The following is a 115,343-nucleotide window of genomic DNA, read 5'->3' as shown; positions in this document are numbered from 1 at the left end:
ACAATATGGTGAAAACTCTCCTAGCTATCGCTCTGATTTTAGGAATGATGATTGTCATTACATTTCTCTTCTTTATATCCAATGTTCTTGCGCCTCTGGTAATTTATACGATAGTGGCTCTAGTTCTAGTAGGATTAGCTGTGTTGTCTTACATAGTCCACAAACACTACATGAAAAAGCTAAATGAAGAGTTAGCAGTATTTTATTAAAAGAGCATCAGGAAGTCGAAAGACTTTCTGATTTTTTCTTTTTGAGTCTATTATTTTGAGGGATATGTTATAATGAAAGGGTATGTTTTATGTTTTCTTGAATACAATTCCAAAAGGAGAAGAAATAATGGGACAAATTAAATCGAGCGCTATTTCAGCTGGCTCTGCTATCAGCGAGCTAGTTGGAGTTGATACTAGCAATGCACAAAATCAACAAGTCGAATTTTCCTATACAACAGGGATTGCTGGGATGGAAGCTGGCCGTCAGGCCTGCAATCAAATGCTGCAGGCTGTCAGTGACTTCAGCTCAGCTGTTCTGACTCAGGCCAATAAATTTCCAGAAATTGCTGCAAAAATTGAGAAACGCGATATAGAGGAAGCCAAGCGCTGGGAGAGTTGAGATGAAGGCAGATAAAAGCGAAAAAGAACGCCAGGCACTTTACGAAAAAATTCTCAAAGTTGACCAAAAAGAAGACGAATTTATGACGATGAAACGTCAATATGAGATTTCTCTGGCGAATTTTGCGACGGATTTCCACTATTTGACGACTCGAATGGAACATCTACTTTATGAGCACCCTCAAAGCTCTGCTGCCCTCAGTCGTGATTTAGCAGAAACTCAGTATCTTAACCGACAGGTTAAGAACTATGTGGATGTTCAGATGGATGAACTGGGAAAGATTAGTCATCAAGCAAGAAAGACTATGGAAAAAGAGCGAGAAGAACTGACCAAAGAAAGGAATAGTCTGCCATGGGAGTAAAATATAGTGCAGCAGATTCAGCCCAGCTTATCCAAGCGATGACCAGCAACCTTCAAGTAGCTAATCAAGTGACCGATCGTCTATCTAGTGGCTGCGACCATCTGATTGCCTCTTTGGAGTCGGGTGAGTTGCAGGGAGCGGCTTACACAGCGGGGAGAGGCTTATTTACCGAAGTAATCATCCCCGCCATCAAGAAGCTGCAAGAGGCTATTGATGATATTCAGGGGGAACTTTCCTCTTATAAAAGTGCCGATGCCGAGGTGGCCAAATACGGCGAGTTAGATTTGGAGTTATTGAAAGAACAGCTGAAAATAAAACAGGAGATGTTGGAGAAAACCCAAGCTCAGTTGGCGGAGTATCAGTCTCTATCTCGCCGGATTAGCGATGGATTTGCAGGGAAATTAGCTGATAATTTGTCCAAGACGATTGCTCTGACTGAGGTGGAAAACCAGCTAAATATCGGCATTCGGGAAATTCAGGAAAAAATTGACAAACTGGAATGGTTTGTGGCTCAGGTGTCCCAGTATTTCACAGATAGTCTGCAGGTTTTGAACTTAGCTATCCAAGGAGCGACACAGCTTAGTCAGGTGTTGGTAGATAGTGATGGGAATTATTCTACTGAAGGCATAGATATGAGTTGGTCTACTAAGATGAAGGCTCAAGAGATTCAGACTGTTTCAAAGAGTGATTATCAAACCCCGCAAGAACAGGCCATAGACAAGGCAGTCAAAGATATGAAATTATCTGGTGCTGCTGAAATCTATTACCGAGGTAAGCTCGCAGAGAAGCTGCGGGGTAAACCACGTTCTGAATGGAAGAAGATTATTGCTAACTTTAATAAAAATCTTAAGACAGATAAAGGGGAGAATCTACTGGATGTTTTCAATATGACCCGAGCTGAACTTGAGGAAAAGTATGGTGACAAGATTCAGGCCTATGAACATTTTTTAAACACGGGATATACTGATGTATCTATTGCAACTATGAGTCAGGATGCTCTTAAATTGATTATGGCGAGATATGACCAAGTAAAAAGTGATCATCTAGGCTTGAGTCCCACAGAATTAGCTAAGGTTAATCCAGCTTTCAAGAAAAAAATAGATGGTATGAGCCAAGAGGAGATAGAAAAAGAATTTCCTGAGCTCAAAAATGCCATTTCCCAGGCTCATGTGAAACCATTTGGCAGTTTAGGCATGTCAGAGACTGAATGGGCCAATCATCGCTATGTGACAGACCGTTATTTTTTAATGGACAGTCAGAAATTACTTAGCTGGCGTGATCCTAATTACACGGCGAAGTTCAATCATTACATCCTTGAAGAAGGGATTAATCCAATTACACTTGAGCCTGCGACAGCCGAAGAAATCCAAACAGCTGAATGGTATAATCACATCCATCCAATCACTGAAACACTTAGCTGGGGAACTGCCTTGTATTCTGCTTATGTGGGGTATAACCAGTATTACAATAAACCCTATACAACAATCCCCGAAGCCATCGGCAAAGGAAAAGATTGGATCAAAGGGAAAATTCCAAGTGTGGGGAGTCAGCCGGTAGTGCCGGAAGCCGAGATTCCTAACAATAATTCTTTGCTATCTGTAGGACAAACCAGTAACTCAAATAATATGAATTTTAACTTCAATAGTGAACAAAAACTAATGGAACATTTCCAGAAGCATGGGATGAATTCAATAATTTATACTCTAATCCTAAAGAATATTTGGAAGGTGCAAACGATGTCATCAGGAATGGAATAGAGATTGAGATTCAGTATAGAGGGGAATCAACTAAAGCTTTTGTCAGGTTTATGGGAAATGATTCAAGAGGAAATGCGAAGTTTGAATTTGTTGGGATAAGTTCTGAAGGGAATATTGCAACATATCATACAAAATCTGGGAAAGATTTTTGGAAAAAGGTGAATAATGGTGAATTTATCAAAAATATTAATCCAGTGATGGGAGGAGAACAATAGATGACTAAAATGAAAATTATTTCACTTGATGATACAGATAATATTATTATTCAAATTGTTAATCAAAAATTTGAAGCGATGCTATCTATGGCGCTGTATAATATTAAAGAAGGAGAAGAATATAATGGAGAGCTATCGTTCTATATGTTTGGAGGTTTTGAATTACAATTAGCGGATAATGAAAGTTATGATATCACTCATATTGAAAATTATTCTTATATTATAACAGGAAAAATGATTGACTCAGAAACAATTGATGTTGGATTTCCTATCACAAGTGAGTGGTTAGAGGACTATTCCTATCTAATTGGTCAATATGTTACATGTAAGATTGACAGGTTAGAAGTGAACTTTTTGTAAAATATATTTTTCCTACTGAAGAACGGGGAATTTGTTCTATAAATTTCTGCATGACAAATCAAAAAATTCTAACTAACTTACAATGCTATCATTCATAACTTAATAAAAAATTTTTTGACTGATAATCATCAAAATAACAGCTCTGCACATTCGCAGAGCTGTTAATTGTTTTTCTGTATTTTTTCTACATCCAGTGGCATGAAAGTCGCCATGACTCGGCCGATGAGCTTAGGCTCTTCCTCATGCGGGATAAACTTGTCACTATATTTTTTATTAAGGGAAATCAGACGAATACCGGATGGATCGTTGAAGACCCTTTTTATAATGGTTTGGCCGTCATAGTCAATAGCATAGATAGCACCGGCAAGCTCAAAATGAGTCTGCTTGATTAGCGCTACGGAATCCCTCGGATACTTGGGCTCTAACGAGTCTGTTCGTACCCAAAGAGCAATATCGTAGTCAATTTCTCTGTCCAGCCAGACCAAATCAGCTTGTTCAGGCTTATGCTGAGAGAGGTAGTAGTTTTCATAAACCAAGTAGGGGAAGTAGTCGTCCTTTAAGCCGGCATGTGCTTCTTGTTCAGTGAGGCTAGCTTCCAGCAGCTTTAATCCTTTCTCCTGTCTGTCTTGGTCAAGTTGTTGATAAATACGATTTAAATCGGGAAATTGCTGAGGGATGTCAGCGATTAGTCGGTAACGAGGGTCGATTTCTTCAACCTCCACTTCAAAAAATCTTGCAATCTTTTCTAGATTGGCTGCGATAGGCAGAGATGTCCCTTTGATATAGCCAGTCAGAGTACTAGCAGGGATGCCTGTTTCACGAGATAGTTCGACTTGTTTTTTACCTGTTTCCTTGAGAAGTTCTTTGAGTTTTTTAGAAATGAGAAGACTTGCTTCCTTATCTTGGGGGCTTGCGGCGCCTCTTCCTCTGGCCATAATATCAACTCCTTTACTTGTTTCAATTATAGCGAATTAAATCGAAAAAGTAAAGGATTAGGTCAATTATCTTAGCCTAATCCTTTACTTTTTTAGATATTGTATTAAATTTCGTAGCCCATTAAGATTCCGCCTTCCTCAGCATAGAAGCTGCAGAGTCCTGAAGTCGGCACCATTTCGATTTGAGCTTGGGGATACTTTTCTTGTACTAGTTGACTAAATTGCTGGCAGAACTTCTCGTTATTGCGGTGAGCGATGATGAGTCGGCCACCCTTGTAACCGGCTTTGAGTAATTCTTCGATGGCAGAAGTAAGAGCTTTTTTCGGACCGCGTGCCTTTTGCAGAAGTTCTAGCGTGCCAGTCTGGCTAGCTTCACCGACCATGCGGATATTGAGCAAGCCGACAACGGTTCCCAGAAGTTTGCTAAGCCGGCCGTTTTTGACCAAGTTATCTACCTTTGCCAGAACGAAGAGAAGCTTGGTTTTCTCTTGATAGCGACTAATGACTTCAACAACTTCATCAAAGCTGAGATCTTGCTGGATGAGTTCATTGAGTTTAGTCACAAGTAAGTCCACCTCGCCGCCAGCAGAAAGACTATCAATGACATGAATCTGGGCATCAGAATGTTCTTCCAAAAAGATTTTCTTAGCAACCTGTGCACTATTATTGCTGCCAGATAGAGTGCCGGTGATAGTCACCACAAAGATCTTGTCGGCTCCCTCAAAACTTTTGAGATAGTCATCTGGACTAGGGCAGGCAGACTTAGAAGCAGCAGAAGAAGCATACATTTTCTCCATCATAAGATCGATATCAAGCTGCTTATCATCTACAAAAATCTCATTTTCCACTTGAATGGTCAAGGGAACACTTTCAAATTGAGTGTCTTTAGCCACGTTTGCCATTTCACGAAAGTCACAGCCAGAGTCAGCTATAATTTTCCAAGTCATATTTTTCTCCTTTTTGTCAAGTATGTACTATAAAAAAATTGACAAAAAACCTGTCTTTTTTTAAAATTATAACATGAAGGATGCTTACTAGAAAGCGGAAACTGTCAGCTGAGACAAGAGGGAAGAAATTGTTATGTCGGAAAAGAAAATATCGGAAAAGTCACTCGCGAATTTAAAGAAATACAATCAGGAATCCAATCAAATCACGAGAGAGTCTCTGGAAATCTCTCTCATGCAGCTATTGGAGAAGAAAGAACTCAAAAAGATCACGATTTCAGAGCTGGTTGAGCGAGCTGGAGTTTCCCGCGCTGCATTTTACCGCAATTATAGCTCTAAGGAGCAGATTCTAGAAGAGATTTTTAAAAACACTGTTCAAGGTATTACGGATAAATTGGAAGAGTTTAACTTCAAAACGGAGATGTACCAAATCTGGCTTTTTCTTTTTAAGGAAGCCAAGAAAGAAGCTCGGGTTATCAGTCTAGCCATTGACTATAATTTTGAAAAGTTACTGACTCAGGCCGTATTTGACTTTTTGGAAAAGCGCAATCGTAATGCTAAGAAAATGACTAACTCTTATATGAATTCCTTCTGGAGTTCGGCAGTTGTTTCTGTTCTCTCCAAGTGGATTAAGGACGGTATGAAGGTTCCAGCTGAAAAAATAGCTTCTTTAGGCCTGCCTCTTTTCCCACAGAAAAAGAAAATCAAATAAAAACAAGTGGGTCATTAGGGCTCGCTTGTTTTTAGGTTCTGTAAGAAGTTGTTCAGTTCTTTTTGGTTCCTTAATTCGTAGAATTTCTGAGGAAAGGTTTGTCGGATTCTCTTATACCTTGCCAGTGCTGTCTGACGCCGTCCCTTCCAGAGAACCCAGCTGATAAATTCCCAGTCAAACTTCTCTGGACAGCCTGGAGCCATGCTTTCTCTAGTTTTATGACGGTATTTTAGATAGCGTTTGAAAGCTCGATAGAGGCAGTTCCAGCGAGAGAAGTTCAGAAAGATAATTTTGTCGGCTTCTTCCATCCGCCGGTCATAAAAACACCAAGAGTAGTTGCCATCAATGATCCAGTCGGTATTTTTTGACAAAAAATTATCCATCTGTTCACTCATCCAATCACGGTCACTATCCTTCCAGCTAGGTTGATACTCTTCGAAAATCAAATTCAAACCACGTTAGCGTCGCCTTGCCGTACGCCAGTACTGCCTACGGCTAGCTGCCTTGTTTGCTCTTTGATTTTCATTGAGTAAAAAATAGCAATCTATCTATGTGAAGTTTGGGAATGGAGTAGTGGTGGGACAGTTGTGCTGCTAAAGTGGATTTGCCAGAACCGGAATAACCAATAATTGCTATTTTCATCCCTATCTCCTTTATGTTAGAAACAAAAAAAGCTCCTGAGAGCTCCCTTTGTATGCATTATTTAGCAAGTTTAGCTGAAAGGCGTGCTTTATCGCGGCTTGCTTTGTTTTTGTGGATCAAACCTTTTGTTTCTGCTTTATCGATAGCTGAGCTAGCAGCACGGAAAAGTTCTTCAGATGGGTTTGCTTCAAATGCTTTGATTGCAGTACGCATAGCTGACTTTTGAGCTGAGTTTTTTTCGTTATGTTTCACGTTCAATTCAGCGCGTTTGATAGCTGATTTAATGTTTGCCAAGTTGTTTCACCTCCATTGAAAATACTAACTATCTAATTATATATGAAAAGTTAGGATTTGACAAGCTTTTTTATTTTTTTAAGTAAATTTCATCAATTTCATGATTTCCGGCTTTGTGCAGGATAATTTCTGCCCGATTCCGGGTTGGCTCAATGTAGTCTAGCAGGTTGACAAGGTTAATGCTTTTCCAGACATTATGGGCGAAAGCTACCACTTCCTCTTCTGCTTGAGTGGTGAAGCGGTGATAGTAGTTTTTGGGGTCGTTTTCAGCCAGCGTCAGCATTTTTTTAAAGCGATCTAGATACCAGTTTTCAATGTTTTCAACTTCAGCATCAACATAGATAGAAAAGTCAAAAAAGTCTGTCATATATAGGCGCTCGTTCTGAGGATTCTGGAAAACATTGATGCCTTCGACAATAACAAAGTCAGCAGCCTTTACCTCTTGCATTTCTTGAGGGACGATATCATAAGTTTCATGCGAGTATACTGGAATTTGGAAATCCTGACCGTTTTTTATGCTATCCAGAAAGGAAAGAAGCAGCTCCATATTATAGCTTTCTGGGAAACCTTTGCGGTTTAAGATTCCATGGTCTTCCAAGGTTTTATTCGGAAATAAGAAACCGTCTGTCGTGACTAACTCGACTGTCGCATTTGAAAAAGTCCGAGAAAGTAAAATCTGCAGCAACCGGCTGGTGGTGGATTTCCCAACGGCCACACTGCCAGAAACTCCGATGATAAAGGGCTGTTTCCGGCTTTCCTTTTGTAGAAAAATCCCCTTGGAAAAAGCCAAGTCTTCTTTAGAACGTTTATAAATCTGAATGAGGTTGGTCAAGGGCAGGTAAATGTCCGTCACGTCCTGCAGGCTAATCTTGTCATTGAAACTCTTGATAGAGTTAAGTTCAGCCTGAGTCAGGGGTGGAGTTGTTTTGCGATGCAGGTTTTGCCATGTATGGCGGCTGATTTTTTCAAAATGAAGAAATTCGTTAGTCATAAGTTACTCCTGTATGATGGACTTTAGTATAACATACTTTTTGGAGAAATGAAAACGATTTACAAATCTAGGAAAATTATGATAAAATGGTTGTATGACTAAAATGTATTTTGCAGAAAATCCTGATGCCAAACACGATATTCATGAATTAAATGTGGAACTGTTAGGACAGCGGCTGACTTTTTTGACAGATGCTGGTGTCTTCAGTAAAAAGATGATTGATTATGGCAGTCGGGTTCTTTTGTCTGTCTTGGACTTTGAAGCTGGAGAACGGGTCTTGGATGTTGGCTGCGGTTATGGCCCTTTAGGTTTGAGCTTAGTCAAAGCGTACGGAGTGGCTGCGACCATGGTAGATATCAACCAGCGGGCCTTGGACTTAGCTCAGCAGAATGCTGAGAGGAATCAGGTATCTGCTCATATCTTCCAGTCAAATGTTTATGAAAAGGTCAGCGGCATTTTCGACCATATTATCAGTAATCCGCCAATACGTGCTGGTAAGCAAGTCGTGCACGAAGTCATCAACGGAAGCTATGAGCATTTGACAGAAGGTGGAGATTTGACCCTTGTGATTCAGAAAAAGCAGGGAGCACCCAGCGCCAAGTCAAAGATGGAAGATGTTTTTGGAAACTGTGAGATTGTCAAGAAGGACAAAGGCTATTATATATTAAGGAGTGAAAAATAAGATGCGTGCAGTTGATATTATCCAAAAGAAGAGAGACGGTTTGGAGCTGACCAGTGTGGAAATTCAGTGGCTGATTGAGGGGTATGTGGACGGGACGGTGCCTGACTATCAGATGGCAGCCTTTGCGATGGCTGTCTTTTTTAAGGGCATGACAACTCGGGAAATTTCAGACTTAACCATGACAATGGTTGGAACTGGTGAGCAGTTTGACCTGTCAGAAATCGCAGGTATAAAAGTAGACAAACATTCCACCGGAGGAGTGGGAGATAAAGTAACTTTGGTCTTAGTACCTTTGGTGGCTAGCTTTGGTGTGCCCGTTGCAAAAATGAGCGGCCGCGGGCTGGGCCATACTGGAGGAACCATTGATAAATTGGAATCCATTAAAGGCTTTCAGGTAGAGCGCAGTCAGGAAGACTTTATCAAGCAGGTGCAGGAAATCGGCTTGTCAGTAATCGGGCAGTCAGATCAGTTGGTTTTGGCGGATAAGCTACTTTATGCCTTGCGAGATGTAACTGCAACTGTTGATACGATTCCGCTGATAGCGAGCTCTGTCATGAGTAAGAAGATTGCTGCTGGTGCCGATAGCATCCTTCTGGATGTCACGGTCGGTGAAGGCGCCTTTATGAAAAATATAGAGGATGCTCGTGTGTTAGCACGCACTATGGTGGATTTGGGCAAGGCTGTCGGCAGAAAAACAGTTGCTGTCTTGACAGATATGAGTCAGCCTTTGGGAACCAGCATCGGCAATCGTCTGGAAATTTTGGAAGCCTTGAATATCTTGCAGGGCAAGGGCCGTGAGGATATCACAACATTTATTTGTGAGTTGGCTCAGATTATGCTCGGACTGGCAGATGTTGAGAAAACGGTGGAAGAAGTGAGAGAACAGCTGACCAACGGTGCTGCCTTGAAGCAATTTGAAGCAATGGTTGCAGCCCAGGGTGGCGACTTGGAAGACCTCTATCGTCCATCAAGTGCAGCTCATGTTTTAGAAGTAAGGACTGAACAGGCAGGTTATATCACTGAACTACCTGCCATGGAATTCGGCCTCTTTGCTATGAGACTTGGAGCAGGACGGGCAGTTAAATCTGACGACTTGGATTATGAAACAGGAATTGTTTTTGAAAAGAAGGTCGGAGACAAGGTCGAAATTGGAGAAGTTTTCGCAAAAATTTATTCAAATGAAAAAATTTCTCAAGAACTAGTTACAGAATTTCAAAAAAATGTTAAAATAGGTAATGAAAGCGTTGCAGTAAACGAGATTATTGAGGTAATTTCTTAATTCTAGGAGAATCCAACATGAAGCTAAACAAATATATAGACCATACGCTTTTAAAACCGGAAGCGTCAAAAGAGCAGGTTCTGAAATTAATTGAAGAAGCAAAAGTTTATGATTTTGCCAGTATCTGTGTCAATCCAACCTGGATAGAGTTTGCTGCTGAGCAGCTGAAAGGTTCAGATGTCAAGGTTTGTGTGCCAATTGGTTTTCCTTTAGGCGCCAACACTTCCGATGTAAAGGCCTTTGAAACGAAGGACGCCATCCAAAAGGGTGCTGGCGAAGTGGATATGGTCATCAATGTCGGTGCTCTGAAATCAAAAGATTATGATTTGGTAGAGCGAGATATCCGTGCGGTTGTAGAAGCTGCTAAAGGTACCTTAGTCAAGGTGATTCTGGAAGCTTGCCTGCTGACAGATGAGGAAAAGGTTAAGGCTTGCCAACTGGCTCAGAAAGCTGGAGCTGATTTTGTTAAGACCTCTACAGGATTTTCAACTGGCGGTGCGACGGTCGAAGATGTCGCACTCATGAGAAAAACAGTTGGTCCAGACATGGGGGTCAAGGCTTCTGGCGGTGCTCGTTCTTACGAAGATGCTCAGGCCTTTATTGAAGCTGGTGCGACTCGGATCGGAACTTCGGCTGGTGTGGCTATTATGAAGGGAGAAGAAGCTAGTGGCGACTACTGAGTTGATTGACTTGGCTGTTCAAGCCAGCAAAAATGCTTATGTTCCCTATTCTCATTTCCCGATTGGAGCGGTTTTGGTCGCTAAAGACGGACGGGTATTTACCGGCGTTAACGTTGAAAATGCTAGTTTTGGCTTGACCAACTGCGGAGAGCGGACAGCTATATTTAAGGCAGTTTCAGAAGGAGCGTTAGACTTCGAGGAGTTGATTGTCTATGGTGAGACGGACAAACCCATTTCCCCCTGTGGTGCCTGCCGCCAAGTAATGGCAGAATTTTTTGATGAGGATCTAAAAGTGACCTTGGTCGCTAAAGATAAATCGACGGTCGTGATGACGGTCAAGGAATTACTTCCATATTCTTTTACAGATTTAACATAAGTCTGTTATCGGTCATCTGACCAAACTCAAACTTGCAACTGTGTTGCACATCTTAATTAGGAGGTTCAGAAATGAACAAAAAACAATGGCTAGGTCTTGGTCTAGTAACTGTTGCAGCAATCGGACTTGCTGCATGTGGAAACCGTGCTTCTCGCTCAGATTCTTCAGATGCGAAAACTGACTTGAAAGTTGCTATCGTAACAGATACTGGCGGTGTTGATGATAAATCATTTAACCAGTCAGCTTGGGAAGGTTTGCAAGCTTGGGGTAAAGAAAACGGTCTTTCAAAAGATAATGGTTACACTTACTACCAATCTACCGATGAGTCTCAATACGCAAACAACCTGAATCAAGCTGCTACAGATGGTTACAAGCTAGTATTTGGTATCGGATTTGCCCTTCGTGATGCGGTTGAATCTGCTGCCAAAGATAACACAGAAATCAATTATGTTATTGTCGATGATGTTATCGAAGGACAAAAGAATGTTGCTTCAGCTGTCTTTGCTGACAATGAAGCTGCATACCTTGCTGGTGTTGCTGCTGCAAAAACTACTAAGACAAAACAAGTTGGTTTCGTAGGTGGTATAGAAGGCACAGTTCTCACACGTTTTGAAAAAGGTTTCGAAGCAGGAGTAAAATCAGTTGACCCATCTATCAAGGTTCAAGTGGACTATGCTGGTTCATTCGGTGATGCAGCCAAAGGTAAGACAATTGCTGCTGCACAATACGCTGCAGGCGCAGATGTGGTTTACCAAGTTGCTGGCGGAACTGGTGCTGGAGTATTTAACGAAGCTAAATCAATCAACGAAACAAGAAATGAAGAAGATAAAGTTTGGGTAATTGGTGTTGACCGTGACCAAACTGACGAAGGTAAATTTAAGTCTAAGGATGGTAAAGAGTCTAACTTTGTTTTGGCATCAAGCTTGAAACAAGTTGGTAAGACTGTCCAAGACATCGCTAACCAAACTGCTAAAGGTAACTTCCCAGGTGGTAAAACTACAACCTTCGGTCTGAAAGACGGTGGAGTTGACTTGACAACTACAAACCTATCAGAAGATGCGAAAAAGGCTGTTGAAGAAGCGAAAGCAAAAATCCTTGACGGCAGCATCACTGTTCCTGACAAATAAAACAATTTAAGAGCGATCCGACCGTGGAGGGTCGCTCCTTTTTGAAATTTGAGACGCCTTTGTATCAATAGAATTTATTAGCACGGGCTGTGCCAGTAAGTTTTATTGAAATAAAATGAAATTCTGGAAAGGAAAGAGCCATGACACATGAAAATGTCATTGAAATGCGAGAAATTACCAAAATTTTTGGTGAATTTGTAGCCAATGATAAAATCAATTTGGAACTCAGAAAAGGTGAAATTCACGCTCTTTTGGGAGAAAATGGTGCCGGAAAGTCAACCTTGATGAATATGCTGGCTGGCCTGCTTGAACCGACCAGCGGTGAGATTGTAGTGAATGGAAAGTCAGTTAAACTGGACTCTCCATCAAAGGCGGCCTCGCTTGGTATCGGGATGGTGCACCAGCACTTTATGCTTGTTGAAGCATTTACTGTTGCTGAAAATATCATCCTTGGAAGTGAAATCACAAAAAATGGTGTGTTGGACTTGAAAGGTGCGACTAAAGAAATCAAGGAACTTTCTAAGAAATACGGTTTGGCAGTTGATCCATCTGCTAAGGTTGAAGATATTTCTGTCGGTGCTCAGCAGCGGGTTGAAATCCTCAAGACTCTTTATCGTGGGGCAGATATTCTCATTTTTGACGAGCCAACAGCCGTTCTGACGCCAGCTGAGATTGATGAATTGATGAAAATCATGAAGAACCTCGTCAAAGAAGGAAAATCTATCATTCTCATCACTCACAAGCTGGATGAGATTCGGGCAGTTTCTGATCGCGTAACGGTTATTCGTCGCGGAAAATCTATTGAAACAGTTGAAATCGCTGGTGCTACTAACCAAGATTTGGCTGAAATGATGGTGGGACGGGCTGTTTCCTTCAAGACTGAGAAAGAGCCTGCTAATCCTCAAGAAACTGTTCTGTCAATCAAGGATCTTGTTGTTGAAGAAAACCGTGGTGTTCCAGCTGTTAAGGGACTTTCTCTTGATGTCCGTGCTGGTGAGATTGTTGGTATTGCTGGGATTGACGGCAATGGTCAGACCGAGCTGATTCAGGCTATTACTGGACTTAGAAAAACAAGCTCTGGCGAGATTACAATTAAGAACCAGTCTGTTATTGGCAAGCAGCCACGGCAAATTACTGAAATGAAAGTCAGCCACGTTCCTGAAGACCGCCACCGTGACGGTTTGGTTTTGGCAATGTCTATTTCTGAAAACATTGCTCTGCAGACTTATTATAAAGAACCGCTCAGTAAAAACGGAATCTTGAACTATGGTAAAATTTATTCTTACGCTCGTAAGTTGATGGATGAGTTTGATGTTCGAGCGGCCAGCGAATATGTACCTGCTTCAGCACTTTCAGGGGGAAATCAGCAGAAAGCTATCATTGCACGGGAAGTAGACCGTGATCCAGACCTTCTGATTGTCAGTCAGCCAACTCGTGGACTTGATGTGGGAGCTATTGAATACATTCATAAACGCTTGATTGAAGCGCGGACTCAAGGAAAGGCTGTCCTCGTTGTTAGCTTCGAGCTAGACGAAATCCTCAATGTTTCTGATAGAATCGCAGTTATCCATGATGGTAAGATTCAGGGGATTGTAAATCCAGAGGAAACTAATAAGCAAGAACTTGGTATTCTCATGGCCGGTGGTAAGATTCAGAAGGGAGCTTCAAATGTCTAAAAAAACACAACAGATTGCGGTTCCTTTAATCTCAGTTCTTCTAGGGATTTTATTGGGAGCGGTTGTCATGGCCATCTTTGGTTATGATGCCCTCTGGGGATATGAATCTCTCTTTAAAACAGCTTTTGGTTCTTTGAGAAGTTTGGGTGAGATTTCTCGTGCGATGGGCCTCTGATTCTCATTGGTTTGGGCTTTGCTGTAGCTAGCCGTGCTGGATTCTTTAATGTTGGACTTCCTGGTCAAGCCTTAGCTGGCTGGATTTTGGCTGGTTGGTTTGCACTTTCCTTCCCTAATTTACCTCGTCCGCTAATGTTATTAGCTACTGTAGTCATTGCGGCAGCAGCTGGTGGTGTTATCGGCGCTATTCCAGGAATTCTGCGTGCTTATCTGGGAACAAGTGAAGTCATCGTAACCATTATGATGAACTATATTGTTCTCTTTGTTGGAAATGCTGTTATTCATAGTTTCCCTAAATCTGTGATGCAGAGTATTGACTCTAGTAAGCGTGTTTCTGCCAATGCGATTTATCAAACAGAGTGGTTGAGAAGTCTTACATCTAACTCTCGGATGAATATCGGTATCTTCTTTGCCTTGATTGCAGTAGTGGTTATTTGGTATTTGCTTAAGAAAACAACACTTGGTTTTGAAATTCGTGCTGTAGGGCTTAATCCAAATGCATCTGAGTATGCAGGGATGTCATCTAAGCGTACTATTATCGTATCTATGATTATTTCAGGTGCTCTTGCAGGCCTTGGAGGAGTAGTTGAAGGACTTGGAACTTATCAGAATGTCTTTGTTCAAGGAAGTTCCTTGAGTGTTGGTTTCAATGGTATGGCGGTAAGTCTCTTGGCTGCCAACTCTCCAATTGGAATTCTCTTTGCAGCCTTCCTCTTTGCGGTTCTGAGTGTTGGTGCTCCAGGTATGAACGTGGCTCAGATTCCAACAGAGCTTGTAAACATCGTAACAGCTTCTATCATCTTCTTTGTCAGCGCCCACTATCTGATTGAGCGTATGACAGGTATGACGATCTTTGATTTCCTTAAAAATCGTCGGCAGGAAGCTGAAAAAGTGAAGGAGGGAAACTAGGATGAATATTGTAACGGTATTAGGTTTATTAGTATCATCTATGCTGATTTATGCGGCTCCCTTGATTTTCACAAGTATTGGCGGAGCCTACTCTGAGCACGCTGGTGTTGTTAATGTTGGCTTGGAAGGCATCATGGTAATGGGAGCTTTTACAGGCGTTCTCTTTAACTTGACTTTCGAGAAGAGTTTGGGTAGCGCGACTCCATGGCTGTCATTGCTTGCTGCTGGTTTGGTCGGAGTTGTCTTCTCTCTTATCCATGCTGTTGCGACCATTACCTTCCGTGCGGACCATGTTGTGAGTGGTACAGTGCTGAACTTACTGGCACCAGCCTTGGCAATTTTCCTTGTTAAAGCTATTTATAACAAGGGACAAACGGATAATATTCAGCGTTCATTCGGGAAATTTAATTTCCCTGTCCTGTCTGATATTCCAGTCTTGGGAGACATTTTCTTCAAGCATACAAGCTTGGTTGGTTATCTTGCCATTGCTTTCTCTTTCCTTGCTTGGTTTGTCATGTTTAAGACTAAATTTGGACTGCGTCTTCGCTCAGTCGGAGAGCATCCGCAAGCTGCAGATACCTTGGGAATCAATGTTTACCTCATGCGTTATTGCGGTGTCATGATTTCTGGTTTACTCGGTGGTATTGGTGGAGCTATTTATGCTCAGTCAATCTCTGTTAACTTTGCTGTGACAACTATCGTAGGTCCAGGATTTATCGCCTTGGCAGCTATGATTTTTGGTAAATGGAGTCCTATTGGTGCCATGTTGGCGAGTCTCTTCTTTGGAGCTTCCCAAAGTTTGGCAGTTATCGGGAACCAGTTGCCATTGCTTTCAAGTGTTCCAACGGTTTATCTGCAGATTGCACCTTACGTATTGACGATTGTAGTCCTTGCGGCATTCTTCGGTAAAGCTGTTGCTCCGAAAGCGGATGGTATCAACTATATCAAGTCTAAATAAATCTTCGAGGCTGGGACAAAAGTCCAACCTCAAATATAAAAAGCGAACAAAACTAGTTTTCTGGTAATCAGAATTCTGCTTTGTTCGCTTTTCGCATTTAATTATAGGTTTGAAGGGCTTAATAATTAAGATTTTTAAAAATTGAAATCTTTTTGTCCCAGCCTCTTTTTGGTGATTGAAAGAAGTTATAATCATAGGGATTGAAAAAGCCTGCTTCGTCTGAAGCGGGCTTTTTAAGATTAGTTTGTTGCGATTTCATTTAGCAGGTCTTCTGCAGTAGTGGTTGGATTAACACGAACGCGATTGAGTGTGAGCAAGCCGTTGGATAGGGAAGCTAGACCGTTATTGGTTGTCAGTCCCATCTTGTAGCCAAGGCTTTCAGCAATCTGCAAGGTTGCATCACTGTATCGTCCAGATGGATAGGCAACGGTTGTTGTGGTTTGAGACAGATTTTTGTCTAAGTAAGACTTGGAGTCTTTTAACTCAATTTTTTGTTGGTCTTCTGTCGTTGCTGAGAGGTCGGGATGGTTGACGGTGTGGTCTTCAAAGGACATGCCTTTGTCCTTCATTTCCTTTATCTCATCTAGCGTCAGCATATCTTCGCGTCCTGCTTGAACAAATCCAGTAATGACATTATTGGTTGCTTTCATGTCATATTTCTGGAGAAGTGGGAAGGCATTAGTGTAGAAATCCTTTAAACTATCATCGAAGGTCAGCCAGACGACTTTTTTATTTTCTGGCAGGACATTCTCCGTCAGGACTTTGTATGCTTCAGCTGGTGTCAGAGGGTAGTATCCTGCGTCTTTCAAAGCTTTTAGATGACTTTCAAATGTAGCTGGATCTACAATCAAACCGGCATTAGCTGCTTCTGATGGATCCATGACGTGAATGGCATGATACATCAAGATAGGAACTTGGACTGGCTGGTCTTGCTTAACCCATTTGACCTTGTCTTTATTATCGCTATCCGAAGTTGTATTATTATCCCTGATTGGTTCTGACGATGCCTTTGAAGAGTTAGTAGCCTGATTAATGGATACATTATTCGCTTCTTCTTGATTGTGGATCTTGCCTAACTGAGCTAATGAATAAACTCCACCCACGATCAGGACGAGAAGAAGAACTAGACTCGTCACGGCCAGTAAAATAGCCCTTTTCTTTGCCTTGCGTTGCTGCATGCGATTTCCGCGGTGTTTTCCTGTCATAGTATCTCCTTTGAAAATAAATTGCTATTCCTTGCGGAATTTTACATCTATTATAACAAATAAAGAGGTAGTTTTGTAGGCATTTTTTTATAATTTTGTTATAATGTTTTCTATACTAGAAATTTTCAAGGAGTGCTTCATGTCTATTAAAATAGCTTTACTTGGTTTTGGAACAGTGGCCAGCGGTGTGCCTTTTTTGCTGAAGGAAAATGGAGAAAAAATCGTTCAAGCAGCTCATTCAGAGATTGAGGTTGCTAAAGTATTGGTAAAAGACGATGCTGAAAAAGAGCGTCTTTTAGCAGCTGGAAATGACTTTAACTTTGTTACAAATGTTGAAGAAATTCTGAAGGATTCTGAGATTACCATCGTTGTAGAATTGATGGGGCGGATTGAGCCAGCGAAAACGTTCATCACTCGTGCTCTTGAAGCTGGCAAACATGTGGTAACGGCCAATAAGGACTTGCTGGCTGTTCACGGAGTAGAGTTGCTGGAAATTGCTCAAAATCAAAATGTAGCTCTCTATTATGAAGCAGCTGTTGCCGGTGGGATTCCAATCCTCCGTACCTTGGTTAATTCGCTGGCTTCTGACAAAATCACCCGTATCCTAGGTGTGGTCAATGGAACCTCTAACTTTATGATGACCAAGATGGTAGAAGAGGGCTGGTCTTATGAAGATGCGCTTGCTGAAGCACAGCGTCTTGGCTTTGCTGAAAGCGATCCAACCAATGATGTAGATGGCATTGATGCGGCTTACAAGATGGTCATTCTTAGCCAGTTCGCTTTTGGTATGAATGTTAAATTTGAAGATGTGGGTCATCAGGGAATTCGTCATATCACACCAGAAGACGTGGCTGTTGCTCAAGATCTGGGCTATGTAGTTAAGCTGGTTGGTTCTATTGAAGAAACGCCATCAGGAATCGCAGCAGAAGTAGCTCCAACATTTCTGCCAAAAGCGCATCCGCTGGCTAGTGTCAATGGGGTGATGAATGCTGTCTTTGTCGAATCCATCGGTATCGGAGAATCCATGTACTACGGACCGGGAGCTGGCCAAAAACCAACTGCAACTAGTGTTGTGGCAGATATTGTCCGTATCAGCCGCCGTTTGAATGAAGGGACAGTCGGCAAAGCCTTTAATGAATTCAGCCGTGAGTTAGTGCTGGCTAAGCCAGAAGATGTGAAGAGCAGCTATTACTTCTCTATCTTGGCACCTGACTCTAAAGGTCAAGTTCTGCATTTAGCTGAGATTTTCAATGCTGAGGATGTTTCCTTTAAGCAGATTCTGCAGGAAGGTACAGATGGTGAGAAGGCTCGCGTAGTGATTATTACCCATGCTGTCAGCAAGACGCAGCTGGAAAATGTCACTGCTAAGCTAAAAGAAGTTGCTGAGTTCGACTTGCTCAATACCTTCAAAGTACTAGGAGATTAAGATGAAAATTATTGTACCGGCGACCAGTGCCAATATCGGTCCTGGCTTTGACTCCGTTGGGGTAGCTCTGTCAAAATATCTGGAAATTGAAGTCTTGGAAGAAAGTCAGGAGTGGATGATTGAGCATGACCTCAATCCGAGAATTCCTAAGGATCGGCGCAATCTATTGGTTAAGATTGCCCTGCAGTTGGCACCAGATATTCAGCCACGCCGTTTGAAAATGACCAGTGATATTCCATTGGCTCGCGGACTTGGGTCTTCTAGCTCGGTCATTGTGGCTGGTATTGAATTGGCCAACCAGCTGGCTCACCTTAATTTGTCGGATTATCAGAAGCTAAAAATCGCTACAAAGATTGAAGGCCATCCTGACAATGTTGCGCCAGCTATTTATGGTAATTTTGTGGTATCTAGTTCATCTAGAAATCAGGTATCCGCTGTGGTGTCGGATTTTCCAGAAGCCGACTTCATCGCTTATATCCCAGACTATGAGCTTCGGACGGTCGAGAGTCGTAGGGTCTTGCCGAATCGCCTTTCATATAAAGAAGCTGTGGCGGCCAGCTCCATTGCCAATGTTGCGATTGCTGCTCTTTTAAAAGGTGATATGAAAATCGCTGGTCGAGCTATTGAGTCAGATTTGTTCCATGAAAAATACCGGCAGCCTTTGATCAAGGAATTTTCAGATATTAAGTTCTTGGCCAGAAAAAATGGATCTTATGCAACCTATATCTCAGGAGCGGGTCCGACCGTTATGGTCTTATCACCTAAGAACAAGACAGAGAAGATTTACCATCTTTTGCAAAAACAGAATTTCAAGGGGCAAATCTTCCAGCTTCAGGTAGACACAGAGGGTGTCCGAGTAGAAAAATAAATCATCAAGAGGTTTTCTATGAGCCTCTTTTTTCTTTTCTAGGAACGTGCATAATAGAAGGAGTTGATATCCCTATCTTTTTATACCTAACTGTGCTATTATAGGGCTAGCTTAAAGTAGGATAATTCACTTTATGGAACATTTAGAATTACAGGCTCTGGCGAGTGGAGCTGGAGCTTTCGGTGCTATCAGGAATGCTCTTTCTACTCAAACAAAGCGATTTGCTACTAGACAATTATAAGCATTAAAAAGCTGACCTTTCTCAGCTTTTTCTTTTTAATCTATCGTAAATGCCATAGATTTTTGATATAATAGAGTGTATTTTGTTTACATAAAAGAGAGAAAAGCATGCAAAAACTAGAAAAATTAAAAACCGAATTAGAAGGAATCGACATTCGCTTCAATGAGCCTTTGAGTCAATACACCTACACAAAGGTCGGGGGCGCAGCCGATTTCTTAGTTTTCCCCCGCAATCGTTATGAGCTAGCTCGCATTGTTAATTTTGCCAATCAAGAAGACATTCCTTGGATGGTGCTGGGAAATGCCAGTAATATTATTGTGCGAGACGGTGGTATCCGAGGTTTCGTTATTCTGTTTGACAAACTCAACAATGTTGCGGTAGATGGCTATATGATTGAGGCAGAAGCTGGAGCTAATCTTATTCAGACTACCCATATTGCCCTGCAGAATAGTCTGACTGGCTTTGAGTTCGCTTGTGGTATTCCTGGCAGCGTTGGCGGAGCTGTCTTTATGAACGCTGGGGCTTATGGCGGCGAGATTGCTCATGTCTTGGTATCTTGCAAGGTTCTGACTCCTCAGGGGCAAGTCAAAACGCTGGACGTTCGGGACATGAAGTTTGGCTATCGTCACTCACTAGTCCAGGAAACAGGCGATATTGTTATTTCTGCTAAGTTTGCTCTTTCGCCTGGTATTCACAGAACTATTCGTCAGGAAATGGAGCGCTTAACCCATCTGCGGGAGCTCAAGCAGCCTTTGGAATATCCGTCCTGCGGCTCTGTTTTCAAGCGTCCTTTGGGTCACTTTGCTGGTCAGCTGATTGGTGAAGCAGGCCTCAAGGGGCATCGTATCGGTGGTGTAGAAGTATCTGAGAAACATGCCGGCTTTATGATTAACGTTGCTAAAGGAACGGCCCAAGATTACGAAAATCTTATTGCTCATGTGATTGAAAGGGTGCGGGAAAATTCAGGTATTACTCTGGAGCGCGAAGTCCGCATCATTGGTGAATCTCTGTAAGACAGATTGGTTTCCAGTAGAAGTATGCTGGATAAGGAACTGCAGCTGGCTGCAACTTAGTAAGGGGGTGAAAGCCTATCGACACGGAATTTATAAAGGCCTTTACAGCCCTCACGAGGTAGCAGCGGTCTGACAGAACCCTTAATCTGTTAATACGAGAAAGAAGGAATTTATGCCAATTGAAAAAAACCAATTATCGAGTTTAAAAACGTTTCAAAAGTTTTTGAAGATAATAATACTGTCGTTCTGAAAGATATTAATTTCGAGTTGGAAGAAGGAAAGTTCTATACTTTGCTGGGCTCTTCCGGCTCTGGAAAATCAACGATTCTGAACATTATTGCTGGTCTTTTGGACGCGACAGACGGGGATATTTTTCTTGATGGCGTCCGCATCAATGATATTCCCACTAATAAACGAGACGTCCACACGGTTTTTCAGTCCTATGCACTGTTTCCGCATATGAATGTTTTTGAAAATGTAGCCTTTCCACTGCGTCTGCGCAAGGTTGATAAAAAAGAAATTCAAGAGCGGGTTGCTGAAGTACTGAAAATGGTTCAGCTGGAAGGCTTTGAGCGCCGTTCTATTCGCAAACTGTCGGGCGGTCAGCGCCAGCGTGTAGCCATCGCGCGGGCGATCATTAATCAGCCGCGGGTTGTTTTGCTGGATGAGCCGCTGTCTGCTCTGGATTTGAAGCTGCGCACGGACATGCAGTATGAGCTGCGGGAATTGCAGCAGCGTCTGGGTATTACCTTTGTCTTTGTCACGCACGACCAAGAGGAAGCCCTAGCTATGAGCGACTGGATTTTCGTTATGAATGATGGCGAGATTGTTCAGTCGGGAACACCTGTCGATATTTATGACGAGCCTATTAATCACTTTGTTGCAACCTTCATTGGCGAGTCCAATATTCTGCCTGGTAAGATGATTGAGGACTATCTGGTTGAGTTCAACGGTAAGCGTTTTGAAGCAGTAGATGGTGGGATGCGCCCAAATGAAGCTGTTGAAGTGGTGATTCGGCCGGAGGATTTGCGGATTACTCTGCCAGAAGAAGGAAAGCTGCAGGTTAAAGTTGATACCCAGCTTTTCCGTGGCGTTCACTATGAGATTATTGCTTATGATGAACTGGGCAATGAATGGATGATTCACTCGACTCGCAAGGCGATTGTTGGTGAAGAAATTGGTCTGCATTTCGAGCCTGAAGATATCCATATCATGCGTCTCAATGAAACTGAAGAAGAATTCGATGCCCGTATCGAAGAATATGTTGAAGTAGAAGAGCAAGAAGCGGGTCTGATCAATGCCATTGAGGAGGAACGCGATGAAGAAAACAACCTCTAATCTTTTTCTCTTGCCCTACCTGCTCTGGATTTTCCTCTTTGTACTGGCACCTGTTGTTATGATTATCTGGACATCCTTCTTTAACATTGAAGGGCAGTTTACGCTGGAAAATTACCAGACCTACTTTACATCGCAGAACTGGACCTATCTCAAGATAAGTCTGAATTCGATCCTTTATGCCGGAATTATTACTGTTGTAACCCTGCTGATTTCCTATCCGACCGCCTTCTTTTTGACTCAGCTCAAGCACAAGCAGCTCTGGCTAATGCTAATTGTCCTGCCGACCTGGATCAATCTCCTGCTCAAAGCTTATGCTTTCATTGGTATCTTTGGTCAGAATGGCTCAATCAATCAATTCTTGACTTTTATCGGAGTAGGACCTCAACAGATTCTCTTTACGGACTTTTCATTTATCTTTGTAGCTAGCTACATCGAGCTGCCTTTTATGATTCTGCCCATTTTCAACGTTCTGGATGATTTGGATCCTAATCTTATCAATGCCAGTTATGACTTGGGAGCTAATCGCTGGGAGACTTTCCGTCGGGTTGTTTTCCCTTTGTCATTGAATGGTGTCAGAAGTGGAGTGCAGTCAGTCTTTATCCCTAGTCTCAGCCTCTTCATGCTGGTCCGCTTAATCGGGGGTAATCGAGTAATTACTCTGGGAACTGCCATTGAGCAGCACTTCCTGACTACTCAAAACTGGGGCATGGGCTCTACTATCGGAGTGGTGCTGATTGTTGCTATGCTCTTTACCATGTGGGCAACAAAGGAAAGGAGAGAGCAATGAAAAAAATTGCAAATCTCTATCTAGCCTTTGTCTTTTTGGTGCTCTACATCCCCATCTTTTACCTGATTGCTTATGCCTTTAATGCAGGGGAAGACATGAATCGCTTTACAGGATTCAGTCTTAGTCATTTTCAAAATCTCTTTGAGGATTCACGCCTGATTTTGATTTTGGTTCAGACCTTCTTTCTGGCTTTCCTATCTTCGTTGATTGCGACTCTGATTGGAACTTTTGGAGCCATCTATATTTATCAAGCCCGCAAGAAATATCAGGATGCCTTTCTGTCTATCAACAATATCCTCATGGTGGCACCGGATGTCATGATTGGGGCAAGTTTTCTGATTCTCTTTACCACTGCAAAATTCCAGCTGGGCTTCCTGTCTGTGCTGGCTAGCCATGTAGCCTTTTCTATTCCGATTGTGGTGCTGATGATTCTTCCGCGTCTCAAGGAAATGAATGATGATATGATTAAGGCTGCCTATGACCTAGGCGCCAGTCAATTGCAAATGCTAAAGGAAATCATGCTGCCTTATCTGACTCCAGCCATTATCGCTGGCTATTTTATGGCTTTTACCTATTCGCTAGATGACTTTGCTGTGACCTTCTTTGTTACAGGCAATGGCTTTTCTACTCTGTCTGTTGAGATTTACTCCCGTGCTCGTCAGGGAATTTCTCTGGAAATCAATGCCCTGTCAGCCTTGGTCTTTCTCTTCAGCATTGCTTTGGTAATTGGGTATTATTTTATCACTCGTGAGAAGGAGGAGACTGTATGAGAAAGCTCTATTCATTTTTAGCGGGAATTCTGCTGATTATCATAGTCTTGTGGGGTATCAGTTATCAGATCGAAAGTCGGACGCAGAGCAAGGAGAGCGATAAGTTGGTCATTTACAACTGGGGTGATTATATCGATCCTGAGCTGCTGACTGAGTTTACCAAGGAAACTGGTGTCCAAATCCAGTACGATACCTTTGACTCCAATGAAGCCATGTATACGAAAGTAAAGCAGGGCGGCACAACCTACGACATTGCGATTCCCAGTGAATATATGATTGCTAAGATGATGAAGGAAGGCTTGGTAGAAAAGCTAGATCATAGCCAGATTAAAGGTTTGGAAAATATCGGATCTGACTTTTTAGACCAGCCTTTCGATCCTGGAAATCAGTACTCGATTCCTTATTTTTGGGGAACGCTTGGCATTGTCTACAATGAAAAAATGGTTGATAAAGCTCCGGAGCATTGGAATGATCTCTGGCGACCTGAATACAAAAACTCCATCATGATGATTGATGGAGCTCGTGAAGTCATGGGAATTGGTCTGAACTCGAATGGTCATAGTCTCAACTCCAAAGATGCAGATCAGTTGCAGGAGGCTGTCGACAAGCTCTACACTCTGACGCCAAATATCAAGGCCATTGTGGCCGATGAGATGAAAGGATACATGATTCAGAACAATGCAGCTATCGGTGTGACCTTTTCTGGTGAGGCTCGGCAGATGCTGGAGGCCAATGAAGACCTGCGCTATGTCGTGCCAACAGAAGCCAGCAATCTTTGGTTTGACAATATTGTCATTCCAAAAACCGTCAAAAATAAAAAAGCAGCCTATCAATTTATTAACTTTATGCTGAGACCGGAAAATGCTTATAAGAACGCCCTTTATGTCGGCTATTCGACACCAAATCTTCCTGCCAAGGCCATGTTGCCTAAGGAAATCCAGGAAGATGAGGCTTTTTATCCGACTGAGGAAACGATGAAACATCTGGAAGTTTATGAGCAGTTGGGTCCTAAATGGCTGGGGATCTACAACGACCTCTATCTTCAAGTCAAGATGTATCGGAAGTGATAGTCAAGCACGGTTGCTTGATGAATACAAGAAAAACGCCTGGCTCAATGAGCTGGGCGTTTTCTGCTTGCTTAGTTTGAAGCTTCTGTCTGAGTATTGGTTGCAGTGTCTTGACTCTGGCTAGAAGCGGTAGTGTCGCCTGCTGCTGTATCCGCCGCAGAGCTAGACGCACTAGTCTCAACCGCTGCTGTATCGCTGCTGGAAGCAGCAGTATCAGTTGCAGCCGTTGAAGCAGGGCTGCTTGTTTCTTTTTCGATTTCCTTGATGATGGTAGTCGTTGTAGTGGAGCTGCTGGTATCCGATTTTGATTTGTCATCCTTATGACTGGTCAGATTCATGATCGTGATGCTGGCAATGATAATGGATAAGATACTGGCAACCGTTGCAATAGTCTTTTGGAAGGCTGAAAGACCAGTTTTAATATGCTGTTTAGTAGGTTTTTTAGATGATTTTGGCTTATTTTTATTACTGCGAGAATAGTTTTCCATGCTTGCAAGAATCTCCTTTTAAAATTTCAATGATTTCTTATCTCTCATTATACGTTTTTTATTTGAAAATGTCTTAAAAAAATCAAATTTTTATCTATGAAAACGCACACAGAAGATTGCTGTTAAGAAAAGAGTCTGGGACAAAAAGATTTCAATTTTTAAAAATCTTAATTATTAAGCCCTTCAAATCTATAATTAAATGCGAAAAGCGAACAAAGAAGAATTCTGATTACCAGAAAACTAGTTTTGTTCGCTTTTTATATTTGAGGTTGGACTTTTGTCCCAGCTTCTTGAGCTAGAATAGCAAAGTAATTACGCCTTTTCATCTTGGAGTGCCGCTTGAGCGACAGCTAGCCTTGCAGCTGGAACCCGATAAGGAGAGCAGGAGACATAGGTGACACCAATTTCTTGGAAGAAGGGGATGGAAGCAGGATCACCACCGACCTCACCGCAGATGCCGATTGAAAGGTCAGTTTTGACTTGACGGCCCTTGCTGATAGCTATCCGCATCAATTCACCAACACCGGCTTGGTCGACAGTTTGGAAAGGATCAAAAGGAAGGATTTCTTTCTCCTTATAATGGCCGATGAATTTTCCAATATCGTCCCGTGAGAAACCATAGGTCATCTGGGTCAGGTCGTTAGTACCAAAGCTGAAGAAGTCTGCTTCCTGAGCCAGCTGGTCTGCAACCAGACAGGCACGCGGAAGTTCAATCATGGTGCCAATTTCATAAGGGAAGGGTTCATGACCTTGATGCCTAAAGAGCTTGTTGATATGTTGGGTGAGAAAGGCTTTGACAGAGTCCAACTCAGCCTTGTCTGCAATCAGCGGAATCATGATTTCTGGCTTGACGGTCAATCCTTCCTGACTCAGCTTGATAGCACTCTTGAAGACCGCTTCAACCTGCATCTTGTAAATCTCTGGTTGCGTAATCCCCAGACGACAGCCGCGGTGCCCTAGCATAGGATTGCTTTCTTGCAGCTGTTCAATGCGGCGAGTAAGTTTTTCTGGCGATTTGTGTAGTTTATCAGCCAAAGCTTTGATTTCCTGTGAATCTTTAGGTAGAAATTCATGCATTGGCGGATCCAAAAGACGGATAATCATAGGTTTGTCCTGAACTGCTTGGAACATTTGATAGAAGTCTTCTTCTTGGAATTCCAGCAGTTTTTTGAGGGCGGATCTGGTTTCCAATTCGTTATCAGTCAGAATCAGGCGCCGCATTTCCAGAATCCTCTCTTGACCAAAGAACATGTGTTCGGTACGAGCCAGACCAATGCCCTTTGCCCCAAACTTAATAGCTGTTTTCAGATCTTGAACGGTCTCTGCGTTAGCACGGACTTTGATATGTGCGACTTCGTCTGCCCATGAAAGCAGTCGTTGAAGTTCATTGTCATTTTCGACTAGGACAGTCGGAATCTCACCGCTATAAATGCGCCCAGAGCTGCCATCAACTGAAATGACATCACCCTCAGTCAAAACAAGACTTCCGCAGGAAACGGTCTTGCTTTCCTCGCTGATGGTCAGCTCTCCACAACCAGCCACACAGCAAGTTCCCATTCCCCGGGCTACGACAGCTGCGTGAGAGGTCATACCGCCCTGACTGGTCACTATGGCTTGGCTAACGACCATGCCCTCAATGTCTTCAGGGGAAGTTTCTTGACGGACTAAAATGACCTTTTTACCCAAGGAGTGGTAGTCTTTGGCGCGCTCAGCTGTAAAGACAATCTCGCCAGTTGCAGCACCAGGGCTGGCTGGCAGTCCTTGAGCCAAGAAAGGAGCATCTTGCAGAGCTTTTTCTTCAAATACAGGATGGATGAGCTGGCTAATCGTAGCAGGAGAGACACGTTGGAGAGCTTCTTTTTTGCTGATAATGCCCTCGTCTACCAGATCTAAGGCGATTTTCAAAGATGCCTTGGCGGTTCGTTTACCGTTTCTAGTTTGGAGGATATAGAGTTTACCCTTTTCAATGGTAAATTCGATATCTTGCATGTCCTTGTAGTGGTTTTCAAGAATCTTAGCATAGTCTTGGAAAGCTGCATAGGCCTGAGGGAGTACTGTCTCAAGTGCAGCGATAGGTTCAGGGGTCCGAATGCCAGCTACGACATCCTCTCCTTGTGCATTGAGCAAAAATTCGCCGAATAGCTGATGCTCACCGCTGGCAGGGTTTCTCGTAAATACGACTCCTGTACCACTGGTTTGGTCGCTATTTCCGAAGACCATGGCTTGGACATTGACCGCTGTTCCCAAATCATGAGGAATGTCATTTAAGTTGCGGTAAACCTTAGCTCGAGGGTTATTCCAAGACTTGAAGACTGCCTTGATAGCAGCATAGAGCTGTTCTTTCGAGCTTTGGGGGAAGGTCTGATGATGCTCGCGGTAAAGCTGCTTATACTGCTCAACTAATGCCTGATGTTCTTCCAGTGTGAAATCCTTGGCCTGTTTCCCAGCATTCTTTTCAAAATAGCCCAAGAGGTCATCAAACTCATCCTTGGAAATACCATAAACTACATCAGCAAACATTTGCAACAGACGGCGGTAGCAGTTGTAGGCAAAGTCGGCATTGGTCTGCTCAGCCAGAGTCTGGGTTCTTAAATCATTCAGACCTAGATTGAGAATAGTGTCCATCATGCCCGGCATGGAAAACTTAGCTCCGCTTCGGACAGACACTAAGAGCAGTGCTGAGTCGTTGCCGCTGAAATATTTACCAGTTTTCTCTTCTAAAGTGGTAACCGCTTTCAAAACATCTTCTTTTAAAGAAGATTCAAAGAAATAAGGACTTTCTAAATATTCGATACAGCTTTCAGTGGTAATAGTAAAACCTGGAGGGACAGGCAGTCCCAAATTGGTCATTTCAGCTAGGTTGGCTCCTTTTCCGCCAAGCAGAGCCTTGTCATCTGCACATCCTTCCTCGAAGGAGTAAATCCATTTCGCCATATTTACCTCCAAAATTATGAAATATGTGTCATATTGTAGGACAACTACATTGTAATATACATCACATATGTTTGTCAACCAAAAAAAAGCATCCTGTTTTATTGACAATTTTTCTTTTTTTGTTATAATGTGTTACAAAATGATGATTATTTAAACGTCTGATAATGAAATATGAGCAATAATTCTTAAATTTTAAGCGAAATCAAGCTAATCATCTATTATAAAGAACGAAGGAGTCAGACCTATTTGAAATTAAGTGAACGTCAAAAGAAAATTGTAGAAATTGTAAAAGAACACCAACCACTCAGCGGTGAGAAAATCTCTGAATTACTGGATATTTCTCGGGCGACCTTGCGCTCGGATCTGTCTTTTCTGACCTTGGTTGGGATTTTGAAGGCTACGCCTAAAGTTGGTTACACATACTCGGGCTCGGATTTAGAGACGCTTTTCTTTTTCGATACCTTTCGAAAGGAAGTGGCAGAGATTATGACTTCGCCTGTTTTGGTATCTCATGATTCTTTTATTCAAGATGCCATTATTACCTTATTTATGTATGATGCGGATGTTCTCTATGTCATTGATGAGCATAAGCTGCTCTTGGGGATTTTGTCGCGTAAAGACTTGCTGCGGGCTTCGCTCAATACTAACATTGACAGCACTCCTGTAGCGGTCTGCATGACCCGAATGCCCCATATCAAAACTTGCTACAAGGATATGAACATTTTGGAAGCGGCAGCAGTTTTGCAGGATTTTGCGATTGATTCACTGCCGGTAGTGGATGAGGATAATGATCGTAAGATTTTAGGAACTGTGACCAAGTCAGCTCTGCTGGATTATATTATTCAAGAGGCCAGAAGTGCTGAGGTTAATAGATAAGAGGAATGAACATGAAGAAAGAAATTATTGTTTACAGCATTTCAGATTCTTTGGGGGGACTTCGCAGAAGTTGCTGTCTGCGGTGACAGCCCAGTACCCAGATATTATTTTAATAACAGCTATCGTTTTCCATTTATCAACAAGGAAGAAGAATTGCTGGATATTCTGCGTGATGCCATCAAGGACGATGCCCTTGTTATTAGTACTCTGGTTGATGGCAAGTTAGCAGCTGTAGCTAGAGAGTTCAGTCAGGCCAATGGCCTTGCTTATCTGGATTTGATGCATCCATTTTTTGAGATTATCAAGGAAAAGACAGGCACCAGTCCAATAGAGGTGCCGGGTACCTTGCACCGGCTGGACACTGAGTATTTTAATAAAATCTCTGCTATTGAGTTTGCGGTCAAATACGACGATGGCAAGGCACCGCAAGGTTTTTTGGATTCTGACTTGGTGCTCTTGGGCGTCTCCCGTACATCTAAAACGCCACTTAGTATTTATCTGGCTAATAAAGGCTACAAGGTTTCTAACCTGCCTTTGATTCCAGAAGTCCCTCTGCCTCAGGTCTTGGATAAGGTTGATCCGGAGCGGATTATCGGCCTTTTATGTGAGCCAGAAAAACTGTCTAAGATACGCAGTAATCGCTTGAATTCTCTGGGATTGACCCAGTCGACTAGCTACACAGATCTGGAAAAGATATACGAAGAACTAGACTACTCAAAAGAAGTCTTTAAAAAATATCGGGCACATGTCATCAATATCACCGATAAATCAATCGAGGAAACGGCTTTCTTGATTGAAGATCATTTGAAGAAATTGAGATAAGAGAGAAGATTGAGAGAGCGGTTATAGAGTGAGGGCATAAGATGGAGCAATATAAGCGTATTTTACTGAAAGAATTTGACAGTCGCCAGAAAGTCATTACAGAGCTGACCAACCTAGAGGCAATTTTGAACTTGCCCAAAGGGACGGAGCTGTATATCAGTGACATTCACGGGGAGTTTGCTGCTTTTGACTATATTTTGAGAAGTTGTGCAGGTATCCTCAATGAGAAGATCAAGGACTGTTTTGGGGACAGCTTGTCAGAATCTCATAAGGATCGGCTGTCAGCGCTGGTTTCCTATCCTGAGCTTGTGCTGGGGGAAGAAACGAAAGGCCAAGACTGGTATCAGGAAACCATTCCCCAGCTCTTGAACTTGCTGGCTTTTGCAGGTGCAAAATACAGTCGGTCCAAGGTCAGAAAGGCCTTGCCACCACAATATGCCTATATTATCGAGGAGTTGCTCTATAGTGACAGGGCTCTAGCTGATAAAAAATCCTATTTTGAGAATATCTTGACTTATGTGATTGAATTGCGGGAAGCTGTACCTTTTATCCTAGGCTTGTCCCGAAGTATTCGGCAGTTGTTGATCGACCATCTGCATGTGGTTGGAGATATTTTTGACCGAGGAGCTGGCAGTGCTCAGGTCATGGATGAACTGCAGCATTTTCACTCGCTTGATATTCAGTGGGGCAACCACGACATTATCTGGATGGGAGCCTTTTTTGGCTCTAAGGCCTGCTTGCTCAATGTACTGCGCATAGCAGCTCGCTATGGCTATCTCTGGGATATCGAGAAAGATTATGGTTTAAACCTGCGCTCCTTGACTCTTTTTGCGGACAAGACTTACCAGTCTAATCCTAAGTTTAGACCCATTCTAGGCAGCAGAGAGCAGGAGTTTTCAGATGAGGAAATTCTGCAGCTGGAAAAGGTTCACCAAGCCTTAGCGATTATCCAGTTTAAGCTGGAAAATCAACTCATCAAACGACGGCCTGAATTCCAGATGCAGGACCATGTTATGCTGGACAAGATTGATTATTGGGAAGAAAGTGTTACGATTGACGATACCAAGCATCCTCTGGTTAACACCTGTTTCCAAACTATCAATCCGGAAAATCCGTCAGCTTTGACACCAGAAGAAAATCAAGCTGTAGACAGTATGCTGGCCTCATTCCAAAGTTCTCTTAAGATGGCTGAGCATATGAGTCTTCTGATGAACAAGGGCTCTATGTATAAGATTTACAACCATCACTTGCTTTTTCACGGCTGCATTCCTCTGGAGCCGTCAGGAGAATTCCAGCCTTTCATTCTCAATCAAGCCCATTATGCAGGCAAGGAATTGCTGGATTTCTTTGAGTATCATATTCGGCAGTCGGCCAAGAACAAGGAAGTGGGGGATGATTTGTCGACTGACTTGATTTGGTATTGCTGGAAAGGTAAGCTGTCGCCTTTGTTTGGCAAAGAAAAGATGACCACCTTGGAGCGCTATTTCATTGAAGATAAGGACACCCACAAGGAAGTGGAAAATTCTTATTTTTCTTATCGTAATTCTGAGAAAGTCTGCCAGCTTATTTTGGAAGAATTTGGCCTCTTTTCTCAAGAGTCTAGGATGGTCAATGGGCATACTCCGGTTAAGACGGGTAAGGGAGAGTCGCCTATCCGTGGTGGCGGTTTGCTCTTTGTCATTGATGGTGGCCTCTGCAAGGCCTATCAGAAGAAAACTGGAACGGCCAGCTATTCATTGCTCAATAATTCCTATGGTTTCCAGTTGGTGACCCATCAGCCTTTCCAAAATGCTCAAAAAGTTGTGGAATCGCCTTTTGCTCAGACCTCACTGAAAAAGGTGATTGAAAATGTAGAGGAACGAACCCTCATCAAATCTACTACCATTGGTCAGAGCTTGTTAGCTCAACAACAGGAACTCTTTGACTTGCTGCATGAGTTTTATGACTGGTGATGTTTAGCCCTAAGTTCTACAGAATTTAGGGCTTTTTCTTTCTTGTTCCAGTTTCTCTTTCGTGTTACAATAGGAGTATTGAAATTTAGAGGAAAGAACATGATTTATTTAGATAATTCAGCGACAACCAAGCCTTATCCAGAGGCCTTAGCTGCTTACACAGAAGTAGCTTCAAAAATCTGGGGCAATCCATCCAGTCTGCACAGCTTAGGTAGTCAGGCAACCCGTCTCTTAGAAGCTTCTCGCCGGCAAATAGCAGAGCTTTTAGGCAAGTCTTCTTCGGAGATTTTTTTTACGTCCGGAGGGACAGAAGGGGACAATTGGGTACTTAAGGGAGTTGCTTTTGAAAAGGTTCCTTTTGGCAAACACATCATCGTATCTAATATTGAGCATCCCGCGGTTAAAGAATCAGCCCTCTGGCTTCAGAGTCAAGGGTTTGAAGTTGATTTTGCACCAGTTGATAAGGCTGGTATTGTTGAGGTAGGCAAGCTAGCGGAGCTGATTCGACCAGACACCACTCTAATCTCCATCATGGCTGTCAATAATGAAATCGGCAGTATTCAGCCCATTCAGAAAATATCCGAACTCCTAGCAGACAAACCCACTATTTCCTTTCATGTGGACGCTGTACAGGCTGTTACGAAGATTCCAACAGCTGCCTATCTGACGGATCGCGTGGATTTTGCGACATTTTCCAGTCATAAATTTCACGGTGTACGAGGCGTAGGATTTGTCTATATCAAGTCTGGTAAGAAAATCAGTCCCCTCTTGACCGGTGGCGGTCAGGAGTCTGACAAACGCTCAACGACGGAAAATTTAGCTGGCATTGCAGCGACGGCCAAGGCACTGCGCCTTTCCATGGAAAAGCAAGAAGTATTTGTCCAGCAGACGGCTCAGATGAAAAAAATTCTCCTTGAAGAGTTGCAGAAGTATCCAGATGTGGTGATTTTCTCAGACATGGAGGGTTTTGCGCCCCATATACTAACCTTTGGTATCAAGGGGGTGCGAGGCGAAGTCGTCGTCCATGCGTTTGAAAACTACGAGATCTATATCTCGACTACCAGCGCTTGCTCGTCTAAGGCTGGAAAGCCGGCAGGAACCCTAATCGCTATGGGAGTCGAAAAATCGCTCGCTCAGACTGCTGTCCGTATCAGTTTGGATGCTGGCAATGACATGAGCCAGATAGAGCAATTTTTGACAACCTTTAAAATTATTTACGAAAAAACCAGAAAAGTCAGGTAAACAATGCATTATTCAGAAATTATGGTACGCTACGGTGAGCTCTCAACCAAGGGCAAGAACCGCATGCGCTTTATTAACAAACTCAAACGCAATATCCAGGCTGTTTTGTCAGTCTATCCGCAGGTCCATGTCAAGGCTGACCGTGACCGCACTCATATCTATCTGCAAGGAACCGATTATCAGCCGGTCGCTGAATCACTCAAGCAGATTTTTGGGATTCAGAATTTCTCACCATCTTATAGGGTTAAAAAGTCTGTACCAGCCTTGATTGAAGCTGTTCAAACCATCATGAAGCAAGTCTATCAGGAAGGGATGACCTTTAAGATTACCAGCAAGCGCAGTGACCACAGCTTTGAATTGGATAGCCGCGAGCTTAACCAGACACTTGGTGATGCTGTTTTTGAGGCCATTCCCAATGTTCAGGTCAAAATGAAAGCACCGGATATTGAACTTCGGGTCGAAATTCGCGAAGAAGCGGCCTATATCTCTTATGAGACGATTCGTGGTGCTGGGGGATTGCCAGTCGGCACTTCTGGCAAGGGCATGCTCATGCTCTCAGGTGGGATTGACTCACCAGTGGCGGGCTATCTGGCTCTCAAGCGCGGTGTAGATATTGAGGCAGTTCACTTTGCCAGTCCGCCTTACACCAGTCCAGGTGCATTGAAAAAAGCTCAAGATTTGACGCGAAAATTGACCAAGTTCGGTGGCAATATCCAGTTTATCGAAGTACCTTTTACAGAGATTCAGGAGGAAATCAAAGCCAAGGCTCCAGAAGCCTACCTGATGACACTGACTCGTCGCTTTATGATGCGCATTACAGACCGGATTCGAGAGGAGCGGGGCGCTCAAGTCATTATCAACGGAGAAAGTCTTGGTCAGGTGGCAAGTCAAACCATTGAGAGTATGCAGGCTATCAATGCCGTGACCAATACACCGGTTATCCGTCCTGTCGTGACCATGGACAAGCTGGAAATTATCGAGATTGCAGAGAAAATTGATACTTTCCAAATCTCTATCCAGCCATTTGAAGATTGTTGTACTATTTTTGCGCCAGATCGACCTAAAACCAATCCGAAAATCAAGAATGCCGAGCAGTACGAAACTTACCTAGATGTTGAAGGCTTGGTTGAGCGCGCTGTCGCAGGTATCATAATTACAGAAATCAGACCGCAAGCAGAGGCTGATGAAGTTGATGAGCTGATTGAGGGGCTCTTGTAAAAGCGAGAGAAGGTGACGTTTATGCTGGCTGTTTTTCTCTTAATTCCTTTTTTGCTGATTCGTTTTCCTTTATTAAGTCATTTTGGCAAAAATGCTTTGTCACGCGCAGCTTATTTTGCACCAGTCCAAGGAAAGGAAAAGATAGCTTATATGATTTATCAATTGAGCAATTTAGCCTTGTTCATAACTCCTTTTTTGCTTGAAATTAAGTTTGATTTTTCTGTTTTCTTTTATGCTGGCATAGCTATTTACCTGCTTGGTTTGGCTTTGTGTGCTATCAGTATGAGGGATTTCGCTAGACCAGATGCAAACGGCATGAATACAAAGGGCCTTTATCGCTATTCCCGTAATCCCATGTATGTAGCTTACTTTGTTTGTTTTTTAGGAATAGCTTTTTTGACCAAATCAATGATTTTCTTTCTGATTTTAGTGACTTTTCAGACTGCGGCCCACTGGATTATTCTCTCTGAGGAGCGCTGGTGTCTTGAAAGGTTTGGGAAAGCTTATCAAGACTATCAAGATAGGGTACGGCGTTATATTTAGAATTTTTTTGAACTAATAATTATTTAATAAAGCAGTTAGCATATAACAGAGGTTGTCTTAGTTCATTAGTGGACAAAATTTAAAGATAATCCTCGAAAATCCGTTTTCATGAGATGAAAAAGCTTGCTAAAGAGCTGCAGAAGTGCTATACTTATAGAGTTGACTATGCACATTCCTGTGCAACCGCACGAACATCGTTGCTCGTCGTATAACAAATTTAAACTTCGTCATTATCGCTTTGCCTAACACAAGTTATGCCTTCGGCTCAATTCCTAGTTTATTCTTTGTTATACTTAGAGCTCTTCTCTTAAGTGGTTCGTCCCACGATGCTAGGCGAGTCTTCACAAAATCCGGGGAAACCCTAAAAATCATAGGAGGTGCATAATGAGCACATACGCAATCATTAAAACTGGCGGAAAACAAGTTAAAGTTGAAGTTGGTCAAGCAATCTACGTTGAAAAGTTAAACGCTGAAGCTGGTCAAGACGTTACTTTTGACGAAGTTGTTCTTGTTGGTGGTGAAAACACTGTTGTAGGAACTCCGCTTGTTGCTGGAGCTTCTGTTGTCGGAACTGTTGAAAAACAAGGCAAGCAAAAGAAGGTTGTTACTTACAAGTACAAACCTAAAAAAGGCAGCCATCGTAAACAAGGTCACCGTCAACCATATACAAAAGTTGTCATCAACGCTATCAACGCTTAATTTTAAGGAGATTAAATGATACACGCAGTCTTTGAAAGAGCCGAGGATGGCGAACTGAGGCGTGCAGAAATCACAGGTCACGCCGCGAGTGGTGAATACGGCTATGATGTCGTGTGTGCGTCCGTTTCGACGCTCGCCATTAATTTTGTCAATTCAGTTGAGAAATTCGCAGGCTACGAACCGACCTTAGAATTAAACGAAGATGAAGGTGGATTCTTACGGGTTGAAATCCCGACAGATATTGCACCGAGCCAGAGAGAGATGACTCAGCTTTTCTTTGAATCATTTTTCCTAGGAATGGCAAACTTATCGGAGGACTCGTCTGAGTTCGTCCAAACCAGAGTTATCACAGAAAACTAACACGGAGGAAAAACATTATGTTAAAAATGAATCTTGCTAACTTGCAACTATTCGCCCACAAAAAAGGTGGAGGTTCTACATCTAACGGACGTGATTCACAAGCGAAACGTCTGGGAGCTAAAGCAGCTGACGGTCAAACCGTAACAGGCGGCTCTATCCTTTACCGTCAACGTGGCACTCACATCCATGCAGGTGTCAACGTTGGACGCGGCGGAGATGATACTTTGTTCGCAAAAGTTGAAGGCGTAGTACGCTTTGAACGCAAAGGACGCGATAAGAAACAAGTTTCTGTTTACCCAATCGCTAAATAATTCAGAAATGAATAAAATCCCCTGCTATCAAGCGGGGGATTTTTTATATCGGAACTTTTTACTATGGTGTAACTTCTTCGTCTTTTATATTGACAACGCCATGCCAATTTGCATAATAGGTCTTTCCGTTGTAGTTGACAATAGTTTCCCTATAAAGATTACCATACTCACCAAAGTAATAGTAGTACTTGCCAATCTTATAAAGACCGTTTTTATAAGGTGATCCATCTCCTCCGATGTAGAAGGTGTATTCAGTAAAATCAATAAATCTGTTTTTAACAATTCGTCCGTAATGATCAAAGAAGTATTGCTTGCCGTCAACAGTGTAAAAGTTAATGACTCTTTGTCCTTTGTCATCAAAATAATAGACGTTACCAGTTGGACTAGTATAGAAGGATTTTTTTAGATTCGTCGGAATTTGTTCTGCTGAGTCATCTTGAACTTTGTATGTATAACCAGAGAGGTCCGCTCCGTAGTATTTACCCTCGTGAAGAACGATTCTATTTGTAATTCTTTCGCCAGACTCATCATAAAAAGCATTAGGGAACTCACTCTTAGGGGCTTCCTGAACTTTGATAGGTCCTGGATCATCAAAGATAGTAGGGTCGTCCTCAATGTCTGGTACACTAGGATCGTAAATACCAACTTCACGTCTAGAAGTCCAGTCTGGGATTGACTTGTTCTCCGCTTGGACTGTTCCGGTGGAAATCAAAGCAGCTGCCAAAGTCGCAGCAGAAACGAGTGAAAGGCCCAACCAGTAGCGTCGGTTGAACATTGCTTTGGTGTTCTTTTCTTGTCTCATAGCAAATCCTTTCTATGTAACTGTTAGTATAAGATTAAAGAATCTCATTTTTAACAGTCGGGTTATGTTGTTTCTATAAAATTATACCTCTGTAACATTTCTATAATATTGTAATACTATTTCGTTTTTATAGAGATTATATTACTAATTGGTGATAAAAGCAAACAAGAATTAGATAATATGTAAACGTTTACAAACATAATTTTTTGTGCTATTATAGGGATGAAAGGAGAATGCCTATGATGAAAAGGTATAAATTGCTATTGGTGCTTGCCTTGTCATTACTAGTTTTTTGGCCATTGGGTGCCATAGAAGCAGATACGGCTAATCAGCTGCCGGAACCTGCTAACCAGTCTGAACAAGCAAGTGCTGCAGTTGCAACGGACTCTTCTGATAGTAGTGCAGGGGCTAGGGGCACGCCAAGTCAGGATGGTCAGATTGCTGTAAAAGCTCTGCCGGTCTCAGATGCTCCGTCAGTCGCAACTACTGAAGCAGATGCTTCAAGTCAAGCTGGTAACATGGGGAATTTGTTAGAAGATTCTGCCAAACCAGCGACAGCTCAGTCTGCAGAAGTTTCCTCAGCTGCCAATCAGGCGCAGGGTCAGGCAGCGAGTGATGCACCTTCGGCTTCTAAGAGAGTAAAGGAGCTTGTGGCGGATATGACAATTCGTCAGAAGATTACCCAGATGCTGATGCCGGACTTCAGAAAATGGCAGCAAGAGGGCCAAGCCTCCCAGTCAGATATGACGGAGCTTAATAAAGAAGTGGCAGAAGCGGTTGATAAATACGACTTTGGCGGAGTTATTCTTTTTGCTGAGAATGTGAAGGGAACTGCTCAAACCTTAGCCTTGACGCAGGCCCTGCAGCAAGCAGCTATTAGTAACCAAGCTAAAAATGGCAAGTTGCCGCTCTTACTCGCGATTGACCAAGAAGGTGGTATCGTCTATCGCTTGGGAAGTGGGACTGCTCTTCCTGGCAACATGGCAGTCGGCGCGACGCGAGATCCAGAATTGGCTAATCAAGCAGGTCAAATCATCGGACGGGAGCTATCGGCTCTAGGTTTGAATGTCAACTTTGCCCCTGTTTTTGATACAAATAACAATCCGCAGAATCCAGTTATTGGTTTGCGTTCCTTCTCTTCTGACCCTAAGGTTGTTGCTCGTTTGGGGACGGCTATGATGGAGGGGATTCAGAAATACAATGTCGCAGTAGCAGCTAAGCATTTTCCTGGTCATGGTGATACGGCGGTAGATTCACACACTGGTCTGCCTCTGGTAGATAAATCCTATGCGGAGCTCGAAGCCTTGGAGTTGCTGCCTTTCAAGGATGCTATTGACAAGGGTGCTGATATGCTGATGACAGCTCATATTCAATATCCTCAGATCGAAAAAGACACGGTTATATCTAAGCAAACTGGGGAAACCATTTATATCCCTGCCACCTTGTCTGATGACATTATTACCGGCATTGTTCGCAAAAATTTTGGCTACAAGGGTGTAGTAGTATCTGATGCTATGGGCATGGATGCGATTGCCAAAAACTTCGGGGAATCTGAAGCAGCTATCATGGCAATCAAGTCAGGTGTGGATGTAGTGCTGATGCCAACCGTCTTACGCAGCAAGAGCGATTTGGCCAAGATTGACAAGATTATCAGTGATATTGAGCTGGCGGTTCAGAGAGGCGATATTCCAGTCAGCAGATTAGATGAGTCAGTGACCCGAATCTTGAATCTAAAAGAAAAACGGGGTGTTTTAGACTTTGACCCATCTGAGCGAACTCAAGCTAAGGCAGAAGAAGCCGTTGGCTCAGAGCTGAACAGAGATACTGAACGAAAAATCGCTGCTAGTGCAGTAACGGTAGTTAAAAACGATGATACTGTTCTGCCCTTTAAGGTCAAATCTGGCGATAGGATTTTGCTGTTAGCAGCCTATGACGATGAAGTGCCTGGACTAGAGCTGGGCGTCAAGCGTTTGATAGCCGACGGAGTGATTCCAGCAGGTGTCACATATGAAGCGCTGAACTACAGCAAGACAACCAAGTTAGAAGATTTGAAAGGAAAGATTGACCAAGCGACTCACCTTGTCTTAATCTCTGAAATTGGCCGTCAATCTCAACTGGCCAGCGATTTCTGGCTGACAAGGGTTCCGACAGAAGTCGTGGACTATGCAAATGCAACTGGAAAACAGGCAGCTGTCATGAGCATTTCCAAACCTTATGATGTAGCGAATTATCCTAATGCCAAGGCTATTGTAGCAGTTTATGGAAACAAGGGTATGGATCCAACTGAGTCTCTGAAGCCGGATAATGCCTTCGGTCCTAATATCCCGGCTGGAGTGGAAGTGATTTTCAACGGTCAAAAACATGTTGGAACGCTACCAGTAAATGTGCCGCGTATCAAGGATGGCATCATGTCTGAGACAGAGGTTGCCTATCCTATCGGGCATGGTCTCTTTTATATCGATCCAGTAAAGGATATCAAAGTCAATGTTCCTACATCTGCTCAGCTAGATCAGCCTTTTACAGCTACGGTTACCCTGAGTGGATTAAATGGTCTAGAGAAAAATGACTACCGCCTTGCTCTTAAGATGGATACTAAGCATTTTAGCATTCTCCCGAGTCCAGACTATACCATCTCTGGTGATACTGTTCTGATTTCTAAAAAAGCCAATGATTCTAATCCGGTTGAGATTGGCTTGAAAGGCTTAGTAGAAGGTCAGTTCAGTCCAGTGCTTTCCCTAACCTTGATTGACAGTCAAGACAGAGAATTCAGCATGGGAGAAGGTTATTACAAGGAGCTTATTCAGATTACTGCAGCTAGGCAGAGCATGGTTCCGGGTCAACAAAATCCTCCGCAGTTGAGTTTGCGTTCTGTTGAACCTGTAAGTCCTCGTCGGCAACTCAGTAAGCAGGCAACACAGTTTGGCCAGCTTCCTAAAACAGGAGACAGCAGCAGCTTGTTCTTAACCTTGCTGGGTGCCTTGTTCTTGTTTGGAGTTGTCTATCTGTATGGCTTATCATACCGAAGACTATAAGAAATAAAAGAAAGAGTAAGCATTGTTAAACTTCTAACAGTTTTACTCATTCTTGATAAAATAACAAAAAGGAAGAATCCAAAGCAACTATGCAGTAAAAGCAGATTCTTCCTTTTTTATTTGGAAATTTGCAGAAATGCGGTAAGGGAAAACTTTGTGAGCTTGCTAAAAGTACCCGTCCTTAGATATTTTGCTCAACTGTCATCGGTTTACTATTTACTTTTTATACGTTTTTTGGTATAATAGTTCATGTTATAAAATGTAACATCAAAGGAGGTTCTATCCATGAAAGCATCAAAGTGGCTGATTGCGACTGGAGTTGCACTGAGTGCCGGGCTATTGCTGACAGCTTGTAGCCGGTCTTCATCTAGCACAAATAATTATACTTACGTTTATAGTTCAGACCCTGACAGCTTGAACTATCTTACTACAAACCGTGCAACGACAGGTGATGTCATTTCCAACCTGGTCGATGGGCTTTTTGAAAATGACAAGTACGGGAACCTGATTCCCTCAATCGCCAAGTCATGGACAGTTTCTAAGGACGGTCTGACCTATACTTATAAGCTGCGTGATGATGCTAAATGGTACACATCCGATGGTGAAGAATATGCAGAAGTAAAGGCTCAGGACTTTGTGACTGGCTTGAAGTATGCAGCAGATGAAAATTCTGAAGCTATTTATCTCGTTCAGGACTCTGTGAAGGGCTTGGATGCTTATATCAAGGGTGAAGATAAGAATTTTGACAATGTTGGTGTCAAGGCTATTGATGACCATACCCTGCAATACACTCTGGCTCGCCCTGAGCCTTACTGGAACTCTAAAACGACCAGCACGATTCTTTTCCCAGTCAATGAGGAGTTTCTGAAAGCAGAAGGAAGCAATTTTGGCTCTGTCAAGCCGTCTAGCATCCTCTATAACGGTCCTTACTTGCTCAAGTCTCTGACTTCCAAGTCTGTGATGGAATTTGTCAAGAACCAAAACTATTATGACAAAGACAATGTGACTTTGGATAGCATCAAGCTGACCTACTATGATGGAAATGATCAGGAAGCGCTGATTCGTAACTTCAGCGATGGCGTTTACAGCACAGCTCGTCTCTATCCGAATAGCTCGGGCTTTGCTTCAGTCAAGAAGAAGTACGCGGACAATATCGTTTACAGCCCGCAGGATTCTACTTCTTATTACTATAATTTCAACTACAACCGTCAGTCTTACAATCATACTTCTAAAACAACAGACGCTCAAAAATCTGCCACTAACGAAGCAATCATGAACAAAGACTTCCGTCAGGCTATCAACTTTGCCTTTGACCGTACATCTTATGGTGCGCAAGGAAATGGTGAAGACGGAGCGACTAAGGTCTTGAGAAATACCTTGGTACCGCCTAGCTTTGTCCAAATTGGCGACAAGGATTTTGGAACCGTTGTTGGGGAAAAATTAGTTAATTATGGCAGCCAATGGCAAGGAATTGACCTTTCTGACGCTCAAGATCCTTACTACAATCCGGAAAAAGCTAAGGCGAAATTTGCAGAAGCGAAGCAAGCCTTGCAGGCTAAGGGAGTTGAATTCCCGATTCACTTAGATATGCCAGTGGATCAGTCTAGCACGATTGGTGTTCAATGGGCTAGCTCAACCAAGCAGTCAATCGAATCGGCTCTTGGAGCGGAAAATGTCGTCATTGACCTGCAAAAGATGAGCACAGACGATCTTAATAATATCACTTATTTTGCTAACTCTGCTGCTCAAAAAGACTATGATATGTCTACCGGTGGCTGGGTAGGTGACTACCAAGATCCTTCTACTTACCTTGATACTCTTAATATCAAGAACGGTGGAAGCTTGCAAAACTTTGGATTTGAACCAGGTCAAGATAATGATAAGATTAAAGAGCTAGGCTTGGATACTTATACCAAGATGCTGGAAGAAGCTAATGCTGAAACCAATGATGTGCAGCTGCGTTACGAAAAGTATGCAGAAGCGGAAGCCTGGTTGCTAGATAGTGGCTTGATTATCCCGACTGTTTCACAAGGAGCAACACCGTCTGTTACTAAATCAGTGCCATTTACAAAGGCCTACTCACCAGTTGGTGTCAAGGGTTCAGCCTACAACTTCAAGCTGACCCAGCTTCAGGAGGATGTTGTAACGACCAAAGAATACGAAGCGGCTAAGAAAAAATGGAAAGAAGAAGCTACTGCGGCAAATAAAAAAGCCCAGGAAGAACTTGCTGACCACGTTGAAAAATAAAAACGATTCACTTAGCGAGATTGAGAGTGGGACAGAAATCGGTAATTCGTTAGAATTCGATTTCGTCGTCCCACCTCCGCACAGTTGAGTAGGGCTGTAAAAGCTGATGAAATCAGCGTAGTAGAGCCCACTCAACCACTGCGTCTTGCTCGACAATCCAAAGACAATTGAGAGGCTAGGACTTTTGTCCCAGTCCCTTTTTGAATGACTTGACTAGGGTTTTTGTAGTAAAATAGAAAGAAATACTGGAAAGAAGTGAGACAGATGCAGATAAGTATTTATAGTGCATTACCTGAGAAAGAAAAGCAGGCATTGTTTGAATTAGTTCAAGAGTGTAATAAGGCAGACGGAGGCTATCGACTGCCCTATCTGGATAATAATTATAATGCAGTTCCTGAAATGCCAGCCTTCTTCTTGGCTGAGATGGATGGTCAAACCATCGGCTTTTTATCTGTCTACGCGGATGAACCCGGTCAAGCAGAGGTGTCTCTCTATGTTCTACCGTCGTATCGCCGTCAGGGTGTAGCTAATCAGCTCCTAGCTGCTTTTAGAAAAGTGGCAGATAAGTACGCTTTGACCGAGATTGAGTATGTAGCAGAGCGGGCCTTTTTGAACGATCAACCTGATTATGCTCGGAGATTTGATTACCAAGAGGATGAATCAGAAATCTGGCTGGCACAGCCTGCTCAAACTTTTCCTCTGGAAGAAAAAGAAGGGATAGAGGTCTTGCAGGGAAGTTTGGACTTAGCAGAGGAGATTGCAGACTTTCAGTCCCAAGTCTTTGAGACACTGCTAGATGTTGCTTTGAAATATGCCAGAGAAGCCGTCAGCAGCGCATCCAGCTTGCTCTATATCCTGAAAAAAGATGGTCGGGTTGTGGCTTCAGTATCAGTTGATACGGATTTTGGGACCAATTATTTCTTTGGATTGGCGGTTGATCAAGATTTTCAGGGTCAGGGGCTAGGAAGCTATCTCTTGCTTGCAAGTATGCAGGATTTGAATGAGCTAAATGGACAGGAGTTTCAGATTGTCGTAGAAAAGCAGAATGCCCGAGCTTTGAAACTCTATAAAAAGCTAGGCTTCAAAGAGATGACAGAGGTTGTTTATCTAAAAGAAAAATAGCAAATTTTTCTCAGATTGCTCATTAACTTAAAAGGAGAAACCAGCTTCTTACGGCTGGTTTCTTTTGTTCTGCCTTTGTTTATGGTATAATGAGACGATATGTAAAGAAGGAAAATGTTATGAATATTCAACAATTGCGTTATGTGGTTGCCATTGCTAACAGTGGGACCTTTCGAGAAGCTGCGGAAAAAATGTATGTCAGCCAGCCTAGTCTGTCTATCTCTGTCCGTGATTTGGAAAAGGAGCTGGGCTTCAAGATTTTTCGTCGGACCAGCAGTGGTACTTTTCTGACTCGCCGAGGAATGGAGTTTTATGAAAAAGCTCAAGACTTGGTCAAGGGTTTTGATGTTTTTCAAAATCAATATGCAAATCCTGAGGAGGAGCGGGATGAGTTTTCAATTGCCAGCCAGCACTATGATTTTCTGCCGCCTTTGATTACACAATTTTCTCAGACCTATCCTGAGTATAAGAACTTCCGGATTTTTGAGTCAACAACTGTGCAGATCCTAGACGAAGTCGCGCAAGGCCACAGTGAAATTGGCATTATCTACCTCAATAATCAGAATACCAAAGGCATTATGCAGCGGGTGGAAAAGCTAGGCTTGGAAGTAGTGGAGCTAATTCCTTTTCAGACTCACATTTACCTGCGGGAAGATCATCCTCTGACTCAAAAAAATGAGCTAGTCATGGAAGATTTGGCTGCTCTGCCGACTGTTCGCTTCACCCAGGAAAAGGACGAGTATCTCTATTATTCAGAGAACTTTGTCGATACCAGTGCCAGTTCCCAGATGTTTAATGTGACGGACCGAGCGACTTTGAATGGGATTTTGGAGCGGACTGATGCTTATGCGACTGGATCTGGCTTTTTGGACAGCAATAGTGTAAATGGTATTACCGTCATCAAGCTTCGTGACAACTTGGACAACCACATGGTCTATGTCAAGCGTGAAGATGTGGAGTTGACTCAGGTCGGAGAAGACTTCGTATCAGTTATGAAAGAGTATTTTGCGCAGAAAAAATAAAGTATGAAAAGAAAAATTATTATTCCTTTTGCAGTCTTGGTTCTTATTGCTTTGGACCAGCTGGTCAAGTTACATATTGTCAGCGATTTTAAGCTGGGGCAGGTCAAGAGTTTCATTCCGCATCTGGTGAGTCTGACCTATCTTCAGAATACCGGCGCAGCCTTTTCCATGCTGGAAAACCAGCAATGGCTCTTTACTTTGGTGACATTTTTGGTCATCGGCGGAGCTGTTTACTACCTCATCAAGCACCTCCATGCCTCAAAGTGGATGCTGTCTGGGCTGACCTTGGTGATTGCTGGCGGTTTAGGGAACTTTATTGATCGGATACGTCAAGGTTTTGTTGTGGACATGTTTCAGTTAGATTTTATTAATTTTGCTATTTTCAATGTAGCAGATATGTATCTGACCTTTGGTGTGGCTATTTTACTGCTGATGATTTTGAAGGAAGAAAAAGATGGAAGTAAGAATTGATGCCTCGGTAGCTGGTCAGCGATTGGACAAGGCGGTGGCAGAGCTGACAGACCTGTCAAGGAGCTTGGCTAATGAACAGATTAAGGACGGCCAGATTTTGGTCAATGGACAAGCCAAAAAAGCCAAATACGCTGTCAAAGAAGGCGATGTCATCACCTATGAACTGCCTGAACCAGAAGTAGTCGAATATGTGGCAGAGGATATTCCGCTAGAAATCATCTATCAAGATGAGGATGTGGCAGTCGTTAATAAACCTCAGGGCATGGTGGTCCATCCTTCTGCAGGCCATACCAGCGGTACGCTAGTCAACGCCCTTATGTACCACATCAAAGACCTGTCCGGAATCAATGGAGTTCTCCGGCCGGGGATTGTCCATCGGATTGACAAGGACACTTCAGGACTTCTGATGATAGCAAAAAATGACCAAGCCCATGTGGCTCTGGCTGATGAGCTCAAGGATAAGAAATCCCTTCGCAAATATTGGGCTATTGTTCATGGAAATCTGCCTAATGACCGTGGAGTGATTGAAGCACCGATTGGCCGCAGTGAAAAGGACCGCAAGAAGCAGACTGTGACGGCAAAAGGCAAGCCGGCTCTGACGCGTTTCCAAGTCTTGGAACGTTTTGGTGACTATACTCTGGTTGAGCTTCAACTGGAAACGGGACGGACTCATCAGATCCGCGTCCACATGGCCTATATTGGTCATCCAGTAGCTGGTGATGAAGTTTATGGACCGCGTAAGACCTTAAAAGGACATGGACAGTTTTTGCACGCGCGAACGCTGGGCTTTACCCATCCTCGAACTGGTGAAGTGCTGGAATTTACAGCTGAAGCGCCAGCCGTTTTCCAAGAAACCTTGGAGAAATTGCGACAAGAATAGGTAGGTTTGTTCATTGTTAAAATACAAATTTTTCTCTGACCGTCTCAATCGCGGTCGTTTTTATTTTCCGTAAATCGTGGTATAATAAGACAATCTAGCAGTGAAGGAAAAGGAAATGAAAGCAAAGCGAATCGTATTTAAGGTGGGGACTTCGTCATTGACAAACTCAGATGGCAGTCTGTCACGCGCCAAAGTAAAGGAAATTACTCGGCAGTTGGCTCTCTTGCATGAGGCGGGACATGAGTTGATCTTGGTCTCATCAGGAGCCATTGCAGCAGGTTTTTCTTCTCTGGGCTTTAAAAAGCGACCGACTAAGGTAGCGGATAAACAGGCATCAGCTGCTGTTGGACAGGGTTTGCTTTTGGAGGAATATACAACCAATCTTCTTTTGAAGCAAATCATTTCTGCTCAGATTCTTTTGACCCAGGATGATTTTGCAGATAAGCGGCGTTACAAGAACGCCCATCAGGCCTTGTCTGTCTTGCTGAATCGTGGAGCTATTCCTATCATCAATGAAAATGACACGGTGGCCATTGAGGAACTCAAGGTCGGGGATAATGATACACTGAGTGCGCAGGTAGCGGCTATGGTTCAGGCGGATCTCTTGGTACTTCTGACAGATGTAGACGGACTGTACACAGCCAATCCCTCTACCAATCCAGATGCACGCCGGCTTGAAAAGATTGAGAGGATTAGCTCTGAGCTGATTGATATGGCAGGCGGTGCGGGAACGAGCAATGGCACTGGCGGCATGCTGACAAAGATCAAGGCAGCGACGCTTGCGACCATGTCTGGTGTTCCGGTCTATATCTGCTCCTCACTCAAGACTGATGCTCTGCTGGAAGCTGTGGAGGAAACCAAGGATGGCAGCCTCTTTCTAGCCCAGGAAAAAGGTCTAAAAACGCAGAAGCAATGGCTGGCTTTCTATGCTAAAAGTCAAGGGGAAATCTATGTAGATCAAGGAGCAGCCGACGCTCTCAGAAATAAGGGGAAAAGTTTGTTGGTATCCGGTCTTGTATCTGTATCGGGGAGCTTTTCCTATCAGGATACGGTGACTGTTTATGAAGAAGGCAGTGGAGCTATTCTTGGTAAAGGGCGCGTGCGTTTTGGCAAGTCAGCTCTTAAAGATATGCTCAAGTCCAATAAACCTAAAGGTGTCGTCATTCATCGGGATGACTGGATTTCTCTGACACCGGAGTTGAATGATTTATTTGCAGAATTTTAGAAGATGAGGAAAGGAGAAGCGATGACCTCAACACAAGCAATTTTTGAAAAGATTCAGAAAGTCAAGAAGACAATCAATACGGCCACAACGGCTGAGAAAAACCATGCTTTGGAAGAAATGGCAAAGCAGCTCTGGCTTTCTCGTGCGGATATTTTAGCAGCCAATGAAGCGGATATGACCGCAGCTAAAGGTAAGATTTCAGATGTGATGCTGGATCGCCTCTATCTGGATGAGGAGCGGATTGCGGCTATGGCAGAGGGGATTCGTCAGCTGATTGACTTAGAGGATCCTGTAGGGCAAGTCTTGGAAAGGACCGAGCTTGAGAACGGCCTTGTCATCAGTAAACAGCGGGTGGCCATGGGCGTGATTGGGATTATCTACGAAAGCCGGCCTAATGTCACTTCTGACGCTGCGGCTCTGGCTCTAAAAAGTGGTAGTGCAGTCGTTCTCAGAAGTGGAAAGGATGCCTATCAGACAGCGCTGGCTATTGTCACAGCTTTAAAAAAAGGCTTAGCTCAGACGGAGATTTCGCCGGATTGTATCCAGTTGGTTTCTGATACCAGTCGGGCTTCAGCCCAGGCTATGATGAAGGCCAAGGGCTATCTGGATTTGCTCATTCCTCGTGGTGGCGCCGGACTGATTCAGGCGGTCGTGGAAAATGCGACTGTGCCGGTTATTGAGACAGGTACTGGAATCGTCCATGTCTATGTAGATAAGGATGCTGATCAAGACAAGGCCTTGGCCATTATTGAGAATGCCAAGACCAGTCGCCCTTCTGTCTGCAATGCTATGGAAGTATTGCTGGTCCATGAAGAAATTGCAGCTGAATTTTTACCACGTTTACAGAAGATGCTGGTGACAGATCGTGATGTTGCGCAAGAAAACCCTGTTGAATTACGTTTGGATGAGAATGCAGCTCAATATATCTCTGGAACACAAGCTAAATCGGAAGATTTTGACACCGAATTTTTGGACTATATCTTAGCGGTCAAGCTGGTTTCTTCGCTGGAAGAAGCGGTGGAGCATATTGAAGCTCACAGCACCCATCACTCGGATGCCATTGTGACGGAGAACGATGCAGCGGCAGCTTACTTCACAGAGCAGGTGGATAGCGCAGCAGTTTATGTCAATGCTTCAACCCGCTTTACAGATGGCGGTCAATTTGGCCTTGGCTGCGAAATGGGGATTTCTACTCAAAAATTGCATGCTAGAGGTCCTATGGGGCTGAAAGAGCTGACCAGCTATAAGTACGTCATCCAAGGGACTGGTCAAGTGAGGAAATAATGATGAAAATTGGATTTATCGGTCTGGGAAATATGGGCGGCAGTTTAGCCCGTCTAGTTGCCCAAGATGAAAGATTTAGAAGCGAATTACTACTAGCCAATCGCAGTCGTGAAAAGGCTGAAAAGATTGCTGCGGAAGTTGGTGGGCAGCCGGTCAGTAATAAAGAAGTTTTTGCTCAGGCAGAGGTGATTTTTCTGGGAATCAAACCAGCTCAATTTGCTGACTTGCTGACTGAATATCAGGAAGTTCTAGAAAAACGGGAATCTCTTTTGCTGGTTTCCATGGCTGCTGGTCTGACCTTGGAAATATTAGAAAAATTGACACCTAGCCACCATCGTTGGATTCGGATAATGCCTAATACACCGGTAGCTGTAGGTGAGGGGGTTGTTACCTATAGCTTATCCCAGCAGGCGAATCAAGCGGATGAAGACTTGTTGTGGGAACTTCTGTCTTCTGCTGGCCTTTTAGTCAAACTAGAGGAAAAGCAGTTGGATGCTGCCACGGCCCTTGCTGGCTGTGGACCAGCTTTCGTCTATCTCTTTATAGAGGCTTTAGCTGATGCGGGTGTCCGAACAGGACTCAGTCGCGATATATCCCTGCAGCTAGCCAATCAGACCCTCTTGGGTGCTGCCAAGCTAAGTCAGGTCAGTGGGAAACATCCGGCTCAACTCAAAGACCAGGTCTGCAGTCCGGCCGGTTCGACCATCGCTGGGGTAGCCAGTCTGGAAGAAAATGCCTTTCGAGGAACAGTCATGGATGCCGTTCAAGCTGCCTACAAGAGGACGCAGGAGTTGGGGAGGAAGTGATTTAGATCTTTGATTTTTTGAATTATAGGAAAGGGTGTGACTTGCGAGGATAATTTTTGTCTTTGCAGGCTCACTCTTTTTTCCTTTGTTTGAGAATCAAATAAGTCCTCTCTTTAAAACTGTGGTATAATAAGTACTATGCAAACCAAACCGACTTCTGCTTATGTGCATATTCCTTTTTGTACTCAGATTTGTTATTACTGCGATTTTTCCAAGGTTTTTATCAAAAACCAGCCGGTAGATTCTTATCTGGATCATTTGATTGAGGAGTATGATTCTTACGATATCAAAAAGCTCCGTACCCTCTATATCGGTGGAGGGACTCCGACAGCTCTATCTGCGCCTCAATTAGCCTTTTTGTTGGAAAAGCTAACGGACAAGCTGGACTTGTCTTATCTTGAAGAGCTGACCATTGAAGCCAATCCCGGGGATTTGGATCAGGAGAAGATTGCTGTACTCAAAGCCTCGCCTGTCAATCGGGTTTCGCTGGGCGTACAGACTTTCAATGACCGCATGCTTAAGCAAATTGGCCGCAGTCACTTGGAAAAGGACATCTACGAGAATATTGCCAATCTCAAAAAAGCAGGTTTTGATAATATCTCGATTGATCTGATTTATGCCCTGCCCAAGCAGACCATGGAAGATGTGAAAACCAATGTAGCCAAGGCTATTGCCCTGGACATTCCCCACATGAGTTTGTACAGCTTGATTTTGGAAAATCATACGGTCTTTATGAATCGGATGCGACGAGGAAAGCTGCCTCTGCCCAAGGAAGATTTAGAAGCAGAGATGTTTGACTACATTATAGCTGAGCTAGAAAAGGCCGGCTTCGAGCATTATGAGATTTCCAACTTTTCCAAGTCAGGCTTTGAGAGCCGCCACAATCTCATGTACTGGGACAATGCGGAGTATTATGGTATTGGAGCGGGAGCGTCTGGCTATGTCGATGGTGTTCGCTATAAAAACCACGGGCCGATTCGTCATTATCTGCAGGCGGTTGAAGCGGGCAATGCGCGAGTACAGGAAGAAGTGCTGACGCTGAACGAAAAGATGGAAGAAGAAATGTTTCTAGGACTGCGCAAGAAGTCAGGTGTTTCTAAAAAGCGCTTCGAGGAAAAATTCGGTCTTTCCTTTGAAGGCCAGTACGGAGCTGTTGTGTCTGAGCTGACTGAGCAGGGCTTGCTAGTGCCAGACAGAGATATCGTGCGCATGACCAAACAAGGCCTCTTTTTGGGCGATACGGTTGCTGAGAAATTTATATTGGAGTAAATCATGGGCTTAACTTATCAAATGAAAATGAAAATTCCTTTTGATATGGCAGATATGAATGGCCATATCAAGCTGCCGGATGTTATCCTGCTGTCCTTGCAGGTATCGGGGATGCAGTCGATCGAGCTTGGCGTCAGTGACAAGGATATGCTGGAGCAGCATAACCTTGTCTGGATTATCACGGACTATGATATTGATGTGACACGACTGCCGCGATTTGCAGAGGAAATTACCATTGAAACAGAAGCTTTGACCTACAATCGACTCTTTTGCTACCGTCGCTTCACAATTTTTGATGAAGCGGGTGAAGCCATTATTCAGATGATGGCAACCTTTGTTCTCATGGACCGGGATAGCCGCAAGGTTCGTGCCGTTGATCCGGAGATTGTAGCGCCATATCAATCTGAGTTTTCCAAGAAATTACTGCGCGGTCCTAAGTATCCAGACTTGGAAAATCCTGTCAGCAAGGACTACCATGTACGCTTTTACGACTTGGATATGAATGGCCATGTCAATAATAGCAAGTATCTGGACTGGATCTTTGAGGTTATGGGAGCAGATTTCCTCACCCGGCACATTCCCAAGAAAGTCCATCTCAAGTATGTCAAGGAAGTCCGTCCGGGCGGCATGATTGCTTCTAGCTATGACCTAGAAGGTCTCCAGAGCAATCACCAAATTTCCAGTGATGGTGAAGTCAATGCTCAGGCTTTAGTGACCTGGCAAGAGTTTAAACAAGAGAATGAGGAAGAGTAGAAATGACTTATAAAGGATATTTGATTGATTTAGACGGGACGATTTATAAGGGCAAGAGTCGGATTCCGGCTGGTGAAGCTTTTGTGCATGAGTTACAAAAGCGCAAGATTCCCTATCTTTTCGTGACCAATAACACTACTCGCACTCCAGAAGCAGTGCAGACCATGCTGGCTGAAAATTTTAATATTGAGACGCCACTTGAGACTATTTACACAGCTACTTTAGCTACCATTGATTATATGCAGGAGAAAAATCTGGGCAAGAAAGTCTACGTTATCGGAGATGTCGGACTTAAACATGCCATTGAAGAAGCTGGATATATAGAGGATATAGAAAATCCTGACTATGTTGTAGTGGGTCTGGACTGGGAAGTGGACTATGAGAAGCTGACAATAGCGACTCTGGCCGTTCAAAAAGGTGCTCACTTTATCGGGACCAATCCTGATCTCAATATTCCAACGGAGCGAGGTCTGCAGCCGGGAGCGGGTGCTATCAACGCCCTCTTGGAAGCAGCTACTCGGGTTGAGCCGACCTTTATCGGCAAGCCAAATGCCATCATCATGGAAAAAGCCATAGAGCATTTAGGACTGGCGCGTGAGGAAGTGGTCATGGTCGGTGATAACTACCTGACAGATATTCGAGCGGGAATCGACAATGGCATTCCGACCCTCTTGGTTACGACAGGCTTTACCTTGCCAGAAGAAGTGCCCAATCTGCCAATCCAGCCGACGCATGTCTTGTCCAGTCTAGCGGAGTGGGACTTCGATGCGTGATAAGGTAAGATTTTCAGCAAGCGTCTTGTGCTTGTTGGCAGCAGCAATATTGCTAACCATTTATCTGGCTTGGCTCTTATACCCAATGGAGATTTCTTATTTCAGGTTGTCCGATAAGGTGCATCTGAAGGCTGATACTATCCAGTATAATTTCAACATTTTGATGAATTACCTGACCAATCCTTTTAGTCAGAAACTGGCGATGCCGGATTTTCGCTCGTCAGCAGCAGGGCTGCATCATTTTCAGGCGGTCAAGTATCTTTTTCACTTGGCGCAAGCTATTTTTCTAATAACTTTGCCGGCCTTTATCTTCTTTATCAAAAAAGTAGTCAAAAAGGGATTTTTAGGTCTCTACAGACGGGCTTTTCTAGTGATCAGCCTTTTGCCGCTCGTTCTAGCTGGACTGGCCTTTCTGATTGGCTTTAATAATTTTTTTACACTCTTTCATCAAGTTCTCTTTGCTGGAGACAATACCTGGATGTTTGACCCGGCCAAGGATCCAGTTATTTGGATTCTGCCAGAAGAATTTTTTATGCATGCCTTTATTCTTTTCGCTCTTCTTTACGAGGGAATCTTTTTGACCTTGTATTTCTTGAGCAGAAAGGGTAAAAAGCAAATTTAATATAGGAGATTTTATGTATTATATACCCGAACCTTTAAACCCTAAAAAAGATCTAGGACGATTTTCAGCGACTTGCTTTACTTATTTATGGGTCATGGTTGCTGCTGTTTTCTTTTACGTGTTAGCAGCTTTTTTTATCGTCTTACCTGGACAAGGTATGGATATTCAGAAGACGCAAGACATTGTCACCAAATTCATGGAAAAGGACGGTGGAGCCTATATTCTAGCTTCCTGCCTTGGTGTTCTTACTTTTACAGTGTCTCGAGGAAAGCAGCTCTTCAAATATGACCTTCGTCGTAAAGGACGGAAGATGACTCCTAAAGTTTTCTTTTACATGATTAGCTTCCTTTTATTTGCCCAATTATTCACAGCTGTTGTCAATCAGCTCATGGAGGCTATCATGCAACTCTTCAATATAGACCTATCTAGTATGGAATCAGGGAGCGGCGGTTCTGAGACACTGACTATGCTGATTTATTCATCTTTGATGGCTCCAGTTACGGAGGAAATTATTTTCAGAGGTGCTGGTTTGCGAGCGTTAGAGAAGCATGGAAAGATTTTTGCCATTCTTCTGACTTCGATTTTATTTGGCCTTTTTCACGAAAATCTATATCAGCTTTATTTTGCTAGTTTTATCGGGTTGGGGCTTGCCTATATCGCTTTTGAGTATTCGATTATCTGGTCTATCGTGTTTCATGCTATCAATAACTTTGTCATAGCAGAAGGTTTAGCTTTTCTTTCAAAAAGAGCTCCGGAGACGATTGTTAACATCTTTTTTTACGGCCTATTAATTGCTGGCAGCACAGTATTTCTCTTGCTCTTAATCTTGAAATGGCCAAAATTTAAGGAATACATTGATGCCAATCGTTCGCTCCCAGGGACCTACCGACAGGCTTTTAAATCAGTCTGGTTCTGGGTTTTGGTTGTGTTTACTTTTCTTGGAACTTTTCTGCCTGTTATGGCAGCCTATATTGTATCCTTGATCAATAATAGCTAATTGCCTTTTATTTGGCAGCTATGCAATGATATGAAAGGGTTGGACATGGTCCAGCTCTTTTTTGTTCGGTAAAAAGATAGAATTTGAAAGTTTTTGACAGAAAACGCTTGACATTGAAAAATAAAGAGGTATAATAATAATCGTAAACGATTCCAAAGGAGGTGCTTTATGCTGAAGTCGGAAAGAAAGCAGGTTATTCTAGAGACAGTCATAAGAGAAAAATTTGTTTCTTTAGACTATCTAGTACATGCTTTAAACACTTCAGAATCAACTATCAGAAGAGATTTGGATGAACTGGAGAGCGAGCATAAACTGCGACGAGTTCATGGTGGGGCCGAAAGCTTTCATTTTCTGCAGGAAGAGGAGAGTAATCAGGAAAAATCTATCAAAAGCATTCAAGAAAAGACAGCTATTGCCAAGATGGCAGCAAGCTTGATTCAAGAGCATGATGTGATTTTTATTGATGCGGGGACAACCAATGAGCTCTTAGTCAATGAGCTGCATGATCCAAGAGTGACAGTCGTCACCAACTCCATTCACCATGCGACCAAGTTGGTGGAGCGCAATATCCCGACAGTCATTATCGGCGGAAAGGTCAAGCGTTCAACGGATGCCAGCATTGGCGGTGTTGCCCTAAATCAAATCGGTCAGTTGAATTTCGATAAGGCCTTTATTGGAATGAATGGCATTGACAATGGCTTCTTTACCACTCCAGATATGGAGGAAGGAGCTGTCAAAAGAGCGATTTTGGAGAATGCCAAGAAGACTTATGTCTTGGCTGATCTTTCTAAACTAGGACAGACATCCTTTGTAAAGGTCGCTCCTCTTGCCAAAGCAAGCATTATTACTAATCAAAATGAATCAGAAGTGATTCAAGCGCTCAAAGAAAAAACGGAGGTGATTGAAGTATGATTTATACTGTCACACTAAACCCTTCCATCGACTATATTGTCCGTCTGGACAAGGTCCTTATTGGAAGCGTCAATCGGATGGACAGTGACGACAAATTCGCTGGCGGGAAGGGTATCAACGTTAGCCGAGTTCTCAAACGTCTAGGTATTGAGAATACAGCGACTGGCTTTATCGGTGGTTTTACTGGCAAGTTCATCACAGATACTCTGAAAGAGGAAGGGATTTCCAGCCATTTCGTAGAGGTTGAGCAGGATACTCGTATCAATGTCAAGATTAAAGCAGATGCTGAGACAGAGATTAACGGATCAGGTCCAGAAATTTCCAGTCAGAAACTAGAAGAGCTGGAGTCATTTCTTTCTTCTCTGACTTCAGAAGATACAGTAGTCTTCGCTGGCAGCAGTCCTAAAAATTTAGGAAATGTTGTCTACAAGAGGTTGATCGGTCTGACCAGAAAGACAGGAGCACAAGTCGTCTGCGACTTTGAAGGTCAGACGCTGCTGGATTCTTTAGAGTTTGAGCCGCTCTTGGTCAAACCTAACAATCACGAGCTAGGTGATATTTTTGGAGTCAAGCTCGAAAGTTTGGATCAGATTGAGAGTTATGCCCGTCAAATCTTAGACAAGGGTGCCCAACATGTGATTATTTCCATGGCTGGCGACGGGGCCTTGCTGGTAACTAGAGAGGGTGTTTACTTCGCCAAACCTATCAAGGGCAACGTGAAAAATTCTGTTGGTGCTGGCGACTCTATGGTGGCTGGATTTACTGGAGAGTTTGTCCGCTCTGGTGATGTTATTCAAGCCTTCAAATGGGGAGTGGCCTGCGGAACGGCAACCACCTTCTCAGATGATTTGGCAACAGCTGAGTACATAAAAGAAATCTATGAAAAAGTAGAGGTAGAAAAAATATGAAAATTCAAGACTTACTAAGAAAAGATGTGATGTTGCTAAACTTGCAGGCAACAGAGAAAAAAGCTGTTATCGAAGAAATGATTCAAAGCCTAGTGGATCATGGCTATGTGACAGACTTTGAGACTTTCAAAGAAGGGATTTTGGCTCGTGAAGCCTTGACTTCTACAGGCTTGGGTGACGGAATTGCTATGCCTCATAGCAAAAATACTGCAGTGAAAGAAGCGACTGTACTTTTTGCCAAGTCAAATAAAGGCGTAGATTATGAAAGTTTGGATGGCCAGCCAACTGATCTTTTCTTCATGATTGCAGCTCCAGAAGGTGCTAACGATACTCACTTGGCTGCCTTAGCTGAATTGTCTCAATACCTGATGAAGGATGGTTTTGCGGATAAACTGCGCCAAGTGACTTCGCCTGAACAGGTGATTGAGCTCTTTGACCAAGCTTCAGAAAAAGCAGAAGAACCTGCTGTCGTCGAACCTGCCAATGAAGGCGGAGACTTCTTAGTGGCTGTAACAGCTTGTACGACAGGAATTGCTCATACCTACATGGCTCAAGAGGCCTTACAGAAGGTCGCAGCTGAAATGGGTGTCGGCATTAAGGTTGAAACCAACGGTGCCAGCGGTGTTGGAAACAAGCTGACAGCAGAAGATATCAAAAATGCTAAGGCTGTTATCATTGCTGCAGATAAGGCGGTAGAAATGAACCGCTTTGACGGCAAGCCGTTAATTAATCGTCCAGTTGCAGACGGTATTCGTAAGACTGAAGAATTGATTAATCTGGCTCTTTCAGGAAATGCAGAGGTTTACAAGGCAGCTAACGGTAGCGGTGCTGCAGAATCAGGTAATGAGAAACTTAGTCTGGGCGGCGCTTTCTACAAGCACTTGATGAGCGGCGTTTCCCAAATGTTGCCATTCGTTATTGGTGGCGGGATTATGATTGCCATTGCATTCTTGCTGGATCAGATCTTAGGTGTACCAAAAGATCAGCTTTCTAATCTAGGAAGCTACCATGAGATTGCAGCACAATTTAAAGCAATTGGTGCAGCAGCATTTGGTTTCATGTTGCCGGTATTAGCTGGTTATATCGCTTACTCAATCGCTGAAAAGCCAGGTCTGGTTTCTGGTTTCGTAGCTGGTGCCATTGCAAGCAGCGGTGCATCATTTGGCGGTGTTGCCTATGCTGAAGGCGGTCAGAAAACTCTTGAATTAACAGGTGTATCATCTGGTTTCCTAGGAGCTTTGGTAGGCGGCTTCTTAGCTGGTGGTATCATCCTTCTCCTTCGCAAGCTTCTTGCAGGTCTGCCTCGCTCACTTGAAGGCATCCGTTCAATCTTACTCTTGCCTCTTCTGGGCGTTCTTGTGACTGGATTTATCATGTTGGCGGTCAATATTCCAATGTCAGCAATCAATACAGCTTTGAACGATTTCTTGGCAAGTCTGAGCGGAAGCTCTGCTGTCCTCCTTGGTCTCTTAGTCGGTGGTATGATGGCTGTCGATATGGGTGGTCCGGTCAATAAGGCTGCTTACGTATTTGGTACTAGTACACTGGCAAGCACTGTTTCAACTGGTGGTTCTCCAGTCATGGCAGCGGTTATGGCAGCTGGGATGGTTCCGCCTTTGGCAGTCTTTGTAGCAACAATTCTTTTCAAAAATAAATTCACTGAAGAAGAACGCGATTCAGGTTTGACAAACATTGTCATGGGTCTGTCTTTCATCACAGAAGGAGCGATTCCGTTTGGAGCTGCTGACCCAGCCCGTGCTATTCCAAGCTTTATTGTAGGTTCTGCTCTTACAGGTGCTCTTGTAGGATTGTCTGGTATCAAGCTCATGGCTCCTCACGGAGGAATCTTCGTTATCGGCTTGACAAACAATCCAATCCTTTACTTGGTATATGTATTGATTGGTGCGGTAGTCAGCGGTCTTATCTTTGGTTACCTGCGCAAACCACTTGAAAAATAGTATTTAAAAGAGAGTGGGACAGAAATCGGTAATTCGTTAGAATTCGATTTCGTCGTCCCACCTCCGCACAGTTGAGTAGGGCTGTAAAAGCTGATGAAATCAGCGTAGTAGAGCCCACTCAACCACTGCGTCTTGCTCGACAATCCAAAGACAATTGAGGAGTTTGGGACAAAAAGATTTCAATTCCCAATTTGTAAAATTAAGCTAGACAGAAAAAGCCATCTATGTTAGGCTCAGATAAACACCACATTTGTCTGAAAGGAACTAACATAAATGACCTATACACATCTTACCACAAACGAGCTTGTAATGATAGAGGCTTACTACAAAGAAGGTATAAAAGTTACAGATATTCTAAAAGCTCTTGGAAGATCAAAGCAGACTATCTACAATGTCATCAACTATCTGAAAGAAGGGCACTCTGCTTATGATTACTATAAGCGATATAAAGTTAATAAGAATCGCTGTGGCAGGAATAAAACAAGGCTTACGCAAGCAGAAAAAGATTTTATCCAAACTCATTTAGAACAAAATTGGAGCCTTGATGTCATTAAAGTAACTTATCCAGATAGGGTTTCTTGTTCTATGAGAACTCTCTATCGACTAGCAGGCCGTGGTATTTTCAAGAAAGAGGATCTCCCTTGGAAAGGCAAAAGAAAACCGAATGGTCATAGCGAAAAACGAGGAAAACAAGCGTTTCGCAGAGATTTACGTGAGAGAGCAGCCATTTATCCTAATTTTAAGACAGAATTTGGTCATCTAGAAGGGGATACCATTGTTGGCGAGAAACACAAAAGTGCGGTTATTACCTTGGTAGAACGCCTCTCAAAAGCCATCATCACACTGAAAACTAATGGACGGAAAGCAAGTGATATTGAGGTTTCCATCAATCAATGGTTGTCGCAAGTCCCCAGCCATCTCTTTAAGTCGATAACTTTTGATTGTGGGAAAGAATTTTCTAATTGGAAGTCTATTTCGAATGCGCATGACATTGATATTTTCTTTGCGGATCCAGGCTGTCCTGGTCAAAGAGGCCTCAATGAACATTCTAATGGCTTATTAAGACGAAATGGATTACCGAAACAAATGGATTTTACTACTATTTCTCAAAATTATTTATCAGCTATCGCTGATAAAAGAAATAGAATTCCTAGGAAATCTTTAAATTATCAATCACCCTACCAAGTTTTTCTGAGTTACTTGAAAAGTCTAACTTAATTTGACAATTTAGGATTTTTAAAAATCTTAATTATTAAGCCCTTCAAATCTATAATTAAATGCGAAAAGCGAACAAAGCAGAATTCTGATTACCAGAAAACTCGTTTTGTTCGCTTTTTATATTTGAGGTTGGACTTTTGTCCCAGACTCCTTTTTTGTGTTTTCAGGCCTGCAAATTTTAGCATGGAAACTTCGCTCGATATATGGTATAATGGGCCTATCGCATATTTTTAGGAGAATAAAAATGAACATACAGCGCGAAAAAGAATTTGTTAGTCAGTACCATTTTGACGCCCGAAATTTTGAGTGGGAAAAAGAAAATGGAACACCTGAAACTAAGGTTGATGTGAATTTCCAATTGGTCAAAAGAGATGTTGAAGCTCACACAACTTCATTGATTGTGATTTTGACCTTTATGATTGTTTTTGAGAATTTTGTTATCAGCGGAACTATTTCGCAAGCCAACCACATTCACGGTCGCCTTATTGAAGAACCGAGTGAATTTGACCACGATGAAGTAGAAGAGCTAGCTCGGCCTTGCTTAACCATGCTCAACCGCTTGACTTATGAAGTGACAGAAATTGCTCTGGATTTGCCAGGCATTAATTTGGAGTTTTAATTATGAAGTTAGCGGTTATCACAGATTCATCGGCCTATCTGCCGGCTTCCCTGCTGGAGAATGAAAATCTTTTCGTCTTGGATATTCCGGTCGTGATTGCTGGTGAGACTTATGTCGAAGGCAGAAACTTAACAGCCAGTGAATTTTATGAAAAAATGGCTCAGTCAGATGAATTGCCCAAGACCAGTCAGCCTAGCATTGCTGAGTTAGAAGAGATTCTCACCATTCTAGACGGCAAAGACTATACCCATGTTCTGGGACTCTTTCTATCCAGCGGTATTTCTGGTTTTTACCAAAATATTCAGTATCTGAAAGATGAATTTCACGGTTTGCAAATTGCCTTTTCAGATTCTAAGATTACTAGCGCTCCGCTCGGTATCATGGTCCAATCTGCTCTAGAGTGTGCAGAACAAGGCCTGGAGTTTGAAACGATTTTAGCCAATGTCCAGAAGCAGATAGATGGCACCAGCGCTTTTATCATGGTGGATGACTTGAACCACTTGGTCAAAGGAGGACGCCTGTCTAACGGTGCAGCTATTCTGGGAAATCTGCTCAGTATCAAGCCTGTTCTGTATTTTAACGATCATGGTGTGATAGAGGTTTTTGAAAAGATTCGGACGGAGAAGAAAGCTATCAAGCGTATGCTGGAACTTGTCCAAGAAAGAACAGCAGGCGGTGCTTATCAGATTATGGTTATCCATGGCAATGCGCCAGAAAAAGCAGCTGAGCTTCAGCAAAATCTGCTAGACAGCGGTATTGCTAGTGAAGTTCCTATCGCAACCTTTGGCAGTGTCATCGGGACGCACTTGGGTGAGGGCAGCGTTGCACTGGGATATATTCCCGTGATCTGATTGCTTGAAAGACTGAGCTTGTCTCTGTAAGGAGGAAAACATGAGTATCAAAGTTATTATTGCTGGTTTTAAAGGAAAAATGGGCCAAGCAGCCTATAAAATGGTGACAGAAGATTCTCAACTAGAATTAGTTGGACTGCTGGATCCTTTTACGGATGAAAAAGAAGTGGCTGGTGTTCCTGTCTTCAATGCCAAGGAAGAATTGGCTGGACTGGAAGCCCATGTCTGGGTTGATTTTACAACCCCAAAAGTAGCTTATGACAATACTCGTTTTGCTCTGGAACAGGGGTTTTGCCCAGTGGTCGGAACGACAGGTTTTACTCCTGAGCAGTTGGAAGAGTTAATCGCATTGTCTAGGGAAAAGGAATTGGGCGGATTGATTGCTCCAAACTTTGCTTTGGGAGCTGTTTTGCTGATGCAGTTTGCAGCCCAGGCAGCTAAATATTTCCCAAATGTAGAAATCATTGAACTACATCATGACCAGAAAAAGGACGCACCGAGTGGAACAGCCATCAAAACAGCTGAGCTCATCAGTCAAGTAAGACCGAGCAAGCAGCAGGGAGCTGTTGATGAGGAAGAGTCTATAGCTGGCGCTCGTGGAGCTGATTTCAATGGCATGCGTATCCATTCAGTTCGCTTGCCTGGCCTGGTTGCTCATCAAGAAGTAATCTTTGGCAGCCAGGGAGAGGGATTGACCCTGCGGCATGATTCCTATGACCGCGCTTCCTTTATGACAGGAGTTAATCTTGCCATTAAAGAAGTTGTCAAACGCTCAGAATTAGTCTATGGATTGGAACATTTACTATGAGATTAGAAACTCTGCCTTCTGAATTTCAGGAGGCATTGCCAGTATTAGAGAAGATAAAAGCGGCTGGCTTTGAAGCTTATTTCGTTGGGGGCTCCGTTCGTGATGCCCTTTTGCAGCGACCTATTCACGATGTGGATATAGCTAGCTCTAGCTATCCTGAGGAAACCAAGCGTATCTTTGACCGGACGGTTGATGTAGGGATTGAACATGGGACCGTCTTGGTTCTGGAAAATAACCGTGAATACGAAGTGACGACTTTCCGGACCGAGGATGTCTATGTGGACTACCGCAGGCCCAGCAAGGTTTCTTTTGTGCGCTCTTTGGAAGAAGATCTCAAGCGACGTGATTTTACCATCAATGCTCTAGCTTTGGATGAAAACGGTCAGGTTATTGATCTTTTCCAAGGCTTGGATGATTTGAAAAAGCGGATTTTGCGGGCAGTTGGAACTGCTGCAGAGCGCTTTAATGAAGATGCTCTGCGAATCATGCGGGGCTTTCGTTTTCAAGCTGCCTTGGATTTTAATCTGGAGCAAGATACTTTTGCAGCTATGAAGGATTGTGCTCCCTTGCTGGAAAAGATTTCAGTTGAACGAATTTTTATCGAGTTCAACAAGCTCTTGCTGGCTCCGTTTTGGCGCAAGGGTTTAGAAGCACTCTTGACAAGCGGTGCCATAGAATTTTTGCCTGATTTGAAGGGAAGTAGAGTTAAGTTAGAACGGCTCTTTGACTTGGATTCGGATTTTCGCTTTTCAGCATCTGAGCAGGCTTGGGCAGCACTTTTACTGGCCTTGGATGTGCAAAATGTTAAAGGCTTTCTAAAAAAATGGAAGACCTCTCGTGAATTTGCTAATAAAGTAGAAGATTTGGTTGAGATTGCGGCCATTCGCTCAGAACGAGACTTGACCAAACGTGACTGCTATGACTATGATATTGACTTATTGCTACAAGCAGAAGAGCTTCGGCAGGCGCAAGATCTACCAGTGGATTTCTCTGCAATTCAGAATCTTGATGCCAGTCTGACTATTCATAGTAAGCAGGAAATGGTGGTCAATGGCGGCATGCTGATGCGGGAGTTCGGCTTTAAGCCAGGACCAAAACTTGGCCAAATTTTGAAAGAGTTGGAATATGCTATTGTAGATGGCCACTTACCTAATGAGCTAGAGACCATTTACGCCTATATCAAGGAGAAGAAATGAGCGATTTTATCGTTGACAAGCTAACTAAATCAGTAGGAGATAAGACTGTTTTTCGGGATATTTCCTTTATCATTCATGACCTAGACCGGATTGGTCTGATTGGTGTCAATGGAACTGGAAAGACAACGCTGCTGGATGTGTTGTCGGGCAAGTCGGGCTTTGACGGAGATGTCAGCCCTGTTTCTGCTAAGACAGGATATAAGATTGCTTATCTGACTCAGGAGCCTGATTTTGATGAGAAGCAGACGGTGCTTGACACTGTTTTGTCCAGTGATTTACGGGAAATGCAGTTGATTCGAGAGTATGAGCTGCTCCTGACAGCTTATGATGAAAGTCAACAGTCTAGACTAGAAGCGGTTATGGCCGAGATGGACTCGCTCCATGCTTGGGAAATCGAAAGTCAGGTCAAGACGGTCCTGTCCAAGCTTGGTCTGACTAATCTGTCACTTAAGGTTGGCCAGTTATCAGGAGGCCTTCGTCGCCGAGTTCAGCTGGCTCAGGTTCTCTTAGGCGATGCTGATTTACTCTTGCTGGATGAGCCGACCAACCACCTAGATATTGATACTATAGAATGGCTGACCCATTTCTTGAAAAATTCCAAGAAAACTGTGCTTTTCATCACCCACGACCGCTATTTCTTGGATAATATTTCGACACGGATTTTTGAGCTGGATGGCGGTCGCTTGATTGAATACCAGGGAAATTATCAAGACTATGTCCGTCTCAAGGCTGAGCAGGATGAGCGGGATGCGGCCTTGCTGCATAAGAAACAGCAGTTATACAAGCAGGAGTTGTCCTGGATGCGACGGCAGCCTCAGGCTCGGGCAACCAAGCAACAGGCTCGGATCAATCGTTTCCATGACCTCAAGAAAGATTTGGCCGGTCAGACGACTGACAGTAATCTGGAAATGAACTTTGAAACCAGTCGCATCGGTAAGAAAGTCATTGAGTTTCAAAATGTGGACTTTTCTTATGATCAGAAGCCAATTCTCTCTCAATTTAGCCTTTTAATCCAGAACAAGGACCGTATTGGGATTGTTGGAGATAACGGTGTCGGCAAGTCAACCTTGCTCAATCTGATTGCCAGTAAACTTCAGCCTCAGGCTGGTCAGCTCATTATCGGAGAGACAGTCCGAGTGGCCTATTTCTCTCAGCAGATTGAGGGCTTGGATGAGTCTAAGCGGGTCATCAATTACCTGCAAGAAGTGGCTGAGGAGGTCAAGATAGGCAGCGGAACGACTTCCATTGCAGAGCTCTTGGAGCAGTTTCTTTTTCCTCGTTCTACTCATGGAACATTGATTGAAAAGCTTTCTGGAGGAGAGAAAAAGCGCCTTTATCTACTTAAGCTTCTCTTGGAAAAGCCCAATGTCTTGCTTCTTGATGAGCCGACCAACGATTTGGATATTGCGACTCTGACGGTCTTGGAGAATTTTCTGCAAGGCTTTGCCGGGCCAGTTATTACAGTCAGCCACGACCGTTATTTCCTGGACAAGGTAGCTAGCAAGATTTTGGCTTTCGAAGATGGTGGCATTAGAGAATTTTTCGGTAATTACACAGATTACTTAGATGAAAAAGCTTTTCTGGCAGAAAGCTCTGCTATTTCCCAAAAGGCGGAAAAGGAAAAATCGGCCAAGGTGCGCGAGGAGAGAAAGCGAATGACCTACTTTGAAAAGCAGGAGTGGGAGTCTATTGAGGCTGATATCGAGGCGCTGGAGGCGCGGATTTCTGAGATTGAAGCTGCCATGCAGGAGAATGGCTCGGACTTTGCTCGCCTATCTCAACTCCAGCAAGAACTGGATGAGCAGAACGAGAAACTGCTGGAAAAATACGAGCGCTATGAATACCTGAGTGGGTTAGATGGATGAAGGAAGTAGTGTTTAGGCAGAAATCTAAACGGAGGCATCTATGAAACTAAGATTGGAAAGTAGAAAATCGAAAAAAACACAAGAACTGGGAAACTTAATCAGGGCCTACAATCAATCTAAGAGGGAGCCCTCCAAAAGTGAGCCTCTTAACATCTATGTAGAAGACGAACAAGGAAATCTGTTAGCTGGTATGGTGGCCGAAACTTTTGGTAATTGGCTAGAGATTGAGTATTTTTATGTGAGCGAAGATTTACGAGGGCAAGGCATAGGCTCAGAAATACTGTGCAGGGCTGAACAGGAAGCCAGAGAAAGGAAATGCAAATATTCATTTGTAGATACGTATCAGTTTCAAGCGCCGGATTTTTATAAAAAGCACGGCTATGCAGAAGTGTTTGCACTGAAAGATTATCCTTATACTGGTGAAAGATATTATATATACAAAAGAGTTGTGAGTTTATTTTGGGAATAAAGAAGGATTTGATTTTCACTTTTCTTCATGCAAACCTTTTCCTTACTGAAAAAATCTGATATAATGTTGATAAATAAAACACAGAGGAGAACATCATGTCGAAAAAAATAATCGGAATTGACCTTGGTGGAACATCTATTAAGTTTGCTATTTTGACTTCAGAGGGTGAAATCCAAGAAAAATGGTCCATTAAAACCAATATTTTAGACGAAGGTAGCCACATCGTAGATGATATGATTGAGTCAATCCTGCATCGTTTGGACTTACTTCAGCTTTCAGCAGAGGATTTTATCGGGATTGGTATGGGCTCGCCAGGAGTAGTTGACCGTGAGAAAGGGACTGTTATCGGTGCTTACAATCTCAATTGGAAGACGCTGCAGCCGGTCAAGGATAAGATTGAAAAAGCGACAGGGATTCCTTTCTATATTGACAACGACGCTAACGTTGCTGCTTTGGGTGAACGTTGGATGGGCGCTGGAGAAAACCAGCCTGATGTAGTCTTTATGACACTGGGTACAGGTGTTGGCGGAGGAATTGTTGCCGAAGGCAAGCTCTTGCACGGACTTGCTGGAGCAGCAGGAGAGTTGGGCCACATTACTGTTGACTTTGATAAGCCGATTCAATGTACCTGTGGCAAGAAGGGCTGTTTAGAGACGGTTGCATCTGCGACCGGTATTGTCAATCTGACTCGTCGCTATGCTGATGAGTATGCTGGTGATGCCGAGTTGAAAAAACTGATTGACAACGGTGAAGATGTTAATGCAAAGATTGTCTTTGACTTGGCTAAAGAAGGCGATGAGCTAGCTCTGATTGTCTATCGCAATTTCGCTCGCTACTTAGGAATTGCCTGCGCTAATATCGGCTCTATCCTCAATCCATCTACAATTGTTATCGGTGGTGGTGTGTCGGCTGCGGGTGACTTCTTACTTGATGGCGTTCGCAAGGTTTATGAAGAGAATAGCTTCCCGCAGGTTCGTACTTCAACCAAGTTGGCCTTGGCTACTCTTGGAAATGATGCCGGTGTTATCGGGGCAGCATCATTGGTTTTACAATAAATTCTACAAGTTTGCTTCATTTGTTCTCCTGCAGAAAGGTCTGTAGGAGAATTTTTATGGAAAATTTGCTATACTAGAAAAAGCTCACTGAACGAAGGAGAAATCATGACGCTAGCAGATACGATTTTCAAAGAGAATATTAAAAAAATTATAGAGCAGGGTGTTTTTTCTGAAAATGCCCGTCCACGATACAAAGATGGAAATGTAGCTAACTCTAAATATATCACTGGTTCTTTTGCGGAATATGATTTGAGCAAGGGCGAGTTCCCGATCACGACTCTGCGCCCTATTGCCATCAAGTCTGCCATTAAGGAAGTCCTTTGGATCTATCAAGACCAGTCCAATAGTCTGGAACTGCTCAACGACAAGTATAATGTTCACTATTGGAATGATTGGGAAGTTAGCAATACGGGGACTATCGGGCAGCGCTACGGAGCTGTTGTCAAGAAGCACAATATTATCCATAAAATTCTCCAACAGTTGGAAGCCAATCCTTGGAACCGTCGCAATATCATCTCTCTCTGGGATTATGAAGCTTTTGAAGAAACAGATGGCTTGCTTCCATGCGCTTTTCAAACCATGTTTGATGTTAGGCGTGTAGATGGAGACATTTATCTGGATGCGACTCTGACTCAGCGGTCAAATGATATGTTAGTTGCTCACCACATCAATGCTATGCAGTATGTGGCTCTGCAGATGATGATTGCCAAGCATTTTGGCTGGAAGGTCGGCAAGTTCTTTTACTTTATCAATAACTTGCACATCTATGACAATCAGTTCGAGCAGGCGGAGGAGCTATTGCGTCGGGAACCAAGTGACTGCCAACCGCAACTCGTTTTAAATGTGCCGGATGGGACTAATTTCTTCGATATCAAAGCAGAGGATTTTGAGTTATTAGACTATAATCCCGTTAAACCTCAGCTGAAGTTCGATTTGGCTATTTAACGATTTTGATAAGTGTATGCGAAAACGGCCAACCTCTGCAAAAGTTCTGCTTGAATCATACTTTAAACATGCCTTTTTACAGCAAATTTGATAGAATAGAGTTACTAATACAAAGGATAAAAGGATGACAAAGAAGATTATTGCCATTTGGGCTCAGGCAGAGGATGGTCTGATTGGAAAAGACAAGGTCATGCCTTGGCATCTCCCAGCAGAATTGCAGCATTTTAAGGCAACGACGACTGGACATGCTATTTTGATGGGGCGGGTGACCTTTGATGGTCTGCAGCGTCGCGTTTTGCCAAATCGAATCAGTTTGATTTTGAGCAAGGACAAGAACTATCAAGTTGACAATGAGAATGTCTTGCTGTTCAGCAATGTGGAAGATGTCTTGGATTGGTACCACAAGCAGGACAGAAACTTGTATATTATCGGCGGAGCGCAAATTATCAGAGCTTTTGAGCCGTATTTGGAAGAATTGATTCAGACTCAGATTACTGCTAAGCTGGAAGGAGATACTTATTTCCCTGAGACATTTGACTGGGCTCCTTATCAGGAAGTTAGCAGTGAATTTCATGCCAAAGATGAAAAGAATCCTTATGATTTTACTATAAAAAGATACCAAAGGAAGGACTCGTAAGAATGGAACGTAGTATTTTTGGTTTTTTTTACGGCCTTTTTATGTGTCATTTGTCTTATTTGTGCCGTTCAAACCTTTCGGAAAAAGCGGTTTGGACTGGCAGCTTTATTTTTGCTGAATGCTTTTACAAACTTGGTAAATTCCATTCATGCTTTTTATATGACACTTTTTTAACACGTATGAAAGAAAATAAATAGATTTAGAATTTTAGAATTGGAGTAAACAATGCCTACAAGTCGTAATGATGATATGATGGTTTTTTGTTCTTTCTGTGGGAAGAATCAAGATGAGGTGCAGAAGATTATCGCTGGTAACAATGCCTTTATCTGTAATGAATGTGTGGAGCTTGCACAGGAGATCATCCGTGAAGAGCTAGCTGAGGAAGTGCTGGCAGATCTGTCTGAGGTACCAAAACCTCAGGAGCTGCTTAATATCTTGAACCACTATGTTATCGGGCAAGACCGAGCTAAGCGTGCCTTAGCAGTAGCGGTCTATAATCACTACAAGCGTATTAACTACCACGACAGCCGAGAAGAAGAAGATGTGGAACTTCAAAAGTCAAATATTTTGATGATTGGCCCGACTGGGTCAGGTAAGACCTTTCTGGCGCAGACTCTGGCTCGCAGTCTCAATGTGCCTTTTGCCATTGCGGACGCAACTGCTCTGACTGAAGCTGGTTATGTCGGTGAAGATGTTGAAAATATTCTCCTCAAGCTTTTGCAGGCAGCTGACTTTAATATTGAACGTGCAGAACGTGGCATTATCTACGTCGATGAGATTGACAAGATTGCTAAGAAAGGTGAGAACGTCTCAATTACTCGTGATGTTTCAGGCGAAGGAGTTCAGCAAGCTCTGCTGAAGATTATCGAAGGAACAGTAGCTAGTGTACCGCCGCAGGGTGGACGCAAGCATCCGCAGCAGGAAATGATTCAGGTTGATACCAAGAATATTCTCTTCATAGTTGGCGGTGCTTTTGACGGTATTGAAGAAATCGTAAAACAGCGTCTGGGTGAGAAAATCATTGGTTTCGGTCAGAATAACCGAGCGATTGATGAAGATGGGTCCTATATGCAGGAAATTATCTCAGAAGACGTTCAAAAGTTTGGAATTATCCCTGAGTTGATTGGCCGTTTGCCTGTTTTTGCTGCTCTGGAGCAACTGACAGTGGATGATTTGGTTCGGATTTTGAAAGAGCCTAGAAACGCCCTTATTAAGCAGTATCAGGCTCTTCTATCTTATGATGATGTTAAGCTTGAATTTGACGAAGATGCTTTGCAGGAGATTGCCAACAAAGCGATTGAACGTAAAACAGGTGCACGCGGGCTTCGCTCTATCATTGAAGAAACTATGATGGATGTCATGTTTGAAGTTCCGAGCCAGGAAAATGTCAAACTTGTCCGCATTACCAAAGAAGCAGTAGATGGAACAGATAAGCCTATTCTAGAAACTGCCTAACGAGGTGCTTATGGAAATCAATACACACAACGCAGAGATTTTGCTGAGTGCAGCCAATAAATCGCACTACCCTCAAGATGATATTCCAGAGATTGCCTTAGCTGGCCGCTCCAATGTAGGAAAGTCTAGCTTCATCAATACGCTTCTCAATCGCAAAAATTTAGCGCGAACTTCAGGAAAACCTGGAAAAACTCAGCTGCTAAACTTTTTCAACATTGATGACAAGCTGCGTTTTGTAGATGTGCCAGGTTATGGCTATGCCCGTGTTTCCAAAAAAGAGCGTGAAAAATGGGGCCGGATGATTGAGGAGTATCTGACCAGTCGTGAAAATCTCAGAGCGGTTGTCAGCCTTGTCGATCTTCGGCATGATCCTAGTGCAGATGATGTGCAAATGTATGAATTTCTGAAATATTATGACATTCCGGTTGTTCTAGTAGCGACCAAAGCAGATAAAATCCCTCGCGGAAAATGGAATAAGCACGAGTCGGCTATTAAGAAAAAGCTTGACTTTGATAAAAATGATGATTTCATTCTTTTTTCTTCAGTCACCAAGGATGGCTTAGATGTTGCTTGGGACGCGATTTTGTCAAAAATTTAATAATACGAATTAAATCCAACTTGTTTTCGAGTTGGATTTTTTGAAATAAAACGAAAAATGTCATATACTTGTAAATTATCAATAGTGTTTTTTTAATCTTTAGTATGTTACAATAGTATCATTAACATCTTATTCAGGAGAAGTGCTGTGAAAAAGAGAATTTCAAAAAAGGTAAGAGAATCCTTTCAGCTTTATTCATCATGACAACAACGATTGCTGTTGGCTTCGTCTTGGCCAAGCATATTAATCCTGCTAGCGCCAATAATAGCGACCAGCAGCCTATGAATCAAACGGACTACTTCATCTCACAAATCGGTGAGCCAGCGCGTCAGTTGGGACAGGACAATGATCTTTATGCCTCTGTTATGATTGCTCAGGCTATTTTAGAAAGTGGATCAGGGCAGTCTGGTCTGTCTGGTGAACCTCATTATAACCTTTTTGGTATCAAAGGTCACTATGATGGTCAGTCTGCAAATATGGAGACTTGGGAAGATGATGGAGAGGGAAATGCTTATACCGTCAACGACAGTTTCCGTTCATATCCTAGCTATGTAGAGTCTCTGCAAGACTATGTTGCGGTTCTCAAACAGGGGCATTTTGCAGGCGCATGGAAGAGCAATGCGCCAACCTATCAGGATGCAACAGCTGCCCTGACTGGTGTCTATGCGACAGATACTAGTTACAATGCTAAATTGAATTATATTATTGAAAAATACGATTTGACTCGCTTTGATTCACCACTCTATGAGTCTGGTGCTGGCTATATCGTTTACAATCCCTATCGTCAGCAATACACTACTCAAGATGTCTTGGATGTCGATACTGCTTGGGCGAATAGATTTTAATGAAGACAACAAAAAGAGGGAGACCTCTTTTTTAGTATATATAGATTTTCTTTATGACCAAAATAAAAAATATATATGATTCCTTACTTTCCTTTATGATACAATAGGTAAATAGCAAAAAAATAAAGGAAGTATTATGGCTAAAAAAGATTCAAAACATGAACATTCTCAAAACCACAACTTTGAGAATGAAGGTGAATTTCATCGTAAGATGACGAGTAGGCATCTCTTTATGCTGTCGCTTGGCGGTGTTATTGGGACAGGTCTTTTTCTCAGTTCTGGTTATACGATTGCTCAGGCAGGACCTTTGGGGGCCGTCTTGTCTTATCTTGTTGGTGCAGTGGTTGTTTATCTGGTTATGCTTTCTTTAGGTGAGCTTGCTGTTGCCATGCCAGTGACTGGTTCCTTCCACACTTATGCAACAAAGTTTATTAGTCCAGGCACAGGTTTTGCAGTTGCTTGGCTCTATTGGCTTTGTTGGACGGTGGCTTTAGGAACAGAGTTCTTGGGTGCAGGTATGCTGATGCAACGATGGTTTCCTAGTGTTCCAGCTTGGTTTTTTGCGGCTTTTTTTGCAGCTGTAATTTTTGGGATGAATGCTCTTAGTGTTAGATTGTTTGCAGAAGCAGAATTCTACTTTTCAAGTATCAAGGTCATCACGATTATTGTCTTTATTATCTTGGGAATTGGTGCGATATTTGGCCTGATTCCTATGAGTCACCATCAAAACGCGCCTTTCTTCAGTAACTTGACAGCCCATGGAGCTTTTCCTAAAAGTTGGACGGCGCTTTTGTCTATTATGCTGGCAGTAAACTACGCCTTTTCAGGTACAGAACTAATTGGTATTGCAGCAGGAGAGACGGATAATCCGACAGAAGCTGTGCCTAAAGCTATTAAAACAACGATTGGTCGTTTAGTAATTTTCTTTGTTTTGACAATCATTGTTCTAGCTGCTTTGTTACCAGTCAAGGAAGCAGGAGTGACACAGGCTCCTTTCGTAACTGTTTTTGATAAGATTGGTTTACCTTATGCAGCGGATATCATGAATTTTGTTATCTTGACAGCTATTTTGTCAGCGGGAAATTCTGGTCTATATGCTTCTAGTCGTATGCTATGGTCTTTGGCAAATGAAGGAATGATCAGCCGAAAAGTTGTAAAAATTAATCGACATGGCGTACCGATGAGAGCTCTCTTATTATCTATGTTAGGGGCTGCTTTATCGCTTTTTGCAAGTTTTTATGCGGCAGACACCGTTTTCCTAGCTTTGGTTTCGATTGCTGGTTTTGCTGTGGTAGTTGTTTGGTTGTCTATTCCCATTGCTCAAATTCGTTTCCGCCAAGAATGGCTGAAAGAACATCAGGAAGAGGAACTAGCTTTCAAAACTCCCTTTAATCCTTTCTTGCCTTACATTACGATAGTTCTTTTGGTTCTTTCTGTCGTTGGAATTGCTTGGGATAAGTCGCAAAGAGCAGGACTTTATTTTGGTCTACCTTTTGTTGGTCTTTGCTATTTGTATTATTACCTTCGTCATCGTAGATTTTAGGAGTATTTCATGGGAAAATTTAAAGATTTGCTTGAAAAGCGAAAAATTATTATTTTAGATGGAGCCTTAGGTACAGAGTTGGAAAGCCGGGGATATGATGTATCTGGTAAGCTTTGGTCCGCTCAATACCTATTAGACCAGCCTCAGATTATTCAAAATGTGCATGAAAGCTATGTGAGAGCTGGCAGTGATATCATCACTACGTCCAGTTATCAGGCCAGCATTCCAGCATTTATAGAGGCAGGCCTAACTCCTGAAAAGGGTTATAATCTTTTAAAAGAGACAGTCTTCTTAGCACAAAAGGCAATCGAAAATATCTGGCAAACATTATCTACAGAAGAGCAGAAACAGAGACCCTATCCTCTGGTTGCAGGCTCGGTAGGGCCTTATGCTGCCTATTTAGCTGATGGTTCGGAGTATACGGGGGACTACCAGCTGGGTGAAGAAGAGTTCCAAGAGTTTCATCGACCGCGTATTCAAGCTTTGTTAGAAGCAGGCTGTGATTTATTGGCTTTTGAAACCATTCCAAATGGAGCAGAAGCGGCAGCAATCCTCCGACTTTTAGCAGAGGAATTTCCACAGGCTGAGGCTTATTTGTCCTTTGTCGCCCAGTCGGAGACAGCTATATCAGATGGCACTAAGATTGAGGAATTAGGAAACTTGGCTCAAGAAAGTCCACAAGTCTTGGCAGTTGGTTTTAACTGTACAGCTCCACATTTAATTGCTCCATTATTAGATGGGCTTGGACAAGTGTGCAACAAACCTTTTCTGACCTATCCAAACTCTGGCGAAACTTATAATGGCTTGACCAAGACATGGCACGACGATCCAGAACAGGAGCGGAGCTTGCTGGAAAATAGTAAACTTTGGCAAGAGCAAGGAGTGCAGCTTTTTGGTGGTTGCTGCCGAACAAGGCCAGAAGATATTGCTCAGTTAGCAAAAGGATTAAAGGATTGAAAATTTAAAAAGGTTCTCGAAAACGCTTTCAAAAGAAAGAACTTTGTGATATACTATACATAGTTTAAATTAATAGGAGAATTTTTTATGCCTGAATCGACATTTATCCCTAAAATTGAAGCAGCTTGCCGCAAAAAAGAAGCTTTGTTTGATACAAGCAAGGCCAAGTATGCCGTTCGTTCCATCTTTGCTGGAGCTTTCCTAACCTTTAGTACCGGAGCTGGAGCCATTGCGGCAGATTTGACGAATAAGATCGTTCCAGGAACTGGGCGTTTTCTCTTTCCTTTCATCTTTGCTTGGGGATTGGCTTACATTGTCTTTCTAAATGCAGAGTTGGTGACTTCCAATATGATGTTTCTGACTGCTGGTACCTTTTTGAAGAAGATTGACTGGAAAAAAGCCTTGATGATTTTGCTTTATTGTACCTTTTTCAATCTGATTGGCTCTTTGATTGCCGGCTGGCTCTTTGCTAACTCGGCTGCTTATGCAGGGCTTAGCAAAGATAGTTTCATTTCTGGTGTTGTGCAGATGAAGCTTGCTCGATCTAATGAGCTGATTCTGCTTGAGGGAGTGTTAGCCAATGCCTTTGTTAATATCGCTATTCTTTCCTTCGTCTTGGTCAAGGATAGTACAGCTAAGCTTTTCTTAGTTATATCAGCTATTTATATGTTTGTATTCCTGACTAACGAACACTTGGCAGCCAACTTTGCTTCCTTCGCTATCGTGAAATTCAGCTCAGCAGCAGCGGAAGTGCAAAATTTTGGTATTGGAAATATCCTACGCCACTGTGGTGTAACCTTTATCGGTGACCTCATCGGTGGTGGCCTACTCATAGGTTTGCCATACGCTTGGTTTAATAAGGAAGAAAGTAATTATGTGGACTGAAAAAAAAGGATTTTCGAATCCTTTTTTGATGTCTTCTTACAGAGCAGTTTGTTGGAAGCTAATCAAATAGCTAGAGGAATGAGATAAAATTCCTCTATTTTTTTATTTGACATTGGTGAAACTTTCTAAACACAAGCTATAAAATTATACCTCAATTAAAAATTCGTATTTATCTTCCAAATTGATTTACAAAACAATCAAAGTAATCTATAATAGAGTGCAGGTTAATATGTTATAAAATGAGATTTATGTAAAGGATATAAAGAATTAGGAGATAGATTCCATATCCGTTACTATATAGAAATAAATAGTTGTTTTGTATTAGATAATGATGTTTATACTAATTTTGTTTAAAAATTCCTTGTTATTAGAATAAAATTCTTTAGTTTTAAAGAGCTAATGTTAGTATGATTTACTGGACACATTTTGATTGAATAGTAACTAAACAAAGGAGATGTTCACATGTCACAAAAGTCAGCTAAGGATTCAAAGAACCCCTTGTTCGTTTACATGAGTAAGGTAAACCAGTCTCGGAATTAGTCAAAGAGTATGGCGTCGCTAACCAGACGATTTATAAATGGATAAACCCCTGTGAAAGACTTGCTGGTCAGGATTCTAACAGTCTTTCTCTGCACCAAGTTCAAGAAATGCTTAAGGAAATGGCCAAGATGAAGGAGGGGACTATGGAATAAAGTCACAAGGATAAACCATGGTTTTTCAAACAATAGGATGATGGCTAAGGAAAAGGAGAAGGTTATGAAGAGATTTTTAAAAATATTCATTATAATTTTAGGAGGTTTAGTAATGATGACAAATTTGTTAGGTTGTGATAAAATAGCCGTGCTCATGTAGAAAGTCAGTTTGTGGATTTAGAAAAGGTTTATTCTACTGCAAATGTTTCAGACTTGTTTAAATTTTATCCGAAAGGATTTGAAATTATTTATACAGTTTCAAATTTTGATGAAACTGGGAAAGATGTTCAATATTCTATAAATGTTTCAGGGAATCCTATTGATAAATCCGTTAAAGGTTTTATTGAGAAAAAAAATGGACAGGTTTTTGAAGATAATATAACTAGTGAGATTGCGTACAAACACAATATTCAATATTCTGCTCAAGGGTGGGAGAGTTTAGATTCAGATTATGTTATGGAAAAAGAAGCGAAAAATATCACTTTTCTCTTTCAATCCAATGTTTTTTCTGAAAAAATATTGGCCAGTTATAAATTAATTAATAGTCGATATAACCCTGAAATTCCTGCCTATCATTTGGCATATTATTTGGATGAGGAATTAGCAAAAAAAATCACTTGGATTCATCTTGGAGAAATCAAAATGAAAATTTTGTTCTTTCTTTTACCAGAAATATCAGTGACGATAGAAAATATATTCAAGTTAATATGTCTACTTCGCGTTCCCTAAAATCAGAAACTATAATAAATGAATATAGAGAGGTGAATGATAATGAGTAGTGAATTGACAGCATTTGTGTCGCGCTTAACTTATCCAGTGGAAAATGCTTAAGTTTGTTAAATTAATTTGGTATATTACGCAATCAAAAGCAAATGTTATGAATAAGATCACTGTTCAGTCGCCAGATGGAAACAAAGTTAAATACACAAGAGGGAAATGCGATATAAAAGGAGATAAAGAATTGAGTTTAAGAGGAAATGAGGGAAGTGGGAAAAAGATTTAAGTTTTCGCCGCTTAGAGCTAGAATTTTGTTGATGATTGGTCCAGTAATAAGTGCTATCTTCTTTGGTTTTTGTTCGTGTAGTCTTATTTATCATACATTAAAAGTAGTATTATCATTTCAGCTAGATATGATTCGTGAAAATTTTATGTTGATTCTTTCCTTTATTTGGATCAATATGAGTTTAGTCGGGTCTATCTATAGAATGATAAAAAAAATCTTTTGTTAAACAGTAATATCCAGGAATTGAGAGATTGTTATCCTGAGCTTGAGGAGGACTGGCAAAATCTTAATGATGCGGACTACTTTGACAAAGATTTGCAAGTTTTGGTTTATGGCAATCATCTCATTTGTTACAGGACATTTGATATTGCCTACCTGCCAGAATGTTCTAAGATAGATGCATTTATGAAGATGAATCGTTTAGGTAGTCGTCATAAGGTGAGACGAGTTCATTTTTCTGCATGGTATCTTGATGGCAGTGAATCTGAACTCCGTACAAATGAGTTTCGAAGTTTTGTTGGAATGAATCAGAAAGCTCATAAAGACGCCTTATTTGATTATTTAAGAGAGAACTTTGATTATATTGAACTCGAAACTTTCGACTAAGGGAAAGAAGTAGATATTAGTCAAGTAAGCGATTTGCAGAAAATAATGACTAAATTTAAAAAGATTGTATAAAAAGCTTGCAATCTTTTTTTTCTTTTGCTATAATTATCAATGGTTTGAAAAAACTGCCTAAGACAGTAGGGGAGCTTGACTCATAAAGATCCTACCGAGGACAAAACGTATCATGTAAAAAGAAGCGTATTGTACTTTCGTGTCTAGGTTTGGGCGCGTTTTTCTTTTGGAAAATTCCCAAGCAAAATAATTACGGAGGTGAAACACTAAATGAGTGAAGCTATTATTGCTAAAAAAGCGGAACTGGTTGACGCAGTTGCTGAGAAAATGAAAGCTGCTGCATCTATCGTCGTTGTTGACGCTCGTGGTTTGACTGTTGAGCAAGATACCGTTCTTCGTCGTGAGCTTCGTGGAAGCGAAGTTGAGTACAAAGTTATCAAAAACTCAATCTTGCGTCGTGCAGCTGAAAAAGCTGGACTTGAAGACTTGGCATCTGTTTTTGTTGGACCATCTGCAGTAGCATTTTCTAACGAAGATGTTGTTGCTCCAGCGAAAATCTTGAACGACTTTGCTAAGAACGCTGATGCACTTGAAATCAAAGGTGGTGCAATTGAAGGCGCTGTCGCATCAAAAGAAGAGATTCTTGCACTTGCAACTCTTCCAAACCGCGAAGGACTTCTTTCTATGCTCCTTTCTGTACTTCAAGCGCCAGTTCGCAACGTTGCACTTGCTGTCAAAGCAGTTGCAGACAACAAAGAAGACGCAGCTTAATTTTAAGCTACGCAGCGTAGCCTAGCTACGAAAAAAATATTATAAATTTAAAACTTATTTGGAGGAAATAACAATGGCATTGAACATTGAAAACATTATTGCTGAAATTAAAGAAGCTTCAATCCTTGAATTGAACGACCTTGTAAAAGCTATCGAAGAAGAATTTGGTGTAACTGCGGCTGCTCCTGTAGCTGTAGCTGCTGCTGGTGCTGGTGAAGCTGCCGCTGCTAAAGATTCATTTGACGTTGAATTGACTGCAGCTGGTGACAAGAAAGTCGGCGTTATCAAAGTTGTACGCGAAATCACTGGTCTTGGCCTTAAAGAAGCTAAAGAACTTGTTGATGGTGCACCAAACGTTATCAAAGAAGGCGTTGCTGCAGCAGAAGCTGAAGAACTTAAAGCTAAATTGGAAGAAGCTGGTGCTTCTGTTACTCTTAAATAATAGAGTTTCCAATCATAGAAATCAACCAAGTCGAAAGACTTGGTTTTTTGTATCCAAAAATCATTTTTATGTTAAAACGCTAACAAAAAATAGGATTGTATGATATAATTTAGACAGATTATTGCGATTTAGGAGATATTATGAATAAGATAAAAGTTATATGAGATTGTTGATTAGGGAATTTTTGTTAGGGGGATTCAGATGAATGGATGCATCGGCTCACTGTTGCACCTTCTCTGGTTTAAAGGATTTGTTATTCTTTTTAGAATAATTTGAAAGGGATTTTAATGAAAAAGTTTTTTGGGGAGAAGCAAACTCGGTTTGCTTTTAGGAAATTAGCTGTCGGGCTTGTTTCGGCTGCTATTTCTAGTTTGTTTTTTGGTTCTATCGTTGGGGTTGACTCTGTTCAAGCGCAGGAAAAGTTGAATGTACACTATAAATACGTGACAGATACTGAAATAACTCCGCAAGAAAAGGAGTTGATTGTAAGTGGATTTCCTAAAATGTCAGAAGGCAACGAGGAGACTTACTATCTTGTCTACAGGTTAAACTCAAATACTGGAGCAAAAACCTTACCGAATACAGGAGACAATAATAACTCTAATACTATGATGACGGCTGGTCTGTTAACGACGATAGGATTGGTTGTTTTTGTTGTGTCAAAAGGAAAGGTTAAAGGCAAGTTCCTATTGACTGTTTTGGTGGGTGCTGGTGTGGGAGGAGGCTTGATACTATCCGTCGATGCGCTGGGAAATGGGATCTTACTGCAGTATAATGCGGAATATCAAGTGTCAGCTGGGGAAAGTCTGCCTTCACCAGGTGAAATTTCGGGCTATACCTATGTTGGCTACATAAAAAACGAATCAATTAAAAAATTATTAGACAATAAGATTCTTGATAATCAGCAGAATGCTAATGAAGATAAAGAAGTTTTAAACCAAAATAAGAAGCTAAATTATTCTCTTTCTTTTGATAAGAATGGGCTGAAAAATCAAACGGTTGGCGTCAATACAATTGAGCCTCAAGATGAAGTCTTGTCTGGCCGAGTAGCTAAGTCAGAATTATTATACAAAGAAGAGACTGTTGAAACTGAGATAGCCTTTGGAGAACAAATACAAGAAAATGCGGATTTAGCCGAGGGGACTGTAAGAGTAAAACAAGAAGGAAAACCAGGCCGGAAAATCGAAGTCGTTCGAATTTTTACTGTAGATAATACGGAAGTTTCTAGAGAGGTTCTTTCGACTAAAATAGAGGAAGCGACTCCTAAAATAGTAGAAAAAGGGACTAAAAAGCTTGAAATGCCTAGCGAAAAACCAGTAGCTTCTAACTTGGTTCAACCTGAGCAAGTTGCTCCCTTACCAGAGTACACAGGTGTCCAATCTGGTGCAATCGTTGAGCCTGAGCAGGTGGCTTCATTGCCTGATTATTCAGGTACATTATCTGGAGCCATAGTTGAGCCTGAACAAATTGAACCGGAGGTTGGAGGTGTCCAATCCGGTGCGATAGTAGAACCTGAGCAAGTCGCTCCATTGCCTGAATACACAGGACCCCAAGCAGGAGCAATCGTTGAACCCGAACAAGCGACTCCCTCGCCAGAATACACAGGACCCCAAGCAGGCGCAGTAGTGACACCTGAACAAGTTGCTCCCTTACCAGAGTATACGGGAACTCAATCCGGTGCGGTGGTCGCTCCCGAGCAAGTTACACCATTACCGGAATACACAGGCGTTCAATCGGGAGCAATAGTCGAACCCGAGCAAGCCTCTTCATTACCTGAGTATACAGATGTTCAATCAGGTGCCATCGTTGAGCCTGAACAAGTTTCTTCCTTGCCAGAATATACAGACACACAAGCAGGAGCGGTAGTGGAACCTGAGCAGGTCGCTCCATTACCTGAGTATACAGAAGTCCAAGCTGGAGCCATAGTTGAGCCCGAACAGGTAGAGCCTCCGCAAGAATATACTGGAAACATCGAACCAGCAGCGCCAGAAGCAGAAAATCCTGCTGAAAAAGCTCAAGAGCCTAAAGAGCAGAAGCAAGAACCTGAAAAGCATATTGAATTGAGAAATGTATCTGAACTGGAATTGTATAGTCTATCTGACGGAAAATACAAACAACACGTTTCTCTGGATACAATTCCGAGCAATCAAGACAATTATTTCGTGAAGGTCAAATCTTCTAAGTTTAAAGATGTCTTCTTGCCGATTTCTTCAATAGTTGATAGCACAAAAGATGGTCAGCCAGTTTATAAAATTACTGCAAGTGCGGAAAAATTAAAACAGGACATTGACAATAAGTACGAGGACAATTTTACTTTTTATCTAGCTAAAAAGGCAGAGAGAGAAGTCACAAACTTTACTTCCTTTAGTAACTTAGTTCAAGCTATAAATAACAATCTCAATGGAACCTATTATTTAGGTGCTAGTCTGAATGCTAATGAGGTTGAACTAGAAAATAGTGCTAACAGTTATATAAAGGGCAGATTTACTGGTAAGCTATTTGGCAGCAAAGACGGGAAAAATTACGCTATTTATAATTTGAAGAAGCCTTTATTTGACACCTTGAGCGCTGCTACTGTAGAAAATCTGGCTCTTAAAGATGTAAATATCTCAGGGAAAACTGATATTGGATCCCTTGCAAATGAAGCCAATAATGCAACAAGGATTAATAATGTCCATGTAGATGGTGTTCTGGCTGGCGAACGTGGCATTGGTGGCTTGGTCTGGAAGGCTGATAATTCTAAGATTACAAATAGCAGTTTCAAGGGAAGAATTGTCAACTCCTATGAAACGAGATCACCATACAATATCGGAGGATTAGTAGGTCAACTTACTGGCATCAATGCAGTAGTAGATAAGTCAAAAGCTACAATTACCATCTCGTCAAATGCGGATAGCACAAACCAAACTGTCGGCGGCCTTGCAGGTCTTGTCGAGAAGGATGCGCTTATCAGCAATAGTTACGCCGAGGGCCATATTAATAATGTGAAGCGCTTTGGAAGTGTTGCTGGTGTTGCTGGCTACTTATGGGATAGAGATTCTAGCGAAGAGAGACACGCTGGAAGATTGCATAATGTTCTTAGCGATGTCAATGTTATGAATGGAAATGCGATTAGTGGGTATCACTATCGAGGAATGCGAATAACTGACTCATATAGCAACAAAGATAACAGAGTCTACAAAGTGACTCTTGAAAAGGATGAGGTTGTCACCAAGGAATCCCTCGAAGAGAGAGGAACATTGATTGATGCTGCTCAAATCGCAAGTAAGAAATCTGAAATTAACTCTCTTGCTGTACCGAAAGTCGAAAGCTTACTGACTAGCAGAAATATAGAAAGTGATTTTTCTAAGGTTAAAGACTATCAAGCCAGTCGAGCATTAGCATATAAGAATATAGAAAAATTACTGCCGTTTTATGATAAGGCAACCATTGTCAAATACGGTAATCTGGTAAAAGAAGATAGCGCTTTGTATGAAAAAGAAGTCCTATCTGCAGTCATGATGAAGGATAATGAAGTGATTACAGATATTGCTTCGCATAAAGAAGCGGCTAATAAGCTCTTGCTTCACTATAAGGATCATTCATCTGAAACACTAGATATTACCTATCAATCTGACTTTAGTAAGTTAGCAGAATACCGTGTTGGCGATACCGATCTCATCTATACGCCGAATCAATTCTTACATAGTCATAGTTCAATCATTAATGAAGTTTTGCCTGATTTGAGAGCGGTCGATTATCAGTCAGAGGCTATCAGAAACACCTTGGGTATTTCTTCAGGAGTTTCATTAACGGAATTATACTTAGAAGAGCAGTTTGCCAAAACGAAGGAAAATCTAGCAAATACACTGGAAAAACTTTTGTCTGCTGATGCAGTCATTGCCAGCGAAAATCAAACGATTAATGGTTACGTCGTTGATAAAATCAAACGCAATAAGGAAGCCTTGCTTTTAGGTTTGACCTATTTAGAGCGCTGGTACAACTTTAACTATGGTGACGTGAATATCAAAGACTTAGTCATGTACCACACGGATTTCTTTGGTAAGAGCAACGTATCGCCGTTAGATACGATCATTGAATTAGGTAAATCAGGCTTTAACAATCTTCTAGCCAAGAACAACGTAGATACGTATAGCATCAGCCTTGCAAACAATAATGGAACAAAAGATTTGTTCAGCACGCTTGCCAATTACCGGGAAGTATTTTTACCAAACAAAACAAATAATCAATGGTTCAAAGAGCAAACCAAGGCTTATATAGTTGAAGAAAAATCAGCTATTGATGAGGTGAGGGTCAAACAAGAGCAGGCTGGCAGCAAATACTCTATCGGGGTGTATGATCGAATTACCAGCGACACTTGGAAATACCGAAATATGGTTTTACCATTGCTGACTATGCCTGAAAGATCAGTCTTTGTCATATCGACCATATCCAGTCTTGGCTTTGGTGCATATGACAGATATAGAAATAATGAGCACAGAGCTGGGGCTGAACTCAATAAGTTTGTTGAGGATAATGCCCAAGAAACTGCAAAACGCCAACGCGACCATTATGATTATTGGTATAGAATATTAGACGAGCAGGGGCGTGAAAAGCTCTATCGAAATATCTTGGTCTATGATGCCTATAAGTTTGGAGATGATACTACTGTTGGCAAAGCTACAGCTGAAGCACAATTTGATAGTTCTAATCCAGCTATGAAGTATTTCTTCGGACCGGTTGGAAACAAGGTCGTGCACAATAAGCACGGAGCTTACGCTACTGGGGACGGTGTTTACTACATGGGATATCGTATGCTGGACAAGGACGGAGCCATTACCTATACTCATGAGATGACGCATGATTCTGATAACGAGATCTATTTAGGAGGATATGGAAGAAGAAGCGGTCTTGGTCCAGAATTCTTCGCCAAGGGCTTGTTGCAAGCACCGGATCATCCAGATGATGCGACAATTACAGTCAACTCAATTCTCAAATATGACAAGAATGATGCGACTGAAAAATCTCGTTTGCAAGTTCTTGATCCAACTAAACGTTTCCAAGATGCGGATGATTTGAAAAACTATGTTCACAACATGTTTGATGTCATTTATATGTTGGAGTACCTAGAAGGGATGTCAATCGTGAACCATCTGTCTGATGCGCAGAAAGTGAACGTTCTGAGAAAAGTCGAGAATAAATATGTCCGAGATGCTGATGGAAATGATGTTTACGCAACGAATGTGATCAAAAATATTACAATGGCAGATGCACAAAAATTAAACTCATTCGATAGTTTGATTGAAAATGATATTCTTTCAGCGCGTGAGTACAAAAATGGCGATGTAGAAAGAAACGGCTACCATACGATTAAACTCTTCTCTCCGATTTATTCTGCTTTAAGCAGTGAAAAAGGAACTCCTGGCGATCTTATGGGACGGCGTATGGCTTATGAACTTCTGGCAGCCAAAGGCTTTAAAGATGGTATGGTCCCTTATATCTCTAATCAATATGAAGATGATGCCAAGCAAAACGGGAAAACCATCAGTATCTATGGTAAGACCAGAGGTCTGGTAACAGATGACTTGGTTTTACGCAAGGTCTTCAATGGTCAGTTTAATAATTGGACTGAGTTTAAGAAGGCTATGTATGAAGAACGTAAAAACAAGTTCGACAGCTTGAATAAGGTCACATTTGATGATACGAGACAACCATGGACAAGTTATGCTACTAAGACTATCAGTACTGTAGCAGAGTTGCAAACCTTGATGGATGAAGCGGTTCTCAAAGATGCAAATGATAATTGGTATTCTTGGAGCGGCTATAAACCAGAATATAACAGTGCTGTGCATAAGCTGAAAAAAGCAGTCTTCAAAGCTTACCTCGATCAAACCAATGATTTCAGAAAATCAATCTTTGAAAACCAGAAGTTATTGGTTTGAGCCGGCCAACCAGTCTGCAGACTAGTTACTATGAAAGGTTGGAACGAGATATGAGATTGAATCACTCTTAAATTCAGACCTTCTTGCAGATAAGAAATTACAAACCTAGTGAAAACTAGGTTTGTTTTTCTACATAAGTCAAGCAATTAAAACTATAGCTGGTCTGCTTTCAGGCAGTTTGTTGCTGACAGTCATTTATGAGGCTGATGATAAGCAGAAAAAAGTCTGAAATGACCTTTACCCTCCTTCATATTTTTGTTATAATATTCATATTAAAGCGTGCATTTGCGCGCTCTTTTCTTTGTTTTAAAAGCACTTGGGTGTTTTAGAGTGAGTTATTTTTGAATAGATAGTGAAGGAGGCGTTATGTTATACATTTGGTCTTATTTGAAGAGATATCCTAAGTGGCTGGTCTTAGACTTTGTCGCGGCAATCTTTTTTGTAATCGTCAATCTAGGTCTGCCAACGGTGCTGGCTCGGATGATTGATGAGGGAATCAATACTAAGCAGACAGACCGTCTCTTTTTCTGGGCTTGGGTCATGTTTGGCGTTATTATCTTAGGAGTGCTGGGGCGAATCGTTCTGTCTTATGCGGCTGGGAAGCTAACGACGACCATGGTGCAGGACATGCGCAATGATCTCTATGCTAAGCTGCAAGAGTATTCTCATCATGAGTATGAGCAAATTGGTGTATCCTCTTTGGTCACGCGCTTGACTTCGGATGCTTTTGTTCTTATGCAGTTTGCAGAGCAAACTCTGAAAATGGGTGTCATTACTCCCATGATGATGCTGTCCAGTATTCTCATGATCTTTCTGACCAGTCCGTCTCTGGCTTGGATAGTCGCTGTTTCAGTGCCTTTCTTGGCTGTCGTGGTCATTTATGTAGCGGTTAAAACCAAGCCCTTGTCTGAAAAGCAGCAGAAGACTCTTGATAAGATTAATCAGTATGTAAGGGAAAATCTGACTGGTCTACGCGTTATTCGAGCTTTTGCAAGAGAAGAATTTCAAGAGAAGCGTTTTTCTGATGAAAATGAGGTCTATGCGCAAAACTCCAATAAGCTCTTTAAGCTGACCGGTCTGACAGAGCCACTCTTTGTGCAGATTATTATTGCGATGATTGTGGCCATTGTCTGGTTTGCCCTAGATCCTTTGCGGGATGGAAGTCTTGAAATCGGAAATCTTGTTGCCTTTATCGAATACAGCTTTCACGCGCTGCTATCCTTCCTCTTCTTGGCCAATCTCTTTACCATGTATCCACGGACTGCGGTATCGAGCCAGCGGCTCAAGGAAGTCATGGACATGCCCATCTCAATCAATCCTAATGAAGATGGTGTAACCGAGACAGAGACGAAGGGTTATCTGGAGTTTGACAATGTAACCTTCGCTTATCCCGGTGAGACCGAGAGTCCTGTACTGCATAATATTTCCTTCAAGGCCAAGCCGGGTGAGACTGTTGCTTTTATTGGTTCTACTGGTTCTGGGAAGTCAACACTAGTGCAGCTGATTCCTCGCTTTTACGATGTAACACTTGGTAAGATTTTAGTGGATGGTGTGGACGTCCGCGAGTACAATCTGAAAGCTCTGCGTCAGAAGATTGGCTTTATTCCGCAGAAGGCTCTGCTATTTACCGGAACCATCGCAGCAAACCTACGCTACGGAAAGGAAGAGGCCAGTCAAGAAGAACTTAGTCAGGCAGCTGATGTAGCTCAAGCCAAGGACTTTATCGAGAGCCGGGAAGAGCGTTTTGAGACTCATCTGGCTGAGGGAGGCAGCAATCTATCTGGTGGGCAGAAGCAGCGGCTCTCTATCGCCCGTGCGGTGGTCAAAAAGCCGGATATTTATATCTTCGATGACTCTTTTTCTGCTCTGGATTATAAGACGGATGCAGTGCTTCGTCGTCGTCTCAAGGAAGTGACAGGTCAAGCAACGGTGCTGATTGTAGCTCAACGGGTGGGAACTATCATGGACGCTGACCAAATTATTGTTCTGAATGAGGGTGAAATCGTCGGACGCGGGAAGCACGAAGAGTTGATGGAAACCAATGATATCTATCGTGAAATTGCGGATTCGCAGCTGAAAAATCAAGCTTTGACAGAGGAATAGAAAGGAGACTGATATGAAAAACACATCTAGTTTTGCTCGCCTGTGGAGCTACCTAAAAGTTTATAAGTTTGCAGTCGCCTTTGCAATCTTCCTCAAAATCCTCAGTGTCGTTATGAGTGTCGTCGAGCCCTTTGTCTTAGGTCTAGCCATTACTGAACTGACAAATAATTTGCTGGATATGGCTAAAGGTGTGTCTGGTGCTCAGATTAATGTGTCCTATGTGGGCTGGGTCATGGTCTTGTATTTTGTGCGGGCGATTTTTTATGAAATCGGTTCTTACTATTCTAATTACTTTATGACCAATGCAGTACAGGCTACCATTCGTGACTTGCGTGATGAACTTAGTCATAAGATTAATCGCATCCCCGTTTCTTACTTTGATAAGCACCAGTTTGGTGACTTGCTGGGGCGTTTTACCAGCGATGTCGAAGCTGTTTCAAATGCCTTGCAGCAGTCCTTTCTGCAGGTTATCAACGCAGTCTTTACTCTGATTTTGGTTATCGTCATGGTATTGGTACTCAATCTGCAGTTGGGTATAATTGTGGTAGTTTCGATTCCGATTACCTACCTCAGTGCTCGCTTTATCGTGAAGAAATCCCAGCCTTACTTTAAACAGCAGGCAGATGCACTAGGAGCTATGAATGGCTTTGTTCAGGAAAATCTGACTGGATTTAATATTTTGAAGCTCTATGTCAGAGAAGAAAGCTCCCAGGAGGATTTTCGTCAAATTACGCAAAACCTGCAGAAAGTAGGCTTTAAGGCCAGCTTTATCTCAGGTCTTATGAATCCAGTTTTGAACTTTATTTCTGACCTGACTTATCTGCTGCTAGCTGTACTGGGTGGACTTCAGGTTATCGCTGGGCGCTTGACAGTCGGAAATCTGCAAGCTTTTGTTCAGTATGTCTGGCAGATTAATCAGCCCATTCAAAACTTGACTCAGCTGGCTGGCCAGCTGCAGAGTGCTAAGTCTTCTTTAGACCGGATTTTCCAAGTACTGGACGAAGCAGATGAAGTCAATGACAAGACAGAAAAGCTGGAGCAAGATCTGACAGGTCAGGTTAGCTTCAAGGATGTGGAGTTCCAGTATGTAGTAGACAAGCCGCTCATTCGGAATTTTAATCTGGAAGTCAAACCAGGAGAAATGGTGGCTATTGTTGGTCCGACTGGTGCTGGTAAAACCACGCTGATTAACTTGCTCATGCGTTTCTACGATGTGACCAAAGGCGCGATTACAGTTGATGGGCATGATATACGCCACCTTTCTCGCCAGGACTACCGCAAACAGTTTGGTATGGTGCTGCAGGATGCTTGGCTTTATGAGGGGACTATCAAGGAAAATCTTCGCTTTGGCAATCTGCAAGCCACTGATGAAGAAATTGTGGAAGCGGCCAAGGCGGCTAATGTGGACCACTTTATCCGAACCTTGCCAGGCGGCTACAATATGGAAATGAACCAAGAATCCAGTAATATCTCGCTGGGTCAGAAACAGTTGCTTACGATTGCGAGGGCTCTTTTGGCCAATCCTAAGATTCTGATTTTGGATGAAGCGACCTCATCTGTCGATACACGGCTGGAGCTCTTGATTCAGAAGGCTATGAAAACACTCATGCAGGGCAGGACTAGTTTTGTCATTGCTCACCGACTGTCGACCATTCAGGAAGCGGATAAGATTTTGGTGCTCAAGGATGGTCAGATTATCGAGCAAGGAAATCATGAGAGTCTCTTGGCTGATAAAGGATTTTATTATGACCTCTATCAGAGCCAATTTTCTAAAAAAGCGGAAGAAGCTTGATAATGCTTGCTAAATTTTTTGACAACTGCTAGAATATTAAGCAAAGTGAGGTAGCAATGTCTTTAACTAGTCAAATTATTACAGCAGAATTTCCCGATTTGGATAAGGTTGAGGCCTTAAACCGCGAGGCTTTTCCTGTAGAGGAAAGGGTAGCTATCAGCGAATTTCTCCGTTATACAAATGATAAGCGTTCTCATTTCTTTGCCTTCTACAATGAGGAAGAATTTGTTGGTTTTGCTTTTGCAGTCTATAATGAAAAAATGTTCTATGTCAGCTTCTTTGCGATTATGCCGCACCTTCGCAGTCATGGCTATGGGGGTGAAATTATTCATAAACTGACAGAGTTTTATCAAAAAACCATGGTTCTAGAGGTGGAACGTGTCGATGAAGAATGTGACAATCTAGAACAACGTCAAGCACGTATGGACTTTTATAAGCGTAACGGCTTCCGAACGACCAATGCCTTTCTGGAATATGAAGGATTAAGCTTTGAAATCCTGTATTTGGGACATCATTTTGATGAGGAGGCTTATCGAGATATTTTCCATATGCTGCAAGAGAAGAACTTTTTTGAATTCGAAATTAAGTACCGAAGATTTAGCGATGTATAAAGAGTGCTAAATGATTTATAGCCATTTTTAAAAGGTTGAGATAAGATGTCTCAACCTTTTTACTATGAAAAATCTCTTTTATTTTGTTTTGGATCAGGATGTACAATATTGTATTTCTCACGCATTAAGTGTCGGTAGCGCATACCGGTCTGCTGCATCAAAAAAGTCGAAATGACTAAGGACAGACCTAGCAGAAAAAGGTTATGGCGCAGGATAAAGAAAAAGAAGCAAGAAATATAAAGGAGCCGCTCAAAAAAGATAGGTAAAGAAGAGATTGACAAGGAAAGAGATTACGATTTAAAACAAAAAGTGTTATTTCGTTTTAAAACATTCAAAATCTCCAAAAATCTGTGGATAAGTGAGGATTTTTCCCAAAATTTCGGATAAATAATTTGATTTAAATCATATACGCTCTTTTGATTTGAATCAATATTCTGAAAAAGTTAAAAGTCTTGCAGAGCGGGCTTCTTCCGTATATAATGATAAAGCATGAAAAAATTTAAAGGAGATTCCTGTGATTAAAAAAGGTGCCTTGACAGGCTTGCTCTTATTTGGAATATTTTTCGGTGCTGGGAACTTAATTTTCCCACCTTCGCTTGGAACATTATCAGGCCAGCATTTTTGGCCGGCTATTGCAGGATTTGTCCTGTCCGGGGTTGGGCTTGCTGTTCTGACTTTGATTATCGGAACGCTCAATCCTAAGGGCTATATCCACGAGATTTCTCAGAAGATTGCGCCTTGGTTTGCTATTATCTATCTTGTAGCCTTGTATCTGTCAATCGGGCCCTTTTTTGCTATTCCGCGGACAGCGACAGTAGCTTATGAAGTTGGTATCGCTCCTATGCTGTCTAAAAACATGACTGGTATAGGATCGATTGTTTTCACGACCCTTTACTTTGTGGCGGCTTATCTGATTTCTTTGAATCCATCTAAGATTTTGGATCGGATTGGACGTATTCTGACGCCTGTTTTTGCAGTTTTGATCATCATCTTAGTCATTCTAGGGGCTTTGAAATACGGTTCAACTGCTCCTCAGCAGGCTTCACAAGCTTATTCTGCGTCAGCTTTTGGGCAAGGGTTCTTGGAAGGTTATAATACTTTGGATGCCTTGGCTTCCGTGGCCTTCAGTGTAATCGCAGTAACAACTCTTAACCAGCTAGGTTTCAAGAATAAAAAGGAATATGTTTCAACTATCTGGGTTGTTGGTTTGATGGTAGCGTTTGGCTTTAGCGCCATGTATATCGGTTTGGCGTTTCTGGGCAATCATTTCCCAGTTCCAGCTGAGATTATTGCCAAAGGCAATCCAGGTGTTTATGTCCTATCGCAGGCGACACAGGCTATCTTTGGACCTACAGCTCAGATTTTCCTTGCAGCTATGGTTACTGTGACTTGCTTTACGACAACAGCAGGACTTATTGTATCGACTGGGGAATTCTTCCATAAAACTTTCCCTAAGCTATCTTATAAAGTTTACGCAACTGTCTTTACTTTGATTGGGTTTGCGATTGCTAATCTTGGCCTCAATGCCATTATTCAATATTCTGTTCCAGTCTTGCAAATTCTCTATCCAATTACCATTGTTATCGTGCTGATTGTCATTGTCAATAAATTCTTGCCACTGTCCAAAGTCGGTATGCAATTGACGGTAGCAGCAGTGACTCTGATTTCCTTTGCGGGTATTCTTGGGCAGCAGTTCCATATTACAAAGGTAAGTGATATGGTAAATGCCCTTCCGTTTGCTCAGGCTTCTTTGCCTTGGTTGGTGCCAGCTCTAGTTGGAATCCTACTTTCTCTCTTTTTGCCAAACAAACAGAAGAGTGAAGTTTTTGAAATTGAAGCATAAAAACTTAATTCATCACGATAGTGATGGATTCAGATTGAAGACAAAGTCCTAAGAACAGAAGTTTCTAAGGGCTTTTCTTTTTGTAAAGTCGTATAATAGAGGTAAGAACAGTTGTGAGGTGCTCCCTATGTTTCACAAAGAAAAATCTGATTATAATCGCTGCCAATATGGCTTCTATACGATAGACGAATTGGTCCCAGAAGATCACTTTCTTCGCCAATTGGAAGCGGAGGTTGATTTTGACTTTATCTATGACTTGGTTGAAGAAACCTATAGCCCAGATCAGGGTCGTCCCAGTCTAGATCCCGTCATGTTGGTCAAAATTCCTTTGATTCAATGTTTTTATGGCATTCGCTCCATGCGCCAAACCATTAAAGACATAGAAGTAAACGTAGCTTATCGTTGGTTTCTTGGACTAAGCTTGGATGACAAGGTGCCTCATTTTACCACATATGGAAAGAATTACAGCCGTCGTTTTCAAGATAAAGCACTGATTACTGAGATATTTTCACACGTACTCCATCAAGCTTTATGTGCTGGTTTGATTGATCCTTCTGAGATATTTGTGGATGGAACCCATATTAAAGCGGCAGCCAACAGCCACAAGTATCATAAGGAAATGGTTGCCCAACAAGCTACATTTATGAGTGAGCAATTGGAAGTTGAGATTGATTTAGATAGGAGAAAACACGAAAAAAAGCCCTTAAAGCCCGCAAAAGAAAGCGAGGCTAAGGAAAAGAAAATCTCAAGGACAGATCCTGAGAGTGGTTGGTTCCACAAGGGGGAACACAAGGAAGTCTTTGCCTATTCTGCCCAAGTAGCGTGTGATAAGCATGGTTGGGCCTTGGCTTATACGGTTGAAGCAGGAAATGTTCATGATAGTCAGGCTTTCCCTGCCCTTTTTGCCAAGATTGAGCCTTTTCATCCAACCTATCTCATCGCAGATGCAGGTTATAAAACCCCAAGTATTGCAAAATTTTTGTTAGACAGAGAGATTACCCCTGTCTTCCCTTATACCCGCCCCAAGGGTGTAAAAGGGAACTTAAGGCCCAATGATTTTGTTTATGATTCCTATTATGACTGTTACCTCTGTCCAGAGAACCAAGTGTTAACCTATCGCACGACGACCCGAGCAGGCTACCGTGAGTATAAGAGTGATTCAACAGTATGTGTCGCCTGTCCCCTATTATCTGTTTGTACCCAGAGCCAGAATCAGCAGAAAGTCATCACAAGACATGTATGGAAAGATGCGCTTGAATGTTGTGAAGAGATTCGACACCAAAGAGGGATGAAGGAGCTCTATAAGAAGCGCAAAGAAACCATTGAGCGGCTCTTTGGGACAGCTAAAGAATACCACAACCTCCGTTATACAAGAGAGAAAGGCAAGTCCAAGATGGAAGATAAGGTTGGGCTTACTTTGGCGTGTTTGAATCTCAAAAAACTAGTAAAAATGAGGGTGGGGAAGCCTTTTTATTTTGTTCAAATGACCATTATGCTATCAAAAGATGAAATCAAAAGATGAAATTTTAGCCTGACAAACAGAAAAAGACAAACACTATTTGGAATGTTTGTCTACGGTCTGAATTCATCACGATAGTGATGGATTTTTTTGTTGAGTGTCAACGGTAGAACATGATTTATAATTAAGTACAGAAACAAAGCAATTTGGTAGCTTCTGTTAACCTTTGTTAAGGTATATACCGTCTTTTAGTTCCAGATTATATTCTTGGAGAATAGCTAGTGAATATATAGCGTAGAAGCTCATTCTGCTATTTTTTGATGTGTGGTAAAAAAATATAAGTATTTTATAAGAAAGATTTAAGAAAAATTTTAACTTTTTCTTATTCCTTTTTAATTTTATGATTTTATACTAGAGTCATAAAAAATCTAAGGAGGATCCTATGAGATTCAATTCAAATCAAAAATATACTCGTTGGTCAATTCGTCGCTTAAGCGTTGGTGTAGCTTCTGTTGCAGTTGCCAGTGGTTTTTTTGTCCTAGTCGGTCAGCCAAGCTCTGTACATGCAGATGAAGTCAATTTAACACCAGCACAAGTTGTACCAAATCCTTCATCGGTAACAGAAAAAAGTGAGTTACCAGAAAATGTTCTTAAAGAAGCTGTGGATACGGCTCTTCCAGAAAATCAGACGATTCCAAGTTCAAAGGAAGCGGTCGATGAAACTAATTCCTCAGAGAAGACTAGTACTGATTCTAAAGATGACGTTGCAAAACCGAAAGAAGAACAGGATACACCAAAGGTCAATTATCCAGCAGAAGAACAAAGCAAACCAGAGGTAGCTCCTGCGACAGTTGGTAGCCAAGATCGTGAAGCTCCTACTCCTCAATCAGTAACAACTCCAGAGGAAGTTAAAAAAGGAGTTTCTGAGAATACGAAGGACACAGTAGATGTTCCAGCCAGCTATCTTGAAAAAGCGAATGTTCCAGGTCCATTCTTGGCCGGAGTTAACCAAGTCATTCCGTATGAAGCTTTCGGTGGTGATGGTATGTTGACGCGTCTCTTGCTCAAATCTTCTGACAAGGCGCCATGGTCCGACAATGGCACAGCGAATAACCCAGCCCTCTTACCACTTGAAGGCTTGGCCAAAGGTCAATACTTCTATGAAGTGGATTTGAATGGCAACACGACAGGCAAAGAAGGTCAAGCCCTTCTCGACCAACTTCGTGCTAATGGCACTCAAGCTTACCAAGCTACTGTCAAAGTCTATGGTGCCAAAGATGGCAAACCGGACTTGACAAATCTTATCACGACAAAAAATGTAACAGTGAAGTTGAACGGCTCTGTTTCAAAAGACGCAGTTAAAGACTCTGTTGCTAACAACATCAAAAATAGCATTGATGTTCCAGCCAGTTATCTTGAAAAAGCAAATGTTCCAGGTCCATTCTTGGCCGGAGTTAACCAAGTCATTCCGTATGAAGCTTTCGGTGGTGACGGTATGTTGACGCGTCTCTTGCTCAAATCTTCTGACAAGGCACCATGGTCCGATAATGGCACAGCGAATAACCCAGCCCTCTTACCACTTGAAGGCTTGGCCAAAGGTCAATACTTCTATGAAGTGGATTTGAATGGCAACACGACAGGCAAAGAAGGTCAAGCCCTTCTCGACCAACTTCGTGCTAATGGCACTCAAGCTTACCAAGCTACTGTCAAAGTCTATGGTGCCAAAGATGGCAAACCAGATTTGACAAATCTTATCGCAACTCGTCAAGTAACGATTCAGCTTCGTGGAAAAGAAGTGGCGACAACACCTTCTCAACAAGGTCAGATGAATACGAAGCCTTCTGTAACAGATTCTATTGGTAAAGTTAAGGATATGGCGATAGAAGAGCAACATATGTCAGATATGAAGGTTGATCATCCAACTTCTAGCTCAATGGCTGATACAGCGAAAAAGTTTGATAAATCTACGCTACCAAAAACTGGTGAAGCTCAAACAGCCACAGCTACCATTAGTTTCTTTGGACTAACCTTGGCAGGTCTTCTTGGATTTCTAGGTTTGAAATCTAAACATGAAGATTAAGATTCAAATCATTTAAAAATTAGTAAAAATAGTGTTATACTAAAGCCAGTATAACACTGTTTTTATCAGGAGAGTGTCAAATGGGAAAGACAATTTTACTTGTTGATGATGAGATGGATATCCTAGATATCCAAAAACGTTATCTATTGCAGGCTGGTTACCAAGTTTTAGTCGCTCATGATGGATTTGAAGGTTTAGAACTTTTCAGAAAAAAATCCGTTGATCTAATCATCACAGATATCATGATGCCAAATATGGATGGTTATGATTTTATCAGTGAGGTTCAGTATTTAGCTCCTGATCAACCTTTTCTTTTTACAACCGCTAAGACCAGCGAGCAGGACAGGATTTATGGTTTGAGCTTGGGAGCAGATGATTTTCTTGCAAAGCCCTTTAGCCCTCGAGAGTTAGTTTTAAGAGTCAATAACATCTTGCGTCGTCTTCAGCGTAGGGGAGAGACAGAACAAATTGAGCTCGGTGATTTAGTGATGAATCATGTGACTCATGAGGTTCGTATTGGAGATCAATTTCTAGAATTAACAGTGAAATCCTTTGAACTCCTCTGGATATTAGCCAGTAATCCTGAGAGAGTGTTCTCAAAGACAGAACTTTATGAGAAGGTGTGGCAGGAAGACTATGTAGATGATACCAACACACTCAATGTTCATATCCATGCACTCAGACAAGAATTGACCAAGCATGCTAGAGGGAACACTCCTGCCATCAAAACGGTCTGGGGGCTAGGGTATAAGATGGAAAGACCATGAGGTGGAAAATGAAGTTAAAAAGTTACATCCTAGTGGGGTATCTGATTTCTACCCTATTAACAATCTTAGTTGTATTTTGGGCAGTGCAGCGGATGTTAATCGCGCAAAGTGAGATTTATTTCTTGGTGGGAGTGACTTTGGTTGCTAGCTTTATTGGAGCAGCAGTTAGTCTCTTTCTATTATCGCCAGTCTTTTCTTCCCTGCGACATCTAAAAAAACAAGCCCAGGATATAGCCGGTAAGGATTTTGGGACAGAGATTGAAGCCAAGGGACCTATTGAATTTCAGGAGTTAGGTCAAGCTTTTAATGATATGTCTCATAATTTACAAGAAACCTTTGCATCCCTTGATGATAGTGAGCAGGAAAAGAGGATGATGATTGCCCAGCTTTCTCATGATATTAAAACACCCATTACTTCTATACAAGCGACTGTAGAGGGAATTATAGATGGAGTTATCAAGGAAGAGGAGCAGGTTCATTATTTAACGACCATTGGTCGTCAGACAGAACGTTTGAATAAACTAGTAGAGGAGTTGGATGTTCTGACTCTTAATGCTCAACCTCGAGCAGATTCAGATAACGAAGTCGAAATCATCTTTTTAGACCAGTTATTGATTGAGGCCATGAGTGAATTTCAACTATTGATAGAACGAGAAGAGCGAGACATTTACATTCAAGTATCTCCTGAATCTGCGAAAATAAAGAGCCATTGTGACAAGCTTTCCCGTATCTTAGTCAACTTACTGAACAATGCCTTTAAATACTCGGATCCTGGGACCAAAGTCGAGGTTGTGGCGCAATTAACAGAGCAGTACTTGACAATCAGTGTGAAGGATGAAGGACAGGGCATCGCTCCTGAGGAGCTGGATAAGATTTTTAAACGCCTTTACCGTGTGGAAACCTCTCGGAATATGAAGACGGGTGGCCATGGTTTAGGACTTGCCATTGCTCAAGAACTGACTCATCAGTTAGGTGGAGAAATTACAGTTGAAAGTCAATATGGACTAGGAAGCACATTTACATTTCGTTTAAACTTGAAATAAATCCATAGTAAATTGTATGAGCTTTTAAATCTTGATATGGGAAAGATAACATCAAATTCAAGTTTTTTCAAATCTTTCTCTCTATTTTTAAGGGGATTTTTATTTTATACTAGATTCAGAAATTGATAGAGAGGTTTTTGAAATGGCAACAAGTTTTTTGTTCTTTATTTCAGTTTTTCTGGCGGGAATTCTATCTTTTTTCTCGCCCTGTATTTTACCGCTTATGCCGGTCTATGTGGGGATTCTGCTGGATTCGGATCAGCCGAAAACGGTTCGGTTTATGGGAAGGGATTTTTCTTGGTACGGTCTAGTTAAGACGCTCAGCTTTATAGCTGGCTTATCAACTGTATTCTTGGTTTTAGGTTATGGAGCTGGTGCTTTGGGGCAAGTCCTCTATGCCCTTGGTTTCGCTATGTTCTGGGCGGTATTGTCATTCTACTGGGAATCCACCAGATGGGAATCATTAATATCCAGCAACTGCAAAAGCAAAAGAGCATCCAACTTAAAAAGAACAGTAAAAGAAGTGATTTTCTTAACGCTTTTCTCTTGGGTATCACCTTTAGCTTTGGTTGGACGCCCTGTGTGGGACCTGTTCTGAGTTCTGTTTTAGCAATTGCAGCTTCAGGAGGCAACGGCGCTCTTCAGGGAGGCTTGCTTATGTTGGTTTATACACTTGGATTAGCCCTTCCTTTTCTAGCCATGGCTTTGGCTTCTGGCTGGGTATTACAGCGCTTTGCGAAACTCAAACCTTATATGGGAACGCTTAAGAAAATCGGCGGTGCACTCATTATTCTCATGGGAATTTTGCTAATGCTTGGAAATCTAAACGTTTTAGCATCATTATTTGGATAAAAATTATATAATTAAAGGAGAAACATCATGAAAAAAATCACTACACTTACAATCGCTGCACTTAGTATCTTTGTCCTAGCTGCCTGCTCTAATCAAAAATCCGATTCTGATATGAAGAAAATGGATGACAGCAGCATGATGAAGAAGGATGATATGAAAAAAGACGACATGAAGAAAGAGGATATGAAAGACTCTAGCATGTCTGATGATAAAATGAAAAAGGATGATATGAAGGACTCTTCTATGATGTCCGACAGTAAGTCTGACATGAAAGATGATATGAAATCAAGCGATTCAAGCATGAAGGATGAAATGAAAGATTCATCCGAAATGTCATCTGACAAATAAGAATTCCACCATAGGAAAGAAAGTCGTCAGTTTTGTCGGCTTTCTCCTTATTTTGAAAGGAAAGAAAACGATGAAGAAGATATCGATATTGACTGTCAGTCTGCTTTGTGTCGGCTTTTTGGGAGCCTGTTCAAATCAGAAGATGAACTCGGAAGTTTCTAAAAGTGATAAAAGCAATATGCAAACAAAAGCTGATTCTGAGCAATCTACCAAGATGGCCAAGGACTTTAGTCTTCAAGGAGTAGACGGCAAGACCTACAAGCTGTCTGATTTCAAAGGCAAGAAAGTATATCTAAAGTTTTGGGCTTCTTGGTGCTCTATCTGTCTATCCACTCTTGGAGATACCAATGATTTGGCTAAGGAGCAGTCAGGAAAAGATTATGTTGTCCTGTCAGTGGTGTCTCCGACTTTTAATGGAGAAAAGTCTGCAGATGATTTCAAGGAATGGTACAAATCTTTGGATTATAAAGACTTCCCAGTTCTCATGGACACCAAGGGAGAATTGCTGAAAGAATACGGTATTCGCTCTTATCCATCTGCTCTTTTTATTGGCAGCGATGGTTCTCTTGCCAAGACACATATTGGCTACATGAGCAAGGAAGATATTGAGAAAACACTAAAGGAAATCAAGTAGAAAGGAGCAATAAACATGGAAGGAAAATGGAAAATTCTTCTGGTTATGCTTGGCTTGCTTGTCTGCTTTGGACTGGTCTATGTGATTGCGGGAAATGGTAAGCAATCATCTCCTGAACAGATTAAGAAAGCCTCTATGAGTAAGACAGAAGCTGTATCCCAACAAAAGCAAGAAGATGTCAAGGAAGAGGACAAGCGGGAGATTTATCTTGCCGGTGGCTGTTTCTGGGGGGTAGAAGAATACTTTTCTCGCGTGCCAGGTGTACTTGATGCAGTATCAGGCTATGCAAATGGTAAGGGCGACATGACCAAGTATGAATTGGTCTCCCAAACTGGTCACGCTGAGACGGTTCACATCACTTACAATGCCAAGAAAATTTCGCTAAAAGAAATTCTGCTTCACTATTTCCGCATCATTGATCCAACTTCTAAAAACAAGCAGGGAAATGATCAGGGTACCCAGTATCGGACAGGCGTTTATTATACGGACGAAGCTGATCTTGATACTATTAATCAGGTCTTTGATGAGGTTGCTAAGAAATATGATAAGCCTTTAGCTGTTGAAAAAGAACCTCTGAAAAACTTTATCAAGGCAGAAGATTATCATCAGGATTACCTAAAAAAGAATCCTAATGGATATTGCCATATTGATGTCAATCAAGCTGCTTACCCAGTTATCGAAGCTAGTCGCTATCCTAAGCCTAGCGATGAAGAGATTAAGGCTAAGCTCTCGCCAGAAGAATACGCTGTCACACAAAAGAATGACACAGAGCGAGCTTTTTCTAATCGATATTGGGATAAGTTCGATGCTGGTATCTATGTGGATGTGGTGACAGGAGAACCTCTCTTTTCATCAAAGGATAAGTTTGACTCAGGCTGCGGTTGGCCCAGTTTCACCCGTCCTATTAGTCCAGATGTTGCGACTTATAAAGAAGATAAGAGTTTCAATATGACTCGAACGGAAGTTCGCAGTCGGGTTGGAAATTCCCATCTGGGGCATGTTTTCACAGACGGACCTAAGGACAAGGGAGGTTTGCGCTATTGTATCAATAGTCTGTCAATTAAGTTCATTCCAAAAGCTGAGATGGAGGAGAAGGGCTACGGTTATCTTTTGGATTATGTTTAAGAGCATTTTGATTGAAAATTTGCTATAATAAATCCAGTATAAATAAGGAGTTGAATCTTGTGTATTCAATTATGATTGTAGAGGATGAGTATCTGGTAAGACAGGGGATTGCGTCCTTGGTAAACTATGAACAGTTTGGTATGCAAGTCATTGCCCAGGCTGAAAATGGAATAGAAGCTTGGCAGAAATTTCAGAAAAATCCTGCTGACATTTTGCTGACCGATATCAATATGCCACAGATGAACGGTCTCGAACTGGCCAAGCTAGTCAGAGACCAGGCTCCTAAGTGCCATATCGTTTTTCTGACGGGATATGATGATTTTGACTATGCTCGGACGGCCATTAAGCTAGGTGCAGATGACTATCTGCTAAAGCCCTTTTCCAAGGATGATGTTGAGGAAATGTTGGCCAAGCTGCGGACCAAGCTCGATAAAGAACGTAAAAAAGCCCAGATTCAAAACTTGGTTGATCAGGGGCAACGCTCTGAGTTGGAAGAGGCTATTCACGAGCGTCTAGCTGATTCAGAATTAAGTCTGAAAAGTTTGGCTTTCCAATTAGGGTTTAGTCCGTCCTATCTTAGCGTTCTTATCAAAAAAGAATTAGGCTTGCCCTTTCAGGATTATCTGATCCAAGAGCGGATGAAAAAAGCAAAACTCTTACTCTTAACTACAGATTTGAAGATTTATGAAATAGCAGAGCAGGTAGGTTTTGACGATATGAACTATTTTTCTCAGCGCTTCAAGCAGGTGGTTGGGCTGACACCCCGGCAGTTTAAAAAAGGAGAGGAGAAATGAAACGGTATCCGCTTCTTATCCAGTTGATTGTCTATATTTTTCTGCTGGTTCTTTTACTCTTGGGGGTGTTGGAGTCTTTACTATCAGACTAGCTCGGGGACTATTCGGCAGCTGACAGAGCGGACGACTCGCAATAGTATGGAGCAAAGCGGGCAGTTCATTGCTTCCTATTTGCAGAAATTAAAGCAAACCACCTCCGCACTAAGCAAGGAAGAAACGATTCGGAAGTTTGCTCAGAATCAAGAAAGCAGCGAAACGTCAGTTCAGTCTTTGATGAAAACCATCATTGAGACAGATCCGGATTTAGTGTCGGCAGTATTGGTTACCAAGGACGGGCGCGTGGTATCGACAGATACTCAAATCAGCATGCAGACATCTTCTGATATGATGAATGAAAAATGGTATCAGGAAGCTGTTCATACCAAAGCCATGCCTGTCTTGACTCCTGCTCGCAAAGAGTCCCTGTCATCTGAGAAGGAGAAGTGGGTTGTTTCCGTCACTCAGGAAGTAGTGGATGAAGCAGGGCAGAATCTCGGTGTTGTACGTTTGGATATCGGCTATAACAGTCTCAAAGCCTATCTGGATCGGCTTCAGCTAGGGAAGAAAGGATTTAGTTTTATTGTTAATAGCCAGCATGAATTTGTCTATCATCCTAAGAAAAGTGTTTATTCATCCAGTCAGGAAATGAAAGCTATGCAGCCCTATATCTCGGTCAAGGAGGGTTACGCAGACCAGAGACAGGCTTTTGTCTACCAGATTGATATCGCGGACAGCGACTGGACTTTAATTGGCGTCGCCTCATTAGAGCAATTGCAGATGCTTCAGTCACAGATGCTTTATTCTTTTGTGGGAATGGGCGTTTTAGCACTCATGCTGTGCTTGACTGGTATTTGGTTTGTTCTACGTTTGTGGATTAAACCTCTGCAGAATCTACAGGCTGTCATTCTAAAGATTGGGGCAGGTGATTCAAATCTGCGAGCGGAAGCAAAGGGTTCTCCAGAGTTGGTTGACTTGGCTCAGCAGTTCAATAAAATGCTGGATCAGATTGAACAGCTGATGGAAGCTGTCAAGACTGAAGAACAAAATGTCCGACGCTATGAGCTCCGAGCTCTCTCAGCTCAAATCAACCCCCATTTCCTTTATAACACCTTAGATACGATTGTCTGGATGGCTGAGTTTAATGACAGCAAGCGTGTTGTTGAGGTAACAAAATCACTCGCTCAGTATTTCCGTTTGGCGCTTAATCAAGGGCACGAACAGATTTCTCTTAGAGATGAGATTGATCACGTTCGTCAGTATCTCTTTATCCAGAAGCAGCGCTATGGTGACAAGCTCCAATATGAGATTGAAGAGGATGAATCTATAGCTGATTATAAACTGCCCAAGCTGGTACTTCAGCCTTTGGTTGAAAATGCTATCTATCATGGCATCAAGGAAATTGACAGACAGGGCATGATTCGTGTGACATCGGCAGCAGAAGAGGGAAGGCTGACATTATCTATCTATGATAACGGCCGAGGCTTTGATGTCAACGCCTCTATGGATGCGACCCTCCTTCGTTTAGGTGGTGTCGGTCTGAAAAATGTCGATCAACGTTTAAGATTGCAGTTCGGAGACGACTACCATATGGAAATCCAGTCCGAACCAGATAAATTTACCCAGATTAGTCTTTATTTGCCGCTAGTTACAGATGATTAGGTCTATTAAGTTTTAAAATATTCAAGCCGGTAGGATTTCCTCCGGCTTTTTACTGTTTGAAAAAATGCACTGGTTTTGCTGTTCATAAAGCAAAATTTTCTCTTTTCTAGTCTCATGAGTTTGCATGAAAATTACCGTAGCGGATTTGTGAAAAATCTATAAGATTCAATTATAATGATAAGTGAATGTATATTCTACGTAAGTAGTTAGAGGAGAGAAAATGGAATCACCTTTATTTTTTGTTTCAGTTTTTTTAGCGGGTATTTTGTCCTTCTTTTCCCCTTGTATTTTTCCCTTATTGCCGGTTTATATTGGTATTTTATTGGATGACAAGGAGGTCAAGACCCTGAAAATATTTGGCCGGGAGCTTGCTTGGCAAGGCATGGTTAGAACACTGTTTTTCATTGCGGGCATCTCAACGGTCTTCTTTTTGCTAGGCTTTGGAGCAGGCTTTCTAGGAACAATTATTTACAGTACTACCTTTCGTTATGTGATGGGCGGTCTCATCATTCTGCTAGGTCTGCACCAGATGGAGCTTATTAATATTCGCCAGTTACAGATTCAAAAGAGTTTGACTTTCAAAAAGAATGGTCAGAAACATCATTTTTGGTCTGCATTCTTATTAGGTATTACCTTTAGCTTTGGCTGGACTCCTTGCATTGGTCCGATTCTCAGCTCAGTCTTGGCCTTAGCAGCTTCGGGTGGGAATGGTGCATTCCAGGGAGCCATTCTGACCTTGATTTACACCTTAGGAATGGCCCTGCCTTTCCTAATCTTGGCTTTGGCATCTAGCTTTGTTATGCAGTATTTTAATAAAATCAAGCCTTATATGAGTCTGATGAAGAAAATTGGCGGAGCCCTGATTATTCTGATGGGAATTCTGCTGATGCTAGGACAGCTCAACGCCCTGTCTGGACTTTTTGGGTAAAAGGAGAAAGAAATATGAAAAAAATCGTTACATTATTAGCAACTGTGTCAGCTGTAGCCTTTTTGGCAGCCTGCTCGGAGCAGGAGGATAAGCCTATGACTATGCCCACAACCAGCAGCTCGTCTAGTGAAACCACTCAGACAAGTACAGTCGCCCAAGCAGCTGTCGGTCAAGAGGCGCCAGACTTTACTCTGCAGTCTATGGATGGAAAAACAGTCAAACTTTCTGACTATAAAGGCAAGAAAGTTTATCTAAAATTCTGGGCTTCTTGGTGTGGACCTTGTAAGAAGAGTATGCCAGAATTGGTCGAATTGGCTGGTAAAACAGATCGTGATTTTGAAATCTTGACAGTTGTAGCACCAGGTCTCCAAGGAGAGAAGTCAGTCGAGGAATTTCCAAAATGGTATCAAGAACAAGGTTATAAAGATGTACCAGTTCTATTTGATACTTCAGGAGAAATTTTCCAAGCCTATCAGATCCGCAGTATCCCGACTGAAATCCTTATTGACGGTCAAGGGAAAATCGGTAAAATCCAGTTTGGGGCTATCAGTAATGCTGATGCAGAAGCAGCTTTCAAAGAAATGAAATAAAGCAAAAAAGAGGCTGGGACAAAAGTCCTAGCCTCTCAATTGTCTTTGGATTGTCGAGCAAGACGCAGTGGTTGAGTGGGCTCTACTACGCTGATTTCATCAGCTTTTACAGCCCTACTCAACTGTGCGGAGGTGGGACGACGAAATCGAATTCTAACGAATTCCCGATTTCTGTCCCACTCTCTTTTTAGTTTGTAATGTGATTAAACGCTAGCACCTGATGTCGCGTCAGCTCCTTCGCCTCCAGCATCAGAAGCACCAGAAGTAGCATCTGCGTCTCCATGGCCTCCAGCAGCAGGAGCGAATGGTCCGCTGCCTCCAACCAAACGTTGACCAGTTTCTTTTAAGTACCAGTCGAGCCATGGTTGGAAATTAAAGACGATTTCATTGATACCTGCGTATGATCCGTCAGGATAGTACATAGCTTGGTAGTTGTGGGTATTGATAACGCCTGCAGGTGAACCTGGGACGATTGTACGTACGTATTCTTGGTTTCCGTTGCGAAGTGTTCCGATAACCCACTCTACATTTTTCATCCGAGCTGGTGGGAGAGAACCATGAACGGTTGACATGCGGCTACCTGATTGAGGTGGCACGCGTTTGGCAAACATGGTGTCTGGGTCTTGGTGGGCGTTGTTGTAGTAGAGGAATTGGTTGTTATCGTCAGCGTATGTCAATTCAAACGGCATAGCTTTCAAGAACATATCAATTTGATTAACGGTCAAGATACCATGGTCAAGTTTGACATAAGTATCGCCTGAAACAGCGCCAGTGATTTCAGCGACTTTTTCCACCCATTCTGGATCATCTGGATCAACTTCTGTAATTGTCGTAGCGATTGGCTTTCCGCAGTCTAAGTCTTCAGGTTCAATTGGTTTTGGTTTTTTCAATTTTGAAACGACCTCTACATATTTGATAAAGTTATCTAAGCATGTTTCAAGGAAATTCACAGTTCCTTCGTTGGTGATATTACCATCATTGTCAAAAGCTTCCTTGGCTTTGCCCAGCAAGAACTCATTGCCTGGAAGGGTATAAGCATTGACGCCAGGAGCATCTAGGATTTTACGCAGGTGAACTTGAGCACGAGATGTTCCTTGGTCGTAGTAAGAAGCACCGACAATCATGACAGGCTTGCTTTCGAAAGGATGAACCTCGTAGGAGAGCCATTCTAAGACACTCTTCAAAGGAGCGCTGATAGTATGATTGTGCTCAGGGGTTGCGATGATGACACCATCTGCACGTGTGATTTTGTTATACAAATAACGCAATTGGAAGCTTTCATCCCATTTTTCATCTTGGTTAAACATTGGGACTTCATCGATTTCTAAGACTTCCAATTCAAATTTAATTTTGAACTGACGGCGGATGAATTCCAATAATTTTCGGTTATATGATTGTTCGTAGTTTGATCCTACAATTCCAACAAATTTCATTCTTTCAGTCTCCTATCTTACAATTTTTCCCAGTTAAATTCTTCAGCATCTTTGCGAAGCAATTCTTGTGCGTTGCGCAATTTTTCGGTGATTTTGACAAAGATACGGAAGTCATCAAAGATAGCATCCAATTTTTTGACAACATCAAGATCTACCAAGTCTCCGCTTTGGTCAAAAGCTTGAAGAGAATGTGAAAGCAAGAACTCATCTGGAAGAACAGTTGCCTTGATTTCTGGAGCGTTCAAAATTTGACGGAGCTGCAATTGGGCACGAGAGGAGCCAAGTGTACCATAAGAAGCACCAGTGATCATGACAGGTTTGTTCAGCAGTGGATAAATTCCGTAAGAAAGCCAAGCCAGAGCATTCATGAGCACAGCTGGGATAGAATGGTCGTATTCAGGTGTGCCAATAAGTACGCCATCCGCAGCATCGATTTTTTCGGCAATTTCTGATACCAATTCAGGTACGTTTCTATCAGCAGGTTTATTAAACATAGGGATATCTTTAATCTCAACCAGCTCGATTTCAGCCTTGTCAGCGAAGTGCTTAGACATATATTGAAGAAGTTGCCGGTTTGTAGAACGGTTAGAATTTGTTCCAACAATTGCAATAAGTTTTAACATAGAATTTCCTTTCTGAAATTAAGATACAGTGCCCTCATGTGTGCATTTATTTTTCTTTAAGCAAGTAAAACCTAGAAGAAAGAGAGGGCGTTTTTTTAATGAGCATGTTTATAAAAGATAGGGCGATAGAGGTACCGCTTGGTGTGGCAACAAAGTTATCACTTTTGAAAATTAAGAAGCAGGAATTATCTGCTCTAAAAGGCCTGAGCTACAGAAGAGCTGACTATCCTGGGTGATAATCAATGCTTCAATCCCTGTTTGATGTTCAATCTGAGACAGAATTGATGTCGGACTTTCACCAAATAGGCGAGTCGTCCAGATTTCACCATCTACCGACTTGTCTGAAACAATGGTCAGACTAGCCAATTGATTTTCGATAGGATAACCTGTTTTGCGATTCAGAATGTGATGGTAGTTTTGCCCATCCACTGTAAGGGTTCGCTCGTAGATTCCTGATGTGACCACTGACTGATTGGTGACAGCTAAGATAGCTGAGTGCTTGCCGCGAGGCTGCTTGGGATTTTGGATGCCAATTCGCCAGGCGCGCTGGCTGACTGCATTTTTCCCAATCGTCAGAACATTGCCACCGAGATTGATAAGAGCAGAAGTCACTCCCTGACTCAGAAAATAGTCCTTAATTTTATCAGCGATATATCCTTTAGCCAAGGCGCCTAAATCCAGCTTCATGCCTTTCTTAGCCAAAAAGACACTATGGTCTTCTGGGTTCAGCTCAAGCAAATTTGGGTCGGTTAAGCTCAGAGCTTGCTGAATCTCCTCCGTACTTGGGAGATGAGCGTCTGAAAATCCTATCCGCCAGGTCTGGACTAGAGGGCCAATCGTGATATTTAAGTGGCTGCCTTCTGCTAGGCTGTGATATTTTCCCAGCTCAATCAGCTCAAAAAGCTCTGGATGAACTGAGACACTTTTAAATCCTGCCAAATGGTTGATAGTCATGAGTTCAGAGTCTTCATCATTGGCACTGAAGCGATTTTTATAGAGATGAAGCAGTTGGACCGCCTCATCTAAGAGTATTTCCGCCCGCTCATGATAGAGAGAGATACAAATTGTACTTCCCATCAAATGAAGCGAGCGAGAAGCGAAGTCCACATTATCACAACCTTTCTAAAATTAACCTCTCTGACCTTATTATATCAAAAAGATACCGGTTTCACAATCTTAAATTTGTTATATTTTCAGAAAATAAAACTTTGGAAAAAAGTAGTTTTTATGAAGCATTTAGACTGCAGTGGTACAGCTTTTTAGGGAGTCTAAGAATTTTTGAAAATTTCGAGCAAATTTCTTGTAAACGCTCACAGGAGATGATATACTTGTCTAGTAAATTATAAATTAAGGTAGGACTATTCTTATGAGTAAAATCGTTGTAGTTGGTGCAAACCACGCAGGTACAGCGTGTATTAATACAATGTTGGATAATTATGGTGCAGAAAATGAAGTAGTTATTTTTGACCAAAACTCAAACATTTCATTCTTGGCATGCGGAATGGCCCTTTGGATTGGACAGCAAATCAGCAAGCCAGATGGACTTTTTTATGCAGACAAAGAAACTTTTGAAGCAAAAGGCGCAAAAGTTTATATGAATTCACCAGTTGAGTCAATTGATTATGATGCGAAAAAAGTTACAGCTATCGTTGATGGCAAAGAGCATGTAGAGTCTTATGACAAATTGATTTTAGCTACAGGTTCTCAGCCAATTCTTCCGCCAATCAAAGGTGCTGAGTTTGATCCTAACAGCCGCGAATTTAAATCAACCTTAGAAAATCTGCAATTCGTAAAATTGTATCAAAATGCTGCAGATGTTATCGAGAAATTGCAAGACAAGAGCAAACATATCGAACGTGTGGCAGTAGTAGGTGCTGGTTATATTGGGGTTGAGTTGGCAGAAGCCTTCAAACGTCTTGGTAAAGAAGTGATTCTGATTGATGTTGTGGATACTTGCTTGGCTGGTTACTATGACCACGACTTGTCTGATATGATGCGCCAAAACCTTGAAGACAACGGTGTTCAATTAGCCTTCGGTCAAACTGTTCAAGCTATTGAGGGTGAAAGCAAGGTAGAACGCATTGTAACAGATAAGGCTAGCTATGATGTTGACATGGTAGTGCTTGCTGTTGGTTTCCGTCCAAACACTGGTCTTGGTGCTGGCAAGTTGGAAACATTCCGCAATGGTGCTTTCTTGGTGGATAAGAAGCAAGAAACTAGCATCAATGATGTTTATGCAATCGGTGACTGTGCGACTGTCTACGATAATTCTATCAATGATACAAACTACATTGCCTTGGCTTCTAACGCCCTGCGCTCTGGTATCGTAGCAGCTCATAATGCTTGTGGTCATGAATTGGAATCTAACGGTGTTCAAGGTTCTAATGGTATCGAAATCTTTGGTCTGAAGATGGTTTCAACTGGTCTGACAGAAGAAAAAGCTAAACGCTTTGGTTACAGCCCAGCAGTAGTTGAGTTTAAAGATACTCAAAAAACCAACCTTCCTTGAAAAGGTTGAGCATCATGATGTTACAATTAAGATTGTCTATGATAAAGATACACGTGTAGTTCTTGGAGCTCAGATGGTTTCTAGAGAAGATATGTCTATGGGGATTCACATGTTCTCATTGGCCATTCAGGAAAAGGTTACAATTGATAAATTGGCCTTGCTGGATCTCTTCTTCCTGCCACACTTCAACAAACCATACAACTACATTACTCAAGCAGCTTTGCGCGCTAAATAAGAAAATAATTAAGTCTGGGACAATTCCCGGACTTTTTTGTGTAGAGTCTTTAAAAAGAAAGCTGAAATAAGAAATTTATATTTCATCTGTTTATCAGGCCTGCTTTGTGCTAGAATATTGGTAAAGTAACTATTTAGAGGAGATTGGGAATGGCAAAAGAGGTTAGCTCACGTGAGGACGACATCAAGAGAGAATTTAATTTCGCAACTCATTCGATTATTTCCCAGGTTTTGCGAGGTGTTTTAGTTGGGATGTTTGCTGGACTAGTAGTAGGCATTTTTCGCTTTTTGATTGAAAAAATCTTTCATTTAGTGCAGGATGTCTACCATAGGAGTCAGCAATCTTTGCTTTGGTTACTGGCCTTGGTATTGCTTTATTGTTTCATTGTCTTGCTCAATGCCCGCTTGGTAAAGTCGGAGAAAAATATCAAGGGGTCGGGGATTCCGCAGGTCGAAGCAGAGCTGAAAGGCCTGATGTCGCTTTCTTGGTGGAGTGTTCTCTGGAAGAAGTTTGTATTGGGGATTTTAGCCATTTCCAGCGGTCTGATGTTGGGTCGAGAAGGGCCAAGTATTCAGCTGGGTGGTATGAGTGGCAAAGGCATCTCTAAATTTCTGAATTTAAGTGCTGCTGAGGAGAGGGCGCTCATTGCTAGCGGTGCGGCAGCAGGCTTAGCAGCAGCTTTTAATGCACCAATCGCAGGTCTGCTATTCGTAGTAGAAGAAGTTTACCGTCATTTTTCACGTTTTTTCTGGGTTTCTACGCTGGCGGCTAGTTTAGTCGCTAACTTTGTCTCGCTCTCCATGTTTGGACTGACGCCAGTGCTGGATATGCCGGATAATATCCCAGTCATGAGGCTGGAGCAGTATTGGATCTACCTAGTCATGGGCTTGCTGCTGGGCTTGTCAGGCTTTATTTATGAGAAAGTTATTTTGAATATTCAGCTGGTTTATCAGTTTTTGGGCCGAATATTTGGGATGTCAGAAGCCTACTATCCTATTCTGGCCTTTGCCTTGATTCTTCCGATTGGTTATTTCTTACCACACTTGTTGGGCGGGGGCAATCAGTTGATTTTATCTTTGACTGCTGGTCATTACACTGTAGGAACCTTGCTCTTGTTTTTTGCTCTGCGTTTTGTCTGGAGTATGTTAAGTTACGGGAGTGGATTGCCGGGGGGGATTTTCCTGCCTATTCTAGCTCTGGGGTCATTGCTTGGCGGAGCAATGGGTGCAGTCTGTCTGCAGCTGGGTTTGATTTCTCAGGAGCAATTTCCAATTTTCATTATCCTAGGCATGAGTGGTTATTTTGGCGCCATTTCCAAGGCTCCGCTAACAGCCATGATTCTGGTCACAGAGATGGTTGGAGACATTAGTAATCTCATGCCGCTGGGACTGGTCACTCTGACAGCTTACATCATCATGGATTTGCTAAAAGGAGCGCCCGTCTATGAGGCCATGCTGGAAAAAATGTTGCCAGACAGTATCGAAGACAAGGGAGATACGACTTTAATTGAAATCCCTGTTTCTGAAAAGATTGCAGGTCGGCAAGTGCATGAGCTAAACTTACCAGATGGAGTTTTGATTACTATGAATATCCACAAGGGCAAGACTCAGACAGTCAATGGCAGCACGCGCCTCTATCTGGGAGATACGATTTATTTGGTCCTGAAAAAGACGGAGATTGGGAAAGTCAAAGAAGCACTGCTTTAGTGGTCTTAATATATAGTTTTTGATTAAATTGTCAGACAATTTCTTGAAATATGAGAAAAAAACTGGTATAATTTACAGGAAATAATCTCATATCAGAGAGAAAACAAAGGAGTCACCATGAAAAAACTTGGCATCGTCCTATTTTCAACGGCAATTTTACTGACTGGCTGTGCAGCCAACAATTCTACAAATAAGACTGGCTCAAGCAGTCAAACATCTAGCAGCCAAACGCATGTCAATCAGAAAGAATTGGACAAGGCGACAGCGGATTACAAAACCTTTGTCCAAGGACAAATCGATCAGCTCCTGACAGATACGGAGAAGTTTCGTGATACCCTTAAAGAAGGAAAGCTTGATGAGGCTAAAAAGCAATATCCGCTTATCCGGATGGCCTACGAGCGCTCGGAGCCGATTGCTGAGAGCTTTGGTGAATCAGATGTTAAAATTGACTTCCGCTTAGTCGACTATGTAGACGAAAACAAGACCGAAGAAGGCTGGTCTGGTTTCCACCGCATTGAAAAATCATGTGGGAGCAAAATACAACCAAGGGCACTGAAAGCTATGCCGATCAGCTGGTTAACGATATCAAGGAGCTAAAGGCTAAAATCGCAACGGTTGAAGTGACGCCAGATATGATGCTGACAGGCGCTGTTGACTTGCTCAATGAAGTGGCGACCAGCAAGATTACAGGCGAGGAAGAAGTATTCTCCCATACAGATCTCTATGATTTCCGAGCCAATATTGAAGGGGCAGAAAAGATTTTTGAGCTCTTCAAGCCATTGATTCAAGACAAGGACGAGAAGCTTGTCAAGACCTTGGAACTTGAGTTTAAGAACGTCAATAGTCTCCTAGATAAGCACATGACCGACTCTGAAAACTACAAGCTCTATACAGAATTGACAAAAGAAGACACCAAGGAGCTGGCGGAAGCTGTAACAAAACTGGGTGAGCCTCTTTCACAAATGGGAGTCATTCTAGACGGGGAATAAAGATATGACAAACGACGAAAAATGGTTTAATAAAAAGATGGATCGTCGTGAATTTCTTAAAAAAGCAGGGATTGGAGGCGCTGGTCTTGCACTGGGTGTCTCTGGTGCATCTGCTTTTTTCGCTAATCAGGCGAAGGAAGATAAGAAATTCGCTGACGGTGAGGAAGAAATCAGCTTCTATGGAGAGCATCAGGCGGGTATTACAACTCCCATGCAGAAAAATATCTACTTTGTTATTCTGGATTTGCATACGACAGATAGGGAGACCATTATCCAGCTCTTCAAGGACTGGACAGCCTATAGCGAGAAGCTAGTCGATGGAGAATTAGTCAAAAAAGATAATTCAAATGCTCTTTTGCCGCCAACAGATACTGGAGAAACTGTCGGTCTCAACCCTTATCGACTGACCTTGACCTTTGGTGTCTCAGCCGATTTTCTGAAAAAAATGGGCTTGTCAGACAAACGACCTAAGGCTTTTCGGGATTTGCCGCCTTTTCCAAAGGAGCAACTCAAAGAAAAATATACGGGTGGCGATATTGTCATCCAAGCCTGCGCAGATGATGAGCAGGTAGCCTTTCATGCGGTCCGCAATCTGGTCCGCAAGGGCAGAAATGCCATCACCATGAAGTGGAGTCAGTCAGGCTTTGCAGCTATCGGAGACCGGATGTCAACGCCTCGTAATCTCTTTGGATTTAAGGACGGCACGGCCAATGTGACCAAGGAAAAAGACTTCGATAAGGTCATTTGGTGCGACAGCAAGGACTGGATGCAGGGTGGCTCTTACATGGCTGTCCGCCGAATCCAGATGTTCCTTGAGACCTGGGATCGGACCAATCTGCAGGAGCAAGAAAATACTTTTGGCCGCTACAAGGAAAGCGGAGCGCCTTTTGGCAAGAAAGACGAGTTTGACGAGGTTGACTTAGACTTGCTGCCAGAGGATTCACATGTCCGTCTGGCCAAGGAGGTTGATAAGCCTATATACCGCCGGTCTTACTCGTACTCGGATGGGATTGATGAAAGTACTGGTCAGTTTGACACTGGCTTGCTCTTTCTATCTTTCCAAAAAGATCCAGACAGCTTTGTCAAAGTTCAGACCAATCTAGGCGCTCAAGATAAGATGAATGAGTACGTCACACATGTCGGCAGTGGCTTGTTTGCTTGCTTTGGTGGAGTGAAAAAAGGAGAGTACCTTGGTCAAAAATTATTTGAATAAAAGCCTATTTGTCTTAGGTCTCTTGCTGATCTTTTTGGCTAAGCCAGTTTTAGCGGACGAGAACTACAGCAGTTTATTCGTCAAAATCACTGATGCCAGTACTGCAGTCAAGCAGAATGATCAGGAAAAAGCCAAGCAGCTAGTTGGAGAAATCAAGACTGACTTTGAAAAGGTGGCTAATCACGACTCTGCAGCGGGACAAGAGGTAAGCAAGGCACTAGACTTATCGGGTCAGGTGACGGAGGAGAAACTGACACAGATCTCTTCTGCCCTCTTGAAATTTGAGAAAGAGCAGAATCCAGTCGACTTAGAGGCCGAGAAAAAGAAGCTTCTCAGTAAGCTAGAGCCAAAATTTGAAAATCTACAAAAGGCTATTAGTGCTAAGGATTTAGAAGCGACTCGAGAAGCATACAAGAAGATGAATAGCACCTGGACCACCAATGAAAGCGTGGTCCGAGACAACAGCACAGCTCATTACGGCAAGGTAGAAACAGCTATTTCATTCCTGCGCAGCGCCATTGAGACGGAGCCTACTGACTTTGACATGATTCAGTCTTCATTTGATGATTTGAAAACTGCCATTGATAATTTTGTCAAAGGAGAAAAAATCCAAGAAACTGCTGGCAATCTGACTCTGAAAGATGGGATTAAGCTCCTAGAGGAGGCCTTGAGTCTCTTCGAAGCGGCGATGATAAAAAGGCCGCTGCCAAGATGAAAGAGTTCATTACTATTTGGCCAACTATTGAAGGAGATGTCAGTGTCAATAATCCGTCGCTTTATAACAAGGTCGAGAGTCAGACGCCTGTTATTATGGTCAAGGGTAGCGAAGAGAAGTATCAAAAGCAGCTAGAAACCTTGATTAGTGAGCTGTCACAGATTGATACGACAGCTTCCTATCATTTCTTTGATGCTATGCTGATTTTGCTGCGTGAGGGTGTAGAAGCGCTCTTGATCGTCATGGCTTTGGTAACGACTCTGAAAGCCTCCAAGATGAAAAAAGGACTCAAATGGGTCTATGCTGGCGCAGCGAGTGGAGTTCTAGCCAGTGCTGTGATTGCAGCTTTGCTGCAGTTTCTTTTCCCGGCAGTTGCTTCCGGATCCAATCGTGAGATTATCGAAGGTGCAGTGGGAATTTTTGCTGTCGCCATGATGATATTGGTTGGTATATGGCTGCACAGCAAGTCTTCTATTCAAAAATGGAATGCCTTCATGGAAATCAGATGAAGGCTGTAACAGCCACAGGCAGTTTTCTTTCCATGTTTGCTCTTAGTTTTCTGGCAGTTTTCCGTGAAGGGGCTGAGACCATCCTCTTTTATGCGGGAATTCTGCCGCGCATCACTATGACTGATTTCCTTTTGGGAATCGGCTTGGCTCTTCTGGTCTTGGTCTTGCTGGCCTTTATCATGAGCAAGGCGTCTGGTCTGCTCAAGCCACACAGTATTTTCTTCTGGCTGACCTGGCTAATCTATGCTCTGGCCTTTAAGATGCTGGGCGTCAGCATCCATGCCCTTCAGCTAACCAATATCCTACCGACTCACTTAATCAATGGCTTTGTGACTGTAGAATGGATGGGGATTTATCCAAGCCTAGAAGTGGTAGTTAGTCAGGCATTCTTTATCTTACTGATTGTCTATGTAAGCTGGAAAAATCAGAGAAGCGAGCAGCAGCATGGATAAAAAAGAACAGACTATTATTGAGCATTTGATTGAGTTCAGACGACGTTTTCTAGCAGTACTGGCTTGCTTTTTCCTGGTTTTTCTAGTCAGCTTGCTCTTTTCAGCCGATATTTATCGATGGCTAACCAGTAATTTTGAGCAGAAGCTGCTGGTGCTGGGTCCGGATGATATCCTTTGGATTTATATCAGTCTGGCTAGTCTGGTCGCTTTTTCCCTGACCTTGCCATTTTTAGTTTATCAGGTCTGGGAGTTTGTCCGACCGGCTTTGCGAGCCAATGAAGCGCGAGCCGTTTTCGCCTATATCCCGGCTACCTTTCTCTGTTTTGTGCTGGGGCTGGCTTTCGGTTTTTACTTTGTGACTCCGGCTATTTTACAGGTTTTGCTGTCGCTGGGGGAGGGGCTCTTTGAGACTCGGCTGACAGCACAGAATTATCTTAGTTTCGTCTTTCATACCACTATTCCGATTGCATGCCTTTTTGAGCTGCCGGTTCTTGTGTCCTTTCTGACTTCTATAGGTTTGCTCAATCCGAAATTTTTGGTAAAATATAGACGATACGCTTACTTCGTTTTGCTGGTTTTAGCTGTTGTCCTGACACCGGCTGACTTTATCAGTGACTTGACTATGACAGTACCTCTGATTTTGCTCTATGAAGTCAGCATCTTGCTCAGTCGCATCATTTATCAAAGAAAATCAACGAGGAGAAATTAATGGGACTTTTAAAAGACATCGGAGTACCTGGGGTAATCATTATTGTTCTGGGAGCCCTGCTCATTTTCGGACCAAAACGCCTGCCCGAACTGGGACAATCAATCGGTAAAATGTTTTCAGAATTCAAAAAAGCAGTCAATCATGCTGGAGAGGAAGACAAGACCGAGAATAAAAATGAAAAAGAGTAAACGAAAAACACGGATAGCCGTGTTTTTCTGCTAGAGTCAAGATGGCTTGTGAAAAGGGGGATAAATGAAAAAATTAGAAGAACGGATTCTCAGAGATGGACAAGTGTTAGGTGAAAATATCTTGAAAGTTGACTCTTTTCTGACCCATCAGGTTGATTTTTCATTGATGAAAGAAATTGGCCAAGTCTTTGCGGAGGCGGTAAAGGATGCAGGAATTACCAAGGTAGTGACTATTGAGGCTTCTGGTATTGCTCCAGCTGTCTACGTAGCAGAGGCTCTGGGGCTACCAATGATTTTCGCTAAGAAGGCCAAAAACATCACGATGACAGAAGGGATTTTGACGGTTGAAGTTTATTCTTTTACCAAGCAAGTGACTTCGACCGTTTCGATTGCTGGGAAATTTCTCAACTCTGACGATAAGGTGCTGATTATTGACGATTTTTTGGCTAATGGTCAGGCAGCCAAGGGCTTAATTACTATTATTGAGCAAGCAGGAGCTCAAGTTGAAGCGGTAGGCATTGTCATTGAAAAATCCTTTCAGGATGGCCGTCAACTTTTGGAAACTGCTGGTTATCGTGTTCTTTCTTTGGCGCGAATCGCAGGTTTTGAGAAAGGTCAGGTTGTCTTTACTGAGGCAGATATATGATTTCCTTTTCCTTTTGACTATCTGTCTGGCTTATAGTATAGTAAAGATAGTTGATATTCTAAAATCTAAGCTCATTGATTTTACTTGGGTAGAAAAAGTTTTTGAGGGATTTCTATGCACCAAACTCATAATTTACAGCAGCGGATGCGGCTCTTTATTTCTATTTTTTTGCCAATCTTGATCTACCAACTGGCCAATTTTTCAGCCTCATTTGTTGATACGACTATGACTGGTCAGTATGACACTCTCCATCTGGCTGGTGTTTCCATGGCAACTAGTCTTTGGATTCCATTTTTCGACCTGCTGATAGGGATTGTGTCGGCCTTGGTACCCATAATTGGGCATCATTTAGGACAAGGGAAAAAAGAAAAGATTGCTTCTGATTTTTATCAGTTTATTTATCTTTCTTTGGGGTTATCGCTAATTTTATTTGCCTTGGTATTTGTGGGCGCTCCTCTGGTTTTGTCTCACCTTGGCCTAGAGCCTTTAGTAGAAGAAGTGGCTAAGAACTATCTTTGGTATCTGGCGCTCGGCATTATTCCTCTTTTGCTCTTTAGCACCATCCGTTCTCTGTTTGATGCTCTAGGGTTGACCAAGCTTTCCATGTATCTCATGCTCTTACTTTTGCCTTTAAATGGCTCTTTCAATTATGCCCTAATCTACGGAGCATTTGGTTTCCCAGAAATGGGCGGAGCAGGAGCTGGACTTGGGACTTCTTTGGCTTATTGGGTTTTGCTCCTCATATCCTTGTTGGTAGCAGTCAAACATCCAAAAGTCCGAGTCTATGAGCTGTGGAAGATTCGACCGCTAGATAAAAAGGGCTTAATCGAAGGCATTCGGCTTGGTCTGCCTATCGGAGGAACGTTTTTTTGCTGAAGTCGTGATTTTCTCGGTTGTTGGCTTGATCATGGCTAAGTTTTCGTCACTAATCATTGCCAGCCATCAGGCGGCCATGAATTTTTCAAACTTAATGTATGCCTTTCCTATGAGTATTTCAACCTCAATGTCCATCATCGTTTCTTATGAAATTGGAGCCAACCGTCCTGATGATGTTAAAAAATTCTGTAAACTCGGGCGGCTGACGGCCTTGGGAATTGCTGGCTTCACCTTTCTCTTTCTCTATATCTTACGCGACCGAGTGGCTGCACTCTATGGTTCGGATACCGAGTTTATCCGTATGACATCTATTTTTCTGACCTACAGCCTTTTTTTCCAGTTGGCAGATACTTTTGCGGCTCCTTTGCAGGGCATTCTTCGGGGCTATAAGGATACTCAGGTGCCATTTTACTTAGGTTTGATTGCTTATTGGGGAATTTCGCTGCCTCTGGGGCTCTTCTTAGATCATTTTACCAGCTTGGCCCTTATGGATATTGGATTGGCCTCATTGCTAGTTTGGTGACGAGCGGTATTCTCTTTCAGTGGCGGCTTAATCGTTTGGCTAAAACTATCATAACTTAAAGAGCGCTGGCTTGTCCTTTTAGGATAACTCAGTGTTATTTTTTTCACAAACTTTTGTTAAAATTAGATTAAAACGGTAAAACGCTTACATGTTTTCTAGTATATTGATTGTGAAAATGATATAATAGTCATAAGATTATCAAGTCAAGTTTTTGTTAAAATAGGTTAATTTTTAAAATATTGTTTACAGTTATCTTTGGTTTTCAGTAGAAAAGCGAGGGAACTATATGACCGAACACTATACCCATCTTTTGCAAGAAGTACTAAATGCTGCAAAGGAATTAGCTATTCAAAAACACAATTATCAAGTGGACATTCCGCATGTCTGGACAGTGCTGACCCAGCCTCAGGCTTTTGCCTTGGAATTCTATACCGGTTTGGACCTTGATATTAATGAATTTATCAGCGTCATCAATCAGGAACTAGCCAAGATTCCTGTATTTTCACATACGGACAAGAACCGATTTGGACGTCAGTATAGCCAGCGTCTCAAGAATCTTTTAGATGATGCAGAGGCTGAGAGGGCGGAACTGAGGGACGAGGTAGTAACAGTAGAACACCTGATTCTCAGTTTATTTCATCAGCAGCGAAATCCGATAACTGTCTTTTTGAAGCAGGCAGGGATTGATAAGGAGCTGGTTGCGAAAAAGTTGAATAAGGTTCGTCAAGGCAAACGAGCAGTCTCTTCCAGTCAGGAGAGTCGCTATCAAGCCCTGAGCAAATATGCAACTAACTTTAATCAGTGGTTGGCAGACCAGACTGGTAGGAAGGTGATAGGCTGCAAAGAGGAAATCAATGATATTATCCGTGTCCTTTCCAGAAAAGACAAGAGCAATGCCATTCTCATAGGCTTTCCAGGTGTTGGAAAATCCAAAGTAATGGAGGGATTTGTTGGCAGATTGATTGCTGATGATGTTCCGGAACATTTACTGGGCAAGGAAGTTTTTAAGTTAAATCTAGGCGGACTGATT

97 protein-coding genes and 19 pseudogenes (2 of these 116 running past the window's edge) are annotated in these 115,343 nt (G+C 42.3%); 100 read left to right on the top strand and 16 right to left on the bottom strand.

Going from position 1 to position 115,343, the window contains the following annotated elements:
* From FFV08_07015 to FFV08_06990, 6 genes and pseudogenes are all read left to right on the top strand, one after another.
* A pseudogene (locus FFV08_07015) lies at window positions 1–209 on the top strand (hypothetical protein) (it extends 1,428 nt beyond the left edge of the window).
* Window positions 210–333: 124 nt separating this feature from the next.
* Window positions 334–609 carry a TIGR04197 family type VII secretion effector gene (locus FFV08_07010; protein ID QLB53283.1) on the top strand — a complete coding sequence of 92 codons (276 nt, stop codon included), beginning with the start codon at window positions 334–336 and terminating at the stop codon, window positions 607–609.
* 1 nt (window position 610) lies between these two features.
* Window positions 611–970: a cingulin gene (locus FFV08_07005; protein ID QLB52385.1), complete on the top strand. Its 360-nt coding sequence runs from the start codon at window positions 611–613 to the stop codon at window positions 968–970.
* A pseudogene (locus tag FFV08_07000) lies at window positions 961–2,526 on the top strand (hypothetical protein). Before FFV08_07005 ends, FFV08_07000 begins: the two are co-directional and overlap by 10 nt.
* 164 nt (window positions 2,527–2,690) lie before the next feature.
* On the top strand, window positions 2,691–2,942 hold the full coding sequence (locus tag FFV08_06995; protein ID QLB52384.1) for a hypothetical protein: 252 nt from the start codon (window positions 2,691–2,693) through the stop codon (window positions 2,940–2,942).
* Entirely contained in the window at window positions 2,943–3,302 is a 360-nt protein-coding gene (locus FFV08_06990) for a hypothetical protein (GenBank protein QLB52383.1), read from the top strand.
* Window positions 3,303–3,463: 161 nt separating this feature from the next.
* Here the strand turns inward: FFV08_06990 and FFV08_06985 are convergent, their stop codons facing one another.
* Window positions 3,464–4,237, bottom strand: a complete 774-nt coding sequence (locus FFV08_06985) for a helix-turn-helix transcriptional regulator (protein QLB52382.1) — start codon at window positions 4,235–4,237, stop codon at window positions 3,464–3,466.
* A 104-nt stretch (window positions 4,238–4,341) separates the two neighbouring features.
* Window positions 4,342–5,184, bottom strand: coding sequence for a DegV family protein (locus FFV08_06980; GenBank protein ID QLB52381.1), 843 nt, complete (start codon window positions 5,182–5,184; stop codon window positions 4,342–4,344).
* Window positions 5,185–5,317: 133 nt separating this feature from the next.
* Here FFV08_06980 and FFV08_06975 point away from each other — a divergent pair, with 133 nt between their 5' ends.
* Window positions 5,318–5,893, top strand: coding sequence for a TetR/AcrR family transcriptional regulator (locus FFV08_06975; protein ID QLB52380.1), 576 nt, complete (start codon window positions 5,318–5,320; stop codon window positions 5,891–5,893).
* Window positions 5,894–5,907: 14 nt separating this feature from the next.
* Here the strand turns inward: FFV08_06975 and FFV08_06970 are convergent.
* Window positions 5,908–6,327: pseudogene (locus tag FFV08_06970) on the bottom strand (topology modulation protein).
* Here FFV08_06970 and FFV08_06965 point away from each other — a divergent pair.
* A pseudogene (locus FFV08_06965) lies at window positions 6,324–6,392 on the top strand (GNAT family N-acetyltransferase). The pseudogenes FFV08_06970 and FFV08_06965 sit on opposite strands and share 4 nt — an antisense overlap.
* A gap of 35 nt (window positions 6,393–6,427) precedes the next feature.
* Here the strand turns inward: FFV08_06965 and FFV08_06960 are convergent.
* The 3 genes and pseudogenes from FFV08_06960 to FFV08_06950 all read right to left on the bottom strand — a co-directional run bounded on the left by FFV08_06960 (window position 6,428) and on the right by FFV08_06950 (window position 7,820).
* Window positions 6,428–6,535: pseudogene (locus FFV08_06960) on the bottom strand (ATP-binding cassette domain-containing protein).
* A 57-nt stretch (window positions 6,536–6,592) separates the two neighbouring features.
* Window positions 6,593–6,829, bottom strand: a complete 237-nt coding sequence (locus FFV08_06955) for a 30S ribosomal protein S20 (GenBank protein ID QLB52379.1) — start codon at window positions 6,827–6,829, stop codon at window positions 6,593–6,595.
* 70 nt (window positions 6,830–6,899) lie between these two features.
* Window positions 6,900–7,820, bottom strand: coding sequence for a type I pantothenate kinase (locus tag FFV08_06950; protein QLB52378.1), 921 nt, complete (start codon window positions 7,818–7,820; stop codon window positions 6,900–6,902).
* Window positions 7,821–7,914: 94 nt separating this feature from the next.
* Here FFV08_06950 and FFV08_06945 point away from each other — a divergent pair, with 94 nt between their 5' ends.
* From FFV08_06945 to FFV08_06910, 8 genes and pseudogenes are all read left to right on the top strand, one after another.
* Window positions 7,915–8,502, top strand: a complete 588-nt coding sequence (locus FFV08_06945) for a class I SAM-dependent methyltransferase (protein ID QLB52377.1) — start codon at window positions 7,915–7,917, stop codon at window positions 8,500–8,502.
* A 1-nt stretch (window position 8,503) separates the two neighbouring features.
* The gene (locus FFV08_06940) at window positions 8,504–9,781 is read left to right on the top strand and encodes a pyrimidine-nucleoside phosphorylase (GenBank protein QLB52376.1); all 1,278 of its coding nucleotides are present in this window, start codon (window positions 8,504–8,506) and stop codon (window positions 9,779–9,781) included.
* Window positions 9,782–9,798: 17 nt separating this feature from the next.
* On the top strand, window positions 9,799–10,461 hold the full coding sequence (gene deoC / locus FFV08_06935) for a deoxyribose-phosphate aldolase (protein ID QLB52375.1): 663 nt from the start codon (window positions 9,799–9,801) through the stop codon (window positions 10,459–10,461).
* Window positions 10,448–10,837, top strand: a complete 390-nt coding sequence (locus FFV08_06930) for a cytidine deaminase (GenBank protein ID QLB52374.1) — start codon at window positions 10,448–10,450, stop codon at window positions 10,835–10,837. The genes deoC and FFV08_06930 overlap by 14 nt, the downstream gene beginning before the upstream one ends.
* 71 nt (window positions 10,838–10,908) lie before the next feature.
* Window positions 10,909–11,964 (top strand): BMP family ABC transporter substrate-binding protein, encoded by a 1,056-nt coding sequence (locus FFV08_06925; GenBank protein ID QLB52373.1) that lies wholly within the window; start codon window positions 10,909–10,911, stop codon window positions 11,962–11,964.
* Window positions 11,965–12,104: 140 nt separating this feature from the next.
* Complete coding sequence (locus FFV08_06920) at window positions 12,105–13,640, top strand: ABC transporter ATP-binding protein (protein ID QLB52372.1); 1,536 nt, start codon at window positions 12,105–12,107, stop codon at window positions 13,638–13,640.
* Window positions 13,633–14,726 (top strand): annotated as a pseudogene (locus FFV08_06915) (ABC transporter permease). The gene FFV08_06920 and the pseudogene FFV08_06915 overlap by 8 nt, the downstream one beginning before the upstream one ends.
* Before the next feature lies 1 nt (window position 14,727).
* Window positions 14,728–15,684, top strand: a complete 957-nt coding sequence (locus FFV08_06910) for an ABC transporter permease (protein ID QLB52371.1) — start codon at window positions 14,728–14,730, stop codon at window positions 15,682–15,684.
* A gap of 239 nt (window positions 15,685–15,923) precedes the next feature.
* On the opposite strand, the gene FFV08_06905 is transcribed toward FFV08_06910, so the two are convergent.
* Window positions 15,924–16,889 (bottom strand): polysaccharide deacetylase family protein, encoded by a 966-nt coding sequence (locus FFV08_06905; protein ID QLB52370.1) that lies wholly within the window; start codon window positions 16,887–16,889, stop codon window positions 15,924–15,926.
* Between the two features lie 139 nt (window positions 16,890–17,028).
* Here FFV08_06905 and FFV08_06900 point away from each other — a divergent pair, with 139 nt between their 5' ends.
* From FFV08_06900 to FFV08_06870, 7 genes are all read left to right on the top strand, one after another.
* Window positions 17,029–18,315, top strand: coding sequence for a homoserine dehydrogenase (locus FFV08_06900; GenBank protein ID QLB52369.1), 1,287 nt, complete (start codon window positions 17,029–17,031; stop codon window positions 18,313–18,315).
* A 1-nt stretch (window position 18,316) separates the two neighbouring features.
* Window positions 18,317–19,183 (top strand): homoserine kinase, encoded by an 867-nt coding sequence (locus FFV08_06895; protein ID QLB52368.1) that lies wholly within the window; start codon window positions 18,317–18,319, stop codon window positions 19,181–19,183.
* Window positions 19,184–19,531: 348 nt separating this feature from the next.
* On the top strand, window positions 19,532–20,437 hold the full coding sequence (murB, locus tag FFV08_06890) for a UDP-N-acetylmuramate dehydrogenase (GenBank protein QLB52367.1): 906 nt from the start codon (window positions 19,532–19,534) through the stop codon (window positions 20,435–20,437).
* Between the two features lie 192 nt (window positions 20,438–20,629).
* A complete protein-coding gene (locus tag FFV08_06885) occupies window positions 20,630–21,775 on the top strand; it encodes an ABC transporter ATP-binding protein (GenBank protein ID QLB52366.1) in 1,146 nt (381 codons plus the stop codon).
* Window positions 21,756–22,562 carry an ABC transporter permease gene (locus tag FFV08_06880; GenBank protein ID QLB52365.1) on the top strand — a complete coding sequence of 269 codons (807 nt, stop codon included), beginning with the start codon at window positions 21,756–21,758 and terminating at the stop codon, window positions 22,560–22,562. The genes FFV08_06885 and FFV08_06880 overlap by 20 nt, the downstream gene beginning before the upstream one ends.
* A complete protein-coding gene (locus tag FFV08_06875) occupies window positions 22,559–23,332 on the top strand; it encodes an ABC transporter permease (protein QLB52364.1) in 774 nt (257 codons plus the stop codon). The genes FFV08_06880 and FFV08_06875 overlap by 4 nt, the downstream gene beginning before the upstream one ends.
* Window positions 23,329–24,399 (top strand): ABC transporter substrate-binding protein, encoded by a 1,071-nt coding sequence (locus tag FFV08_06870; protein QLB52363.1) that lies wholly within the window; start codon window positions 23,329–23,331, stop codon window positions 24,397–24,399. The genes FFV08_06875 and FFV08_06870 overlap by 4 nt, the downstream gene beginning before the upstream one ends.
* Window positions 24,400–24,470: 71 nt before the next feature.
* On the opposite strand, the gene FFV08_06865 is transcribed toward FFV08_06870, so the two are convergent.
* Together FFV08_06865 and ppdK are read right to left on the bottom strand one after the other, a co-directional pair.
* Window positions 24,471–24,887: a hypothetical protein gene (locus tag FFV08_06865; protein ID QLB52362.1), complete on the bottom strand. Its 417-nt coding sequence runs from the start codon at window positions 24,885–24,887 to the stop codon at window positions 24,471–24,473.
* A 312-nt stretch (window positions 24,888–25,199) separates the two neighbouring features.
* The gene (gene ppdK / locus FFV08_06860; GenBank protein QLB52361.1) at window positions 25,200–27,821 is read right to left on the bottom strand and encodes a pyruvate, phosphate dikinase; all 2,622 of its coding nucleotides are present in this window, start codon (window positions 27,819–27,821) and stop codon (window positions 25,200–25,202) included.
* Window positions 27,822–28,067: 246 nt separating this feature from the next.
* On the opposite strand from ppdK, the gene FFV08_06855 reads away from it, so the two are divergent.
* From FFV08_06855 to FFV08_06815, 9 genes and pseudogenes are all read left to right on the top strand, one after another.
* Window positions 28,068–28,697 carry a helix-turn-helix transcriptional regulator gene (locus FFV08_06855; GenBank protein ID QLB52360.1) on the top strand — a complete coding sequence of 210 codons (630 nt, stop codon included), beginning with the start codon at window positions 28,068–28,070 and terminating at the stop codon, window positions 28,695–28,697.
* Between the two features lie 5 nt (window positions 28,698–28,702).
* A pseudogene (locus FFV08_06850) lies at window positions 28,703–29,519 on the top strand (kinase/pyrophosphorylase).
* A gap of 41 nt (window positions 29,520–29,560) precedes the next feature.
* Window positions 29,561–31,471: a fructose-1,6-bisphosphatase gene (locus FFV08_06845; protein ID QLB52359.1), complete on the top strand. Its 1,911-nt coding sequence runs from the start codon at window positions 29,561–29,563 to the stop codon at window positions 31,469–31,471.
* A gap of 99 nt (window positions 31,472–31,570) precedes the next feature.
* Window positions 31,571–32,713 carry a cysteine desulfurase gene (locus FFV08_06840; protein ID QLB52358.1) on the top strand — a complete coding sequence of 381 codons (1,143 nt, stop codon included), beginning with the start codon at window positions 31,571–31,573 and terminating at the stop codon, window positions 32,711–32,713.
* 3 nt (window positions 32,714–32,716) lie between these two features.
* Window positions 32,717–33,931, top strand: a complete 1,215-nt coding sequence (gene thiI / locus FFV08_06835; protein QLB52357.1) for a tRNA 4-thiouridine(8) synthase ThiI — start codon at window positions 32,717–32,719, stop codon at window positions 33,929–33,931.
* Window positions 33,932–33,952: 21 nt separating this feature from the next.
* Window positions 33,953–34,474, top strand: a complete 522-nt coding sequence (locus FFV08_06830) for an isoprenylcysteine carboxylmethyltransferase family protein (protein QLB52356.1) — start codon at window positions 33,953–33,955, stop codon at window positions 34,472–34,474.
* A 384-nt stretch (window positions 34,475–34,858) separates the two neighbouring features.
* The gene (gene rplU, locus FFV08_06825) at window positions 34,859–35,173 is read left to right on the top strand and encodes a 50S ribosomal protein L21 (protein ID QLB52355.1); all 315 of its coding nucleotides are present in this window, start codon (window positions 34,859–34,861) and stop codon (window positions 35,171–35,173) included.
* A gap of 15 nt (window positions 35,174–35,188) precedes the next feature.
* Window positions 35,189–35,533 (top strand): ribosomal-processing cysteine protease Prp, encoded by a 345-nt coding sequence (locus tag FFV08_06820; protein QLB52354.1) that lies wholly within the window; start codon window positions 35,189–35,191, stop codon window positions 35,531–35,533.
* 17 nt (window positions 35,534–35,550) lie between these two features.
* On the top strand, window positions 35,551–35,844 hold the full coding sequence (locus FFV08_06815) for a 50S ribosomal protein L27 (GenBank protein QLB52353.1): 294 nt from the start codon (window positions 35,551–35,553) through the stop codon (window positions 35,842–35,844).
* Between the two features lie 61 nt (window positions 35,845–35,905).
* On the opposite strand, the gene FFV08_06810 is transcribed toward FFV08_06815, so the two are convergent.
* On the bottom strand, window positions 35,906–36,646 hold the full coding sequence (locus tag FFV08_06810) for a hypothetical protein (GenBank protein ID QLB52352.1): 741 nt from the start codon (window positions 36,644–36,646) through the stop codon (window positions 35,906–35,908).
* 239 nt (window positions 36,647–36,885) lie between these two features.
* Between FFV08_06810 and FFV08_06805 the strand changes: the two genes are divergently transcribed.
* The 36 genes and pseudogenes from FFV08_06805 to FFV08_06630 all read left to right on the top strand — a co-directional run bounded on the left by FFV08_06805 (window position 36,886) and on the right by FFV08_06630 (window position 72,873).
* Window positions 36,886–39,678 (top strand): LPXTG cell wall anchor domain-containing protein, encoded by a 2,793-nt coding sequence (locus tag FFV08_06805; protein QLB52351.1) that lies wholly within the window; start codon window positions 36,886–36,888, stop codon window positions 39,676–39,678.
* A gap of 285 nt (window positions 39,679–39,963) precedes the next feature.
* Window positions 39,964–41,925, top strand: coding sequence for a peptide ABC transporter substrate-binding protein (locus FFV08_06800; protein ID QLB52350.1), 1,962 nt, complete (start codon window positions 39,964–39,966; stop codon window positions 41,923–41,925).
* A gap of 255 nt (window positions 41,926–42,180) precedes the next feature.
* Entirely contained in the window at window positions 42,181–43,047 is an 867-nt protein-coding gene (locus FFV08_06795; protein ID QLB52349.1) for a GNAT family N-acetyltransferase, read from the top strand.
* A 119-nt stretch (window positions 43,048–43,166) separates the two neighbouring features.
* Entirely contained in the window at window positions 43,167–44,069 is a 903-nt protein-coding gene (locus FFV08_06790) for a LysR family transcriptional regulator (GenBank protein QLB52348.1), read from the top strand.
* Window positions 44,070–44,072: 3 nt separating this feature from the next.
* On the top strand, window positions 44,073–44,540 hold the full coding sequence (locus tag FFV08_06785) for a signal peptidase II (protein QLB52347.1): 468 nt from the start codon (window positions 44,073–44,075) through the stop codon (window positions 44,538–44,540).
* Window positions 44,524–45,420, top strand: coding sequence for an RluA family pseudouridine synthase (locus tag FFV08_06780; GenBank protein QLB52346.1), 897 nt, complete (start codon window positions 44,524–44,526; stop codon window positions 45,418–45,420). Before FFV08_06785 ends, FFV08_06780 begins: the two co-directional genes overlap by 17 nt.
* A 115-nt stretch (window positions 45,421–45,535) precedes the next feature.
* Window positions 45,536–46,645 (top strand): glutamate 5-kinase, encoded by a 1,110-nt coding sequence (locus FFV08_06775; protein ID QLB52345.1) that lies wholly within the window; start codon window positions 45,536–45,538, stop codon window positions 46,643–46,645.
* Window positions 46,646–46,666: 21 nt separating this feature from the next.
* Window positions 46,667–47,929, top strand: a complete 1,263-nt coding sequence (locus FFV08_06770) for a glutamate-5-semialdehyde dehydrogenase (protein ID QLB52344.1) — start codon at window positions 46,667–46,669, stop codon at window positions 47,927–47,929.
* 2 nt (window positions 47,930–47,931) lie between these two features.
* Window positions 47,932–48,735 carry a pyrroline-5-carboxylate reductase gene (proC, locus tag FFV08_06765; protein QLB53282.1) on the top strand — a complete coding sequence of 268 codons (804 nt, stop codon included), beginning with the start codon at window positions 47,932–47,934 and terminating at the stop codon, window positions 48,733–48,735.
* 138 nt (window positions 48,736–48,873) lie between these two features.
* Window positions 48,874–50,004, top strand: a complete 1,131-nt coding sequence (locus tag FFV08_06760; protein QLB52343.1) for an oxygen-independent coproporphyrinogen III oxidase — start codon at window positions 48,874–48,876, stop codon at window positions 50,002–50,004.
* A 3-nt stretch (window positions 50,005–50,007) separates the two neighbouring features.
* Window positions 50,008–50,757: an acyl-[acyl-carrier-protein] thioesterase gene (locus FFV08_06755; protein ID QLB52342.1), complete on the top strand. Its 750-nt coding sequence runs from the start codon at window positions 50,008–50,010 to the stop codon at window positions 50,755–50,757.
* Window positions 50,758–50,759: 2 nt separating this feature from the next.
* The gene (locus FFV08_06750; GenBank protein ID QLB52341.1) at window positions 50,760–51,530 is read left to right on the top strand and encodes a TIGR01457 family HAD-type hydrolase; all 771 of its coding nucleotides are present in this window, start codon (window positions 50,760–50,762) and stop codon (window positions 51,528–51,530) included.
* Complete coding sequence (locus FFV08_06745; GenBank protein ID QLB52340.1) at window positions 51,523–52,152, top strand: TIGR01906 family membrane protein; 630 nt, start codon at window positions 51,523–51,525, stop codon at window positions 52,150–52,152. Before FFV08_06750 ends, FFV08_06745 begins: the two co-directional genes overlap by 8 nt.
* 13 nt (window positions 52,153–52,165) lie before the next feature.
* Complete coding sequence (locus FFV08_06740) at window positions 52,166–53,149, top strand: CPBP family intramembrane metalloprotease (GenBank protein ID QLB52339.1); 984 nt, start codon at window positions 52,166–52,168, stop codon at window positions 53,147–53,149.
* Window positions 53,150–53,317: 168 nt separating this feature from the next.
* Window positions 53,318–54,061, top strand: a complete 744-nt coding sequence (locus FFV08_06735; protein ID QLB52338.1) for a DeoR/GlpR transcriptional regulator — start codon at window positions 53,318–53,320, stop codon at window positions 54,059–54,061.
* Window positions 54,058–54,969 carry a 1-phosphofructokinase gene (pfkB, locus tag FFV08_06730; GenBank protein ID QLB52337.1) on the top strand — a complete coding sequence of 304 codons (912 nt, stop codon included), beginning with the start codon at window positions 54,058–54,060 and terminating at the stop codon, window positions 54,967–54,969. The genes FFV08_06735 and pfkB overlap by 4 nt, the downstream gene beginning before the upstream one ends.
* Entirely contained in the window at window positions 54,966–56,927 is a 1,962-nt protein-coding gene (locus FFV08_06725; GenBank protein QLB52336.1) for a PTS fructose transporter subunit IIC, read from the top strand. Before pfkB ends, FFV08_06725 begins: the two co-directional genes overlap by 4 nt.
* A gap of 6 nt (window positions 56,928–56,933) precedes the next feature.
* Window positions 56,934–57,002, top strand: a pseudogene (locus FFV08_06720) (NUDIX hydrolase).
* A 198-nt stretch (window positions 57,003–57,200) separates the two neighbouring features.
* A complete protein-coding gene (locus FFV08_06715) occupies window positions 57,201–58,145 on the top strand; it encodes an IS30 family transposase (protein ID QLB52335.1) in 945 nt (314 codons plus the stop codon).
* A gap of 244 nt (window positions 58,146–58,389) precedes the next feature.
* Window positions 58,390–58,764, top strand: a complete 375-nt coding sequence (locus FFV08_06710) for a DUF1149 family protein (protein ID QLB52334.1) — start codon at window positions 58,390–58,392, stop codon at window positions 58,762–58,764.
* Between the two features lie 2 nt (window positions 58,765–58,766).
* On the top strand, window positions 58,767–59,615 hold the full coding sequence (locus FFV08_06705; protein ID QLB52333.1) for a DegV family protein: 849 nt from the start codon (window positions 58,767–58,769) through the stop codon (window positions 59,613–59,615).
* A gap of 40 nt (window positions 59,616–59,655) precedes the next feature.
* Window positions 59,656–60,423 (top strand): 4-hydroxy-tetrahydrodipicolinate reductase, encoded by a 768-nt coding sequence (locus FFV08_06700; protein QLB52332.1) that lies wholly within the window; start codon window positions 59,656–59,658, stop codon window positions 60,421–60,423.
* Window positions 60,420–61,619: a CCA tRNA nucleotidyltransferase gene (locus tag FFV08_06695; protein QLB52331.1), complete on the top strand. Its 1,200-nt coding sequence runs from the start codon at window positions 60,420–60,422 to the stop codon at window positions 61,617–61,619. Before FFV08_06700 ends, FFV08_06695 begins: the two co-directional genes overlap by 4 nt.
* Window positions 61,616–63,484, top strand: a complete 1,869-nt coding sequence (locus tag FFV08_06690; GenBank protein QLB52330.1) for an ABC-F family ATP-binding cassette domain-containing protein — start codon at window positions 61,616–61,618, stop codon at window positions 63,482–63,484. The genes FFV08_06695 and FFV08_06690 overlap by 4 nt, the downstream gene beginning before the upstream one ends.
* 40 nt (window positions 63,485–63,524) lie before the next feature.
* Window positions 63,525–63,953 carry a GNAT family N-acetyltransferase gene (locus tag FFV08_06685; GenBank protein QLB52329.1) on the top strand — a complete coding sequence of 143 codons (429 nt, stop codon included), beginning with the start codon at window positions 63,525–63,527 and terminating at the stop codon, window positions 63,951–63,953.
* The gene (locus FFV08_06680; GenBank protein ID QLB53281.1) at window positions 63,911–64,012 is read left to right on the top strand and encodes a hypothetical protein; all 102 of its coding nucleotides are present in this window, start codon (window positions 63,911–63,913) and stop codon (window positions 64,010–64,012) included. The genes FFV08_06685 and FFV08_06680 overlap by 43 nt, the downstream gene beginning before the upstream one ends.
* Window positions 64,013–64,048: 36 nt before the next feature.
* Entirely contained in the window at window positions 64,049–65,008 is a 960-nt protein-coding gene (locus FFV08_06675; GenBank protein ID QLB52328.1) for an ROK family glucokinase, read from the top strand.
* A 105-nt stretch (window positions 65,009–65,113) separates the two neighbouring features.
* The gene (locus FFV08_06670; protein QLB52327.1) at window positions 65,114–65,953 is read left to right on the top strand and encodes a thymidylate synthase; all 840 of its coding nucleotides are present in this window, start codon (window positions 65,114–65,116) and stop codon (window positions 65,951–65,953) included.
* A gap of 124 nt (window positions 65,954–66,077) precedes the next feature.
* Window positions 66,078–66,590 (top strand): dihydrofolate reductase, encoded by a 513-nt coding sequence (locus tag FFV08_06665; protein QLB52326.1) that lies wholly within the window; start codon window positions 66,078–66,080, stop codon window positions 66,588–66,590.
* 2 nt (window positions 66,591–66,592) lie between these two features.
* Window positions 66,593–66,764 (top strand): annotated as a pseudogene (locus tag FFV08_06660) (hypothetical protein).
* 51 nt (window positions 66,765–66,815) lie between these two features.
* Window positions 66,816–68,045 (top strand): ATP-dependent Clp protease ATP-binding subunit ClpX, encoded by a 1,230-nt coding sequence (gene clpX / locus FFV08_06655; GenBank protein ID QLB52325.1) that lies wholly within the window; start codon window positions 66,816–66,818, stop codon window positions 68,043–68,045.
* Window positions 68,046–68,055: 10 nt separating this feature from the next.
* The gene (locus tag FFV08_06650; GenBank protein QLB52324.1) at window positions 68,056–68,643 is read left to right on the top strand and encodes a YihA family ribosome biogenesis GTP-binding protein; all 588 of its coding nucleotides are present in this window, start codon (window positions 68,056–68,058) and stop codon (window positions 68,641–68,643) included.
* Between the two features lie 200 nt (window positions 68,644–68,843).
* A complete protein-coding gene (locus FFV08_06645; protein ID QLB52323.1) occupies window positions 68,844–69,488 on the top strand; it encodes an N-acetylmuramoyl-L-alanine amidase in 645 nt (214 codons plus the stop codon).
* 136 nt (window positions 69,489–69,624) lie between these two features.
* A complete protein-coding gene (locus FFV08_06640) occupies window positions 69,625–71,031 on the top strand; it encodes an amino acid permease (protein ID QLB52322.1) in 1,407 nt (468 codons plus the stop codon).
* 9 nt (window positions 71,032–71,040) lie between these two features.
* Window positions 71,041–71,988, top strand: a complete 948-nt coding sequence (gene mmuM / locus FFV08_06635) for a homocysteine S-methyltransferase (protein ID QLB52321.1) — start codon at window positions 71,041–71,043, stop codon at window positions 71,986–71,988.
* An 87-nt stretch (window positions 71,989–72,075) separates the two neighbouring features.
* A complete protein-coding gene (locus FFV08_06630; protein ID QLB52320.1) occupies window positions 72,076–72,873 on the top strand; it encodes a formate-nitrite transporter in 798 nt (265 codons plus the stop codon).
* Window positions 72,874–73,409: 536 nt separating this feature from the next.
* Here the strand turns inward: FFV08_06630 and FFV08_06625 are convergent.
* Complete coding sequence (locus tag FFV08_06625; protein ID QLB52319.1) at window positions 73,410–73,655, bottom strand: virulence factor MviN; 246 nt, start codon at window positions 73,653–73,655, stop codon at window positions 73,410–73,412.
* Between FFV08_06625 and FFV08_06620 the strand changes: the two are divergent.
* From FFV08_06620 to FFV08_06610, 3 genes and pseudogenes are all read left to right on the top strand, one after another.
* A pseudogene (locus FFV08_06620) lies at window positions 73,603–74,344 on the top strand (hypothetical protein). The gene FFV08_06625 and the pseudogene FFV08_06620 overlap by 53 nt on opposite strands.
* Before the next feature lie 44 nt (window positions 74,345–74,388).
* Complete coding sequence (locus FFV08_06615; GenBank protein ID QLB52318.1) at window positions 74,389–74,568, top strand: hypothetical protein; 180 nt, start codon at window positions 74,389–74,391, stop codon at window positions 74,566–74,568.
* Window positions 74,552–75,174, top strand: a pseudogene (locus FFV08_06610) (hypothetical protein). Before FFV08_06615 ends, FFV08_06610 begins: the two are co-directional and overlap by 17 nt.
* 55 nt (window positions 75,175–75,229) lie before the next feature.
* Here FFV08_06610 and FFV08_06605 read toward each other — a convergent pair.
* Window positions 75,230–75,437: pseudogene (locus tag FFV08_06605) on the bottom strand (hypothetical protein).
* Between the two features lie 19 nt (window positions 75,438–75,456).
* On the opposite strand from FFV08_06605, the gene FFV08_06600 reads away from it, so the two are divergent.
* The 19 genes and pseudogenes from FFV08_06600 (at window position 75,457) to FFV08_06510 (ending at window position 100,987) form a co-directional block, all read left to right on the top strand.
* Entirely contained in the window at window positions 75,457–75,957 is a 501-nt protein-coding gene (locus FFV08_06600) for a 50S ribosomal protein L10 (protein ID QLB52317.1), read from the top strand.
* 73 nt (window positions 75,958–76,030) lie between these two features.
* Window positions 76,031–76,399 (top strand): 50S ribosomal protein L7/L12, encoded by a 369-nt coding sequence (locus FFV08_06595; protein ID QLB52316.1) that lies wholly within the window; start codon window positions 76,031–76,033, stop codon window positions 76,397–76,399.
* A gap of 287 nt (window positions 76,400–76,686) precedes the next feature.
* The gene (locus FFV08_06590) at window positions 76,687–82,320 is read left to right on the top strand and encodes a YSIRK-type signal peptide-containing protein (protein ID QLB52315.1); all 5,634 of its coding nucleotides are present in this window, start codon (window positions 76,687–76,689) and stop codon (window positions 82,318–82,320) included.
* Between the two features lie 366 nt (window positions 82,321–82,686).
* Window positions 82,687–84,423, top strand: a complete 1,737-nt coding sequence (locus tag FFV08_06585) for an ABC transporter ATP-binding protein (protein QLB52314.1) — start codon at window positions 82,687–82,689, stop codon at window positions 84,421–84,423.
* Between the two features lie 13 nt (window positions 84,424–84,436).
* Window positions 84,437–86,215: an ABC transporter ATP-binding protein gene (locus FFV08_06580; GenBank protein ID QLB52313.1), complete on the top strand. Its 1,779-nt coding sequence runs from the start codon at window positions 84,437–84,439 to the stop codon at window positions 86,213–86,215.
* Window positions 86,216–86,271: 56 nt separating this feature from the next.
* Complete coding sequence (locus FFV08_06575; GenBank protein QLB52312.1) at window positions 86,272–86,826, top strand: GNAT family N-acetyltransferase; 555 nt, start codon at window positions 86,272–86,274, stop codon at window positions 86,824–86,826.
* Between the two features lie 514 nt (window positions 86,827–87,340).
* Entirely contained in the window at window positions 87,341–88,669 is a 1,329-nt protein-coding gene (brnQ, locus tag FFV08_06570; GenBank protein ID QLB52311.1) for a branched-chain amino acid transport system II carrier protein, read from the top strand.
* A 127-nt stretch (window positions 88,670–88,796) separates the two neighbouring features.
* The gene (locus tag FFV08_06565; GenBank protein ID QLB52310.1) at window positions 88,797–90,191 is read left to right on the top strand and encodes an IS1182 family transposase; all 1,395 of its coding nucleotides are present in this window, start codon (window positions 88,797–88,799) and stop codon (window positions 90,189–90,191) included.
* A gap of 379 nt (window positions 90,192–90,570) precedes the next feature.
* Window positions 90,571–92,208, top strand: coding sequence for a YSIRK-type signal peptide-containing protein (locus tag FFV08_06560; GenBank protein QLB52309.1), 1,638 nt, complete (start codon window positions 90,571–90,573; stop codon window positions 92,206–92,208).
* Between the two features lie 80 nt (window positions 92,209–92,288).
* Window positions 92,289–92,975, top strand: a complete 687-nt coding sequence (locus FFV08_06555; GenBank protein ID QLB52308.1) for a response regulator transcription factor — start codon at window positions 92,289–92,291, stop codon at window positions 92,973–92,975.
* Window positions 92,976–92,983: 8 nt separating this feature from the next.
* Window positions 92,984–94,018, top strand: coding sequence for a HAMP domain-containing histidine kinase (locus tag FFV08_06550; GenBank protein ID QLB52307.1), 1,035 nt, complete (start codon window positions 92,984–92,986; stop codon window positions 94,016–94,018).
* A 142-nt stretch (window positions 94,019–94,160) separates the two neighbouring features.
* Window positions 94,161–94,870: pseudogene (locus FFV08_06545) on the top strand (cytochrome c biogenesis protein CcdA).
* 27 nt (window positions 94,871–94,897) lie between these two features.
* Window positions 94,898–95,218, top strand: a complete 321-nt coding sequence (locus FFV08_06540) for a hypothetical protein (protein ID QLB52306.1) — start codon at window positions 94,898–94,900, stop codon at window positions 95,216–95,218.
* A 70-nt stretch (window positions 95,219–95,288) separates the two neighbouring features.
* Window positions 95,289–95,852: a redoxin domain-containing protein gene (locus tag FFV08_06535; protein QLB52305.1), complete on the top strand. Its 564-nt coding sequence runs from the start codon at window positions 95,289–95,291 to the stop codon at window positions 95,850–95,852.
* Window positions 95,853–95,867: 15 nt separating this feature from the next.
* The gene (msrB, locus tag FFV08_06530; protein QLB52304.1) at window positions 95,868–96,977 is read left to right on the top strand and encodes a peptide-methionine (R)-S-oxide reductase MsrB; all 1,110 of its coding nucleotides are present in this window, start codon (window positions 95,868–95,870) and stop codon (window positions 96,975–96,977) included.
* A 59-nt stretch (window positions 96,978–97,036) separates the two neighbouring features.
* Window positions 97,037–97,771 carry a response regulator gene (locus FFV08_06525; protein ID QLB52303.1) on the top strand — a complete coding sequence of 245 codons (735 nt, stop codon included), beginning with the start codon at window positions 97,037–97,039 and terminating at the stop codon, window positions 97,769–97,771.
* Window positions 97,768–99,469: pseudogene (locus tag FFV08_06520) on the top strand (sensor histidine kinase). The gene FFV08_06525 and the pseudogene FFV08_06520 overlap by 4 nt, the downstream one beginning before the upstream one ends.
* Before the next feature lie 220 nt (window positions 99,470–99,689).
* Window positions 99,690–100,397, top strand: coding sequence for a cytochrome c biogenesis protein CcdA (locus FFV08_06515; GenBank protein QLB52302.1), 708 nt, complete (start codon window positions 99,690–99,692; stop codon window positions 100,395–100,397).
* Between the two features lie 14 nt (window positions 100,398–100,411).
* Window positions 100,412–100,987, top strand: coding sequence for a redoxin domain-containing protein (locus tag FFV08_06510; protein ID QLB52301.1), 576 nt, complete (start codon window positions 100,412–100,414; stop codon window positions 100,985–100,987).
* Between the two features lie 118 nt (window positions 100,988–101,105).
* Here the strand turns inward: FFV08_06510 and FFV08_06505 are convergent.
* From FFV08_06505 to FFV08_06490, 4 genes and pseudogenes are all read right to left on the bottom strand, one after another.
* A pseudogene (locus tag FFV08_06505) lies at window positions 101,106–101,189 on the bottom strand (NUDIX hydrolase).
* A gap of 1 nt (window position 101,190) precedes the next feature.
* The gene (locus FFV08_06500) at window positions 101,191–102,420 is read right to left on the bottom strand and encodes an NADPH-dependent FMN reductase (GenBank protein ID QLB52300.1); all 1,230 of its coding nucleotides are present in this window, start codon (window positions 102,418–102,420) and stop codon (window positions 101,191–101,193) included.
* A gap of 17 nt (window positions 102,421–102,437) precedes the next feature.
* The gene (locus FFV08_06495) at window positions 102,438–103,043 is read right to left on the bottom strand and encodes an NAD(P)H-dependent oxidoreductase (GenBank protein QLB52299.1); all 606 of its coding nucleotides are present in this window, start codon (window positions 103,041–103,043) and stop codon (window positions 102,438–102,440) included.
* Window positions 103,044–103,214: 171 nt separating this feature from the next.
* Window positions 103,215–104,150: an FAD:protein FMN transferase gene (locus tag FFV08_06490; GenBank protein ID QLB52298.1), complete on the bottom strand. Its 936-nt coding sequence runs from the start codon at window positions 104,148–104,150 to the stop codon at window positions 103,215–103,217.
* A 259-nt stretch (window positions 104,151–104,409) separates the two neighbouring features.
* Between FFV08_06490 and FFV08_06485 the strand changes: the two are divergent.
* The 10 genes and pseudogenes from FFV08_06485 to FFV08_06440 form a co-directional block, all read left to right on the top strand.
* Window positions 104,410–105,787 (top strand): annotated as a pseudogene (locus FFV08_06485) (NADH oxidase).
* A gap of 149 nt (window positions 105,788–105,936) precedes the next feature.
* Window positions 105,937–107,493, top strand: coding sequence for a ClC family H(+)/Cl(-) exchange transporter (locus FFV08_06480; protein ID QLB52297.1), 1,557 nt, complete (start codon window positions 105,937–105,939; stop codon window positions 107,491–107,493).
* Window positions 107,494–107,610: 117 nt separating this feature from the next.
* Window positions 107,611–108,482, top strand: a pseudogene (locus FFV08_06475) (EfeM/EfeO family lipoprotein).
* 4 nt (window positions 108,483–108,486) lie between these two features.
* On the top strand, window positions 108,487–109,695 hold the full coding sequence (efeB, locus tag FFV08_06470) for a deferrochelatase/peroxidase EfeB (GenBank protein ID QLB52296.1): 1,209 nt from the start codon (window positions 108,487–108,489) through the stop codon (window positions 109,693–109,695).
* Window positions 109,673–111,371 (top strand): annotated as a pseudogene (locus FFV08_06465) (FTR1 family iron permease). The gene efeB and the pseudogene FFV08_06465 overlap by 23 nt, the downstream one beginning before the upstream one ends.
* Entirely contained in the window at window positions 111,364–112,080 is a 717-nt protein-coding gene (gene tatC / locus FFV08_06460) for a twin-arginine translocase subunit TatC (protein ID QLB52295.1), read from the top strand. The pseudogene FFV08_06465 and the gene tatC overlap by 8 nt, the downstream one beginning before the upstream one ends.
* Window positions 112,080–112,268 (top strand): twin-arginine translocase TatA/TatE family subunit, encoded by a 189-nt coding sequence (locus tag FFV08_06455; protein QLB52294.1) that lies wholly within the window; start codon window positions 112,080–112,082, stop codon window positions 112,266–112,268. Before tatC ends, FFV08_06455 begins: the two co-directional genes overlap by 1 nt.
* A 64-nt stretch (window positions 112,269–112,332) precedes the next feature.
* Window positions 112,333–112,914: a xanthine phosphoribosyltransferase gene (locus FFV08_06450; GenBank protein ID QLB52293.1), complete on the top strand. Its 582-nt coding sequence runs from the start codon at window positions 112,333–112,335 to the stop codon at window positions 112,912–112,914.
* A 114-nt stretch (window positions 112,915–113,028) separates the two neighbouring features.
* Window positions 113,029–114,372 (top strand): annotated as a pseudogene (locus FFV08_06445) (MATE family efflux transporter).
* Between the two features lie 227 nt (window positions 114,373–114,599).
* Window positions 114,600–115,343, top strand: partial view of an ATP-dependent Clp protease ATP-binding subunit gene (locus FFV08_06440; protein QLB52292.1) — the 5' end (the start) only. It continues 1,500 nt past the right edge of the window; 744 of the gene's 2,244 nt are visible here — the first part of the coding sequence; the start codon lies at window positions 114,600–114,602; its stop codon lies beyond the right edge, outside the window.

It is taken from the genome of Streptococcus sanguinis (assembly GCA_013378335.1).
Classification (GTDB): Bacteria; Bacillota; Bacilli; order Lactobacillales; family Streptococcaceae; genus Streptococcus; species Streptococcus sanguinis_I.
Note: the sequence above shows the minus strand (reverse complement) of the source record. Positions and strands in the feature narration are given on the sequence as shown.

Excerpts from the sequence above, each read along its gene's own strand:
- FFV08_06540 (QLB52306.1), top strand. The coding sequence starts at position 94,898 with ATGAAAAAAATCACTACACTTACAATCGCTGCACTTAGTATCTTTGTC.
- FFV08_06645 (QLB52323.1), top strand. The coding sequence starts at position 68,844 with ATGACAACAACGATTGCTGTTGGCTTCGTCTTGGCCAAGCATATTAAT.
- thiI (QLB52357.1), top strand. The coding sequence starts at position 32,717 with ATGCATTATTCAGAAATTATGGTACGCTACGGTGAGCTCTCAACCAAG.
- FFV08_06455 (QLB52294.1), top strand. The coding sequence starts at position 112,080 with ATGGGACTTTTAAAAGACATCGGAGTACCTGGGGTAATCATTATTGTT.
- FFV08_06710 (QLB52334.1), top strand. The coding sequence starts at position 58,390 with ATGAACATACAGCGCGAAAAAGAATTTGTTAGTCAGTACCATTTTGAC.
- FFV08_06845 (QLB52359.1), top strand. The coding sequence starts at position 29,561 with ATGGAGCAATATAAGCGTATTTTACTGAAAGAATTTGACAGTCGCCAG.
- FFV08_06790 (QLB52348.1), top strand. The coding sequence starts at position 43,167 with ATGAATATTCAACAATTGCGTTATGTGGTTGCCATTGCTAACAGTGGG.
- FFV08_06900 (QLB52369.1), top strand. The coding sequence starts at position 17,029 with ATGTCTATTAAAATAGCTTTACTTGGTTTTGGAACAGTGGCCAGCGGT.
- FFV08_06725 (QLB52336.1), top strand. The coding sequence starts at position 54,966 with ATGAAAATTCAAGACTTACTAAGAAAAGATGTGATGTTGCTAAACTTG.
- FFV08_06580 (QLB52313.1), top strand. The coding sequence starts at position 84,437 with ATGAAAAACACATCTAGTTTTGCTCGCCTGTGGAGCTACCTAAAAGTT.
- deoC (QLB52375.1), top strand. The coding sequence starts at position 9,799 with ATGAAGCTAAACAAATATATAGACCATACGCTTTTAAAACCGGAAGCG.
- FFV08_06715 (QLB52335.1), top strand. The coding sequence starts at position 57,201 with ATGACCTATACACATCTTACCACAAACGAGCTTGTAATGATAGAGGCT.
- FFV08_06940 (QLB52376.1), top strand. The coding sequence starts at position 8,504 with ATGCGTGCAGTTGATATTATCCAAAAGAAGAGAGACGGTTTGGAGCTG.
- FFV08_06705 (QLB52333.1), top strand. The coding sequence starts at position 58,767 with ATGAAGTTAGCGGTTATCACAGATTCATCGGCCTATCTGCCGGCTTCC.
- FFV08_06685 (QLB52329.1), top strand. The coding sequence starts at position 63,525 with ATGAAACTAAGATTGGAAAGTAGAAAATCGAAAAAAACACAAGAACTG.
- FFV08_06785 (QLB52347.1), top strand. The coding sequence starts at position 44,073 with ATGAAAAGAAAAATTATTATTCCTTTTGCAGTCTTGGTTCTTATTGCT.
- FFV08_06535 (QLB52305.1), top strand. The coding sequence starts at position 95,289 with ATGAAGAAGATATCGATATTGACTGTCAGTCTGCTTTGTGTCGGCTTT.
- FFV08_06865 (QLB52362.1), bottom strand. The coding sequence starts at position 24,887 with ATGGAAAACTATTCTCGCAGTAATAAAAATAAGCCAAAATCATCTAAA.
- FFV08_06760 (QLB52343.1), top strand. The coding sequence starts at position 48,874 with ATGCAAACCAAACCGACTTCTGCTTATGTGCATATTCCTTTTTGTACT.
- FFV08_07005 (QLB52385.1), top strand. The coding sequence starts at position 611 with ATGAAGGCAGATAAAAGCGAAAAAGAACGCCAGGCACTTTACGAAAAA.
- FFV08_06640 (QLB52322.1), top strand. The coding sequence starts at position 69,625 with ATGGCTAAAAAAGATTCAAAACATGAACATTCTCAAAACCACAACTTT.
- FFV08_06905 (QLB52370.1), bottom strand. The coding sequence starts at position 16,889 with ATGACAGGAAAACACCGCGGAAATCGCATGCAGCAACGCAAGGCAAAG.
- FFV08_06875 (QLB52364.1), top strand. The coding sequence starts at position 22,559 with ATGAAAAAAATTGCAAATCTCTATCTAGCCTTTGTCTTTTTGGTGCTC.
- FFV08_06910 (QLB52371.1), top strand. The coding sequence starts at position 14,728 with ATGAATATTGTAACGGTATTAGGTTTATTAGTATCATCTATGCTGATT.
- FFV08_06800 (QLB52350.1), top strand. The coding sequence starts at position 39,964 with ATGAAAGCATCAAAGTGGCTGATTGCGACTGGAGTTGCACTGAGTGCC.
- FFV08_06555 (QLB52308.1), top strand. The coding sequence starts at position 92,289 with ATGGGAAAGACAATTTTACTTGTTGATGATGAGATGGATATCCTAGAT.
- FFV08_06450 (QLB52293.1), top strand. The coding sequence starts at position 112,333 with ATGAAAAAATTAGAAGAACGGATTCTCAGAGATGGACAAGTGTTAGGT.
- FFV08_06780 (QLB52346.1), top strand. The coding sequence starts at position 44,524 with ATGGAAGTAAGAATTGATGCCTCGGTAGCTGGTCAGCGATTGGACAAG.
- FFV08_06980 (QLB52381.1), bottom strand. The coding sequence starts at position 5,184 with ATGACTTGGAAAATTATAGCTGACTCTGGCTGTGACTTTCGTGAAATG.
- efeB (QLB52296.1), top strand. The coding sequence starts at position 108,487 with ATGACAAACGACGAAAAATGGTTTAATAAAAAGATGGATCGTCGTGAA.
- FFV08_06975 (QLB52380.1), top strand. The coding sequence starts at position 5,318 with ATGTCGGAAAAGAAAATATCGGAAAAGTCACTCGCGAATTTAAAGAAA.
- FFV08_06615 (QLB52318.1), top strand. The coding sequence starts at position 74,389 with ATGCTTAAGTTTGTTAAATTAATTTGGTATATTACGCAATCAAAAGCA.
- pfkB (QLB52337.1), top strand. The coding sequence starts at position 54,058 with ATGATTTATACTGTCACACTAAACCCTTCCATCGACTATATTGTCCGT.
- FFV08_06515 (QLB52302.1), top strand. The coding sequence starts at position 99,690 with ATGGAATCACCTTTATTTTTTGTTTCAGTTTTTTTAGCGGGTATTTTG.
- FFV08_06750 (QLB52341.1), top strand. The coding sequence starts at position 50,760 with ATGACTTATAAAGGATATTTGATTGATTTAGACGGGACGATTTATAAG.
- FFV08_06480 (QLB52297.1), top strand. The coding sequence starts at position 105,937 with ATGGCAAAAGAGGTTAGCTCACGTGAGGACGACATCAAGAGAGAATTT.
- FFV08_06600 (QLB52317.1), top strand. The coding sequence starts at position 75,457 with ATGAGTGAAGCTATTATTGCTAAAAAAGCGGAACTGGTTGACGCAGTT.
- FFV08_06665 (QLB52326.1), top strand. The coding sequence starts at position 66,078 with ATGACAAAGAAGATTATTGCCATTTGGGCTCAGGCAGAGGATGGTCTG.
- FFV08_06920 (QLB52372.1), top strand. The coding sequence starts at position 12,105 with ATGACACATGAAAATGTCATTGAAATGCGAGAAATTACCAAAATTTTT.
- FFV08_06690 (QLB52330.1), top strand. The coding sequence starts at position 61,616 with ATGAGCGATTTTATCGTTGACAAGCTAACTAAATCAGTAGGAGATAAG.
- msrB (QLB52304.1), top strand. The coding sequence starts at position 95,868 with ATGGAAGGAAAATGGAAAATTCTTCTGGTTATGCTTGGCTTGCTTGTC.
- FFV08_06510 (QLB52301.1), top strand. The coding sequence starts at position 100,412 with ATGAAAAAAATCGTTACATTATTAGCAACTGTGTCAGCTGTAGCCTTT.
- FFV08_06985 (QLB52382.1), bottom strand. The coding sequence starts at position 4,237 with ATGGCCAGAGGAAGAGGCGCCGCAAGCCCCCAAGATAAGGAAGCAAGT.
- ppdK (QLB52361.1), bottom strand. The coding sequence starts at position 27,821 with ATGGCGAAATGGATTTACTCCTTCGAGGAAGGATGTGCAGATGACAAG.
- rplU (QLB52355.1), top strand. The coding sequence starts at position 34,859 with ATGAGCACATACGCAATCATTAAAACTGGCGGAAAACAAGTTAAAGTT.
- FFV08_06630 (QLB52320.1), top strand. The coding sequence starts at position 72,076 with ATGCCTGAATCGACATTTATCCCTAAAATTGAAGCAGCTTGCCGCAAA.
- FFV08_06925 (QLB52373.1), top strand. The coding sequence starts at position 10,909 with ATGAACAAAAAACAATGGCTAGGTCTTGGTCTAGTAACTGTTGCAGCA.
- FFV08_06550 (QLB52307.1), top strand. The coding sequence starts at position 92,984 with ATGAAGTTAAAAAGTTACATCCTAGTGGGGTATCTGATTTCTACCCTA.
- FFV08_06495 (QLB52299.1), bottom strand. The coding sequence starts at position 103,043 with ATGTTAAAACTTATTGCAATTGTTGGAACAAATTCTAACCGTTCTACA.
- FFV08_06590 (QLB52315.1), top strand. The coding sequence starts at position 76,687 with ATGAAAAAGTTTTTTGGGGAGAAGCAAACTCGGTTTGCTTTTAGGAAA.
- FFV08_06815 (QLB52353.1), top strand. The coding sequence starts at position 35,551 with ATGTTAAAAATGAATCTTGCTAACTTGCAACTATTCGCCCACAAAAAA.
- FFV08_06950 (QLB52378.1), bottom strand. The coding sequence starts at position 7,820 with ATGACTAACGAATTTCTTCATTTTGAAAAAATCAGCCGCCATACATGG.
- tatC (QLB52295.1), top strand. The coding sequence starts at position 111,364 with ATGGATAAAAAAGAACAGACTATTATTGAGCATTTGATTGAGTTCAGA.
- FFV08_06675 (QLB52328.1), top strand. The coding sequence starts at position 64,049 with ATGTCGAAAAAAATAATCGGAATTGACCTTGGTGGAACATCTATTAAG.
- FFV08_06870 (QLB52363.1), top strand. The coding sequence starts at position 23,329 with ATGAGAAAGCTCTATTCATTTTTAGCGGGAATTCTGCTGATTATCATA.
- FFV08_06840 (QLB52358.1), top strand. The coding sequence starts at position 31,571 with ATGATTTATTTAGATAATTCAGCGACAACCAAGCCTTATCCAGAGGCC.
- proC (QLB53282.1), top strand. The coding sequence starts at position 47,932 with ATGAAAATTGGATTTATCGGTCTGGGAAATATGGGCGGCAGTTTAGCC.
- FFV08_06805 (QLB52351.1), top strand. The coding sequence starts at position 36,886 with ATGATGAAAAGGTATAAATTGCTATTGGTGCTTGCCTTGTCATTACTA.
- FFV08_06810 (QLB52352.1), bottom strand. The coding sequence starts at position 36,646 with ATGAGACAAGAAAAGAACACCAAAGCAATGTTCAACCGACGCTACTGG.
- FFV08_06650 (QLB52324.1), top strand. The coding sequence starts at position 68,056 with ATGGAAATCAATACACACAACGCAGAGATTTTGCTGAGTGCAGCCAAT.
- FFV08_06625 (QLB52319.1), bottom strand. The coding sequence starts at position 73,655 with ATGAATATTTTTAAAAATCTCTTCATAACCTTCTCCTTTTCCTTAGCC.
- clpX (QLB52325.1), top strand. The coding sequence starts at position 66,816 with ATGCCTACAAGTCGTAATGATGATATGATGGTTTTTTGTTCTTTCTGT.
- FFV08_06820 (QLB52354.1), top strand. The coding sequence starts at position 35,189 with ATGATACACGCAGTCTTTGAAAGAGCCGAGGATGGCGAACTGAGGCGT.
- FFV08_06740 (QLB52339.1), top strand. The coding sequence starts at position 52,166 with ATGTATTATATACCCGAACCTTTAAACCCTAAAAAAGATCTAGGACGA.
- FFV08_06945 (QLB52377.1), top strand. The coding sequence starts at position 7,915 with ATGACTAAAATGTATTTTGCAGAAAATCCTGATGCCAAACACGATATT.
- murB (QLB52367.1), top strand. The coding sequence starts at position 19,532 with ATGCAAAAACTAGAAAAATTAAAAACCGAATTAGAAGGAATCGACATT.
- FFV08_06695 (QLB52331.1), top strand. The coding sequence starts at position 60,420 with ATGAGATTAGAAACTCTGCCTTCTGAATTTCAGGAGGCATTGCCAGTA.
- FFV08_06670 (QLB52327.1), top strand. The coding sequence starts at position 65,114 with ATGACGCTAGCAGATACGATTTTCAAAGAGAATATTAAAAAAATTATA.
- FFV08_06895 (QLB52368.1), top strand. The coding sequence starts at position 18,317 with ATGAAAATTATTGTACCGGCGACCAGTGCCAATATCGGTCCTGGCTTT.
- FFV08_06830 (QLB52356.1), top strand. The coding sequence starts at position 33,953 with ATGCTGGCTGTTTTTCTCTTAATTCCTTTTTTGCTGATTCGTTTTCCT.
- FFV08_06565 (QLB52310.1), top strand. The coding sequence starts at position 88,797 with ATGTTTCACAAAGAAAAATCTGATTATAATCGCTGCCAATATGGCTTC.
- FFV08_06775 (QLB52345.1), top strand. The coding sequence starts at position 45,536 with ATGAAAGCAAAGCGAATCGTATTTAAGGTGGGGACTTCGTCATTGACA.
- FFV08_06990 (QLB52383.1), top strand. The coding sequence starts at position 2,943 with ATGACTAAAATGAAAATTATTTCACTTGATGATACAGATAATATTATT.
- FFV08_06560 (QLB52309.1), top strand. The coding sequence starts at position 90,571 with ATGAGATTCAATTCAAATCAAAAATATACTCGTTGGTCAATTCGTCGC.
- FFV08_06745 (QLB52340.1), top strand. The coding sequence starts at position 51,523 with ATGCGTGATAAGGTAAGATTTTCAGCAAGCGTCTTGTGCTTGTTGGCA.
- FFV08_06500 (QLB52300.1), bottom strand. The coding sequence starts at position 102,420 with ATGAAATTTGTTGGAATTGTAGGATCAAACTACGAACAATCATATAAC.
- FFV08_06700 (QLB52332.1), top strand. The coding sequence starts at position 59,656 with ATGAGTATCAAAGTTATTATTGCTGGTTTTAAAGGAAAAATGGGCCAA.
- FFV08_06880 (QLB52365.1), top strand. The coding sequence starts at position 21,756 with ATGAAGAAAACAACCTCTAATCTTTTTCTCTTGCCCTACCTGCTCTGG.
- mmuM (QLB52321.1), top strand. The coding sequence starts at position 71,041 with ATGGGAAAATTTAAAGATTTGCTTGAAAAGCGAAAAATTATTATTTTA.
- FFV08_06755 (QLB52342.1), top strand. The coding sequence starts at position 50,008 with ATGGGCTTAACTTATCAAATGAAAATGAAAATTCCTTTTGATATGGCA.
- FFV08_06595 (QLB52316.1), top strand. The coding sequence starts at position 76,031 with ATGGCATTGAACATTGAAAACATTATTGCTGAAATTAAAGAAGCTTCA.
- FFV08_06735 (QLB52338.1), top strand. The coding sequence starts at position 53,318 with ATGCTGAAGTCGGAAAGAAAGCAGGTTATTCTAGAGACAGTCATAAGA.
- FFV08_06770 (QLB52344.1), top strand. The coding sequence starts at position 46,667 with ATGACCTCAACACAAGCAATTTTTGAAAAGATTCAGAAAGTCAAGAAG.
- FFV08_06575 (QLB52312.1), top strand. The coding sequence starts at position 86,272 with ATGTCTTTAACTAGTCAAATTATTACAGCAGAATTTCCCGATTTGGAT.
- FFV08_06585 (QLB52314.1), top strand. The coding sequence starts at position 82,687 with ATGTTATACATTTGGTCTTATTTGAAGAGATATCCTAAGTGGCTGGTC.